Below are 115,343 nucleotides of genomic sequence, written 5' to 3'. Positions count from 1 at the left end.
ACGGCTTTCGGAGGTTATGGCCGTGGAGAATTAGCCCCAAAATCCGACTTGGACCTGCTGTTTGTCCAACCATATAAACAAACACCACGTGGGGAGCAGATTGTAGAATTAATTCTCTACACACTTTGGGACCTAAATTTCAAGGTTGGACATGCAACCCGTTCAATCGATGAAAACATTCGGCAGGCCAGAGATGACATAACCATTCGGACAGGTTTGTTAGAATCTCGTTACGTTTGCGGGGACAAATCATTATTTAAAGAATTACGCCAACGATTCTTCGGTGAAGTAGTCGAGGGAACGGGGCCCGATTTCGTTGAGGCAAAACTTGCAGAGCGCGATGAACGGCACGATAGGGTGGGTAACTCGCGATATGTTTTGGAGCCTAACATAAAAGAAGGTAAGGGCGGCTTGCGTGATTTGCAGACCTTATTTTGGATAGCCAAGTATCTTTATAAAGTTACTGATATTGGCCGGTTGGTTGATAAACGGGTGCTAACCTCTCAGGAGTTCAAAGTGTTTGCCAAGGCACAGGGGTTCCTTTGGACTCTCCGCTGCAATTTGCACTATTTATCGGGTCGTGCAGAAGAGCGTCTTACATTCGATGTTCAGCCTCAGCTTGCAAATAGAATGGGATACCGAGATCACGCTGGAACGTCTGGCGTAGAACGTTTCATGAAACACTATTTTTTAATCGCCAAAGACGTGGGTGACCTGACTCGAATTTTTTGCGCGGCACTTGAGGCCCGCCATCAGCCATCTCGCATTTTTAGAATGCCGACACTTTTCAATCGTGAGATCGAGGGCTTCGTCATTAACCGCGGTCGCCTAACAGTATCATCACGTAAGCATTTCAAAATGTGCCCCATAGATATGTTGAGATTATTCGAGGTGAGCCAGCGTCTTAGGCTGGACATTCATCCCGTAGCGTTGCAAATGATTACGCGCGACCTAGCCCGCATAGATAACGAACTCCGCAATGATTCCGCTGCTAACAAAATCTTCCTCGATATCTTGACGTCAAAAAATAATCCTGAGACTACATTACGTAGGCTCAATGAGGCAGGAGTGTTTGGCAGATTTGTGACCGATTTTGGCCGGGTGGTGGCACAGATGCAGTACGATATGTATCACGTTTATACTACCGACGAACATACTATCCGTGCGATTGGGGTTTTGAGCCGAATCGAGGCAGGCGAATTAGTTGCGGAGCACCCTTTGGAAAGTAGGGTCGTACATGAGATTGCATCACGGGAAGTCTTGTATGTGGCCGTTTTGTTGCATGATATTGCTAAGGGAAGAGGAGGGAACCACTCTGAGTTAGGAGCTGAGGTTGCAACAAAGCTTTGCCCCAGACTTGGACTGTCGCCAGAGCAGACTGAAACCGTTGCGTGGTTAGTGCGGCATCATCTTTTCATGAGTGAAACCTTTGCAAAACGCGACCTTAGCGACCCCAAAACCATTATCGACTTTGTTGACATTGTTCAATCACCGGAGAGGCTGAGATTACTCTTGTGCTTGACTGTTGCGGACATCCGTGCCGTTGGGCCAGGTCGATGGAATAATTGGAAGGCAAGTCTGTTGCGAGATCTCTACTATCGCGCGGAGGCTTTTATATCTGGTGGCCTTAAAGAAGATGGTAGAGACTCTGCCGCTGCAGTCATTGTATCCGGTTTGCGAAAAGTGCTCAAAGATTGGCCCGTGCGCGACATTGATGCCCATATTGCTCGCGGTCATGACGGGTATTGGACAGCCTACAGTCTGAAAACACTGTATCATCAAGCTTTATTGATTCAAGAAGCTGAAAGCCTTGGTACACCACTCGTCTTGGATACGGATATTGATCGTGGAAAAGGCGCTACCGAAGTGACGATTTATGCCGGTGATCATCCTGGCCTATTTAGTCGAATAAGTGGTGCTATGGCATTGTCGGGAGTAAATATTGTTGAGGCTAAAATCAATACTCTGAACAATGGGAAAGGTCTTGATAGTTTTCTTATCCAGGACTCGACGGGAGGCGCTTTTCCCCGGCCAGACGAAAAAATGGCCCGGTTATCTGAACTCATAAATAAAGCCTTAGCTGGAGAGCTAAACATTGCGAGCGAGTTGAGCAAGCGACAAGGTCAGCCGAAACGAACGTCTGTTTTTACTGTCGAGCCACGTGTGATTATTGATAACAAGGCTTCAAACCGTTACACAGTCATTGAAGTCAACGGACGTGATAGGCCGGGTTTATTGTTTGCGTTATCTGAAGCTCTATATAAACTCAGTTTGCAAGTTTACTCAGCAAAAATATCTACATTTGGTGAGCAGGTAGTCGATGTTTTTTATTTGCAGGATTTGTTCGGCACGAAAATAGATCAATCTGGAAAGATGGCGCAAGTTACAGAGGTTTTAATGGCCACCCTACAAGACCCTTTGGCGGATACAAGTTTGGGAAAATCAACCGCCAACTATTCTAATGTTTCCGCAGGTTGATCTAGGATTTGTTCGGGTCATATGGACGACCCTTTAATTTTGTCAGGAGGTTTTTCGAACTTGATGTGGTCGTGATGACACAGAGATAAAGCTGGTTTAGAGCTCTTTAGACTTATCACGAACAAATACAACCTCAACGGCAGGATAGGTGTTCATTTATGAGGCTGATGACGTAGGAAAATTCTTTTCTTGTTGATTACTAGGGTTTAAATGGCAATTTATCGTGCTTTCCTCACTCTCGGCTCCTGGACAATGGCAAGTCGAATATTGGGCTTCGTCCGAGATGTGCTTATTGCAAGCGTTGTTGGCGCGAGCTTGGTGGCAGACGTGTTCTTCGTCGCCTTTAAATTCCCGAATTTTTTTCGCCGTATTTTCGCCGAGGGAGCATTTAATTCTGCATTTGTTCCGTTGTTTTCGGAGCATTTAGCAAAAAATGGTCTTGCTGCCGCCAAACAATTTGCCGCGCAGGTAAACGCAATTATGGTTAGCGTGTTGACTGGATTTACACTTCTCGCTTTGCTTCTCATGCCGTGGCTGATGATTTTGGTAGCCCCGGGTTTTAAAGAACAGCCGGAAAAATTTCAGCTGGTGATTGAGTTAACCCAGATTACCTTTCCGTACTTATTATTCATGGCTTTGCTATCATTGTTGGGTGGAATGCTGAATGCATTGGATCGTTTTGCTGAAACGGCCGCCGCCCCCATCGGATTAAATCTTATTTTGATCGCGGTGCTACTATTAGTCCGCGAAGGGGTGGTATCTTCAACTGCTCATGCCCTAGCTTGGGGTGTTTGTCTGTCCGGAGTAGTTCAATTTCTCTGGCTGGTATTTGCATGTCGCCGGGCTGGATTATTGCTTCGGTTGCCATACCCCAAGCTCTCCCCAGAAGTAAAAAGGTTGCTTAGATTGATGCTGCCAGGAGTTATTGGGGCTGGGGTGGTTCATATAAACTTGGTTGTGGATGTAATATTAGCTTCTTTATTATCTGAAGGGTCCGTTTCGTGGCTTTACTATGCAGATAGAATTAATCAATTTCCCCTTGGCATTGTTGGCGTTGCCATCGGTGTAGCTCTTTTGCCAGCACTCAGCCGGAACATTGCTAAGGGAAATTTGAAGCTCGCAATAAGTATTCAGAACAGGGCGATAGAACTTTGTTTGGTACTTTGTATACCGGCTTCAGCCGCTTTTTTGGTGCTGGCTGAGCCAATAGCAGTGGTTTTGTTTCAACGTGGCGAATTTATGCCAATTGATGCAAAGGCTACGGCAAAAGCCCTCGCTGCTTTTGCCTATGGGTTACCAGCTTTTGTTCTTATAAAAGCATTCTCCCCTGGATTTTTTGCTCGTAAAGATACTATAACGCCGGTAAAGATCGCCGCTATTTCTATGATTCTCAACGTTATCTTGGCAGTTTTTTTGATGCAATATCTTGGACACGTAGGTATTGCGCTTGCTACGTCATTAACGGCTTGGATAAACGTTTTTGCGCTCGCTGCTTTGCTCATCCGGCGTGGTTACTTTCGGTTTGATACTAATCTACTAGCTAGGTTGCCCCGGATTGTGTTTTCGACTGTATTTATGGCGGCGGGTTTGCTAGCCGGGGTTGATGTGTTATCTAGCCCTCTTGCTGGTAGCGAGTTAAGTCGATCAAGCGCTCTCTTGGGTCTCATTATTTGTGGAGGGAGCATTTATTTGTTAGCTATTCAAGTTACGGGAGCATTTCGGTTCTCAGATCTTCGAGATAAAAAAGGGGATGTCTGACATGGCGTTCCTGACTTGATTACTTTTTATTAGGTCATTACTTTGTAGTAAATTTATGGTGCGATTGACTGATCTATCGAAAGGTGAAGCAGAGAATTTACTGCGGCTTCCATGTCCGCAGTTTGATGGATCCCCGCTTTCTGTTGCTCCAGATTTAGGGACTGCTCGGGTTGCGCTCATCACTTCGGCTGGCATCTCAATGAAAGATGATGAAACTTTTTCAGCTGGATCTAGTGACTACCGCGTTATTCCGAGCTCTGCAGATGCCGGTGACATTATAATGAGCCATGCATCGGTTAACTATGACCGCAGCGCCTTTGTACAAGACCTGAATACTGTTTTTCCAATTGATCGACTCCGAGAATTAGAAGAGGCGAAAACAATAGGATCGATTGCCTCATCACATTACTCTTTTATGGGCGCAACAGAGCCGGGAGCACTGAAGAAGAGCGCCGAGAATATGATAGGTATGCTAAAAGAAGATCGGGTTAATGCCGTCTTTCTAACGCCAGTATGACCGAATTGTACGCGCGCCGTTGGCGGATTAGCAAGGTATATTGAAGATAAAGGAATTTCAACAGTCCAAATTAGTCTTGTGCGTGAACATTCAGAAAAAATAAATCCCCCTCGTGCTCTTTGGGTTCCGTTTCCGTTGGGAAGGCCAATGGGGGCACCGGATTCACCAAGCTTGCAACGCCGTGTCCTCGAGGCCGGGCTAGGCCTCTTGGTGCGCTCGGATGTGCCGGTTTTAGAGAATTTTTCGGATCAGGGTTATAGGGCCGTAAACGAGAAAACTGATCGCTGGTCGTGTCCGGTGAACCTTCCGCCGCGCGCAAGGTGGATAAAATATCCTAGCAAAGCATTAGCGAAAGAAATATCTTTGCTTGCGCCATGCCGAATTTCGAATAACGCAAAGACAGGCCGAACAGTATTTGGGGTTAGCGGCCTAGATATAGGCGAGATCGCTACTTTCATAGACGGGTTTATTGCTGATCACGATATTACTGATACAGGAAAAGATAAGTTATTGGCGCAAAAGCTTAAATTTGCAGCCGACGATTTGAAGGTTTGGTACTACGAAGCTGCTAGCCTGCAACCGGGAACGATTAGCGAAGAAATATCTGAATGGTTTTGGTGTGAGACAGCAGCTGGCGCAACCTTGATTCAGCTTGCATCTTTGATGGCGTTGTCGAACCAAAAGCGCTTGACAATAATGGGGACAAAGGGAATTGTCCCAAGAGGATTTCAGCACCTTATTGATCGATCTAAAGGTTAACTTAATGGTTCGATTGAAAGACATTCCCGCACTTGACGCCAAGCATTTGCGTGAAAAGGAGTGTCCCGTTTTCGATAACGAGCCATTTGTTTCGGGCCCCGCTCTCGAGGACCGAAGAGTGGCGATTGTTACAACGGCCGGGCTTCACAGGCGAAAGGACAAAAACTTTCTCCTACAGGATACGGGGTACAGGGTAATCCCTGGAGACATAGATCTAAACGATATCGTAATGACCCACACTTCCGTGAATTACGACCGTACCGGATTTCAGCAAGATATTAACGTTGTTTTCCCACTTGATAGATTGCGCGAACTTGAGGACGAGGGAAAAATTGGATCTATTGGCAAGTTTCACTATTCTTTGATGGGGGCAGGGTGGCTTCCGCATGAGATTAAGCCCACTTGTCATGAGCTTGCGGGTTTGCTTCGTGAAGACAATGTGAACGCAGTTTTATTGGTGCCGGTTTGACCAAATTGCACCCGTGCGGTCGGCGCGGTTGGGCATTACATTGAGGAAAAAGGACTGGCGACGGCCGGTATTAGCTTGGTACGCGAAAATACAGAGCGCATTCGGCCACCAAGGGCACTTTGGGTGCCATTTGAGCTTGGTCGGCCGTTTGGAGCTCCAAATGAGCCTGAATTCCAGACAAAGGTACTCTCTTCACTGTTGTCTCTTCTAGAGCGCACGGATGGACCGGTTATTTTAGAAGATTTCGATGAAGATCCACCCGGGGGTCATTCTTTTGAAGAATCGGGAATTTTTTGCCCGGTCGGTTTCCCGAAGCCAGCAGTCGAAAGCAACAATGAAGTGTTAAAAGAGATTTTTACAGAAATTGATTTGATGAAACCATGGTACAATCTCGCGCTTGATGAGCGAGGAAGGACAACCTTCGGGCTTAGTGGATTGAACATCAAAGAGGCCGTAGAGTTTTTGGCTGGATTTCTTCAAGGAACTCCGAAAAATCCTAGGGAAGATATGGCTTTGGGCGAGGTTTTTCGCTTTACTTGTGAGGACGTAAAGATGTGGTATCTTGAAGCTGCTACGGCAAAATCTAATGTTCGAAATAGCCGGTCAGCAGCCGATTGGTTTTGGGGAGAAACAAATGCAGGCAAATTGTTTCTTGATCTGCACTCAAAATGCATCAAGCATGAGGATAAAGGTATTAGGCACGTTGGTAAGACACAGCTTGTACCAAGGGCACAAGAACACAGGCTTAATGACTAAAATTCAAGTTTTGTGATTTTTGCGTATTGTTTCCTGAGGTCAAAAGGGTCTTTAAAAATACATCGTATTAACACCTAAGAGCTGAAAGCTGTGAAAATGAAACTGGTATTTTCAGGTATCCAGCCAACTGGAAATTTACACATTGGTAATTATTTAGGAGCAGTCCGTAATTGGATTGCGTTACAGGAAAGATTTGAATGCATTTTCTGCATCGTTGATATGCACGCCATAACGGTCTGGCAGGATCCAAGCGTGCTTGCTGAAAATACACGAGAGGTTGCGGCAGCTCTTATTGCTGCCGGTATTGACCCAAAAACTCAAATTCTTTTCAATCAAAGCAGTAACCCAGACCACGCGAACCTCTCTTGGATACTCAATTGTGTTGCTAGGTTAGGCTGGCTTAATAGAATGACACAATTTAAGGAAAAGGCTGGGAAAAATCGAGAGAATGCTTCGGTAGGGTTGTACACATATCCTAACCTTATGGCTGCGGATATCTTAGTCTATCGAGCCACTCACGTACCGGTTGGGGAGGACCAGAAACAACATTTAGAATTAGCCCGTGACATCGCTCAAAAATTCAATAGTGACTATGGGTCTGATTTCTTTCCGCTACCAGAACCGCTAATCATGGGTGAGGCAACAAGGGTAATGTCCCTTCGAGACGGTGCTAGGAAGATGTCCAAATCTGATCCCTCAGATTTGAGTCGGATCAACCTGAGTGATAGCGCAGACGCAGTTGCTCAAAAAATTCGCAAGGCAAAGACTGACCCAAACCCCTTACCCGATTCTATTGCAGATCTATCGGGGCGGCCAGAAGCCGACAACTTGATCAGCATTTATGCTGCGTTTGCCGGCATAAGCAGAGAAGATTCTATATCAATTAATTCCGGCAAGCAATTTTCAGATTTTAAGAGGGATCTGACCGACCTTGCAGTGTCTGTCCTCGAGCCAATCAACAAAGAAATGAGTAAACTGCTCTCAGAACCAGAGCATATTGATGGGATCCTTGCTAATGGAAGCGAACGCGCGATAGATGTTTCGAGACCAGTGATGGAAAAGGTTTTTCGAGCGGTGGGATTTCGGTCCTATTGATGGATTGAGGTTTTTGCTTGACCCCGCCACGCGGAAAGCCCATCTCTGTTACAGAACAAACCTGTCAAAAATCGATAGCTAAAAATGCTAAAGGAGACTAGCTATGTTCATTCAGACCGAAGAAACTCCCAATCCGGCAACAATGAAATTTTTGCCTGGGCGAGAGGTAATCAATAGCGGCACTGCTGATTTTACGACGATTACCGACGCTGAAAAAAAATCACCCTTAGCCTTACGTATATTCAATATTGACGGGATTGAAGGCGTTTTTTTTGGGTCAGATTTTATAACGGTTACCAAAAGCGATTCAAAAGAATGGCATGTCCTCAAGCCCACAGTTTTAGGCGCTATCATGGAGCATTTCACGGCAGGTTTGCCAATTTTAAATGAAAGCGCGCTATCGCAAGATCATGATGCTGCTGCGGAAACAGAAGGGGATGATGTAGAAATTATAGGACAAATCAAGGAGTTGATTGACACAAGAGTGCGTCCAGCTGTGGCTATGGATGGTGGAGATATTGTATTTGACAGCTTCGATGGAGGAATAGTCTACCTTCAGATGCAGGGCGCATGTGCCGGTTGCCCAAGTTCAACAGCTACTTTGAAAATGGGGATTGAAAATATGCTAAAGCATTATATTCCAGAGGTGGTAGAGGTGAGGGCTGTTGGTTTCTAAATAAAGTTTTCTGTCAGCAGCGCGTCTACTTTGGAAGGTAATATTGCATTCCAAACCAACGCCAACGGCCGTCTTCAGTTCGAATAGTACAATTAATACGAGAACGTCCTTTTGAGAACGGTTCCCCAAATCGAATTTCTATTCGGCTTGATCCAAGTTTCTGTGTTTTAATCTTACCAAATTTTGAATGGTAGCATGCTAAGCTGTCGAGATTGTTGACTTTTGGTAGAATGGTAAAACCTATGTTCGGTGGGTTTATATCAGGTGATAATAATGGATTACTTGGCGTAAGGTCGACAACTGGCAATTCCAGTGCATTTACAACTGTTTTAAATCTGTCAATATCACCATATGCATCTGTAAAAGAAAAGCGCGGCAGGTAATACCGATAGGTTTTTCGGTGCAGGACGCCAGAGTGTTGACCAAAGCCTGCTTTGTAACCCTCCGCTCGCACTACTTTTTGCGCTGATTCGCTGGCCAGTCCGTAAGGAAATGCAAAAGCTATGGGTTTTACACCAAGATTTTTAGAAATGAGAGCGCGAGCAGTTCTAATTTCACGTACCACCTCCTGCGGTGTGAGCGTTGCTAAGCGCCTCTGACTATGTGCCTTCAATCCGATCGAAACGCCTTCTTTGGTCAATGTTTTAATTTGAGACCAGTTTAAGTAGCCCTTTTTCCCAGAGTTAATAGGCTGAGTTGTCAAAAAAAGAGTTGCTGGTAGGCCTGCTTCTTTCAGCAATGGCCAAGCAATACTTAGGAAAGACTCATATGCATCATCAATTGTGATAACAACAGAGCGTTTTGGCAGCGTTGTACCTACATCTAACTTTTTTATCAGTTGAGCGAGCGGCAAGACGGCATAATTACCCGACGATAGCTCTCTGATGTGGTCAGAAAAGTTGTCTTTACTGAGTGAAGTTCCAGATTGAACGGGACTTGAAAACCTGTGGTAAAGAAGAACAATCGCAGAATTCGAAGCAAGGACATCCGAAGGCGAGACAAATAAAATGGGCCCCATTAAAATCGAACACAACAGTCCGTGATAAAGTTTGTTTTTAATTTTTCTTAAAAGGTTCATTGCCGATACCGTTTAGCAAAAAAATCTGTTTAAACAAGTGTGTCAAGTTTAAAATATTAGAACGGATATATTAGTTATGGGATATTTTTGAGTTTGGATAAATCCAAAAAAATTCTTGTCTTTGATACGTCTGCAAATGCATGCTCAGTAGCGCTTTGGGCTAACGGAAAAGTAGTTTGTTCGTGTTTTCAGGTAATGTCACGTGGCCACTCTGAGGCTCTCGCTCCCATGATATCAGAGGTTTTTGAGAAATACGATGGCAGCGATATTGATGCGGGTGACTTAAGTGCGATTGCAGTAACAATTGGGCCTGGCACCTTCACGGGAATACGTATAGGGCTCGCAATGGCTAGAGCCCTAGCATTACCTCGTCGGCTACCCGTCATCGGTTTGACAAACTTTGACGTTGTTTTCTGGCAGGCACCTAAAAGCAAAGGACCAACATTAGTTGTACTTGAGACCAAGCGAGAGGACTTTTATGCCCAGATTTTTTCAGAAAACAAAGAGCCAGTTCAGGGCCCAATGGCACTGACAGCGGAAGAAATCCAGATACGATTGCCAGATGAACCGATAACACTCATTGGTGATGGAGCAGAACGTTTAGATCAAAAGTTAGTCGACTTTGGCCGGGAGCCCTCGCGTCTTTTTGGCGATGTGGAACCGGTAGCCATGGAATTTGCTGAATTAGCCAGCAAGCGCTTTGACAGTGGCGTTTACGCCGACCCCGAACCACTGTATTTGCGAGCGCCTAGCGTAACTGTTTTGGCCAGAAAGTAGCGGGTTTGTGTCTGGTATCGTAGTGGTTCCTTCTGAGCAAGCGTCTTGGCCGGCTTTGGCGGATCTCTATCGTGAATGTTTTGATGAACCTTGGCCTCTTGTTTCCATTGAAAATTTGCTTCGGCCCCCAGGATGCTGGGCTCTGTTGGCAGAAATTTCAGATAGCGATTTAATAATACCCGCTGGGTTCGCTTTGGCGCGTATTGTTTGTGATGAGGCTGAAGTTCTTAGCCTTGGAGTCTCGCCTAGGTTTCGTCGGCGCGGTGTAGCTAAAGCTTTAATGCAAGAGGTGTTGAGTTGTGCGCGGGATAAATGTGCAGCTTCTTTGTATCTAGAGGTTGGAATTGATAACAACGCTGCTTTAACCTTTTACAAGAAGATGAATTTCAAAACGATCGCTCGCCGCAAGGGGTACTATCGACGCGCTGACCGTTCCCAAGTTGACGCTTTAGTGATGAAAATAGTTCTATGAAATTAGATTGTTGTGTATGGTAATAAAAAAAGTAACAATCTTTTGATGTTTGAAGTCTTTGATTGTTACAACGATAGTTAGTAATATTTCTTGATGATTAGTGACATTTTTTAGTCTATAGTCTTTAACAAGGGTTTTAAGTCGAAAGATCAATAATTCGACAACACACGCCGTTTGGTATTTGGCCGATGGCAGCCACACACGTGGTAATAACAAGAACAGGGGCAAACAAAAATGACCGAGTCTTCGGCCACCGAAGTAAAGCGGGAGGATCTTCTGGGTTATACTTCGGAGATTGTAGCCGCACATGTGTCAAATAACACTGTGGCTATTTCAGACCTTCCGGGATTGATTGAGCAGATATATCGGACACTGGCGTCTATTGGTGGGGTTGATTTGAGCGCTGGCGACCGTCCAACGCCGGCGGTGCCGCTTAAAAAGTCAATCACACCTGATTATATCGTTTGTTTGGAAGATGGTAAAAAACTAAAGATGCTCAAACGGCACCTTAAAACGGCCTATGACATGACGCCAGAAGAGTATAGGGAGCGTTGGGGTTTGTCTCCAGATTATCCCATGGTGGCCCCCAATTATGCAAAACAGCGTAGTCGTTTGGCAAAAGAAATTGGTCTTGGCACTAGATCACGTAGGCGTATAGAGATGTAGGAGTAGGTTTTTCGCATCGTGCAACAAATACTTCGGTGCATATTCAGTTTGCCGGCCACCCTTGCATGGTTTTGGCCGATATTCGGAGAGTAGGAAGCCCATGGGCGCACCAATAGAGCGGCTCTGCGAGAAAAAGGGCCTTAAAATGACGGGGCAACGGCGGATAATTGCGCAAGTTTTGGCGGAATCAGACGATCATCCCAATGTTGACCAGGTTTTTTCTAGAGCTTCCGAAGTGGACCCACGGATAAGTTTGGCTACCGTTTACCGAACAGTTCGGTTGTTTGAAGAATCTGGAATAGTTACACGTCGTGATTTTGGTGACGGCAAAGCACGTTACGAGGAGTCTTCAGATGATCACCACGATCACCTAATTGATGTGGAAAGTGGTGAGGTGTTTTGTTTTCATGATGCTGCGATGGAAAAACTTCGCGAGAAACTTGCTAAATCTCTGGGCTATGAGCTCGTTGATCATCGCTTAGAATTGTATGCGAGGCCGCTCAAAATAAAAAAATAAAAATAGAGGGCATTAGGCAAAATCTTCCATTAAATGACACAATTAAATAGCCTAAGCTAGGGTAGTTTGAAATTACCGTTGTAAGATGACCCAATCCATTCCCCAGTCCACTTTTAATGCTTCTTCTGCAACCCACGAGAGTTGTTCTTCTGATTTTGAGATCGTAAAGGGAAGTCTTTCGGTTCGATTAGCACGCGATATGGGGGAAATAAATGCCGCACTCGCGCTTCGTTACCGGATTTTCTATGAAGAAATGCAAGCACGCCCCACAATGGAAATGGCTATGCGGAAACGGGACTTTGACGAATATGATAACTTTGCTGACCACTTATTAGTATTTGATAGTGAATTAGGGCGGGGTCCTGAAGCGGTCGTTGGGACTTACCGTCTAATTCGCCGGAGTGCTGCAAAATCATGCGGAGGCTTCTATTCGGCAAGTGAATACGACATCAACGTCTTAACTAGATTGCCCGACGAGATACTTGAGCTGGGCAGGTCTTGTGTCAATGCAGATTATCGCGACAGGCGGGTAATCAATCTTTTGTGGGAAGGGATAACGGCTTACTGTGTTGCCCATAATATCCGATTTTTGTTCGGGTGTGGAAGTATTCCTGGTTGTGACCCGACTACTCTTAAAATTCCACTGTCGTATCTTTATCACTATCATCTGGCACCCGAAGAAATACGACCGCGCGCCCTACCTCAGCGGCACATAGAGATGAACCAGAGTCTGATCGGAGAAATTGACCAAAAGACAGGCCTCAAATCGGTGCCACCGCTGATCAAAGGTTACCTCAGGATAGGGGGATTTGTGGGTGATGGGGCAGTTATTGACGAGCAATTTCAGACAACGGATGTTTGTATTGTCGTTCAGACCAAACTTATAAAAGAGAAATATGCTCGATATTTCGAACGTCGTGGCTCTAATTTTCAGGCGATATAGACGAGGAGGAAAAGGTATTTATGGCAACGTCCCATCTTCTTGCGCTACGGCGATCGGCCAGTTTATTGGTCATCTTTGCTATTATTGTATTAGTTCAAGGGCCATTGCGACTTATCGGTTTTCGCTCGGGTTATAAGTTGGGTCACATGTGGCACAAGTTATGTCGTTGGGCAATAGGGATGAGAGTGTGTCATCATGGAAGCATCTCATCGGAATCGCCAACTTTTTTTGTTGCCAATCACACATCGTACCTTGATATTCCAGCTCTAGGTTCTCTAATCGATGCTACTTTTATTGCTAAATCCGAGATTAAAAATTGGCCAATGTTTGGACTTTTATGCAGCCTTCAGCGAACAATCTTTATAGACCGGGACTGGCGGAAAGCACTAGTACAACGAAAACAGCTATACAAACGGTTGGACGATAGAGACAGCCTAATCCTCTTCCCCGAGGGGACCAGTAACAACGGAACATTCACCCGACAATTTAAGAGCGCTCTTTTCAGTGCTGCTGACTGGACCCTGAATGGTCAGGGTGTTGCAGTACAACCAATCACTATTGCTTACACTACACTTAATGGCATAACGCTGGGTCGTCGCCTGCGCCCTCTGTTCGCTTGGTATGGCGATATGGTCATGTTTAACCACTTTTGGTCACTGTTGGGTTCTGGGCGTCTTGGCGTGGATATTATTTTTCATCCGCCTGTCCGTTTGACGAATTTTGGCTCGCGTAAGGAACTGTCAGAACATTGTGAACAGAGAGTGGCGAACGGCCTTTCAGATGCGCTGTCGGGGAGACTCTAGTTGACGCGCTGTTTGCTGTATGCGCGGCCCTTCTTTGCAAGTAATTAATGATAAGGTTTGCTTGCAAGCCAATCTTACATGTGAAAGTCTAGGATTTTTATTGTATGAAGCCTTTTACGGTAACTTGTTTTAAATTTGGAAGTGGCTTGATCATGATGCGCCCCACCCTGAACGTCTTGTATATGATAAGAATTATTTGTGGTGCATGCCTGGTGGGGGGGTGAACTTGGGCAAATCGGTTTTCATCAAAACCTATGGCTGCCAAATGAATGTCTACGACTCTGATAGGATGGTAGATTTATTGAAGCTTGCAGGTTATTCAAAAACTGAGCATCTGAGTGGTGCCGATCTAATTATATTGAACACGTGTCACATTCGCGAAAAGGCGGAAGAAAAAGTTTATTCAGAGCTTGGGCGCCTTACAAAGTTAAAAACAAAAAGGAAAGAGCAGGGCTCAAAAATACTGATTGCTGTTGCAGGTTGTGTTGCTCAAGCCGAGGGCCAGCAGATACTTGAGCGTGCGCCAACTGTGGATCTAGTATTTGGGCCGCAAACCTATCACCGATTGCCGTTTATGATCCAGAACATCATTGCAAGCGGCAAACGTATTGTCGATACAGATTTCCCTGTCGAAGATAAATTCGACTATCTTGTCGAGGGGAGGCAACATGGTGGCCCATCAAAATTCCTCACAATACAAGAGGGGTGTGACCGGTTCTGTACTTTTTGCGTTGTTCCGTACACCCGGGGTGCCGAGCAGTCTCGCTCAGCAATTTCAATTGCGAAGGAGGCTCGTCGTTTAGTGGCCGATGGTGCGCGTGAAATTACTCTTTTGGGACAGAATGTAAATGCTTGGCACGGAGAGTCCCCTTCTGGGGGAGAATGGAAGCTTGGTAGATTGATTTGTTATTTGGCCGAGATCGAGGGTATTGATCGTATTCGCTATACGACAAGTCACCCTAAGGATGTTGATGATGAGTTAATAGACGCTCATCGGGCAGTACCCCAGCTTATGCCTTTTCTTCATTTACCAGCGCAGTCTGGCTCCGATAAAATACTCGCAGCAATGAATAGGCGCCATAATGCCAAAGACTATTACTACACAGTAGAAAAGCTGCGTAAAGCACGTCCGGAAATCGCTCTTTCCTCCGACTTTATCGTTGGCTTCCCCGGTGAAGAGGACAAAGACTTCGCTAGAACCATAAAAATGGTCAATGAAGTTGGATACGCGCAGGCTTATTCCTTTAAGTATAGTGCCAGGCCTGGCACGCCAGCCGCGGACATTGTTGGTCAGGTTGAGGATAGTGTGGCGGCGGAGCGCCTTGCCGGCTTGCAGCAATTGTTGCGTGCACAGCAGGATGCTTTCCTCTCGGCGCAGAAGGGAAAAAAGCTCAAAGTTCTTTTCGAAAGACAGGGTAGACAAGTTGGGCAAATTTGGGGGCGATCTCCTTATATGCACCCGGTACACGCCCATGCCCCGGACAGCTTTTTGGGTAAAATTGCAGAGGTTCACATCGCGGGAGTTATGACAAATAGCCTTTCAGGCAAGGTAGATTTGGAAAAGAGAATTATCAGTAGTACGGCAGCCGCAGCGGGGAAATCTCTTTGAGCGAAAGTCCTCGAATAGCTGCAGAGAGTGCTCGCCAACTCTTTTTTGACGATAATAAACTACTTGTCTCGCTTTTTGGTGAATATGATAAGCATTTGGCGAGGATTGAAGAAGAACTTTGTGTCACGTTAATTAGCAAAGGAAACCGGGTAGCCGTAACTGGAAAAACTGATGCAGTGCGGACTGCTTGTGAAACATTGAATCAGCTTTACAAATTTTTGCAGCGAGGTGAGCATGTCGGTATGGCTGAGGTAGACGCAGCCTTACGTATGGCCCGTCATCCTAAGTTTCAAAGGGGTGCGGAAGGCCCTTCCATAATTACTAGACGACGACGCATCACTCCGCGTTCGCCGCTTCAGGCTCATTACATCAAGGCGATGACGAAATATGAGTTGGTTTTTGGGATCGGCCCCGCTGGCACCGGTAAAACTTATTTAGCCGTTTGTTTCGCTGTGGAACGTCTTTTGAGAGGGGAGGTAAAACGGATAGTTCTGTCTCGGCCGGCAGTGGAGGCCGGAGAGCACCTTGGGTTTTTGCCCGGTGATATGCGTGACAAGGTCGATCCCTATTTGCGACCAATATATGATGCACTTCATGACACGATGCCCTCGGATCAGATTATAAAGCGTATTGAGAATGGTGACATTGAGATAGCACCCTTGGCCTTCATGCGGGGACGCACACTATCTGACGCTTTCGTTATTCTTGATGAAGCGCAAAACACTTCACCAATTCAAATGAAGATGTTCCTTACACGGCTCGGTGAAAATAGTCGTATGGTAATAACAGGTGATCTTAGCCAAGTAGACCTGCCTTCTCGTCTACCCTCGGGATTATCCGATGCGGTCGAGACGCTAAAGCATTTTGATAAAGCTAGTTTTGTTGAATTTTCTGATGCTGATGTGGTTCGTCATCCACTAGTTGCAGGCGTTGTAAGGGCTTATGCCAAGCGTGAGTCGAATTTGAATATGAATTTAAAAGATGACTAATAACCTTGTTGTCGATATTAGCGTAGATCAAATGTCGGGGGAAACACCGTCGGAACAAGTTATAGCAGAGCTTTCGGCAGTTGCCCGCCGAGCATGGGCTAGCGTAAACTACACTATTCCTAAAGCAGAAATAAGTCTATTGATCACGGATGATGTACAAATACGCAAGTTGAATAAGCGCTATCGCGACATCGACCGGGCAACAAATGTACTTTCGTTTGTCTGTGATAATGATGCGACGCTAAGTGCGGGCGGGGCACCGGTTCTGGTGGGTGATGTTGTACTTGGTTGCGGTGTTATTGCGCGAGAGGCAACTGTACACGGAAAATCTTTTTCTGATCATATGTGTCATCTTGTTGTTCATGGAGTTCTCCACTTGGCTGGATATGATCATAAAAGCAGGGATGAAGCAGATGAAATGAGAGCGCTTGAAATTTCCATATTAGCCGAGGGCGGGATTGGCGATCCATATATCAATTGGATCGATGGGCAGTTATGACTGGTAAAAACATATCAAATGTGGATGGAAATGCACACTCTGGGTCCTACTGTGAAATAGGTTTTTTTGGCAGGATGTGGCGCTGGGTTCGTTCCATAAGGAACGGCCGGAATGGCTCGAATATACGCGAAACGTTTGAAGAACTGATCGAACAGCATGAAGAACGTGAGTTGCCGATTGATGATCGTGAACGTGCATTGCTTGAAAAAGTACTCACCATAGGAGAGTTGACAGTTAACGATGTGATGGTTCCGCGTGCTGACATTATAGCGGTTGAGCGACATATGCCACTTGATGAAATTGTTGGCTTGATGTCGGCTGAAGTACATTCCCGGTTGCCGGTGTATCGTAATACCCTCGACGATGCGATTGGTATGGTACATATTAAGGACGTTCTGGCGGCCACTAACGGTGAAAAAAACACGAAGCTCAGCGATATTGTTCGCTCGGTGCTGTTCGTTGCTCCCAGCATTCGCGTGCTCGACTTGTTACTGCAGATGAGGGTAGCCCGCACGCACATGGCTTTGGTTGTAGATGAATACGGGGGAATTGACGGGTTGGCAACCATTGAGGACCTTGTTGAGCAAATTGTAGGAAAAATCGAGGATGAACACGATGTTGACCAAGGCCCTAAGCTTAGGGCGCTCGATGACAAATCGGTCTTGGCTGATGCTCGAGTTACCCTTGAAGAATTTGAGGGCAGGGTTGGAGAATTTCTTACACTTGAAGATAGGGAGGATGACGTTGATACTTTAGGTGGGCTTGTCTTCAGAATTGCTGGGCGGGTGCCAGTTCGCGGTGAGATTATTAGACACGATAGTTCGGGGATCGAGTTTGAGGTTCGCGAAGCAGACCCTAGGCGTATCCGTCGGATCAAAATAAGCAATCTTGGGGCACGTTTCCTGAGCGATGAATGATTGTAATGCTAAACAAAGGTTTTCTGCCAACATTAGTCGATTTGCGGCCTATCTAGGCGATTCAAGAGGTTTGGTGCGTTACGGCACCGCATTTCTCACTGGTATTTCTGTCACCCTTTCGCTCCCTCCTTTTGAGTTCCTTCCCGCTTTTTATGCGGCGCTGCCCGTTTTTATTTGGTCAGTGTCTGGCAAGGTTAGGCCATGGTGCCTTTTTGCTACAGGGTGGTGGTTTGGGTTTGGCTATTTCGTCTCTGGTCTTTATTGGATTGGTAGCGCGATGTTAGTCGACGCAAGTAAAAACGCCTGGTTGATTCCCCTTGCATCGGTTGGTCTGCCCGCATTCCTCTCGCTATTCTTCGGTCTATCCGTATTGCCTGTTAGGTTTGGAAACGATCATTTCTCACGTGCGTTAATTTTAACAACTTCACTTGGGTTTGCTGAATGGACGCGTGGTAACTTTCTAACTGGATTCCCTTGGAATTTGCTCGGTCAGGCATGGGCTAGTCATGATACTTTGCTGCAGGGTGTGTCGTTAGTTGGGATATACGGCATGACGTTTTTTGCACTCCTGTCAGGATTTTTGTTGGCGGTTTTAGCGCAGGAGCTGTCAAAGGCCACATTAGCGATTTTCGCGGTTGCTCTGATGCTGCCCATTAGTTTTGCGACCTATGGAGCGATACGTTTAGCGCATGCGCCTGTTGTTGGTGCTGATTGGGTAGAGGGTGTCGGTATACGCTTGGTGCAAGGAGGTATCCCACAAAAGGAAAAATGGGATCGAAGGTATCTTGTGCGAAATTTCAAAAAACACATATTTCTTAGTAATCGTGACCGGCCAGACTGGATAAATTACGTAATATGGCCTGAAACTGCTAGTCCTTTCCCACTTGATAATAATGATGGGGCGCGTGCTGCCGCCTCAGCAATTGTTCCCAGAGAAGGAGCGTTGATAACGGGAATGATACGTCGTCAGGTAGGTTCAGAAAAGAAGATATGGAATTCAATTATCGCACTCGACGATAGGGCTAAAATTATTGCAAAATATGATAAGAGCCATCTAGTACCTTTCGGAGAGTATGTTCCGGGAAAGAAATGGCTATCGCTCAAAAAGGTTACAGAAGGGCGCCTCGATTATAGTGCTGGGCCAGGACCAAGCATCTGGCGTTTGGGGGTGCTGCCGCCTGTTAGTCCCCTGATCTGTTATGAGATAATTTTTTCTGGGACAGTTACTCCTGTAGATCAAAGGGCGGATTGGATTTTAGTTCTAACCAATGATGCCTGGTATGGAAATTCTTCTGGCCCGTATCAACACCTTTCTATCGCCAGAATTAGAGCTGCTGAGGAGGGACTAACAGTTGTTCGTGCAGCCAGCACGGGAATTTCAGCAGTTTTCGATGGTTATGGGCGTGAGTGGTCTCGGATCGAGCTCGATAAGACTGGGGTCTTGGACACGCGGCTCCCGAGTTCATCTAGAATTTATTCTTTTTGGGCGCAAAATTCACAAATTTCAACAATCATATTCACATCCTTGAGCTTCTTAGCTTTTTTAATGAGAAAGGGCGTAAAAAGGACATCTCCTCATCCCGGGATGAAAGCAAAGAAGAAGTGACCGTAAGTCGAATTGCGCGAAATTTTGTTTATAAAGCATACTCAAAATTGCGGACACATCGGCTTAGCGGAGTTTGAAGGCGAAGATTTCAAAAATCTTTAAAGTGTATTATCCATTGAAAGATCGGCGTTATGCTGCAGTCTATCTTTCGTTGATAATAAGAGGGCACAAGATTCTTTCAGATCGTTTCCGAAAAGGTTTAGCGCATTTGAGGTGTAAGATAGGTAAAAAGCTCTAGGAAGTACTCCATAACCTTGACATTGTATTTTGCTACATATGCAACAGCGTCTTGACGGGTAGCCCAAACATTGTCACAACCCAAATACCGTGACGTGTGTTCAACTTTAGCAATGACAGGTTGAGCACTCCGGCGTCATGAATATTGAAAGGTTGAAAAGGGGTATGAGTGTGCCACAAGGTGATTATCTGTTTACCAGCGAGTCTGTTTCTGAAGGGCATCCAGACAAAATCTGTGATCGAATATCTGACGAAATAGTAGACCTGTTTTTGAGCCAAGGCGAAACAATCCGCACGGGCGTGGAAACTCTAGTAACTACTAACCAAGTAGTGCTAGCGGGAGAAGTCCGGTCCCCACGTGATATAGAGCCTGAACAGATGGTTGAGCTGGCGCGAAAGGCAGTACGGGAAATTGGGTATGAGCAGCATAATTTTCACTGGAAAGAAATGGGTGTTCAATGTTTGATCCATAGCCAGTCCAGAGACATTGCAATGGGCGTGGATGCCTCGGGTAATAAGGATGAGGGTGCAGGCGATCAAGGTTTAATGTTTGGCTATGCTTGTCGCGAGACCCCAGAATTCATGCCAGCACCAATTCAATATTGTCATCAGATTTTGCGCCATATGGCTGAAGCACGTCGTGCCGGAAAAATTTCTGGTCTGGGTCCCGACTCTAAAAGCCAACTGACAGTAAAGTATGAGAATGGAAGGCCGGCGGGGTGCAGTTCAGTGGTCGTTTCCACTCAGCATGATGAGGATTTGAGTCAAGATGATGTCAGAGAAATCGTTCGTCCTTTTGTGGAAGAATGTCTTCCCAGTGGCTGGATGTGTAGTGATGACGAGTTTTATGTAAATCCCACCGGCCGATTTGTAATTGGTGGTCCGGACAGTGATGCGGGATTGACCGGGCGTAAAATCATCGTTGATACCTACGGCGGGGCTGCTCCTCACGGAGGAGGTGCATTTTCTGGAAAAGATCCCTCTAAAGTAGATCGTTCAGCTGCATACGGCGCTAGATATGTTGCAAAAAATGTTGTTGCTGCAGAGTTGGCTGACAAATGCGTTATACAGCTTGCGTACGCAATAGGGGTTGCAAAGCCGTTGGGTATCTATGTTGATACACTAGGAACCTCAAAGGTTGATGAGGGAAAGCTGGCCGCGGCAATCTCTGAAGTGATCGATTTGAGTCCGCGTGGTATTCGTGAGCGCCTTGTATTGAGCCGTCCAATCTATGCAAGAACCTCGGCTTACGGGCATTTTGGTCGCGCGCCCGATTCAGATGGCGGGTTCTCTTGGGAGCGCACAGACTTGGCTGATGACTTGAAGGCTGCACTTAGTTAATCGCTAGCTAAGGATGTTCGCATGGGGCCGAGAAGCACGCACCGTTTTTTTGGTCGCCGCTTTGGTCGTCCATTAAGCAATGCACGTAGAGAGCTTATCTCGAATGTACTGCCGGAAATGGAAATTACTTGTAAAGCTGCGGCCACCATTAATAAAATCTTTGACCCGTCAATAAAAAAACTTTGTTTAGAGATTGGCTTTGGTGCTGGTGAGCACCTAGCAGACATGGTTGTTAAAAAGCCAGAGGTAGGTTTTATTGGTTGCGAACCATTCGTTAATGGCGTGGCAGCATTGCTTGCTAGGACTCAGTCCAGAAATATACAGGTCCGCCCAAAAAATTTAAGAATCTTTCCCAACGATGCGCGACTTCTACTGCCTTATTTGCCTTCAGCGATTGTTGATCAAATTTATTTGCTGTTCCCAGATCCGTGGCCTAAAAAACGCCATCATAGGAGACGACTAATATGTTCGGAAAACTTAGACCAGTTATCCCGGCTTTTACGCCCTGGGGGTTTTTTTTATTTTGCAAGTGACCATATGGGCTATGTTCGTTGGACGCTGCAGCAGCTGTGTAAACACTCCGATTTCGATTGGCTCGCCGACGGCCCTGATGATTGGCGTTTTCGTTTCGAAGAATCAATCAAAACACGCTATGAAAGCAAGGCCCTTTCCTCGGGGGCTTCCTGCGTATACCTGACATTTCGACGACGATATTAAATTGCCTAGGCGTCAACTCTCTTATATTAAACTTGTGGAAATAGAAAAAAGGGCATATATATTATAGGTATCCAAGTGCAATAACATGATTATATCTATGTGCGCACGATAAAAATACAGGCAAGTGTTGGGTGGGCTCGTTCCCGCCCTTTTTCATGCACCACGCGAGAAAAGCTAAAATGTGCTTTAGGGGAATAGGATAATAAAATACGGTGTCTATAGAAAATCAATTGAAAGCCCTGGCAAAACCCAGCTTAAGTAACTTAGGGTATGAAATTGTCCGCGTGAGGCTAAGGGGCGGTTTTGGAAAGAGAGTATTACAAATCATGATAGATCGTTTTGACGAAACGCCTGTTTCTTTAGAAGATTGTGCGATCGTGAGTCGTCAACTTTCAGCCGTTCTCGATGTGGAGGATCCGATCAGTGGTAACTACAACCTTGAGATAAGCTCGCCCGGTATCGCTCGTCCTCTTGTGAAAGAGCGTGATTTCGAGAGATTTTTAGGATTCACAGCCAAAGTAGAATTAGAGAAAACCATACGAGGTCGTAAACGCTTCCGTGGTCGGTTAGTTGGTTGTGACAGGGGAATAGTTAGTATACAGACTGAGCAAGGTGAGGAAGAGTTACCTATTTCTGATATAGCTGCGGCAAGTTTGCTGCTATCCGACGACTTAATTGAGGAGCACAGAAAGAAAAGTGCAGAAATTAGCTTACATTAGGGCTTGAACAAAAGGGATATAGAAATGGAGACTGTAGGCGCGACGCCAATGCCAAGAGCCGAGTTACTGAATGTAGCCGATACGGTGGCAAGAGAAAAAGGCATAGAGCGCGAAGAAGTGCTCGAAGCGATGGAGCAGGCTATTCAGAAAGCAGGACGATCAAAATACGGTCAAGAAAATGATATTCGTGCGGAGATCGACCGGAAAAGCGGAGAAATAAGGCTTGCACGTTACATGGAGGTTGCAGAAGAGATCGAAAATGAGTCCACCCAACTGACGTTAGCTGAAGCCCAACGTCGGCAGTCTGACCTAAAATTGGGCGATTTTTTGATTGACCCGCTTCCCCCGATTGATTTTGGGCGGATCGCGGCGCAGACTGCAAAACAAGTGATTGTTCAACGCGTGAGAGAGGCGGAACGTGAGCAACAATTTGAGGAGTATAAGAACAGGGTTGAGGAAATTGTTAACGGTCTCGTTAAACGTGAAGATTTTGGTAACGTTACCGTAGACCTAGGCCGGGGTGAGGCCGTAATACGTCGCGAAGAGTTGTTGCCGAGGGAAAAATACAGGCGCGGCGACAGGGTCCGGGGTTACATCTATGACGTTCGGAGAGAACAGCGGGGCCCACAAATCTTCATGTCACGTACGCACCCTCAATTCATGGCCAAGTTATTTGGTCAAGAGGTGCCGGAAATTTATGATGGAATCATTGAAATCCGATCTGTCGCTCGTGATCCGGGAAGTCGCGCTAAAATAGCAGTGATATCGCATGATAGTAGTATAGATCCGGTAGGCGCCTGCGTTGGCATGAGAGGTAGCCGAGTACAAGCAGTAGTGGCTGAGCTGCAGGGCGAGAAAATTGACATAATTCCGTGGTCCCAAGATCCGGCAACCTTTGTCGTGAATGCATTGGCACCCGCTGAAGTGGCCAAAGTAGTGCTTGATGAGGATGCGCAGAAAATTGAGGTGGTGGTTCCAGATGAACAACTTAGTCTTGCGATTGGTCGGCGCGGGCAAAATGTGCGACTTGCGTCTTCTCTGACTGGCTGGGAGATCGATATACTTACGGAGGAAGCAGAGTCTGAACGGCGACAGGCGGAAGTACAGCAACGAAGCCAAACATTCATTGATGCTTTGGATGTAGACGATGTCATTGCTCAATTTTTAGTTTCAGAGGGTTTTACCAGCGTTGAGGAAGTCGCATATGTTCCAGAGGAAGAGTTAACCTCGATTGAGGGTTTTGACGCGGAGGTAGCAGAAGAGCTCCGTCTCAGGGCGCGCAATTACTTGACTCTGGAGACTGAACGTTTAGCAACACGCGTGTCAGAGCTAGCCATTGATGATAATTTGAAAACACTTGATGGGCTTACGCTTGAGATGGTTGTTACTCTTGGCGAGAGCGAGATCAAAACTCTTGAAGATTTTGCAGACCTTGCCAGTGATGAACTTATAGGTGCCGACGATGGGATATTGCGCGAATATGGCGTTAAGCCAGCCGTTGCAAATGAATTAATCCTGCGCGCTCGGGTCGCGGCTGGTTGGATTTCTCAAGAGGACATGGCAAGTGCCTTAGTTCTAGAGGAGAACGGAAACGATGGGATGGAGGTGAATAGTGCTCCGGAAGCAGAGTTTTCGGCTGTAGTATCCCAAAAGAAGTCTGATACGCAGAGTGGGTAGGTTTTTGGAATAAATACAATGATTGCCTTTACCGAAACCCTAAACACGGCTAAGCCATTACGGCGTTGCATAGTCAGTGGCAAGTCACTAACCAAAGAGGCATTGGTTAGGTTCGTTGTAGGGCCTAATAGTAGTGTAGTGCCAGATATAAAATGCAAATTGGGTGGCCGTGGAATGTGGGTTGGCATAAAGCGAGGGCTTTTGGAAGAAGCCATCCAACAGAATCTCTTTAGGCGAGCGGCAAAGACGAATGTTAAGGTTAGGTGTGATCTAGTGGAATTAGTGGATCAACAGCTTTGTGAGCGTGTGCTAAATGGTTTATCCTTAGCAAAAAAGGCAGGACAGGCTGTATGTGGGTATACCAAAGTGTCATTGGCATTAAAAAAAAGGTGCGCTTTACTTTTGGTTGCGCGTGATGCTTCTGTAAATGCGCGTTCAAAAGTTTTTGCATTGGCGCAAAATGTTGACTGTTTGCGGGTACTAACTTCAAATGAGTTAGGAGCTGCGTTTTCAAAGCCTAAGGCAGTTCAGGCGGCGGTGTCTGTGGGTGGGCTTGCAGAATTAATAAAAATTGACGGTCGCCGGTTAGCGGAATTTCGTAACAAGGGTTCTCTTGACGAGGGTAGGCATGACGCAAAAATCTGAACAGGAAGGCAAGCTCAGCCTGAGCCGACCCGGGAGGCTAGAGCTGAAAAAAACTGTAGAAACCGGCCAAGTACGCCAAAGTTTCAGTCATGGCCGATCAAAATCGGTGATGGTTGAAGTTAAGAAGAAGCGCACATTTGGTCGCGACTCTGCGGGCCGCATGCGGGCGGTTGCTGAAGAACAACAATCAGCTAAAGTGGAGACACTAGAGGCGGATGCAGGTCTAGATAATTTGACCGCTGAAGAGCGTTCAGCGCGGCTTCGGGCTGTTCACGGTGCCGCCGAGGAATCTGATAAACGGCGCACAGCCGAACTCGAAGACGAGCGTCGAAAAATCGAAGAGGAAAACAAGCGGCGTGCGCAAGAGGAAGAGGAGGCTCGTCGCCGAGCTGAGGACAATGCCAAGAAAAAAGCGGAAGAAGAAGCGCGGAATAAAGCTGCGGAAAAAGACCTACAACAAACTGTTGCCGAGGCTGAGCTAAACGCAAAGAGGGCAGAGAATAGAGAGCCTGATGCTACTAAGGCTCAGCGAAGAACTAAACCTGAAACAAAAAGGCCACGACGGTCTAAGGATGAGCCGCGTCGCCGCATGCAAGGAAAACTGACGATTGGTGATGCATTGCGGCAGGCGGAAGATGGAGACGATGGCCGCGTGCGGAGCTTAGCGGCAATGCGGCGGGCAAAGGAGCGTGAGAAAAAACGGCAGAGAGCAGAATTACAAAAGGGTGAACTTCAGGTTAAGGTTCGTGAGGTAATAATCCCTGAGACTATAACTGTCTCTGACCTAGCCAACCGAATGGCAACAAGAGCGGCGGATGTAGTCAAGATTCTCATGAATATGGGAGTAATGGCGGCAGCAAATCAGACGGTCGACGCAGACACTGCAGAACTTGTTGTTAATGAACTCGGTCATAAAGTTAAGAGAGTTTCTGAGGCAGATGTTGAGATTGGACTTGAAGGCAACGAGGATCTAGAGACGGACTTGGAGGATCGCGCACCAGTTGTTACTGTGATGGGCCATGTGGACCACGGCAAGACATCTCTATTAGATGTGATGCGTGCAAGTGATGTGGCCGGTGGTGAGGCTGGGGGTATCACTCAACACATAGGAGCTTACCGAGTTAACACTCCTGCTGGTGCAACAATAACTTTTCTCGATACTCCGGGGCATGAAGCCTTCACAGAAATGCGTGCGCGTGGCGCCAGTGTAACCGACATTGTTATTTTAGTGGTTGCTGCTGATGATGGTGTGCAGCCCCAGACTGCTGAAGCTATTGCTCATGCAAAAGCGGCACAGGTACCCATAATAGTTGCGATCAATAAAATTGATGCAGCTGGGGCTGATGTGGCTAAAGTCCGAAATGAATTATTGAACCACGAGGTAGTTGTGGAATCTTTGGGTGGGGATGTTTTAGACGTTGAAGTGTCAGCCAAGGAAAAAACTAATATCGAGAAGCTTGAAGAAGCAATCCTCCTGCAATCAGAGATACTGGAATTGAAAGCAAATCCCAGCCGCCCCGCACAGGGGGTTGTGGTTGAGGCAAAAATGGAACAAGGGCGTGGTTCCGTTGCAACCGTGCTCGTAGAACGAGGCACCCTGCGGACTGGCGATATTTTTGTGGCTGGAACCGAATGGGGTCGCGTGCGTGCAATGATCGATGACCATGGTGATACAGTTGAGAACGCGGGTCCAGCTTACCCCGTAGAAGTTTTGGGGCTGCAAGGGACACCATCGGCAGGTGATATTATTCATGTGGTTGGGGACGAGGCGAGAGCCCGTGAGATTGCAGAATATAGAACTCGTCAGTTAAGGCAAACCGCAATGGCCGCTGGAACACGCGGTACATTGGAGCAGATGTTTGACAAGATCAAAACCGGTGAAAGTGGTGAATTGGCAATACTGATCAAGACTGACGTGCAAGGATCACTTGAGGCAATAAAAAGCTCATTGCAAAAATTCGAAACAGATGAAGTTAAGGTTCATCTGTTGCACAGTGGTGTTGGTGGTATAACAGAATCTGATGTCATACTCGCCCGTGCGTCGGAAGGGATCATCATCGGATTTAATGTGCGCGCCAACCCTCAGGCCCGTGAATTAGCAAAGCGCGATAACGTTGACATTCGCTATTATTCAATAATCTATGATGTCATTGATGATATGAAACAGTTGCTTAGTGGCTTGTTGGCTCCGGAAAAACGAGAAAAGCAGCTTGGATATGCTGAAATACGGCAGATCTTTGGCATTTCCAAGGTCGGTAAGATTGGCGGATGTATGATCACTGAAGGTGAGGTTAAGCGTGGGGCTAGGGTGCGACTACTTCGCGATAATGTGGTTATACACGAAGGAAGCCTAAAAACGCTTCGCCGTTTTAAGGAAGACGTGCGTGAAGTTCAGCAAGGCTATGAATGTGGTATGGCCTTTGAGAGCTATGATGACCTTAAGGAAGGCGATATAGTCGAGTGCTACGAGGTCGAGGAAATAAGCAGGTCCCTTTGACGTTAAAAAAGTGCAAAAAATACTCCGTCTTTCTTTTCATTTGGTAATTTAAAATGGCTAAGAAAAAAAAACGGTCGGTACGCCAATTAAGGGTTGGGGAGCAGCTGCGTCACGTGTTAGCCGAGCTGTTCACTAACGGAGACTTACGTGACCCTGATCTAGCAGGAAGGTCAATAACAGTCTGTGAAGTTCAGGTAAGTGCCGATATGCGCAACGCAACGGTTTATGTGGTGCCTCTCGGGGGTTCTGATAAAAAACTAGTCGTTGGCGCATTGGGCAGAGCGTCATCGTTTTTGCGCAGTGAGGTTGGGCGCAGAGTGCGACTTAAGTATCTTCCTAAGTTAACTTTTGTAAGTGACTATTCCTTTGATAACGCGAGTGAAATCAACAGGCTTTTGGCAGATCCCGGCGTTATTCGGGATTTGGCTCCCTAAAGACATTAGGACAAACAAAAAATGGGACGGCGCAACCGAAAAGGTGATCCGGTACATGGCTGGTTTGTAATAGATAAGCCTGAAGGGATTACCTCAACTAAAACAGTGGCAATTATTAAGAAATTGGCTAACGCGACGAAAGCGGGCCACAGTGGCACCTTAGACCCCCTTGCAACGGGGATCCTCCCGATTGCATTAGGTGAAGCTACAAAGACGGTGCCTTATATTGTAAACAGAAAAAAAGAATACGAGTTTACAGTGGAATGGGGCAAAGCAAGTTCTACTGATGATAGTGAGGGATTTATAACCGCGACATCGGATATCCGCCCAGACCGTAAGGCAATTGAAAGTCTAATACCTACATTTACAGGTCTAATTGAACAAATACCACCAGCGTTTTCTGCAATAAAAGTAGGAGGTGAGAGGGCCTATAATCTTGCTAGAAAGGGGAAGACTTTTGATATTCCATCTAGAAACATACGTATCTATGAGTTAGCCCTGCTAGATATGCTGGATGTTGACCACGCACTTTTTCGAGTAGTCTCTGGCGCCGGAGCTTACATGCGTGCTCTAGCACGTGATCTGGCCGTTGCACTGGGAACGGTCGGGCATTTGACCCAACTGCGTCGGACCAGAGTAGGACCTTTTTCACTCGATAATGGAATTTCACTGGACGAATTGAAAGAATTTGGGCACATTGCCGCGGTTTTGAAGTATCTTCTTCCTGTGGAGGCTGCGCTGGACGACATCCCGGCGTTGGCCTTGACAGAAACTGAAGCCTCAAAATTGCGTCACGGTCAAACTGTGACATTACTGCGGAAGGGAGACATAGAGCGGGTTACCGATTTAAGCGACGGAGCCACCGTTTTGGCCACCGATCAGGGGAAGCCGTTGGCGCTGGCTAAAGTCAGCGCCGGGAAAATGCGACCTTTCAAAGTGATCAATCTATAAAAAAGGAGAATATGATGTCGATTGGATTGGAACGGAAAAAAGAGCTCATAGCTGAGTTTGCAATCAAAGCAGGTGATACCGGTTCAGCTGATGTGCAAATAGCGGTATTAACCGAGCGTATTCGCAATCTCACCCAGCATATGCAGTCGCACAAAAAGGATTTTCACTCTCGCCGTGGATTATTAATGATGGTGGGTCAACGAAGGCGTCTTCTAGATTATGTGAAGCGTAAAGACGTGAGCCGCTACGAATCTCTTCTCAAACGGCTTGATTTACGTCGCTGAGGAGTTATTAACGACCCTCCTCACAGGCAAAATAGGGTTTGTCTTTGTCTGACCTAGCCGAGTGAGAAAATCTCAGAGTCGAGAATGATCAGTTGAGGCCAACTAGGCATGGTCTCTTTATTTAATGCCGTTGCACACCGGGGTTGAACAACGCAATTTTAGCGGTAAGTATGTGAAGGAAATAGAGATGTTTGATGTTACAAAGAAAGAAATAGAATGGGGCGGCCGCCCTTTGGTATTGGAGGCGGGGAAAATAGCACGTCAGGCTGATGGTGCTGTAATGACAACTTATGGTGGGACCCAAGTGTTATGCACCGCTGTTGCCGCAAAAAACCCACGTCAAGGAGTCGATTTCTTTCCTCTAACTGTTAATTATCAGGAAAAAGCCTTTGCGGCTGGTAAAATACCGGGAGGTTTTTTTAAGCGTGAGGGACGACCCAGTGAAAAGGAAACGCTCACCTCGCGTTTAATAGATCGCCCAATAAGACCATTATTTCCTAAAGGGTTCCGAAATGAAACCCAAATCATCTGCACCGTATTAGCACACGACATGGAAAATGATCCTGACATAGTTTCCCTAATAGGTGCGTCAGCTGCACTAACAATATCGGGTGTGCCGTTCTTCGGGCCTCTTGGTGCTTGCCGGGTTGGATACCAAGACGGAGAGTTTATCCTGAATCCTCGTCTAGGCGAGATGGAAGACACTGATTTAGATCTTGTGGTCGCAGGCACGCGTGAGGGTGTTTTAATGGTAGAGAGCCAGGCCAGAGAATTATCAGAAGAAGTGATGCTTGGGTCGGTAATGTTCGGTCACGAACAGTTCCAGCCGGTTATAGATGCAATCATATCCATGGCCGAATCTTCAGCGAAAGAGCCATGGGATTTGCCCAAGGCTCCGGAGGGACAAGATGAGGTTTTGAAAATACTTAAAGATCGCGCAGAAAAGCCGCTTCGTCGTGCTTACGAAATAAAATCTAAACAAGATCGCATGGAGTCAATAACTGAACTCAAGCATAGCGTCCTTGATCAGCTTGAGACCGAGGAGCAGGATATAGAGCTTGCGGCATCTATTTTTAAAGACCTAGAAAAGGATGTGGTTCGCGGCAATATTTTAGAAACAGGGCAGCGTATCGATGGACGCGATACTTCATCGGTCCGCCCTATTGAGTGTGAGGTGGGTGTCTTAGAGCGAAGCCATGGGTCATCCCTGTTTACCCGTGGTGAAACGCAGGCTTTCGTTATTACAACGCTTGGTACCGGCCAGGATGAACAAATCATTGATGCTATAGAGGGTGAATATCGCCGCCGCTTTATGCTCCACTATAACTTTCCTCCATACTCGGTAGGGGAAGCCGGGCGCGTTGGTTCTCCTGGGCGACGTGAGATCGGACACGGAAAACTCGCGTGGCGTGCAATTAGGCCACTGATGCCAGAGCATGAGGACTTCCCCTATACTGTTAGGGTCGTTTCTGAGATCACAGAAAGTAACGGCTCTTCGTCAATGGCGACAGTGTGCGGTACGTCCATGTCTCTCATGGATGCTGGTGTTCCGATGAAGCGGCCATGCGCTGGTATCGCTATGGGGCTCATAAAGGAAGGGGAAAAGTTTGCAGTCCTGTCGGATATTTTAGGTGATGAGGATCACTTGGGTGATATGGATTTCAAGGTTGCTGGCACCGAAGAGGGGGTAACGGCCCTGCAGATGGATATCAAGATTACATCCATCACAGAAGAGATAATGCAGGTTGCCTTGGACCAAGCGAGAGACGGAAGATTGCATATACTTGCTGAAATGAAGGACGCAATAACTTCAGCTCGTGAAGATGTATCACAGAATGCACCTCGAATTACCACCTTCCAGATTGCGCGTGAGAAGATTCGTGACGTCATAGGCACTGGAGGGAAAGTCATTCGTGAAATTTGTGAGACCACGGGAGCAAAAGTGGACATCGAAGACGATGGAACGATCAAGGTAGCTTCGGTTGACAATGAGGCTGGGGAGAGGGCTATTGCGTGGATCCAGTCGATAGTAGCTGAGCCAGAAGTTGGCAAGGTATATGAAGGGAAGGTTGTAAAGATTGTTGATTTTGGTGCATTTGTGAATTTCCTTGGCTCTAAGGATGGGTTAGTTCATATATCGGAATTAGCTAATGAACGTGTTCCGTCCGTTAGTGATGTGGTATCAGAGGGTCAGGAAGTGAAAGTCCTAGTTTTAGCGGTCGACGATCGTGGCAAGGTTAAATTATCAATGAGAGCAGTCGATCAAAGCACCGGTGAAGAAGTGCCAGTAGAGCGCAAAGATCGAGAACCTCGCCGGGAGCGCCGGCCCCGCAATAAAAATGACTAATATGTAAGCCCGAATTTCATTTGTAGAGAGCACATTGCTAGCTGCGAATGCAAACAACTCGAGGTGTTGGGTGTCAAGGGCAGTTGTCGGCTAAATTCACCATGCCTATTACATTATATCCAGCATCCACATAATGGGTCTCTCCTGTTACACCGGTTGACATGTTTGAGAAAAGATAGAGTGCGGCGCCTCCAACATCGCTCATATCAATGTTGCGTTTCAGTGGTGCATGTTCTCCCTGCCACCGATAAACTGTGCGCGCACTCGCTATTGCAGAACCTGCAAGAGTTCTCATAGGACCAGCGGAGATCGCATTAACTCTTATTCCATTACCCCCAAGGTCGACGGCTAAATACTTCACGCTCGCTTCTAAAGCCGCTTTTGCGACGCCCATGACATTGTAGTTTGGCATTACACGCTCTGAGCCTGAGTACGTGAGCGTTACCAAGCTTCCTCCATCTTTCATCAATGGAGAAGCGCGAAGTGCTACTGCAGAAAATGAGTAACATGAAATATCCATGGTTGATCTAAAATTCGTTCTAGTTGTGTTAACATATCGGCCCTTCAGTTCTTCTTTGTCGGAATAGGCAATTGCATGAAGTAAAAAATCGAGCTTTCCCCAACGTGACTCAACTTCAGTAAAGACAGAATCAAGGCTTTCATCATTTGTAACGTCACAAGGCAATACTATGTCAGAGCCAACTGATGCAGCGAGTGGCTTAACGCGTCGTGCAAACGCTTCTGACTGAAAGGTAAAGGCTAACTCGGCACCGGCCGCATGTAAGATTGAGGATATGCCCCACGCTATTGAGTGATCATTCGCGACTCCCATTATGAGGCCGCGTTTTCCGGATAGTAACTTGGCAGTTCCCATTACTGAGTAACTCCGGGAATGTATGAGGGTTAATTTTGTAGTCCTGCTCTAACCGTTGTAACGTTTGAACACTAAGCTTGCATTAGTGCCACCAAAACCAAAACTGTTAGAGACCACGCAGTCAAGGTCAATGTTGTCAATTCGTTCTCGGGTAATTGGCAAACCTTCAGCGCCGGGATCTAGGTTCTCAATATTTGCTGAAGCTGAAATAAAGCGATGTTCCATCATGAGGACAGAATAAATCGATTCGTGAACTCCCGTTGCCCCTAGTGAATGGCCGGTTAAAGATTTTGTTGAGCTAATAGTAGGCATATGATCCCCAAACACGGTTTTCAATGCTTCTAACTCTTTAATGTCACCAACTGGCGTCGAAGTGCCATGGGCATTAACATAATTTACCGGAATATTAAGCCCGCTGGTAGCATTTTTCATGCAGCGTGCTGCACCTTCACCCGATGGTTGAACCATATCGTAACCATCTGATGTGGCACCGTAACCCACTAATTCCGCATAAATATGAGCGCCGCGTGCTTTCGCATGCTCGAGTTCTTCCAGCACAATCACCCCACCACCCCCAGCAATCACGAATCCGTCACGATCGACATCATAGGGTCGGCTAGCTTTTTCTGGTGTCTCGTTGTAGCTGGAAGAGAGAGCGGGCATAGCGTCAAATAGTGAGGTCATTGTCCAATCTAACTCTTCTCCTCCACCGGCTAGCATTATATTTTGCTTTCCCCATTGGATAAGCTCACTGGCATTTCCAATGCAGTGGGCGCTAGTTGCACAGGCGGAACTTATTGAATAATTAACTCCCCTGATTTTGAAAGGTGTAGCAAGAGTTGCAGAATTTGTGCTGGACATAGTACGAGGGACCATGTACGGGCCAATGCGTTTTGGTCCACGTTCACGAGCTGTATCCCACGCAAGCAATAGATTCTTGGTTGATGGTCCACCCGACCCCATAATCATACCGGTTTTTTCACTAGAAACTTCATTTTCTTCCAAGCCGGCATCCGCAATTGCCTCTTCCATTGCGATGTAATTGTATGCAGCGCCATCGCCCATGAAACGGAGAATTTTCCTGTCTACGTGTTTTTCAATATCTATTTTGACCGAGCCATGTACATGGCTACGGAGACCCCGTTCCTCATATTCTTCACAATACTCTATGCCTGACCTGCCCTGTTTAAGAGAATCTAGCACTTCACCTTTGTTATTGCCGATGCTTGAGACTATGCCTAAGCCGGTTATTGCAACGCGTCGCATGTGCACTCCTAGAAGATCGCGTGTTTATGTTGTCTCTTGAGGTGTAAACAGTCCAACTCGCATATCTTTTACTTCATAGATTGGTTCCCCATCCGCTTTGAGAACGCCATCCGCTATACCCATCACTAACCTGCGCATAATTACACGCTTCATATTAATGTGATACGTAATTTTTTTAACAGTTTTTAAAACTTGGCCTGTAAATTTAACTTCGCCAACACCAAGCGCCCGGCCTTTCCCAGGGCCATCTTTCCAGCCGAGGAAGAAACCAACTAACTGCCACATTGCATCAAGTCCAAGACAACCTGGCATCACTGGGTCTCCCTCAAAATGGCAACTAAAAAACCAAAGGTCTGGCTCGATATCAAGTTCGGCTACGATTTCTCCTTTGCCGAAGTTTCCTCCATCATCAGAGATGTGCGTAATACGGTCAATCATTAACATAGGGGGTAACGGCAACTGCGCGTTGCCGGGACCGAAAAGTCGCCCGTGAGCGCATTCGATTAAATCTTCGAAGCTGTAGCTAGACTGTTTCTTTAAATTCAAAACCAAACACCGACCTTTTATCGTCTCAAGTTTCTACCAATATCTCACGTGTGAAAATAACTCAATGTAAACCTGCGTTTGCTTACTAAAGACGAGCAATTTTTCATATATCGAGGTTTTCAACGCTCAGAGCATTGGATTGGATAAATTCGCGCCGAGGTTCAACCAAATCGCCCATGAGCGTGGAGAATACTTCAGAAGCATCATCAGCGTGATCAACCTTCACTTGCAAAAGAATTCTTGCATTGACATCCATTGTAGTCTCCCACAGTTGTTCCGGATTCATTTCACCGAGTCCTTTGTAGCGCTGAAAACTGAGCCCCTTTCTCCCTATGTTTGTCAAGTATTCAATTAAAGTTGAGGGCCCCTCAATTCTTTGCTCACCAGTTTTTGTCTTCAACACTAAAAATTTGCTGTAGGTGCTTTGCATCGTGCCGGCCATTGCATCAAGTGTTCTTGCGTCACGACTGCGTATTAAATCACCATCTATCACATATTTTTGAAGAATACCGCGCAATGTTCGCTGAAACAATAGGCCCCCATTCTCACTAGGCTCGCCGCTCCAACCTTTTTCAAGAGGATCAGCTAATGCATCGAGACGTGTTGCTACATAATTTGCCGCTTCACTGGCACTCTTCTCATCGTTCAATATAGAGGGACTAAGTGCACCTGCTACGGCGGACTGCTCAACAACAGAATGGTTGCCAACTTTTCGTTGAATATTATTAATATGATTGCGTGCGATCCGGGCGTCCTCTATTAGAGACCAAAGGTCCTCACCAGCAACTTGGCTGCCGTCTTGAAACGCTAAAGTTACATCCCCGACACAGTCGCGTAGAAGATAGTCCTCCATTGCTCGATCATCTTTCAAATAAACCTCTGAACTCCCGCGTCTAATTCTATATAACGGGGGTTGAGCTATGTATAGATACCCACGTTCAATTAACTCCGGCATTTGACGATAAAATAGCGTCAACAGTAATGTCCTAATATGGCTACCATCAACATCGGCGTCTGTCATGATAATGATTTTTTGATACCGTACCTTGTCTGGGTCAAAGTCTTCAGCACCGATACCTGTTCCAAGTGCTGCAATTAGCGTCCCAATTTCAGCAGAACCAATCATCTTGTCAAAACGTGCCCGTTCGACATTGAGTATTTTCCCGCGAAGCGGCAGTATAGCTTGAAAGCGGCGTTCGCGCGCCTGCTTCGCAGACCCTCCGGCGGAGTCTCCTTCGACAATAAATAGTTCACATTCCTTTGGGTCGCGAGATTGGCAATCAGCAAGTTTGCCGGGAAGGTTAGCAATATCAAGAGCGCCCTTGCGGCGCGTTAATTCACGAGCCTTTCGAGCTGCTTCACGTGCCGCCGCTGCTTCGAAGACTTTTTGGACAACTTTTTTAGCCTCGGCTGGATGTTCCTCAAACCATTGATTAAGCCTGTCATTCATTATCGACTCAACAACCGGGCGTACTTCTGAGGAGACTAATTTATCTTTGGTTTGACTAGAGAATTTAGGGTCAGGTACTTTAACAGACAGAACACATGTCAAGCCTTCGCGAGAATCGTCACCTGTGACCGCTATTTTTTCACGTTTTGCGATTCCAGAAGTATTGGCGTACCCATTCACTTGGCGCGTGAGGGCTGCACGAAATCCTGCCAGATGGGTTCCACCATCTCGCTGAGGAATATTGTTGGTAAAGCATAATGTCTTTTCATGGTAGCTATCATTCCATTGCATTGACAACGTTACTATAATGCCATCTTTTTCACCTTTAATGTCGATAGGTGTTTCCAGCAAGGCACTCTTATTGCGGTCTAGGTACTCAACGAACGCCGCGATCCCGCCTTCATAGGCCATATCAACTATTTTTGGCTCTGGATTTCGAGCGTCCGTTAGTACAATTTGAACTCCTGTGTTTAGGAAGGCGAGCTCACGTAGTCTATGCTCAAGGGTTTGGAAATTAAATTCGGTTTGAGTGAATGTTTTTGTTGATGGCATAAATGTCACAATTGTGCCCGTTTCTTCGACCGTCTCCTCCGTTGTCTTTAAGGGTGCTGTGGAATCTCCATGCTCGAATGAGATCTTATGCACTTTACCATCTCTTTTTATGGTAAGTGTGAGGTTTGAAGACAGAGCATTTACTACAGAAACTCCGACTCCATGCAAACCACCTGAGACCTTGTAAGAATTTTGGTCGAACTTTCCGCCTGCATGGAGCTGGGTCATTATAACTTCGGCCGCCGAAATACCCTCCTCTTCGTGTATGTCGACAGGGATACCGCGACCGTTATCCGTAACGCTTACTGAGCCGTCTCCATTTAAAACCACTTCAATTCTATTGCAATGGCCTGCCATTGCCTCATCGATTGCATTGTCGACTACTTCGAATACCATGTGGTGAAGTCCTGTGCCATCATCGGTATCCCCAATATACATGCCAGGCCGTTTGCGTACGGCATCAAGCCCGCGCAGAACTTTTATTGAATCTGCACCATAATCATTACCCTCTCCGTCAGTGCTTTCATTGGGTACTTTATCATTCATTTTATCCTCATTCCCAGTCGAGATTAGACTGTTGATATGCTTGCAAATTCTTTGAATTTAGCGTCGGAGACTGAAACGTATTGTGCATTATTACCAAACGACTCAAAAAAAGCTAAGTCCGTACCAGTAAGCCATGCTTGAGCGCCTAAGTTATATATTTCATCAAAAAGCGCTTTCCGCCTCTTTGCGTCTAAATGTGCAGCAACCTCGTCTAGCAACAAAAGAGGTATACGATTTCGCTCCCTCGCGTGTAAGCGCGTATTAGCCAAGACAATAGCGATTAGCAAAGCCTTTTGTTCACCTGTAGAACACTGAACAGCTGGCAGACCTTTTGCAACGTGAACAACAATAAAATCGCTGCGATGGGGGCCGAGTTCGGTTTTCCCGCACTCTCCATCGCGTCTTCTGTTTTTTTTCAGTTCAACAGCAAATCGTTGTTCTGCCTCAAGAGCCGGCACATTGTTGAGCCAATCTTCAATCAAACCTACAGCAGTAACACCAGCAACCGGGAAACATCCTGAGGTATAAAGTGAAGCCTTATCAAGGCGGGCCGCAAGTTCACGACGTGCCGCCGCTATTGCCACTCCGCGTTCAGCCATACTTTGCTCAAGCTTATCAAGCCAAATACCATCTCCTGTATTGCTTCGAAGAAGACCCATCCTCTCCCGCATAGCATGATTGTAGGCGTTAACTCGTCCGGCATGTGCTGTATCAAAGCCAAATGCTAGTCGATCAAAAAATCGCCTTCTCCCCGCAGCGCCCTCAACAAATAATCTATCCATCTGAGGGGTAAGCCAGACTGCATCAACATACTCGGCAAGAGCATTTTGACTCCCGGTGTCGGTTCCATTTATTCGGACGATGCGCCGACTTCCAACCGTTTTATTGCGGCCTGTTCCTATTTGTATCGGCCCCATAGGTGTCTCTATTAAGGCAGCAATCCCCCATTCGGATGTACTTGAATTACCGAGCTCATGGCGTCGGTCCATGTCTTCAATTCGTGCCCGCCTCAGCCCGCGCCCCGGGGCCAACAATGATATTGCTTCGAGAAGATTTGTTTTGCCCGCTCCATTCGGACCTGTTAGCACCACGCTTCGCGCATCAACTTTTAAACTAACGTGATCGTAGCAACGAAAATTAGTGAGGGTTATTTTTTGCAATACGACTCTTGCAGTTGGGTCACCCGGCATGGCTACTTCAGCACAACTGCTATCGCGATTTTAGACAATATTCCTATTAGCCCCATTCTTCACCTACACACGCATCGGCATCAAGACATACAGTGAGGTAGGATCGTCAGTATCACGTACAATTGTAGGAGAAGCCGAGTCTGCCATTACAAATTGGGCCATATTACCTTCTATCTGCTGTGCAATATCTAATAAATACCTAGCATTAAATCCAATTTCTATAGGCCCCTGGGAATAATCGACTTCTATTTCTTCTGACGCCGTGCCGCTCTCGGGGCTTGATGCCGAAAGAACGATAGTGCCAGCGTCCACCGATAATTTAATAGCTCGTGACTTGTCAGTCGAGATTGTTGCCACTCTATCCACGGCAGCTGCGAAGTCTTCACAGTTTACTTCCAGCGTTTTGTCATTGCCGTCGGGGATCACGCGATCGTAATCGGGGAAGGTGCCATCAATAAGTTTGGAGCTTAACACCACATTATCGAAGCTGAAGCGAATTTTAGTGTCAGATAGCGCTATTTCAACGTCATCCTCAGTTTCGTCAATTAGTTTTCGGAGCTCATTTATTGCCTTGCGGGGTACAATTATTCCCGGCATGTCGCTTGCGCCATTTGGCAGCGGCATTTCCACTCTCGCGAGACGATGACCATCGGTCGCTACAACACGTAGAACGGGGATGCCATTGGCCTCAGCTTTATGAACGTATAAGCCATTTAGGTAATAACGTGTTTCCTCGGTAGATATTGCAAACCGAGTTCGATCTATAAGCATCCTTAACTCGTCTGCGGGTAACTTAAAAACGGCTGGTAGATCGCCGTCAGACATTTGTGGAAAGTCTGCTGTTGGTAGGGTTTGCAGGGTAAATCGTGATCTTCCAGATGTAAGAATTAAGCGATCTTCTTCACCATTTGCATCCAAGCCTATTTGTGCACCTTCGGGCAATTTCCGAACTATGTCGTAAAGCGTGTGTGCCGGTGCGGTAGTCGAGCCGCCACTGTCTGGTGCGGCATCGACAGTCTCGACAATAGCAAGATCCATATCCGTTGCGGTCATTGCTAGCCGATTCTCGTGAACATTGAAATGTACATTTGAGAGAATGGGGATTGTATTGCGTCGTTCTACGACACTTTGCACGTGATTCAGTGATCGCAGCAATGCTGCGCGTTCAATCGTCAGTTTCATCGTGTTTCCCATTTTTTATCGAAATAATTCATATTGTAAAAATGTGCTTTTCGAATCTAACTTCGAGGCGCGTCGCTATACCTCAAAACGCCTCTTTCATAGTAAAATGATTTATAGCATAGGAATAACGCGCCTGCAGCAATTTTCAAAGCTAAGGATTACAGCAAGAGAGACCTATCTATATGTTTTATATATATAAGTTACCATAGCGATTCGGACCTCTAGAATGCCTGCAAATTGCAACATTTTAGCCCTCTAGCATGCGCCGTAACAACTCGATATCCTCAGCAAAGCTATTATCGGTAACGCGCAACTCCTCTATCTTGCGTACCGCATGCATCACCGTTGTGTGATCGCGGCCACCAAATTTACGACCGATTTCTGGTAAGGAGCGAGATGTCAATTGCTTTGAAAGGTACATTGCTACCTGGCGAGGTCGGGCAACCGCCCGGGCGCGACGCGAGGAATACATTTCCGACTGCCGTATGTTGTAGTGTTCGGCAACTCTCTTTTGAATCTCTTCGATTGTTACTCGCCGATCATTTGCGCGAAGTATATCGTGTAAAACCTCTTGAGTTCCTTCAAGACTGACCGATCGGCCAACCAAATTCGCATACGCCACAATACGATTCAAGGCTCCCTCCAGCTCCCTTACATTGGAAGTTATTTTGTGTGCCAAGAACTCCATGACCTTTGGGGGTATTTCCGCCTCAAGCTGCTCAGCTTTTACCTGTAATATTCCAAGCCGCAATTCGTAAGTCGTAGGGTGAATGTCAGCGACAAGGCCCCAGCCCAAGCGTGATTTCATTCTGTCTTCCATGCCCTCTAGATCATTTGGCGATTTGTCTGCAGAAATGATCACTTGATGGTTTTGGTCGACTAGCGCATTGAAGGTGTGAAAGAACTCCTCCTGCGTATTGTCTTTTCCAGCAATAAACTGGACATCATCAATCATTAAAACATCAACACTTCTGAATTGTTCTTTAAACGCCACTGTGTCTTTATATCGAAGTGCGCGTATGAACTGATACATAAATTTCTCAGCTGATAGATAAACGACACGACGTTTAGGGCTTCGCTTCCGTATATGCCAAGCGATTGCATGTAAAAGATGCGTTTTTCCAAGCCCAACGCCCCCGTATAAAAATAACGGATTAAAGGGAACTGTTGCCGCTTCGGCAACGCGTCGCGCGGCAGCAAACGCTAACTCGTTTGGCTTTCCAACAATGAAATTGTCGAAAGTAAATCGAGGGTCCAAGGGAGCACTAATGTCTGCTTGTCGTGCTTCAGTAACGGCCGCTGTTTTCATTGTTGCTGCCTGACTTTCTACTAGCTGAGCTGCAGCGCTACCCTCAAGCAGAATATCAACATTCTTAATTGAGGAATTCTCACTAGTCCACAGACTTAATAACCTCTCGCCATATTGTGCCTCCACCCAATCTCTCATAAATCGAGTTGGCACAGTTAGCTGAACAACCTCATCCGAGGTTCCGCTCAAAGTAAGTGGTTTCAGCCAGCTTCTGTAAGCGGCTTCTCCATATTCAGCTCGCAGTCGGCTTCGAATTCGAGCCCATTGCGCAGGCAAAGATTCTGACATCTACTGTGTATCCCCAACAGACCCGTAGGCCCCGAAATGACGACCCGTTCGTCAGGGAATGGTCGGACTGACACCACATACATCCGCAAAGAAGATGTAATTACGCGGTTGTGAGAACATGGTAACCTCATAATTAGAGTGCTGTGTGGTGATATATGATACATTGTGACGCGACCATGCCCATCTGCACCCTAACAACCTTCTGAACTCTCTAAACGTGTTACTTCTCTGTTTATCTAAACCTCAACACAAACCAAAAATTATAACTTTCAAGGCTCTCACGCTCACTGACCTCCCTGAAGGACAGAACCGACACTGTAAACACCGCCCAAATGCACTGCAATGGGTTTCATCTGTAAATAGGCAAAGAATCTAAAATAAAGTTGTTGACAAACTCACGACTGCCAGAATGGGTTGCTTTTAGTCTTCCAGGAGCGAAAAAAAGGCGAGTTGGTTAGACAGTTTCGAAGAAAAATAGCTTATACACGCCATGGTCTTCCGATGTTGGGTCCGACTCGGTTATAAAACTGCTAGGAATTTTTTTAGATTTCGAGATTACGAATACGTTTGTTTAACCGCGATAACTTTCGCGCAACCGTATTTTTACGAAGTATACCCTTGCTTACACCACGATGCATTTCCGGCATAGCCAACTTTAGGGCTTTCGAAGCGTCACCTTTATTACCACTGAGAATTGCTTCCTCGACCTTCCGGACAAATGTACGTATCCGATTAACCCGCGCGCTGTTTCTCGCACTTTTTTTTGCGGCTTGGCGCACCCGTTTTTTTACAGAAGCTGTTGTTGCCATGATGTGTTTTTGCAATTGCTGTTATAAAAGTGTTTCAAACGATTGCGGCTTATAGACCGCTGACCGCGTGCCGTCAAGCGCTTCGAGTTATGGCAAATTCTCAAGCCATTTCTTCAAGGCTTATGGTTAAGTCAGCAATCTTTAAACTTAGGTTTGCGCTTCGCAACAAATGCGCTCATTCCCTCTTTTTGATCTTTGGTTGCAAATGTTGAGTGAAATGCCCTGCGCTCAAATAACAGCCCCTCTGCTAAAGTAGTTTCAAAGGCACGATTCACTGACTCTTTAGCCAAAATAGCTATTGGTAGGGACATTGATGCGATCTTTTCCGCGGTTTTAACGGCTTCAGAAAGCAAATCTTCCGAGGGTACAATACGACTCACCAAACCTGCACGCTCTGCCTCCTGCGCATCCATCATGCGTCCTGTCAAGCACATCTCCATTGTCTTTGACTTCCCGATAGCACGGGCTAGCCGTTGAGTTCCTCCGGCACCCGGTATTGCGCCTATCGTGATTTCAGGTTGGCCAAACTTTGCACTTTCGTCCGCGAGGATGAAGTCGCACATCATTGCTAATTCACATCCGCCACCTAACGCGTATCCAGAGACAGCGGCAATGATAGGTTTTCGGCAGCTTGCTACTCGTTCCCAACCTCTGGTTATGAAGTCAGCCAAATAGACATCTATAAAGCCTTTGTCTTGCATCTCTTTAATATCGGCGCCCGCAGCGAATATTTTATTACCGCCTGTGAGCACCATCGATCTTATGGATTGATCATCTTCAAATTCGTCAATTGAGATACATAATTGGTCAATCAAATCGGCACACAATGCATTCATTGCATCGGGCCTGTTGAGCGTAATAATGCCTACCGGTCCCCGCGTTGTTGTAACAATATGTTCGTAAGACATTTCTATTGATTTCCTCTGACGCTAACTTGGGCAGTGTTAAAGGTTACGTGTTGGGCTAACTTTTATTCTATCATCCAAAATCGTGGATAATTATTTGTCCGGTGTTAAAGTAAAACGAACAGAAAGGTTTCCGTCTTGGCCGTAACACTCAATATGAAGGCGTTCGCCATCTCTCTCAAATATGCTATTACCGATCTTTTTCCAGCCAAGCTCGGGTAGTGTTGAATTGTAGAATTGAGTAACTTGAGCTCTCGATGATTGGCCAAAAGCTGTTTCTTCGATTATGCGGCCACTTGGGGTGTCAAACATAAAGTCTTTATTCTTTTGAGGATTGAGACCCGCCATTAGGGGAATGTCTTCAAACCCGGGTAGGAAAGCACCAGGGTTCGCATGTGCATTTAATGCACTCAACATCGATATAAATCCAAGCATTACAAACACTTTTTGAGTCATATTTCTTACGTTTACCGTTGGCACTTTGGACAATAAAAAGTAGAGCGCCCTGATTGGACAATTCGCTTAATAACTCTCTCACAATACAAGGTTCTATCACGCCTGCAGCAAATGGAACGACATTTTTCCCCTGCTCGGCCATACACAGCCCATTGGGTCTGGAAGTAGCCAAGATTTCCGTCGGTCCCAGCAAAATCTTTAAGGCTAGATCCTCCGGCAGTAATTGCGGCATGTAGGACATCTTTGATTGCTGTTACGAGCCTCTTCGATCGCTTGCCGGGGATGTTATGCGCAACCCTTCTGGGCGATATGCGTGCCTTGAATAGTGCTTCACACGCATAAATATTTCCAAGTCCAGCAACAATTTTCTGGTCAAGTAGTGCAGTTTTTATGGGTATCTTGCGTCCGCTCAACTTGTTGTTGAAACTTATTACATCAAATTCATCGGTAAGTGGTTCGGGCCCTAAATGACTTATCATGGGGTGCTCGTCATAAATGCTGGCTGGAAATAGATCCATAAAGCCAAACCGCCGGGGGTCACAATATCGGATTGTGACCCCTTTCTCGGTTATAAATTCGATATGATCATGACGTCCTGCTGGGGGGACATCGTTGGGGTAAATTGTTATTCGTCCTGACATACCAAGGTGGATCATCAAGACAAAGCCGCCCTCAAGGTGTATCAATATAAATTTTGCGCGTCGGCGCACCATTTTTACAATTTTTCCTGATAAAGTAGATACAAAATTTGTGGGAAGGGGAAACCTCAAATCCTTGCGCCTTTGCTTGATACCAACTAACCTCTGTCCCTCAAGAGCTGGCTTGAGTCCGGCACACACAGTTTCAACCTCGGGTAATTCTGGCATAATTGCTTTTCTAGCAAAACTGAAGCCGGTAGGCTATCGTTCCATTTAATGGTATTTATTTTTTAAAAGATTTGCGGCGGATCATGCACAAAACTCGAGATATGACTTCATTTGGCTATCGTGATGTCCCTCTAGAGGACAAAACCAGACTGGTCAGGTCCGTCTTCAATTCTGTAGCGCCTCGTTACGATTTGATGAATGACCTGATGTCTGGGGGCTTACATCGGCTTTGGAAGAATGCGCTCATTGATTGGCTCCGTCCCTCTTCATCGATGACGCTTTTGGATGTTGCGGGCGGCACTGGGGATATTGCAAGGCGTTTTAAATCGGCCGGTGGGGGAAATGTGACAGTATGTGACATAAATGAAAGCATGCTCAACATAGGTCGTGATAGGTCGTTGAATCATGGATTCCTAACCGGATGTGATTGGTGTGTTGGCGACGCGGAACAACTGCCGGTCAAAGACAGAAGCACAGATTCCTATACGGTAGCATTTGGGCTCAGGAATGTTACCCGACTAGATATGGCACTTCGGGAGGCACGGAGGGTGCTGAAACCAGGCGGCCATTTACTTTGCCTAGAGTTTAGTCATGTTACGTTGCCTTGGCTAGCCAACCTTTATGACATGTACTCTTTTAACGTTTTGCCGACCCTTGGAAGATGGGTAGCAAAAGACGCCGAATCCTACAGATATTTAGTAGAGAGTATCCGCCGTTTTCCAACCCAATCAGAACTTGCACTTATGATGGAGGGTGCAGGGTTTTGTGGCGTCGAATGGCGCGATCTGTCTAGTGGAGTGGTCGCCTTGCATTCCGCTTGGCGAGTTTAAAAACTTGTTGAAATGATGTTAAGATCGTTTGTGAATTGTTTTCGTTTGATTCGTGTTCTAGGCGTACTCGGTCGGTACAATGTTTTGCCGTCTTCAGAGAGACAATCAATTTTCGTGCGGGCTGTTCTTTTTTTGTTTCGACGTAGGGACCACCCCGGCGGGCTCGGCCATCGTTTGGCCGAGGCCCTTCAGGAACTAGGGCCGAGTTTTGTGAAATTTGGGCAAACATTAGCCGTTCGCTCGGATCTTATTGGTGATAAGGCTGCGGACGATCTTGCCCTCTTACAAGACAGTATGCCGGCATTTGATGGCTCGCTAGCAATAGAAACTTTAGAGCGAGAGTTGGGTGATAAAGTTGAGAAAATTTTTAGTCACTTTAATCCTAAACCAGTAGCTGCAGCATCGATAGCGCAGGTTCATTCAGCGAAGACGGTAGACGGACAATTGGTCGCTGTTAAAATCTTGCGACCTGATGTCGAGGCGGCTTTTGCTAAAGATCTAGATCTATTCATTTGGTTAGCCAACGCCGTTGAAACGATGCTGCCGAATTTTGCTCGCTACAAGCCAAAGGCAGTTGTAAATCAGTTTAAGGACATAGTGCATACCGAATTGGACCTAAGGTTAGAGGCCGCTTCAGCCTCGGAATTAGCGTTAGCTACAGCAGGCGATGTTGGATTCAAGGTGCCTGAAGTGGATTGGAATCGCACTAGTGAACGAGTGCTTACCATCGAGTGGATTGACGGTATTCGCATTGATGATGTAGAGCAAATCAGCCAGTTAGGTCTTGATCGCCGCGAGATTTTAAAGACTTCTGCCGGTGTTTTTTTTCAACAGGTGTTTCGAGATGGTTTTTTTCATGGGGATATGCATCCCGGGAATATGTTTGTAACCCCTGAAGGCACGTTGGTGCCAGTCGACTTTGGAATTATGGGACGTCTTGACCGAGCGACCCGCTTCTATCTGGCGGATATGTTGATGGCTTTCTTGCAGAGGGATTACAAAAGGGTTGCAGATATCCATTTTGACGCAGGTCTGGTTCCACCTAGTCAATCACGCGATTCTTTTGCTTTATCTTTGCGCGCGGTCGCCGAGCCACTTTTTGATCGTCCATTGAACCAAGTATCAATCGCGGTTCTCTTAGCTCGATTATTTAGGACGGCAGAGGATTTTCAGATGGAAGTTCAGCCGCAACTACTCTTGTTGCAAAAAAACATGCTGGTTGCAGAAGGGGTAGGTCGGAAACTCGATGCGGACTCAAACATCTGGGCTTTGGCCCGACCACTGATTGAAGGTTGGATGCGACGGAATCGTGGTCCGCAAGCTAGGCTTTTGGGGGGAGTAGAGGAGTTTTCATCACTTTGCCTTCGATTGCCTCATTTGGTTACACGCGTGGATGCACTGTTACAGCGTGCAGAGGAAAATGCTGTTGGCGATGCAAATAAAGAGCAGTTTTGGTCTGTCCTCTCTAGTTCTCGCCACAGGTATCGAATTGCATTTTTCATCACCAGTATAATTATTCTTTCTGCAGCGTCTTTTTTTTCAGGCTACTTGTTGGGCATACTGTAAAAATAGCATTTACCCTACAATTTCTGATATTAGTAAAATTTGAAAATAGACTATTATTTGAATAACGCTAAATTTTGGGTTTGCTCCATAACACAAAATCGCTTTTGAAAAATACATTTCCTATTAACACGCATACACTGTAAATTACAGCGATGGTTCAATTTTCGAGGCATCTAGCTTTGTCCAGTGCAAAACGTATACTACTGATAATTCCCGGTGGAATTGCGGCCTATAAGACCCCAGATTTGATTCGCCGGCTTCAAGAAAGCGGTTGCACTGTTACATGTGTGCTTACTCAGGGCGGCTCAGAATTCGTGACACCGCTTTCATTATCAGCATTGTCAGGGCAAAAAGTATACGATGGCTTGTTTTCACTTACAGACGAGCTGGAGATGGGACATATACGACTTTCCCGTGAGGCAGACTTGTTGTTAGTGGCGCCTGCTACCGCTAATTTTATTGCAAAAATGGCAGTCGGTATAGCTGATGATTTGGCGACTACTGCAATTTTAGCGACAAACAAGCCGGTTATGATAGCTCCAGCCATGAATGTGCGCATGTGGGATCATGAAGCGACACGTGCTAATTTGAAAACACTCCTAAGGCGTGGGGTGTTTCAAGTTGGGCCAAATGTAGGCTCAATGGCTTGTGGTGAGTTTGGGGAAGGTCGCATGGCTAACATTGATGAAATAGTGGGAGAGGTCGGGTCTGTATTGGGTAAAGGTAATGTTAATTTGCCTCTAGAGGGCCGTCGGGCACTAGTGACCAGTGGGCCAACGCATGAGCCAATTGATCCAGTACGCTACATTGCCAATCATTCATCAGGAAAACAAGGGCATGCTATAGCGAGTGCATTAGCTCTTCTTGGGGCAAAAACTACTCTGATATGCGGTCCGGTGGCGCTAGCGGACCCGGTGGGTGTTGAAACTGTGCATGTAAAATCAGCTGTTGAGATGCTTAAGGCATGTGAGTCAGCACTTCCGGTTGACATTGCTATATGTGCGGCCGCTGTTGCGGACTGGGGGATTGCAAAGCAGGCCGATCATAAGATCAAAAAGTCTGACGAAGATAAGCAGGTTATTACTCTTAAAAAAAATCCTGATATTTTAGCTGCGCTTGCCAAGCGTGACGACAATAAGCGTCCAGCGCTAGTGGTTGGTTTCGCTGCCGAAACCGAGGATGTTGTGGAAAATGCCATTGATAAGCGTACCCGAAAAGGTTGTGATTGGATGCTGGCTAACGATGTCTCTGAATCTAAGGGAATATTTGGTGGTGAAGATAATGAGTTGCATTTTGTGCAGGCTGATTCCGTTGAGAACTGGGTGCGCATGAGCAAAGTAGCTGCGGCCCGAACCATTGCAGATCGCGTCGCCACATTCTTTAAAGCAGTATGAACGCGATAACAGTTCCCATAAAGCGGTTTCCAAATGGACTGGGATTACCGCTGCCCGAATATGCTACTTCCGGCAGTGCAGGGGTAGATCTGATGGCCGCAATTGATTCACCGCTAGAACTTTTTCCTGGTTCACGTATCTTAATACCTACTGGACTTGCTATAGCTCTGCCACATGGTTACGAGGCCCAGGTGCGCCCGCGTTCAGGACTAGCGCATAAAAACGGGGTAACCGTTCTTAATGCGCCAGGAACGATTGACGCTGATTACCGTGGTGAAATAAGTGTTATATTAATAAACCACGGCGATAAGGCCCTTTTAATCGAATATGGTATGCGCATTGCCCAGATGATAATTGCACCTGTAAACCAAGTTTCTTGGAATGAGACAACTGATTTGCCCAGTACGGCTCGTGGCGAACGTGGGTTTGGTTCGACCGGCATTCGGAGCTAAATCACTGAAAGTAAATCGTAAATTGATGTTTGCGATAGAAGCGGTCCTAAATAATGCATACAAGACGTCAGACCGGCCAGACAACGAAGTGAAATAGCAAATAGACAGGGTATACCGTGCCATTATCTCGAACTGGTTCTGCAGTATTTGGTCCGTGCTGTGATATTGCGGGGCGTACGAGGGCCGCGAGGAGGTTATCGTTTGGCTCGTGAGTGGAGAAGATTTTTGAGGGGAAATAGCAAGAATAATTGCTGACCTCGATGTTGGCCTTTTAGAGGCCCCAGTTCAATCAGATATTGGTCTTAGCGTTCTCGTCCCAATTTGGCAGGAAATTCAGGAGGACTATTTTAAAAAGCTTGATGCCCTAAGCATTGAAGATTTGTGTTCTCAAGCCCGTTCGGCCGGAATTCATCAATCTCAAACGGCAACTATTGATTTTGCCATCTAGGACTAAATTTTTCATGGGAAAAACGGCCTTTGCTGGATATGGTTTAGAGTGTGAGAACAAATGCGTGTAAACTTTTGAAGCATAATAAACGCAGATGTGTGTCGAACAAAAAATCATCGTCCGTCTTTGAGGCCGGCTGTTGTATCAACGACCTTAACTTTGATTCTGTTGGAGCAACACCCTTGGTAAGGCTTTCACGTATTACCTAGGAAAAAGGTCTTGGTTCGGGCCTGTTGGCGAAACTCGAGTTTTCAACCCAATGGGTTCCGTAAAAGGTCGTATAGGTATTGCAATGCTCTCGGCACCTAAATCTGATGGCCGATTCAACTCGGAAAGCATATTTGTGAGCCAACGTCAGGTGATGCTGGAATAGCGCTTGTTTTTGCAGCCGCAAGAAAAGGCTACCGTTTAATTTTAACGATGCCTGCGTCGCAATCAGTGGCACGTAGAAAAATGTTAAATTTTTTGGGGACAGAACTTGAATTGACTCCCGCCAAAGAAGGCATGACGGGAGCGATTCGTCGTGCTGAAGAAATCATAGAAAATAATTCAAATGCAATAATGCCTCAACAATTTCATAACGAAGCTAACACCACTATTCACGCTCGTACAACAGCCGAAGAGATATGGACAGATACTGATGGGTTAGTAGATGTGATTGTATCAAGCGTAGGCACTGGAGGCACATTGACTGGGTGCGGGCGTTTATTGAAAGCTTGTAACCCAGAAATAAAGATTATCGCTGTTGAACCGGAAAATAGTGCTGTGCTCTCGGGTGGAGCGCCAGGTAGTCACAGAATTGACGGTATAGGGACTGGATTTGTACCTCCGATTCTTGACCAATCCCTAATTGATGAGGTTATAACTATTGCGAGTGAGTCTGCTTTTATTTCTGCAAGACAAGTCGCTCGGCTTGGAGGACTTCCTGCTGGGATTTCTCCAGGAGCTGCTTTAGCGGCGGCTATTGAAATATGCGGGAGAGCTGAAATGATAAAAAAACGAGTTGTTGTGATAGTACCTTCATTTGCAAAACGTTATCTCTCAACACAACTATTTGATGAGCTATAACCTGTGGTAACGATTCTCAATAAATCCCAAGAAAAGCGTTACGCAAGACATACCGCTCTTGCCGAGGTTGGGGTACAAGGGCAAGAGAAGCTTTTGACTTCTCGGGTTCTTATTGTGGGAGCCGGTGGCCTGGGGTCTCCAGTGCTGCTTTACCTCGCTGCAGCCGGGGTTGGAACGATAGGCGTGATTGATTTTGATAAAGTTGAATTAAGTAATCTGCAACGACAGATAATCCATCGTGAAGAGGGTGTAGGCACGGCCAAGGTGATGAGTGCTCGAGAAGCAATTTTTGAGCTTAATCCAGAGGTTGCTGTTGAGACCTACCGAATGAGATTGACAAACAATAATGCAAGCGACCTGATAAATAACTTTGATTTAGTTGTTGACGGTTCGGATAATTTTACCACACGTTATTTATTGAATGACGCATGTTTCTTTTCCAAAAAAACCCTTGTTTCTGCTGCATTGCTTCGTTTTGAAGGACAGTTATCCACTTTTAAACCCTTTGTTCCAGGTGATAAAAACCCTTGTTATCGTTGTTTGTTTCCAAGTCCGCCTGCACCTGGAACTGTGCCGCGCTGCGAGCAAGCCGGGATTTTCGGGGCTGTTGCCGGAGTTATGGGATCCTTGCAGGCGACTGAAGTCATAAAAGAACTTCTTGGAATAGGTGAAGGGTTGTCTGGCAAATTAGTCCTTTACAACGGGCTGGATGGGCGGTTTACCAAACTTAAAGTTATGCGTGAGGATGGCTGCAAACTGTGTGGGTCTTCACCTACCATAGGTGCGTTGGGTGTGTGATAACACCAACTGTCAGGGTAAAATGCTCCTCAAGTGTGAAGTTATAGGTCCGATTCTACCGTTTCCGATGGTCTGCCCATCAACCTTTAGCAACGGTCGTACCCCTAAGCAATTAGTGAGGAAACCTTCACTTGCCTGACCAAGGATATCTACCGGTAGTTTCTTTTCTTCTGCTCCGAATTTGGCGAGGATCTCGCCACGCATTATTCCAGGTAGAGCGCCGTCAGTGACAGGAGGAGTGAAGATTCGATTGCCAACCACCAGGAAAAGATTGGCTATTGTCGCCTCCGCTAAACGTTTTTGAGTATTAAGCAATAAAGCTTCATTGGCTCCATAGCTCTCTGCCTCTTGGCGGGCAATGATATTACCGAGATAGCTAAGCGTTTTGCATCGCGAAAGAGTAGATAATTCATCCCTTCGAAATCTGGTAGAGATGATCGCGTTTGTCTCACTTTTGTAAGGGGGCACTGGGTTAACTGTTATTGCCAAAGATGGTGTATTTTGGGAGGGAGGTAAAAGACCACGTTGGCAAGTACCTCGACTAACAGTGAGGCGCAGAACTCCATCGTCTAGTTTATTTGCGTCTAATACTAGAGCGAAGGCAGAGGATAACTCTTCATTATTTATACCTATTTGCAAGTCAATTAATTCCGCTCCTTGTCGAAGTCTCTGTAGATGAGCAGAGAGGCGCAGTGGGACTTTATCTCGAGCTAAAACAGTCTCAAACAATCCATCGCCAAGCATGAACGCTCTGTCATCCACTGCAATAACTTTGTCCTCAGTGTCAAAAATTTCACCATTAAACCAAAATTTCACAACTCGCTATGATCCTCCGGATCTAAACATCTCAGTAGAGCGCGCACTTTATGAAGAGTTTCATCATATTCCAGTTTGGGGGAGGAGTCTGCTACTATGCCCCCTCCAGCCTGAGCTATGACAGAGTTCTTTTCAACAATTAATGTACGTATTACGATACTCGAATCCATGGCTCCATTATAGCCAAACCAACCGATGGCACCGCAATAAGGCCCCCGTCGTGTGGCCTCAAGCTCATTAATAATTTCCATAGCACGAATTTTAGGCGCGCCTGTGACCGACCCTCCAGGAAAACATGCTTTCATAAGGGAAATAGAATTTTCACACTTTTTCAATTTACCGGTAACCGTCGATACTAGGTGGTGCATCTCAGCAAAACTTTTAAGTTTGAATAATGACGGTGTCATCACCGACCCAATCTCGCAGACCTTAGAAAGATCGTTTCTAAGCAAATCCACAATCATGAGGTTTTCGGCCATGTCTTTTTCACTTAATTTTAGATCGGTTGCTAGCCGTTGATCCTCTTCGAGGTTTGCTCCTCTTGGGCGTGATCCTTTGATTGGTTCAGTTACAACTGAGCCGTCAGCTTTGAGCTGTAAAAATCTTTCTGGTGATGCCGATAAGACAGCTCTTCCTTGGCCGCAGTTAATGAATGCTGCAAAGGGAGCAGGGTTTCTGGCTCGGAGTATAAGATATAACTCAAAAGCTGAGATTCCGGGGGGTCGAGAAATACAAAACCGTTGCGTTAGATTTGTTTGAAAAATGTCACCCGCTTTTATGTATTCAATAGCCGCCTCAATTTTAGCGTTGTATTCAGTCTTGACAAAATCGGGTTCCCATTTTCCACATGGCGCCATTGGCACTGGTAAGCTTTTTGGTCCATTGGCAATCCCCTTTGCAAAGGTGGATGCTCGCCAAGCCGTATAACTGGCACTTTTCCCGGGAGTTGGGGTAGCAATCACCCAAGCTTTTTTAGCTTTGGTGTCAAAAGCTGCCACAAGATGATATGCTCCAACAATCATTTCTGGAAGGTTTGTTCCGTCTGCCGGAGGGGGGGGGATACGTTCGAGATGCCTACCCATTTCATATCCCAAATATCCCATAATTCCCGTTTGAAATGGTGGTAAATTCTCGATCGGGTCTAGAGTTATATTGTTTAATCGATCATTGATTCGGTCCCACGGGTTGTCTGAACCGTTTATTATGGCCACCTCTAGCGCTTCTGGAGCTGGCGCAAAATAGGCGTAGCGACCTAAGCCTTCCGGCGAATCAAGGAAGATAGAATGTGGACTGGCCGCAAAAGGAGAAAAGGCAACCACAGGCTCGCGATACGGAATTTCAATTGTTAATGGTTTTATACTCATTATTTGGGTCTTTGCTAGTTGAGCGGCGCGAACATTGCAGTATGCAAATATATTACATGCTATACAGACAATAGCTTTTCTATGGGTGTGTCGTATTTTGGGTTGTTGAAGATGATTTTAAAAAGCTTTTTTTATATTTTTCTTGTTAGTTCTATAGTTATTTCTAGTCCAATTGAGGTGTCCGCACAAAAAGCCAAGAAAGGCAAACTCGTTCAGCGCTTTGCTTCGATACGTGCAAATGACGTGAATGTTCGGGCAGGGCCAGGAGTTCGCTATCCCGTAAAATGGAAGTTTGTTCAGCGTCATGCACCGATAGAAGTCATTGCACAATATGATACATGGAGGAAGATACGTGATTGGGAAGGTGGTGAAGGATGGGTCCACCGTGCTATGCTCGAATACAAAAGAAGTTTAATACTCACCGGAGTTCAAAAAACCATGCGCCGCCGGCCAAGCGATAGTGCTCCCGCAATCGCTAGACTTTCAACCAAGATGATTGTTCTCGTTAAAAGATGCGATTTAGATTGGTGTTATGTTTCGGCTCATGACCATGAAGGCTGGATTCGCCGAAAAGGCCTCTGGGGTCTATATCCAAAAGAAACCATACGGTAGTTTGTATTGCTTTCTGTCCAGTGGAATATTGATGAGTCTAGGACATGTCTTCAAGGTCGTATTTGAGATCCGATATTTCATTTCGATCTAGAAACAATTGTATTCTTTGAAAGAATTATAATGGCACGCAAAAGCAAAAAAAGCCGATCTGTTAGTAAAAAAAAACGGTGGCGATATAAGCTCTATATAACGCAGTTTTTATTTTGGAGCACAGCAGCTGTATTAGGAGGTCTTCTTTTTGCGGCTTTGAGCCTGCCAAATATTACGAATTTGGAGAAAGCTTCCTATAGGAAGGCAGAAGTCAGAATTTTAGCTGTTGATGGAAGCCCTATTTTTCAGTTCGGCAACCGGCATGGAAAACCGGTCCTTTTGAGAAATCTGCCAATCACAGTGCCCAATGCTCTATTGGCGACTGAAGACAGGCGCTTTTACAAACATCTGGGTATTGACCTTATCGGCATTCTCAGGGCACTGGGCCGAAACATAAATGCAGGTCGTATCCTTCAGGGTGGTAGTACCATCACTCAACAATTGGCGAAGAACTTATTTTTGACACAGGAGCGTACGCTATCGCGAAAAATCCGCGAGATATTATTAGCTTTCTGGCTCGAATATCATTTTACTAAAGACGAGATACTCACACTTTACCTTAATCGAGCTTACTTCGGAGCTGGTCTTTATGGTGTGGATGCCGCGGCCAGACATTACTTTGGCAAATCATCGAGTAAGCTAGGGCTTTACGAATCGGCGGTATTAGTGGGGCTTTTGAAGGCGCCGAGTCGTTATAATCCTACTGTATACCCCAAACGTGCGGCCGAGCGTGCTAATCAGATTTTAAGAAACATGGCTGCCGTCGGTTGGTTGTCGGAGCAAGCAGCGCACAGTCAATTTCGTCAATCGGTGGCTACTATTAATAAGAGGGTACCACGTTCCGGGACCCGTTATTTTGCAGATTGGGTTTTGCGTCAGGCAGAGGGTTTTTTGGGCGGTTTCGACAATGATGTTATAATTCATACAACACTCGACCCGACGTTGCAGAGGGCAGCGGAAAAACATACTTCTGCTGTTATGAGTTTTGCGAAAGAGAAAAGAGCGGGTCAAGTAGCAGTCCTGACTCTATCACCTAATGGCGCTATTCGCCTTATGGTGGGCGGGAGCAATTACGACTTCAGTCAATTTAATCGCGCGACTCAAGCCCGGAGACAGCCGGGTTCTGCATTTAAACTATTTGTCTACCTTGCTGCCGTGGAAAGTGGGATGGATCCGGATCAGCGTGTTAAAGACATGCCAATTGCAGTGCAGGGTTGGAAACCGCGTAATTATAACCGTCGGCATTTGGGGCCTATGACCTTGCGTGAGGGTGTTGCGCGTTCTTCCAACGCTATTGCGGTAGCGTTAGCGGAGAAGATTGGTCGTGACAAAGTTGTTCAAGTGGCGCGGCGGCTTGGTGTTGCCAGTAAGCTTGGGTCTAAACCATCACTAGCCCTTGGGGTTTATGAAATAAGGCTATCCGAATTAGTTGCTTCTTATGCAACATTTGCAAATGCTGGGCGTGCAGTTGAGCCATTCGGCATTGAAAGGATAAGCACACCTGATGGTCGCAATATATATAGTCGCTCAAGCGGTATATCGACTCAAGTAGTGGCCGATCGAGATGTCATTGTCATGAATGATCTATTGCACGCTGCTTTGGATTGGGGCACGGGAAAAGCAGCACGTATCAAGCCGCCCGCTGCTGGGAAAACCGGAACTACTCAGGGCTATCGCGATGCTTGGTTCATTGGATATACAGGTCACTATGTTACAGGTGTTTGGATGGGCAATGACAATGGCCAACCAACTAAAGGTCTGACCGGTGGCTCACTGCCGGCACAACTCTGGAAAATGATAATGGAGGATGCGCACCGAGACCTACCATACCGCCGATTACCTGGTGTTATTGGAAAAGATTAATAAACTAAAGTTATTTTCCATAGCGGTGCAGCTGAAGGCCTTCGTGCTTGAGCCAAATACGCCCGCCGTCTGTATGGTTTGTAAGAGACCTAACAACATTCCAAAACGCGCGAGAATGATTGTGCTCGACCAAATGAGCCACTTCATGAGCGACAACATAGTCAAGAACAAAACTTGGCGCCATAATGAGGCGCCAACTAAAGGCTAAATTACCGTTGGAGGAGCAACTCCCCCATCGCCCTTTTTGGTCTCGTATGGAAATGCGTCCTGCCTTGCAACTAATTTTCAATGATTTGTTTGTCACCAATTGACCTATCTCGCAGCGAGCTTGGCTTTTTAGCCAGTCTGTTAGCCGTCGCCGAAAATGTTCTTGCCTACCAAATACTATCAATCGATCCCCGTCAAATTTGATTAAACCGCGTGTGTTTCCACCATGCCTGACAATCAGTGGTTTGCCTCGGAAAGGAATCGTCACACCATCATGAAAGGGCACAAAACGGGGAAGACGTGCGATTTGCTCATTCAGCCATTCTTTATTTTTATTGGCAAATTCTAGTCCCTCTTCTTCTGAAATATTCGGTGGTAGCACGAGAACTCCTCGTCGGATTGTGCCATCAATTCTAAGTGATATGCGCTTTGCGTTTACCGCATGACGGATGATTACAGAGCTTTCGTAATCTTTCTGTGCAATAATTTTATCTGTCATCTTGATTTATGGGATCTGCTGCTTTTACAAGCCATTTTTCTATGTGATCTTTAATGTCCTCGACGTCATTCTCACAAATACCTTTTCCGCGTACAGATATTCCTGCCGTATGAACCGTTTCGGGATCGCCTGATACTAAGGGATGCCACCAGAAAAGCTCCTTGCCCTCGTCCAGCAATCGGTAGGCGCAGGTGTTTGGCAACCATTCGAGTTTCTGAATATTATGGTGATTAAGATTTATGCAGTCTGGTACACTTTCTTGACGTCGACAGTAATCAGAACACTTACAAGTCTCAAGATCGAGTTGGTGGCAGGAAACGTTAGTAAATGCAATATCACCGGTATCTACGTCTTGTATTTTATGTAGGCAACAGGATCCACACCCGTCGCAAATGGCTTCCCATTCTGCCACCGACATATTGGATAATTTCTTACGTTTCCAGAAGGGAGCCATTTTTCTAGGCCTCATCTACGAGATGAATGAATGAGCCTGCGACGTTATTTGAGATCAGGCCTGAAGACTCCAGGGGTTTTTGGGCGGAGTCGGTGCAAGAAAATAATTTTCCTATGTCTGGATCAAGTGTTGTCGCGGTGGAGTAATGAAATTCGTGTCCCCGGAACCTTTTTCCCACAGAACCGAACGGGGTGTCTGAGCAGCTCTTTACCTCGCGGTAACCTAGATGTAACTTTGGGTTTGCAAAACTACTCTCGAGTGGCAAAAGACCAGTCATGTGGTGGCCTTTACCACATCTGTCAATTATGCTTTTTCCGAGCACCATAAAGCCGCCACATTCGCCATAAACAAAAGCTTTTGATGCTGCGGATCGAAGTCCTGCATGAAAATCTCCATTACTGGCAAGTTGTTCTGCATACAACTCGGGGTATCCACCAGGCAAGTAGATCGCATCTGCATGGCTCGACGGCTTTTCATTGGCAAGAGGTGAAAAGAACGAGAGCTCGGCATTTTGATTTCGCCAATCCTGTAAAAGCGCGTCGTATAAAAATGCAAATGCTGCGTCCCTTGCAACTGCGATATGTTGCCCGATTGGAGCTAGGGCAGACTTTTTCTCGCGCATTTCGATCCTTGTCTCTTGAGCGAGACTGGCAAGAGTTCCTAGATCAATGCTGTTTGCTATAAGTTCACTTGCTGCGGACAGAAACTCTAACATCTGACCCGTTTCGGACGCATGAATTAGACCCAAATGCCGTTCCGCTAGTTGCATGCTAACAGTCTTTGGCACAAAACCTAAAATTGGGATGCTTGGGAGGGTTTCTTTCATTGCATTAGATATAGATTGGCGATGTTTTGTGCTGCCGACACGATTGAATATCACTCCACATAAGTCGAAATCATCCCGATGGTTTGCGAAACCTCTTATCACTGCCGCTGCAGAAGCTGCCTGCCCTTTTACATCTACAACTAAAATCACAGGCCAACCCGTTGTTGCTGAAAGATCAGCGGTGGAATTCTTGCCATTGCACGTGCCATCAAATAATCCCATCACGCCCTCGCAAATTATGAGTGGCGCTGCTTTGGAGAGGCTGAAACAATGCCCTGCAATGGTCTCCAACCTCATTGCCCACAGGTCTAGGTTTAGGCATGGCATGTCAGCCGCAGCAGCTAGATAGCTTGGATCTATGTAATCAGGTCCAATTTTTGCCGGAGCTACAACATAGCCATTATTTTTCAATGCACGAATTAGTCCAAGCGTTATAATCGTTTTACCGTTGCCGCTTGCAGGTGCGGCGATTATTAGGCCAGAAGATTTTTTTTTCATGGCCTATTTTAACATCTAACTACGCTTTTGGGAGTGCAAAAGAATGTCGAGTAAAATGACGAAACTTGACAGCAACAGTTTTGCTTATGATTGGATACCTTTTTTTCTTATACACCGAGGTCGATCTTGCGCATCAAAATTAGGTTACTTTCGGCCAAATTTCTGGAACTTGAGTGTTGTCTCAGCTTTAAGTTTGGCGATGATCATATGTGGTACATTTACAATTTCTTTGTCTCAAGCCCAAGCGCAAATGGGAATAAAATTACAGAAAGTAGGCTTAAGTCCTCTGTTTGGAGCGGCGCAGCAAGGAGATTGGCAGTCTGTGGACTATCTCTTGAAATCGGGCGCCAACCCGAATGTAAAGTTTTCGGAAGACGGGCGCACCCCCTTAATGATGGCAACTATCGGACGACATTTTGATATTGTTGAAACCTTAATAAAGTTTGGTGCGCGGCCCGATATCATGGATGACTTTGGCCGAACAGCTTTAAGCTGGGCGGCCGAACTCGGAGAGTATGAAATTGCGCAACTTCTATTGGGTGTACAAGCCAGTCCTGACCGCCAGAATAAAGAGGGCGTGACACCATTGATGATGGCGGTCAAAGAAAGTCACATACAAATAGTCCAACTCCTACTTGAAAATAATGCAGATTTATCGATACGTGATTATACCGGACGTAGCCCCCTAGACTGGGCCCAAATGCAGCGTAATCAAGAAATAATAAGAGTGTTGAGCCAGATCGGATCAAGCAATTGACCCTAGGCAGAGGATTTATTGAGTTCTATTTTTAGTGCCTCCAAAAGGTCGGTTAAATGAGCTAAGTTTTCTTCGTCAACAATGCCGAGTTGACCCGCAACCAAGATGAAGTATTCCAGTCGGCAGGTAAGACCCATGGCTTTTGAAATCGATTTTTTCAATGCGCAATCGTTTTTTTGGCCGCATCCCTCAGCTAAAATAGCTGGTATTTCCAATGCTGTGGCGCAAATTGCGGCACCCAAAGTAAACTGATTGTCAGCGGGGAATGACTGGCTAATATCGTATATCTCAATTAGCAGGTCATGTGCGGTATGAAGGGCATCAAGGTCGCGAAAATCCATTTTTCCCAACGTTTTTTGAAATATCTAGAACAGAAGTCTAAATGTACAACCTATAACTGCATATGCCAGTCATTTTTTGAAGTGGTCTGAAACACCCAAAATCCATGCTTCTTCATTTTCTATTTTTGTTCTATCCCCTCTGTTTAAACCTGAAAGCCCACCAAAAAACGAATCAATCTGATTATTAACATCCGCGATAGCTAAGGCTTGTGCTGCAGAGGTCACTTGTGCGGCATCTTTTGGTTTTCCCTTGATTGGGTGAAGAGGAAAGATTGATGGATAGATCTCTGCCATAATAATTTGAGCAGAAGGCTCGATCTGTAGACCCGTTTCAAATGGCCAAATACGTGTTTTCCTTGCGAGGTGAGGATCAAAGCGTAACGACCACACTGCAGGTATTCCAGTAAGTGCTTGACTGCCTGCCGAACCCACCCCTGCCAATTTCCATACAGGCTGAGCACTCGGGACAAGTTGTTCAACTAAACGTCGTTCTGCGACGTCATTTTGTTCATGTGGGCGGCGGCCGCGGCGTAGGAGATATTTTCGCTTTTCATCCCGTACATTTCCCCAGAATGGAAAAGCTTCGCCGGTGATCTGTTGATTAAGATACTCTGCGAGGTCAAACCGATTATTTTGGTTGTTCTGGTTGTCCGAAAGGCCTTCGAATAGAAGTTGCCATATGTTCCTCCATTGCGGTCCCTGCATACCAAGAGCTGAGGCAGTTCCAGCGGGATAACCGAATGGAAAGTCAAATCCAACAAGAATTCGATTGCCAGCTTGGGAGGAGGAGTAAAGATGGCCTCTGAGCCATTCTGTAGCTGCTGATCGGGTTGGTATATTGTGAAGTTTACTTTTCTGCGGTGCTTCTGGGCGCCATATTAATGCACAGATCCAAATGCTGTTTGGCCCGGTCTGAGGTGAACTAGCAGAACTCCAATCAACTGTGATATATTCATCAAAATGCATTTGGGTGTAAGTTCTGTTCAAAACGCTTTTAAAAGCAAATTCTGAATGAAACGTATAATCATTAATGAAGCTCTGGGCTACTGATGTCTTTTCGGATCGTACTTTTCTCTTAGCGCTGGCGTTGCTATTAGATGCGTTTTTAGGCGACCCGCGTTTAATATTTCGGATTATACCGCATCCAATATCACTTCTGGGTAATGTGATAGAATTTGGTGAGCGCAAACTTAATCATAATAGTTTAGGCGACTTGGCACGTTTGGCACGGGGAGCTTTACTGACGGTAGTGATTGCAATCATTGTAATAATCATGGGCTGGGGCCTGCAAATATTTATAGCTCTGTATAACCTTTGGGCTTTGGAATTAATATTAATTGCCTTTCTATTGGCTCAGCGAAGCTTATACGACCACGTTCGTTCGGTAAGTATAGAACTTGAAAAAAATGGGATAGAGGCAGGCCGCAGAACAGTTGCTCATATCGTTGGGCGTAATACAGCGGGTCTTGATAAAGGTGGCGTATCAAGGGCTGCTATAGAGTCGTTGTCAGAAAATTTTGCCGACGGTGTAGTAGCTCCCGCTTTGTGGTACCTGATCTTCGGGCTTCCAGGTCTCTTTTTCTGCAAGGCGGTCAATACTATGGACAGTATGATTGGCTATCGCAATGAGCGATACAATATGTTTGGTCGAGTAGCAGCGAGACTGGACGATGTAGTAATGTGGATCCCTGCGCGTTTTGCAGCGCTTCTCATTATCGTTGCAGCGTGTGTGTTCCCGAGGAGTAAACCCCTGCGGGCTGTTCGTTTTATTCTGAACGATGCATCGAAACATCCCTCCGTCAACGCCGGCTGGCCTGAGGCCGCGATGGCAGGAGCACTTAACTACGCACTCGGGGGCCCACGTGTTTACAAAGGTGGTTTGCAGGAGGGTGTGTGGATCGGGAATGGTAGGTTTGAATTATTACCTGTTGATATAAAACAGTCTCTTAATTTGTTTGTTGCTGCGTGTTGCTTAAATGGCCTCTTCGTATTGGCGCTTTGGCTGGTTCTAGATTAGGGGTGGTCAGCGTAAATTGCGTAGTGACGAGCGCAAAGCATTAGCCTGGACATTCTGGTATCGACCCTTAAGAGCTATTTCTTCTGCTGTTGCCTTCTCGCTTCCATAATAGGATTTATTTTTTGATTGTCGTGGATGAATTATTGCTCCTTCAACGCTAGCGCCTACAAATGCACCCTGATTTATGGAAAACGAATATATGTCTGCGCTTAAGTTTGTGGTGGTGGCGGCCCCAGCACCAACGCCTACTGGCCCAGCTGCTACACTGAGATCACCGCCAAGTTTAACCTCATTCTGAAGTATCGAAGCCAAGCCATTATCTGACATTATTAGCAACAAAATTTCTTGAGACTGGCCACCAAACTGTAACCCAAAACTCGCTGAACCCATGGTAAAAAAAGCAGGGTACCCCCAATTTTGATTAGAGTCCTTAGCCATTAAAATACCATTTCCTCCCTCCGCTCCAACAAAGAATGCTCCTTTTAAAACATTAGGAAAAATCATTACCGCCCTAGCGCGCTGAATGATATTGCGGATGTCTTGTCCAATATTCTCATCCTTCGCCATTCGTTGAATTGTGAAATGTGCTCTTGAGACCAGCTGGTCTTCCTCCATGCCAGCTAATGAGGTTTGAGGCAGTGGGAAAATAAACGCTATTGTAATGGCTACTATTGGGACGATGGCTTTCATGTGAATAAACTCCTTCGGTAAGATTACCTGACTATTTGATTAGAGCCAGATTTTTAAATCGTTTCTAGCACCTCAATGAAATAAAACGGGAAGATTTTGCGAAGAAACGTGCAATACTGCTGGTTGCAATTTTTCTGTTTAAACTGCCACATCTTGTAGGTGTTATCTTTAAGTCTAAAGAAATCATTCAAAATTTAGATGGATGTTTTTGTTTTTTCAGTAGGCCTTAAGCTAGCGTGTACCACATTCATGATCGCTGCTTTTATATCACATGGGGATCAAAGACTTTATTTTTACACGTATATTAAATAGACGGATCGAAGTTTATCATTTCAATGCTCCAAACTCCTGTATTTGACTTTCTATCAGCAATATGGGCAAGCCGAGTAAGACTGCAGTTTGCGGCCGTTATTGATAAAGCTCTTTCTGGACCAAGCCCTAGGGCAATGGCTATGGCCGCTCGTATTGTCCCGCCATGTGACACACAGATAATATCACTTCCCGCATAATTAGTTGTTATGTTTGTAATCGCGGGCGCAACCCTGGCCACTACATCTGCAAAGCTCTCGCCCTTTGGCGCCCTTTCGAAGGCAGGCGCTATCCAAAAGTTATGCATCTTATTATTGAAAGTATCGCCAAGTTGGTCTCGTTGTTTTCCTTGCCAAAGGCCGAAATGTTGCTCACGAAGAGCCGGTTCTTCAATAGCCTTTGACAGATTGGCTCCCTCCCGCACTATCGCCTCAGCAGTTAAAACCGTGCGTTTAAGGTCTGATGTCACAAGAACGGCTTCAGATGGTAATATTTCTGCTAAACGCTTAAAGGATTTTGTATCTGACACATCGGCATCTAGGTCCATTTGGCCATACACTATGTTGCTTGGATTAAAGACTGGCGCATGTCTAATCCACCACCACCGTGTAACAATTGTCTCCATATAACCCCCAAAAAATTTAAAGGGTGGCTGCTAATAAAATAGCAGTCTCTAGGATTTGCTGTTGTGCACCCAATACGTCGCCGGTATGTCCGCCTAAACGTTTTACTGCGAGATATCCTAACCCACCCGCTAACAAACTGCCTACAATGAGTCCATTAATGCTTGTATTAAAGCCAATCATTGTGAATGCTATGCATATACTAATTATGCCTCCAACGATAACATCTTGAGTACTTGGGCTTCCCGCTTCAACAGCTCGACCCGTTTCTGAGGCAACAGGAAAGGCTCTCATTGCTATTGGTAAAAACCCTCGCGAGGCACTTGCAGCCGCAACGATTGCTAGTGCCGCCGCCAGCTCACCCCCGACACTCAATAGATTAGAAATCGCAGCTGCCTTAAGACTTATCACTGTAACAATTGCAATTACGCCAAAAGCACCAGTTTTACTGTCACGCATTATTGCGATTCTCTTTTGCGGACTCACACCGCCCCACATTCCATCAGCACAGTCGGCAAGCCCATCTTCATGTAAACCGCCACTAACGGCACACATTACTGCAACGGCGAGAAGTGCTGCCGCATATGATGGAAGGTTGGAAGCTAGAGAGGCAGTTACGCCCCCTGCTGCACCTATAATACAACCTACAAGTGAAAACGCCCACGCTGACTCGGCCAACGGTCTTTGCCCCGTATCGCTATCAATCGGTATGGGCAGGCGAGTGAAAAACTGTGTAGCTAGTAGTAGATCGCCAATACGTCGGTCGAGTTGAATTGCCTTTCTGAAGTTTTGGCGCGTTTTGTCTCTACTCTTCGAGGATGTGTCGTTTTCTTTAAGATCAAGGGGAACATTTGTTTTGGCATCATTTTCTTGTGAGTCTTGTTGTTTGGTCATGATAAACACATATGTAAGATCAAAGTTAATTAAGTATGTCAGCCTTTACCCCAAATGCACAGATTTTGTTAGATTTTACAATGAGTGAAGCCTCCGCCAACAGTTTTCAAGAAATGCGTGATATTATGAAGCGGTTTCCCGGCCCGGATGATGAAGCCATGGAACGTGGAAAGGATCACGAGGCAATTTTGACCAAACCGTTTGGGGCTTTGGGGCACTTGGAAACCCTAAACCAATGGTTCTGTGCGTGGCAGGGCCGCCACCCCCCCTGTCTTGAAAGACCACGAGTCGCTGTTTTTGCCGGGAACCATGGTGTAACACAGCACCACATTTCAGCTTTCCCTGCTGATGTAACCCAACAAATGGTGGCAAATTTTCGATCTGGTGGTGCAGCGGTTAACCAGCTTTGTAAGTGTTATGATGCCGAGCTTCGTGTTTATGAGATGGCGTTAGATCATTTCACAAATGATTTTACTGAGTCGCCAGCCCTTTCTGAATCTGCATGTGCGGGTGCGATGGCTTACGGTATGATGGCGGTCGAGGATGGAGTTGATGTTATATGTGTTGGTGAGATGGGAATCGGTAATACGACGAGTGCAGCCGCGCTATCGTGTGCCTTGTTTGGGGGAGCCCCTCAAGATTGGACCGGGACTGGTACAGGGATCGATAAAAGGGCTCTTGAGCGCAAGGTTGCGGTGATCAGGAAGGGACTGGCTCTTCATCGTTCACATCTCGACGACCCTTTGGAGTGCTTGCGTCGGCTAGGGGGGCACGAATTAGCGGCAATCGCAGGTGCAGTCATCGCAGCTCGCATTGCAAGGGTCCCAGTAATATTAGATGGTTATGTTGCGACGGCGGCGGCAGCCGTATTGCACAAGATCGACAGCACTGCATTGGATCATTGTATTATAGGGCACCTATCGGCTGAGCCGGCCCATTCCATGCTCCTTGATGTGCTTGGCAAAGCACCCCTATTAGACCTAAATATGCGTCTTGGCGAAGCTTCGGGTGCGGTTATGGCTCTTGCAATTCTGAAGGGCGCGGTAGCTTGCCACATTGGCATGGCAAGTTTTAAGGAGGCAAACATACATGAAAAACTTTAGTTTTTTTCATTCTCCAATCTGTAACAAACGCCCCTCTCGTCTCGCTGCGTTAAAGTTGTAGAGAAAAACTATGCTTGATATGAGGAGGTAGACTAGATTTAGGGCACAAGCATTAAAAAGAAGCGTGTTGTCGAAGTAATCCTGAGCTAATACTGCGCGCATCCCCTCAAAAACGTGTGCAGGAGGAAGTATCCATGCAATCCACTGAAGCCAATTTGGTAGTATTGAAACGGGATAGTAAATCGCACTGACAGGCGCTATCAAAAATATTAGTGCCCATGCCAGGCTCTCGGCTCCAACCCCAAAGCGCAGAAGTAAAGAGGTTACTAACAAACCGATCACCCAGCCAAAAATGAGCAGGTTCGTAAAAAATGCAATAAGTGGAAAACCTAGGCTAAAGATTGAAAAATGATAGAGCGGGATCGCTAGCATTATCGCCGGGCCTACCCCTATTAAAACCCTGATCAAGCTGATTCCCATCAATGCCAGAATAAACTCATACGGTCGAAGTGGTGTAACGAAAATATGGCCTAAATTACGAGACCATAGTTCTTCCAAAAACGAAATTGAGAAGCCTAACTGGCCACGAAATAGAACATCCCATAACAAAACGGCTCCTATTAGAATACCTGCTGCTTCTGCTAGTACAGATGACTGGGTGAGAAAGAATTGCGAGATAAAACCCCAGAGTACAAGCTGTATGCTTGGCCAGTATGCTAGTTCTAAAAGACGCGGCAACGAGCCCTTTATCAGATAAACGTACCTCAACACTAACCCGCGAATGCGTTTAAACGAGTGTTTTATATTTTTAGATATTTCTTGCATTATTTCATTCCCTTTGGGGGAGCTTTGCGAGCAACGGCTAGAAAAACCTCCTCCAAACTATCGCGACCATATGCCTCAATAAGTTCAGAGGGTGTACCAGCGTCAGTTATACGGCCTCCCTGCATCATGAGAACTTGGTCACATAATCTCTCAACTTCTTGCATGTTGTGAGTTGCGAGCATTATGGACGCACCGGTCCGCTCACGGTAATCGCAAAGATAGTGTCGTATCCAGTCTGCACTATCGGGGTCCAAGCTAGCGGTGGGCTCATCCAGCAAAAGCAGTTCGGGATTGTTTAATAATGATTTCGCTAGCATCACACGCGTTCGCTGACCAGCTGACAAAGTTCTATACTTTCTGTGGAGTAAATCATTAAGCTGCAAGTCGTCTGCCAAAACGCTTAAGCGTTCTTTTTCGTTTGCGATACCGTAAAGCTGGGCATAAACTTTTAGGTTTTGATAAACACTTAACCGTTGGGGGAGGTCGACGTAGGGTGAAGAAAAGTTCATACGTGAAAGTGCAGAATAGCGGCTTTTGAGTATATCAATGCCAAATATTGATATTTCACCTGACGAGGGCACCAACAAGCCCAACAGCATTGCTATAGTGGTTGTTTTTCCAGCGCCATTGGCTCCCAGTAGCGCGATTATCGAATTTTTCTTTACATCAAAAGAGATGTTATCGACAGCACGAACGTCACCAAACTTTTTCGAAAGCTTCAAGACTGATATGATGATTTTTTCTGTCATAATTTGCCTAATATGGTCGGCCTACATTGTTAAAAGCAAGAGCTCAAACTTTTTTTATTCGCTGCAGGGGTTAGAAGATGTTTAGGCGCGCAAAAGAGAGTGATGACAATACGCACACTGGTTTGAGTGTGATACAAGGCGGGCAAGTTCATTTGCGCACGCTTATATTGTTACGTTGGGTGGCGGTAGCAGGCCAAACTGTGACAGTTTTATTAGTTTTTTTTGGGCTAGGTTTCGAGTTACCTTTGATTGCATGTTTTGGAGCAATATTCGGCCTTGTTTCCTCCAACGTAGTGTTGGCAAGCCGAGGCCGTGAGCGGCGTCGGCTTACAGAACGAGAAGTATTTTTATTGCTTGGGTTCGACGTTTTACAACTCAGCGTTTTGCTTTTCTTGACCGGAGGGCTCGCTAATCCATTTGTTATTCTTATAATTGCTCCAGCAATGGTATCTGCGACGATTTTATCCCGGGGTGCTACCATTGGTTTGATTGTATTGGCTATGATCTGTATCTCGCTCCTGGGGCAATATCACTTGCCCCTACCTTGGAGTGGTTCACCGATAGAACTCCAACCAACCTATCGATTAGCAATTTGGACGGCCCTGGCCGTAGCGGTAGTTTTTATTGCGACTTATGTTTGGTCGGTCTCAGAGGAAGCTAGGCGCATGTGGGAGGCATTGGCTGCAACACAAACTTCTTTGGCGCGTGAGCAGAGGGTCTCGGCTTTGGGCGGTTTGGCGGCAGCGGCAGCTCATGAACTAGGCTCTCCTTTGGCTACAATAACTGTGGTTGCCAATGAACTCTCGAAAGAGATCCCGGCTAACAGTCCCATCGCTGAGGACGTCCAACTACTATTGAGCCAGTCCGAACGGTGTCGCCATATAATCACTGGTCTCGCGCAAGCGCCGGAGGCCTCTGCATCGGGCCCTTTCGAGCGATTACCTTTCTCAGCGCTAGTTGAAACTGCTCGTGCTTCTCATGAATCAGGCACTATTGATATTTCTGTCAATATTCAAGCGGATGCTGTTGGAGATGAACCATATCTACCGTATGGTCCAGAAATGATGCATGGTCTAGGAAACCTAATTCAAAATGCTATTCAATTTGCTCACAGTCAGGTATGGCTTGATTTAAACTGGGATAAAGAAACTGTTTGGTTAGTAGTGCGCGATGATGGGCCAGGGTTTAGAGCATCGGTTCTTGCAATGATTGGTGAGCCCTACATATCGACACGCAGTGCAACAGGGGAGAATCTGGGTCTGGGCATCTTTATCGCGCAAACGTTGTTAAAACGCACTGGTGCACATTTAAGTTTCAGCAACCAGAATGGCGGAAAGGTTGAGATTAGCTGGACACGCGCTATTCTGATTAAAGAGTCTTTGGATGGAGAAAGAAAGTGAAGGAATTCACAGCTGGATTACCTGCGGATAGGACACTTCTTATCGTGGACGATGATGCTCCACTGCGAAACCGATTAGCTCGAGCACTGGAGAAGCGTAATTTTTTCCCCGAAGTGGCTGCTAGTGTTGCTGAGGGTATTGAACTAGCCGCTCAGCGCCCACCTGCCTACGCGATCGTCGATCTGAGATTAGAGGATGGAAATGGTTTAGAAATAGTAAAGGCGCTGCGCGAGGGCCGCCCTGAGACAAGAATTGTTATTCTAACGGGCTATGGAAACATAGCCACCGCCGTTGAGGCAGTGAAGGCTGGAGCAGTTGACTACCTTCCGAAGCCGGCAGACGCCGATGCAATTGCTGCGGCCCTTTTGGAAACTGAACGGCCGCTGCCATTGCCGCCGGAAGATCCGATGTCAGCTGATCGAGTCAGGTGGGAACATATTCAGCGGGTTTATGAGCAATGTAACCGCAATGTGTCTGAGACAGCGCGACGGTTAAAAATGCATCGGCGCACACTCCAGCGCATTCTGAATAAGCATGCTCCGCGGAATTAGGAATCGAATGGATTATTCATAATGGTGTCTGACTTGTTTTCCTTAAATGGACTTCTTGAAAAGCTTAATGCGGGGAACATTATATGCGTTGGAGACGTAATGTTGGATCGGTTTTTTGAGGGTCAGGTAAATCGATTATCTCCAGAAGCGCCAATTCCTGTGCTTGAGGTTGAGACAGAGACAGCAATGCTGGGGGGGGCGGGTAACGTCGTTCGCAATATAGCGGCGTTGGGTTCAGCTGTTCGCCTCATCTCTGTTGTTGGTAATGATGAACCAGGCCGCTGTGTTGAAAATTTATTAAGGGTGCAGGATAATCTTTCGGCAAAATTAGTTTTTGAGAAAGATCGCCCCACGACTGTTAAGTCCAGATACCTTGCAGCGCGACAGCAATTGTTACGAGCTGATCGAGAAGTGACATCGCCGGTAACCGAAAACACTTCAAACGCCATTGTATCAGCTGTACGGAAGGAGCTCTCAAAAAGTAACGGTGTTCTTGTGCTTTCCGATTACGGGAAGGGTGTCCTGGGGGCTGACTTAATTCGCATCTTGATTGACGTGGCTATGCAAAATGGCACAAAGGTAATAATTGATCCGAAAGGTAATTTTTTTGATATTTACCGTGGCGCTGACTTAATAACTCCGAACCTCCAAGAGTTACGCAGAGCAAGTGGCATGACCGTAAACTGTGACAGTGAAGTTGTCGCAGCCGCACGTAAAATAATACAGAATGCAGGCGTAAAAGCTGTTCTCGCCACAAGAAGTGAGCAAGGCATGAGTCTTGTAACTATGGAAGAGGCCACCCACTTAAAGGCACGTGCGCGAGAGGTATTTGATGTCTCCGGCGCTGGTGATACGGTGGTGGCGTTAGTGGCAGTTGCACTTGATATAGGCGCAGACCTCAAAACGGCTGCTGCTCTTGCCAATATTGCAGCTGGAATTGTTGTTGGTAAAAATGGCACTGCAGTTGTCCATACATCAGAAATCCTTTCAGTCTTACATGAGACTGCCCTGATGGGATCTGAACTTAAGGTTTTAGCTCTGAGCGAGGCTTCAAATAAAATAGCCTTGTGGAGGGGGAAGGGGTTCCGGTGCGGCTTCACGAATGGCTGTTTTGACCTGCTTCACCCGGGCCACATCTCGCTTCTTTCCCAAGCTAAAGAAAACTGTGACCGATTGATCGTTGGCCTTAATAGTGATCGGTCTGTGCGTCAACTGAAAGGTGAAAAAAGACCGGTACAGAGTGAATCGAGCAGAGCACAAGTATTGGCTTCGCTCGCTGACGTTGATCTGGTGGTAATATTTGATGATGCGACACCACTTGCAGTAATTGAAGCATTGCGGCCAGACGTTCTTATCAAAGGTTCTGATTATGAGCTTAAAGACGTCGTTGGGGGCGATTTAGTAATGCAGTGGGGAGGAGAAGTGATGCTGGCGGACATATTGCCTGGTCACAGCACGACGGATACAATTGAAAAACTTGAGGGTAAAGATTTTGTTCAGACTAATTGAGCTCATTTAAGTTCCAGCCCCCCCGATCATGGTGCGCATCAGTGGTCAAATTTCCATATCGAGTGATAGTTGTATTTCTATGGGTGATTAGGCCGGTTTCACAGCCTTCATATTAAGGCTAACAGAAATTCCATTTAGTTTTTCTGTGCTTACATCATCAAAAAGGCCAAAATCGTCGATGCATTTGATATTTTCAAAGCCAGCGTCCGTTAGGAAGCTACCTAAAAAATCGGCAGTGAAGCCGGTAGCATTAAAGTCATCTTCATCAATTTCGCCGCCAAATAGTATCCGCATTAAATGCCATTGGTGGTCGGGCGTTATCTTCTCATGAACAAATAGTATGCAGAGTGCAGCCATATCGGGCACGCTGACCATAAGCTCACCGCCTGGTTTAAGAATGCGAAGACACTCCCTGAGTGCCTGCGGTATTTCCTCTTTGTAACCGCAACGCTGTAACAGATGACAGCTATAAATTATATCGAATGAATCATTTGAGAACTGGCCCAAATCTCCAAAGTCGCCCTTATAATCGGCATCAGCATTCTCGCTTGGGTGCATATTTTTCCAATCAGCTGTTGGAGTCGATCCACCAATATTTAATTTCATGATAGGCACTTCCGGTGATTATTAGACAATAAGATAAAAATTTTCAGTACCCTACTAGGTACAGGCCTCCACCACGTGTCGTCAATGTATCAGATTGTGCGGGCTTCTTATAAATCGAAAGCAAAGCGTAAATCTCTCGATTTTTAGCCCGTTAATAATGCCTTTTTAAACAGTGGCTGTGCGAATGTTTTTCTAAATGGCGCGCCCGAGAGGATTCGAACCCCTGACCTACGCCTCCGGAGGGCGTCGCTCTATCCAGCTGAGCTACGGGCGCCTAAGAGCAGGAACCTAAGGCAATCTTCAATACTATGCTAGCTAGTTTTACTAAAGTTAGTTTGAATATTTTGGAACCCTGTAAGGCATGCCATGTGATGGTGAGCGCATTGGTTTTTTCATCCAGTCCAAAATATCATTCCAAACATCTTTCGCATTTAAATCTCGCAAAAGCATGTGGTAACCGCTCTCATATTCTTTGATGACGATATTAGAAGAACGGTTCAACAAGCGCGTTTCTAGCAAGAGGCGCGCTTTGCTTGGAATAATATCATCCTGTTTTCCGTATAATATTAATGCTGGTCCCTTTAGTTGGTTTGCACTAGAGAGGGCCATATCCATAAGGTCTACTAAGCCGTTTACAGCATCAATGCGTGTGCGTTTTATTATTTTCTTATCTGTAGATAGTTGCCTTAGCATACTAAGGTTATCAGAAGGTTTGCGTCCGAAGCCTCCTCCGCTTACACCGAGGCCAGGTGCAAACTTGGTCAACATCCATAATGCAGATTCTTGCCAAGCTGGTAGAGCTGCACGTCCCCATGTTGCTGGTGCTATTAAAATTATTCCATCGTGCGGAGGCAGACTATGCTGTGCTGATGCCACTATCGCAACGGTTCCCCCCATGCTTTCTCCTAACAAAAAAAGCGGCACGCCAAGATGTTTCAAACGAATCATGCGAGCAATCGCTATGAGGTCAGCTGTTAATGACTGGGCTCCGTGCCAGCGCCCGGCAAATGGTGCTCCCCCAAACCCACGCTGATCGTAGGCATAGGTGGTTACACCGAACTTGGCCCAATAAGCTGCAGGTTTTTCAAAGGCCTTTGAATAATCATTGAAGCCATGGACTGCGAGAACGACGAATTGTGGAGAGATTTCTGGCCCCCATTTTTTGAAAGGAAGCTTTATGCCGTCATTCATAATAAAATTATTCTGGTCTAAAGCCGTCGCCTGAGATACAGGTCCAGGTTCAATATAGCGGGGCCCACATGAGCTTAAAAATAATAGTGCAGCAGCTAACACCATGGCATGTTTCATTCTGCTGGGTCTTTTTCTCTATTGGGCGAAGTTTGAGTTAACTGTAGGAAAATGTCCCCGAGATTGGTTTCCTTACTTTTAATATCAGCGATGGTTAGCCGAGCTTTCCTAAATTCCTCCAGAATTTGGCCAACCTGAATTATACCTTTTTTATAATTGATCATGACCGCCCCGTTTTGAGTGAGTGAAGGAGAAAACCGCAAAAGATTGGAGGGTACTTCAACGAGCGGACTGTCAGTGGTTATAATCAAAGTTTTTTCATCAATTCGAGACAAAAGGGTTTCTTTTCTCTCTGAAGCGATCAATTCTCCCCTGTGGATAATAGCAATACGATCACAAAGTTTTTCTGCCTCCTCAAGATAGTGGGTGGTGATTAGTACTGTTACCCCACCTCGATTGAGTATGCGGATGTTTTCCCAAAGCTGTTCGCGTAGTTCTATGTCAACACCGGCTGTTGGTTCATCCAAAACTAGAACCGGCGGATCGTGAACCATAGCTTTTGCAATTAGAAGTCGGCGACGCATTCCGCCAGAGAGGGTTCGGGCATATGAGTCGGCTACAGAAGAGAGCCCCACACGGTCAAGGATCTCATCCGTTTTGGTATCTGCGGGTGGTACTCCATAAAGTCCCGCTTGCATATTGAGGTATTCACGGGGAGTGAAAAAGGCATCCATATTAAGTTCTTGAGGAACAATTCCGATGGCTGAGCGTGCATTCCGTGGGTATTTATCTATATCAATGCCCCAAATTTTAACGCTGCCGGCGCTCTTAGTTATAAGTCCACCAAGAGTGTTTATTAAAGTGGATTTTCCAGCGCCGTTAGGGCCTAATAAAGCAAATAGAGACCCCGTGGGAACGCATAGATTTATTTCTTCTAGCGCGGTTATTGCGGGCCTCTTTTTTGAACTAGCGTAGCTTTTTGTTAATCCGTGAATCTCAACAGCTAGCTTGGGGGGCTTGCAATAAGAATCAGTCAATTTGTGCCTCCTAGGCGATTGATTGTCGCGAGGCATTCGCTATCATCCAAGCTCACCAGTGGTCAACCATGGATACAGATTAACTATGGAAGGATAGTACCGTAAATGAAACCAATTGAAGTGACTAACGTAGAGACAAGGGAGGTGAGCTGTGATGGTGGAAGTGGAGCCTCTGGACACCCGCGTATTTTCCTAAATATGGGTGATAATACGGAAATTGAGTGCCCTTATTGCGGCAGGCAATTTAAGTTGTTGAAGCTAGATACGTCGGTAGGTGGGTAAGAAGGAATTTATAAAAATGGTGGGGCAATAATGGAACATTTGTATTTAGTAGATGGCTCTGGATTTATTTTCCGCGCCTACCATGCGGTCAGGCCTTTGACGCGTCCTGATGGCATACCAGTCAACGCCGTATACGGGTTTACACAGATGTTACTGAAGTTAGTCGAAGAAAGTGATGCAGACCATATAGCGGTTATCTTTGATGCTGCGCGGAAAACTTTTCGTAATGATATCTTTCCCGATTACAAAGCACATCGGCCGCCACCACCGGATGACTTGATCCCCCAATTTGACTTGGTGAAAGAAGCTACCAAGGCTTTCGGGCTTCCAGCCGTCGAAATGCCGGGTTATGAGGCTGATGATATAATTGCCACTTATGCGAAAATGGGAGCTGAGGCAGGAGCAAGTGTGACAATCGTGTCTTCAGATAAGGATTTAATGCAGCTAGTTGGTGGTAGGGTATCGATGTTTGACTCTATGAAAAACCGCCTGATTAGATCAGAAGAGGTGATTGAGCGATTTGGTGTAGTACCTGAAAAAGTTGTTGAGGTGCAGGCCTTAGCGGGGGACTCAGTCGACAATGTACCCGGGGTCCCTGGCATAGGCATAAAAACAGCGGCTTTGTTAATTAACGAGTATGGTGACCTTGAGACTCTCTTAGAGCATGCCCACGAAGTAAAACAGAAAAAGCGACGGGAAAACCTTATTGAATTTTCGGAGCAAGCGCGCATCTCTCATAAACTGGTGCAGCTGAAGCAGGATGTTCCGGTGCCAAGTTCGTTATCAGAATTCGCTCGGAAACAAATTGATAGCGATAAAACCATACAATTCCTTAGCGAGCAGGGATTCAAATCAATTATTTCTCGATTGAATACAGGATCTCAAAACAATCAACAGGAGCAGAATGAGACTTATGAGCATGTGGATTATAAGGTTGTCCAGGACAAAAATACCCTCCAAGATTGGATAAAGAAAATTTATCGGGAAGGGTTGGTCTCAATTGATACTGAAACTACCTCTTTGAACCCAATGAAAGCTGAATTAGTGGGGATTTCATTGTCGGTAAACCCGGGCAAGGCTTGTTATATTCCAGTTGCACACAAGAGAATACAAAAGCCAAGTAGTCCCAGTGTGATTGAACATAACAATTCAAAACAAGATCAAGATTTAAAACAGCTCCCTCAGTCTCTTGTGCTTGATATGCTTAGGCCCGTGCTAGAAGATGAATCACTAATAAAAATTGGTCAAAACATAAAATATGACTCTCTCATTTTGCTCAGATATGGAGTAGTTGTTGGGCCTGTCGATGATACAATGGTGTGTTCTTTCGTTCTTGAAGGCGGTTCAGGGAAGCATGGTTTGGACGATCTCGCGGACCATCATTTAAATGTCAAAACCATAAAATATAAAAGCGTGGTTGGATCGGGGCAGAAACAAATCACTTTCGACTATGTGCCCCTTGAACAAGCTTGTAACTATGCAGCTGAGGATGCTGATTTGACCCTTCGGTTGCATCGTATTTTAAAGCCGCGATTGTTAGATGAAAAAATGGTTACCGTTTACGAAACTATTGAAAGGCCATTAATTCCCATACTTGTTCAAATGGAAAAAAACGGAATACGTGTTGATCAAGACCTATTGACGAAATTGAGTTGCGATCTGGCTAAGCGGCTCTCTGCCCTTGAAGATGAAATTAGAGCCCTTGCCGGTGAAGACTTCAATATTAATTCTCCCAAACAGCTTGGGCAGATTTTATTCGAAAAGCTGGGTTTGCCTGGCGCAAAAAAGACTAAGACCGGCGCCTATCAAACCAGTGCAAAAATTCTAGAGGACCTTGCCTTAGAGGGTCATGATTTGCCTACGCAGGTGCTTGAGTGGCGCCAGCTAGCAAAACTCAAGAGTACTTATACAGACTCATTAGTGAAAGAGATAAATCCGGAAACAGGGCGCGTCCACACATCATATGCGATGGCGGGAGCCCAAACTGGGCGTCTTTCTTCCACTAATCCAAACTTACAGAATATTCCAATAAGGACTGATGAAGGGAGAAAAATCCGACAAGCATTCGTTGCGAAACCTGGACATAAGCTCATGTCATTTGATTATTCACAAATTGAGCTTCGGGTTCTTGCTCATATGGCGGGTATCGACTCCTTAGCTCAGGCCTTTAAAGGAGGAGCCGACATTCATGCTACGACTGCATCGCAAGTTTTCGGTATACCATTGAATGATATGGATCCACAAATGCGGCGCCAAGCAAAAGCTATTAATTTTGGAATTATATATGGCATTAGCGCTTTTGGACTAGCGCGGCAGCTGGGCATTGATCAGACAGATGCTAGGTCTTACATCAATGCTTATTTTGAACAATACCCTGGCATCAAGGCTTATATGGAGCGCTTGAAGAGCGAATGTCGCAAGACTGGAATGGTTACAACGCTTTTCGGTCGGCGCATCCATCTGCCGGGCATCAATGATAAGGATCACATGCGTCGTAATTATGCAGAGCGCCAGGCTATAAATGCCCCAATTCAAGGAACAGCGGCTGACATTATTAAACGCGCTATGATTCGGGTGCCGCAGGCGCTTCAGAGGCATGGGTCAGAAGCAGCAATGCTACTTCAGGTTCACGACGAGCTCTTATTCGAAGTACCAAATAATGAAGTGGATGAAGTGGCTAAGATTATTACTGAAGTGATGGAGAGAGCTGCGGGGCCAACAGTAAAAATGTGCGTGCCTCTGGAAGTTGAGGCCGGCATTGGTAATAACTGGGATGAAGCTCACTGATAACAGCTTACAAAGTGAAAATATAAATTTACATTTGTCACTGCATGCTACTAACCTTCCCTAACGTTAGTAGCATGGGCATTGTGTCTTGCTTGTTGTTATGGATTTGTTTCTGCTGGTGGATGCTCTTCTGACAATCGAGATAAAAAAGGCTGTGATTGTGATAATCAAAGAAGGAATTACTTTATGTTAAGAATTCTTGGACGGAACACTTCCTCAAATGTAATGAAGGTTCTCTGGGTTTGTGATGAGCTTGGGATTGAATACAGTCGTGAGGACGTAGGTGGAAAATTTGGGAAAAATGACCAGCCAGATTACCTTGACATGAACCCGAATGGTTTAGTGCCAACAGTCATAGACGATGGATTCGTGCTTTGGGAGTCAAATGTTATAATCCGTTACCTAGCCTGCAAGTATGGACACGAGACAACCCTTTGGCCAGATGATCCGCGAGCGCGAGCAGAAGCTGATCGTTGGATGGAGTGGCTCAGCACGACCGTTAACCCACCAATGTTTTTGATTTTCCGGAACCTCGTAAGAGAAAGTGAGGAGACGCGCAACATGCAAGAGGTTGAGCTTGGGATCGAAAAGGCGACGCCTCTCTGGAAAATACTTGATACACACTTGGTTGACAGGGAATTTGTTAGTGGCTCACAATTCACTTTAGGAGATGTGCCGTTGGGCGTGCACGCCAGACGTTGGATCGAGTTGCGGCCAGAAGAGGCAAGTAGTATGCACAATCTTTTATCATGGTTTGAAAGGTTAAAAAAACGTCCAGCTTATCACCATTGCCTCATTCCCCTGCAATGATCTGTTTTTGCACCGGACGCGATGGCCGAGCGATACTGTGGTCATATTCAAGATGGATCAGTGAAATACAATGAAAGTTAAATACCGTATTGGCGAAAATGTAAAAGTGTTAGCGATCGATCCAGATGGACATGTTCGTACACCCGCTTATGTACGTGGCAAAACAGGAATTGTTGAGAGCTTCGAGGGTGTTTTTTCAAACCCGGAGGAGCTCGCCTACGGCACCGATAACGGGTCCAAATTACCGCTTTATAGAGTTCGATTCCAACAAACTAAGATTTGGTCAGATTATTCTGGCCCTGCTAAGGATACTATGGTGTTGGATCTCTATGAGCATTGGTTAGAAATCGCTTGACCTGCTTATTAAGACTTTCTGCAGCAGCGGTACTTTCGCTTCTTTGTGGCTGTTATTTTCCATCTGATTTTGACGCCCAACTGCAAATAGATAGAAGTGGGAATTATATTTTCCGGTATAATGGGAATCTCACTCACTTAGGCCTTTTAAAAGAAATTAATTTAGGCAAGCTTAATGATGTTGGAGTTGCGAAGAAAATTTCGACCATCCAACGCGACCTTGCGCGTGACAAGGGTTTCGGCCCAGGCTCTTCTTTAGAAAAAAGGGTCCGGCATATTCAGCACATAAAAGACTCAACCTTTCGCGTGGCCTACAAACGCGATGGAAATTTGAACAAAGAGCGTTCTTTCAACTTTGTTCGCTTTAATTCTCGCTTAATTTCCATAAGCCGAGTGCCAGATAAATCGGAAAACAGAAAAAGATGGTTAGTGAAGATCATTGGCGACAAGCCTAACAACGAACTTATCAAGGCCTTGGAAAGAGTAAGCTTAAAAGCTAATGGTCGCTTTCGTATTCAAACTAACGCGATGGTTTTAAAGCACAATGCAGATTCTTTTTACCAAATAAAAAAGTCTGTGGTTTATGTTTGGAACATAAAGAGTCTCACGAAGACACCACCCGTTCTGATTTTTAAGCTAAAAATAGAATAAACAAAAAATGAAAATTTGAACTCCGGAATCTCTCTGTTTTTACGAGGAAGCAAAAATACCTGCTTTTTTCACCTCTTCACTAACGTGATCCTCAAATTGTTTAAAGTTATCTTCGAATCTGGCACGCAGGTTTTTAGCGGTATTTTCGTAAGCCGATTTGTCTTGCCATGTGCTGCGCGGGTCTAAGACCTCTCCTGGCACACCAGGGCAGCTGTTGGGCACCGAAACCCCAAAATGAGGATCCGGATTAAAAGTGACATCGGTCAGTTTACCATCCAGAGCTGCCCTAACCATGGCCCGAGTGTAGGAAATCTTCATTCGTTCACCTGTGCCATATGCTCCGCCTGACCAACCAGTATTGACTAACCAACATTTTGCGCCAGACTTCTCTATCCTCTCACCTAGCATTTCTGCATAAACTGATGGATGACGTGGCATGAAGGGGGCCCCAAAGCAAGTGGAAAAAGTTGCCTCTGGCTCTGTTACTCCTTTTTCGGTGCCGGCTAGGCGCGCTGTATAACCTGATAAAAAATGGTACATAGCTTGATCAGCAGAAAGGCTGCTTATCGGTGGAAGAACACCAAATGCATCTGCTGTGAGCATCACAATATTTTTCGGTTGTCCCCCAATTCCTGTTGGTTCTGTGTTTGGGATAAAATCGATTGGATAGCAAGATCGGGTATTTTCAGTTTTGCTGTCGTCAAACAAATCAAGGTACCGGGTGTCCGGATCCATTACGACATTTTCGAGAACTGTTCCAAATCGATGTGAAGCTGCAAAGATTTCTGGCTCCGCTTCTTTGGAAAGATTGATAACTTTTGCGTAGCAGCCACCTTCAAAATTAAACACCCCGTTGTCAGACCAACCATGCTCATCATCACCAATTAAAGTGCGAGATCCATCGGCAGACAGAGTGGTTTTACCTGTACCTGAAAGGCCAAAGAAGATAGCTACATCACCTGCTGCTCCTATATTTGCTGAACAGTGCATGGGTAAAACACCATTTGCCGGAAGGGTGTAATTAAGATACGAAAAAACTGATTTTTTTATCTCACCTGCATATACGGATCCAGAGATAAGCACTATCTTCTCTGAAAAATTCATCATAATGGCAGTTTCAGAATTGGTATTATCCACATTGGGTGAAGCATGAAGGTATGGTGCATGTAAAATTATTAAGTCTGGCTCGAAGCCTTTTAACTCTTCAGAAGTTGGGCGGATGAACATATTTCGCGCAAATAGGCTGTGCCATGGAATGTCCGTGATAACACGAACACAAAGCTGATTGGTTTTCTCAGCCCCGGCATAAAGATCTTGTACATAAAGATCGCGCCCTTGGTAATAGGAGAGTATACGACGGTGTAGATTTTTGAAACTGGCCTCATCCGTACTCTGGTTTACGGGGCCCCACCAAATATTATCTTTGCTTGTCTGCTCCTCAACTAGGAATTTGTCTTTTGGGGATCTGCCAGTGTGTTTACCAGTATCAACAACTAGAGCTCCACCAATAGATAGCTTGCCATGATCGCAACGAATGGTGGCTTCATAGAGAGGCGCCGCAGCTAAGTTCCAAGAAACCGAGTTTGTGTTGATGATACCATGAGCATCTAAGCTCTGAAATTTTTCTGTAGCCACTTTGGCGCTCCTCTTATTGTCCACCATAGATTAAAACAACGAGTTTTCTGGTGAGCAACGTTTCCCCATGTTTAAGTGTCTAGATATCTGTGATATCCGCTCTCAAATCAATAGAGAATCACATATCAACGTGTCTCTTGGTATGTTGTTTGCTGTTATATGCGAGAATTGTTGCAAATTTGAGCCTAAATAATTGAAATGTTGTTAGTCAACGTCAACTTTTTTTGGCTAGCTCCGCAGAAATAGCCTTTGCAAGAGCGTCTGCGCTGGTTGCGTGGCGGAAAATGCGAGCAATTTTTCCGGTGGGAGCTACTAAGTAGAAAAACGTCGTATGATTGAGTAAATATTCACTAGAATCATCTTGATGCACAACATGGCTCAATACGCGGTATGTTTTTGTAACACTATCAATTTCAACTTTGCTGCCTGTGAGCCCGCGCATTTTTGGGTGAAAATGGGCTACGTAGGTTGCCAGTGACTCCGGGGTATCGCGGTTTGGATCTACTGAGATAAACAGCGGTTGAACTAGGTCTGCGGTTTTTCCGAGGCGGTCAAGTGCGGTTGTCATTCTTGCGAGACCCGTTGGACATATATCCGGGCAAAAAGTATAGCCGAAGGTGATCAATAAGAATTTTCCAGGAAAACTTTTCTCTGTGATTTTTGAGCCATTATGATCGGTGAGTGTAAATGGTCCACCAATATCGATAACGGGGAAGAACCCTATTTTTGGGGCCGGCTCTGAAGTCGTGTTTTCAATTTGATGCCAATACACGAGTGCTGCTAAAGCAATAGAAAAAAGTGCGGCTACCAAAACCCCAATTACTGCGAAGGATGTAGAATTTTTCATGCACAACCAAATGGATCGAAAATATGTTAATGACTGTTATTGTCACAGTGCTTACTTACCCATAACAGTAGGCAAATCGCCGCATGACAGTGCTTTTTTTAGGATTTTATGGTCGTTGAAAATGCCATTTTTTTGCCTTTTTACTGCCCCAACAGAGACATCAGTGTCATTTATGATATTCTATGGTGAGGAAAACCTTTGAGATGCAGCTGTATTCAATTCTAAGTCGACCGAAAAAATCGTGTCCTATGCTGTCCGAGATTTGGGCAAAAATAAAAAGGGGTAGCTGTGAATGAAGAAATTAATTGCCTTGGTTGATGATGACCAAAATATTCTAACTTCGGTCTCAATGGCTCTCGAGGTAGAGGGCTATGAGGTAGTGATTTTTCATGACGGAGAAGAAGCGCTAGAGGGGCTAACCAAAATTACCCCCGACCTTGCTGTTTTAGATATAAAAATGCCAAGAATGGATGGAATGGAATTACTTCAAAGATTAAGACAAAACACCAAAATTCCGGCTATTTTTTTAACCTCCAAAGATGACGAAATTGACGAGGTGTTAGGGTTACGTATGGGTGCAGACGACTACATCAAAAAGCCATTTTCCCAGCGATTACTTATTGAAAGAATTCGCACCATTCTCCGCCGGTCTGAATTGTTGGAAGAACCCTTGGATGGTGCGCCAAAAGATCTCATCGAGCGTGGGAAGCTTAAACTTGACCCTCAACGTCATCTGTGTTGCTGGAATGGTATTGAGATTAAACTCACCGTAACAGAATTTCTTTTGTTGCAATCTCTCTCACGACGACCCGGGCATGTAAAGACTCGTGATCAGCTGATGGATGCGGCTTATGGAGAAAGTATCTATGTCGACGATAGAACGATAGACAGTCATATAAAACGCCTGAGACGCAAATTTCGGGAGGTTGATACGGATTTCTCTCAGATAGAGACACTCTATGGTGTGGGATATAGATATGGCCAATCGTGACCACTAAGAAGGCTGAAAACAATTGTTCCGGTAAATTGAGTTGCTCGGCTAACGGACCAAATGGCTATTTTTGCTCCATCATCATGTTGGTGAAAAAGTGGCGAGGAAACTGTCACCGGCAGCGCATTATCTCGCCACTTACGTTGAGAGTACTCGCTGTAAATATTGTTGCGCTGTTAATTCCGATCGGGTTTTTATTTTATTCTGATTCGTACAGAGATGGGCTCATTGACGCAGAATTAGAGGTCATGGGTAATAAGGGTAGATTAGTGGCTGCTGCACTCGGCGAAACATCAGTTGGAGAAACGCATGCGGGAAGACAATTCATCAACCCACTAATGGCGAGGGATACTATCCGGCGTTTAAGTGATGATCCTCAATTGCGTACACGGCTCTTTGTGCTCAATGGGGATCAGATAGTCGACAGCAAGCAAACGGATATTCAGGTAGAACCACTATCTCCAAGAGGAGAGAGTCATCTGATATGGGATTGGGCATTTGGCCTTATTGACTGGGGTATTAATTGGCTGCCAACTGGCGAAAAAATATCTCGTTATCGTGAAGACGTGTTGCCTCGCGCCAACCATTACGCTGAAGTCGTGAGTGCATTTTCTGGTAATGTTGTGGGTATCACCCGTATGGGTGGGAAGAGTGGTTTGGTGTTGTCGGTGGCTGTACCCGTTCAAAATGTGCGGCGAGTCGTGGGAGCAATACTTTTATCGCAGGACGCAACAGAGATAGAAGCTGCTATTCGTGATTTTCGGCAGAAGGTCATTGTTGTATCAGGTGCGGCACTTGTTATTACCATACTTTTATCCATCTATTTGGCGGGGACTATAGCCCGCCCGGTCTTGCAGCTCGCTGGCGCCGCCGAAATGGTTCGCTTGGGGCATGGTCGAGAGTCACAACAAATACCTGACTTTTCATCACGAGGAGACGAGATTGGAGATCTTTCACGCGTGTTACGTGAAATGACTGATGCGTTGCATGAGCGTATGGATGCAACGGAGCGGTTTGCCGCTGACGTTAGCCATGAGATTAAAAACCCCCTGACTTCTCTTCGAAGTGCCGTTGAAACAGCTCTGAAGTTGAAAGATCATCAACGACAGACAAAGCTGATGGGCATAGTGCTGGAGGATGTGCAACGGCTTGATCGTCTTATAACAGACATTTCCAATGCATCCCGTCTTGACTCGGAGCTTAGTCGTGAGGAGATGCAATCAATAGATGTTGGCCGTATGATTTTGGCCTTGGTAGATGTAGAGAACTCCGTATCCAGTTCTGCGCGGTTTGAGGTCGAGGTAGACCCGAGTATACCCCTTTTTGTGAGAGGCTCGGAGGATCGTTTGGTGCAGGTATTCCGAAATGTATTGGGAAATGCTTCTAGCTTTAGTCCACCCAAGGGTAAGATTACAGTTACAGCAAGAAAGAATGGCGATTTCGTTGAGGTAATAATTGAAGACCAAGGGCCCGGTATACCAACATCAAGACTATCAGCAATTTTTGACCGGTTCTATACTGAGCGCCCTGAAGGTGAGAAATTTGGTGCTCATTCCGGACTTGGGCTCTCTATTTCAAAACAAATCATCGAGGCGCATCGAGGTAAGATTTTAGCCGAGAATCGAGGCCAATATGATGGGGAAAGTGGAGGCGCTAGATTCATAGTAGTTCTTCCGGCGGAGCAAAAACCTTAAATAAAACCCAACGCACTGTCATGTAAGTGCCCCGGTTAGCGATGGCCACGCAATTTCTCACAGCTTCTTGAGCTGCGAATGCTGCGATTAAGCTTTGGGCCTGATGGATCGTAGGGTCATATCGTTGACATCTGGGTGAGGTTATTCAATTATGAAACATGGCGAGCATAAATTTTTTCACACATGCAGTTATTCGGAAAAGTTGAGCCGCTGGCTCTAAGTGATATATATGTAATTTCGTCATTCGATTCTACGCATTTGTATGTAAACTAGTGTTTTGCTTTGAATATTAGGTGTGTGGCGGATGTTGCCACTTGCCTCGGTTTAACCGGTCTGTACTCGGTACCACACCCTAGGCATCTAAGGCATATCCGGTGGCTTAACTCAGTGGCAGTATGTGCAATAGAGAGCACTATGTTGGATAAACGTTTGGTGAGGCTATAACATTTGAAAGAGCGCGTCTTAATAGTCACTGGCATGTCTGGCGCTGGGCGCACAGCGTCACTCAAATTCCTCGAAGATTTAGGTTATGAAGCAGTTGATAACCTACCGCTCTCATTTCTGGGCAGACTGATCGATCAGCCTGAGCCAAAAAATCTTCTTGGCAATGGTAGGCCATTGGCAATAGGGGTGGATCTCCGGACTCGAGGGTTTGCGGTTGAGACGGTAATGGACGAACTTGAGCGTTGGAAAGCCAACCCCTTTGCAGAGGTCCTATCAATTTTTGTCGACTGTGAGGATGTGGTGCTCGGGCGGCGCTTCACTGAAACGCGTAGGCGGCATCCTTTAGCATTTGACCGTCCGCTATCAGATGCCATTGGACTCGAGCGTCGCCTTTTACTAAGACTTCGTGATCGTGCTGACCTGGTATTAGACACTACTGAGCGAACCTTGTCTGAATTAAAGGTAGTCCTTGCCAAGCATTTCGCATATGGCAAGGGCACGGGGACAGAAATTTTTATAAAGTCATTTTCGTTCCGGCACGGTTTGCCCCGTGAAGCAGACTTAGTCCTTGACGTTCGATTTTTGAGGAATCCACATTACGATCAAAAGCTCCGCCCGTTGTCGGGAGAGGATGAGGTAGTTCGTTCTTATATTATGCGAGATCCGGGGGTAGCTGAGTACTTAAACGCGGTTGAAGAAATGCTGGCCCTTTGTCTCCCCCGTTACAGAGAAGAGGGCAAGAGCTACTTAACTATTGCATTTGGCTGCACTGGAGGTCGCCACAGATCTGTATTCGTGGCAGTTGATATTGCAAAAAGATTGGAGCACAGAGATTGGCGGGTCCGTATCATACACCGCGACATACATCGAGATGCTGGTAGCGATATGCTTTAGGCAGGAATCGGGGCGGAAGGTGGCTGTAATAAAGGGTTGGGGTTTATTCGCGCACCGGCATGTTGGCGATGAATTCTGCGCTGCAACTAATAGGGATTTCGAATTGCAATATATTTGATGTTGCGTTGGTGGGCTTGATTAAGCTCATCAATACCCGGAATATCTTGTAGATGTAACATTGCCCCAAGCTGTATTCGATATTTCAAATTTATATACTTGTCCATTTTAATTTTTTGGCGACTTTTTTGGCGTTACATACGGACTTTTCCCTTACATTCACAGTTTGCGTAGTATTTGGCTTGAAACACAAGCCCGCTCAGTGAGCTTCAATTATCACCATATAGCTAGGCGCATTCAAACATAACGACATAAACATATCGTTATATTTTTGTTGATATCCAAGCGTTTTTGCTAGTATAAATGGCGAAGGGATGGAATTATACGTAAAGTTCATTTTAGATTTTCTAATAAAAGAGAGGTTTTTATGGCAGCGTCTAATGATTTTAAAGTCGCAAATATTGAGCTCGCCGACTGGGGTCGCAAAGAGATTGCTATTGCTGAGACTGAGATGCCCGGTTTAATTGCTATCCGCGAGGAATATGCTGGAAAAAAACCTCTTGCTGGTGCTCGAATTGCTGGTTCATTGCATATGACCATACAAACAGCTGTCTTAATTGAGACCCTTGTAGAACTTGGAGCAGAAGTGCGTTGGGCTTCTTGTAACATTTTCTCCACACAAGATCAGGCGGCCGCTGCCATGGCTGTAAAGGGGATCCCCGTTTTTGCTTGGAAAGGTGAGACAGAAGAAGAGTATTGGTGGTGTATGGATCAAACTATCAAGGGGCCTGGTGGATGGACGCCGAACATGATTTTGGACGACGGAGGCGACCTTACAATAGTTATGCATGAAAAGTTCCCCGAACTCTTAGAAGACGTTCGTGGATTGTCAGAGGAAACAACTACCGGAGTTCATCGTTTGAATGAGATGGAGAAAAATGGCAGCCTCGCGGTGCCAGCATTTAACGTCAACGATTCTGTAACAAAATCAAAATTCGACAATTTATACGGCTGCCGCGAGAGTCTTATCGACGGTATTAAGCGCGCAACTGATGTTATGCTTGCTGGTAAAACCGCTGTCGTAGCTGGTTATGGTGACGTTGGAAAAGGCTCTGCAATAAGTTTGAGAGGTCAAGGAGCGCGTGTATTGGTCACCGAAGTGGATCCTATTTGCGCACTGCAAGCGGCTATGGAAGGATACGAAGTTACAACAATGGAGGCTGCTGCCCCAGTTGGTGACATTTTTGTAACTACAACCGGAAATATAGACGTTATTACGTTGGACCATATGAGAGACATGAAAGATCGTGCGATTGTTTGTAACATTGGTCACTTCGACTCTGAAATCGCTATTAACGATTTGAAGAACCTAAAGTGGCACAATATCAAACCTCAAGTTGACGAAGTTGAGTTCGCCGATGGAAAACGCTTGATTGTCCTTGCGGAGGGTCGTCTAGTGAACTTGGGTTGCGCGACAGGGCATCCAAGCTTTGTCATGTCAGCGTCATTTTCAAATCAGGTCTTAGCCCAAATTGAGCTTTGGCAAAATCACAAAAAATATGAAAATAAAGTTTATGTGTTACCAAAATCGTTAGATGAGAAAGTTGCTCAGCTTCATTTGTCAAAACTGGGAGCCCAATTGAGTTCTCTTTCAGAAAAACAAGCTGAATATATTGGCGTTGGGCAGAGCGGTCCGTTTAAACCAGATTATTATAGATATTAGAAAATTAGCAAAAATCTTTGGCGCATTCGTGAAACTCCTTGCACCTTTTTTCCAAGAATCACTCTTGAATTTGTGCCCGTTCGTATAAGTTTTCAGGTGCGACACGCATTCGGTTTTCGTGCGCTAGGATCAGCGGAAAGGCAGTAATAGGTCAAAAGCGGCTGTAATCTGTCACTCTGTGGCCGCTTGAGTAAACGGCCCTATGTTCGCTACAATAATTTAAGAGCCCGGCAAAACTCTAAACTCGCCTGTAATCACAATAACTGATTATCACATGTACAAAGGATATAATGTCACCTGCTCAACATCAACCGCTTAAAACCAATGGAGTATGCGATGCAATTAGATTGGATGATGTATCTTCGAGCCTAAGACTCGCGGAATCCATTGCGAGGGTGGCGACAGTTGGCGATGTAATAGGCCTAACGGGGCCGATTGGTATCGGAAAGACTGTATTTGCGCGCGGCTTCATTCGGTTTTTGACCCATCACGATGAGATCGTGCCTAGCCCTACCTATACATTGATGCAGGTCTATGAAACGGGAGCTATTCCAATATTCCACTACGATTTGTACCGGATTCAATCGTATTCGGAAGTGGAGGAACTCGGCTTTGATGCTGCTGTGGCGGGGGGCATAACATTAATCGAATGGCCAGAGAGTATTGGTCCTTTAGGTGGAGCCTCTCGACTCAATATTTCCTTCGAGGCAGGTAAGGAAGGGCTTTCAAATCATCGACTTATTTGTTTTGACCCAGGTCTGGCATGGCAAGAAAGATTGAGTAATGCTATCAAAGTATTCATCGAGGAAACCGATGCATAATCGTAAAACTTTAGCAAACAAATTTCTGTGTCGAGTGAAATGGCAAAATGGGGAACGTACACACCTAGCAGGCGATGCTTCTAATCGTCGATACGAACGCATTCGAAAAAAAAATGAGTGTGCTGTATTTATGGATGCCCCGCCTCCTCTTGAAGATGTAAGTGCGTTCATAACTATTGCTAATTTACTTCGTGGCCTCGGTTTGAGCGCACCAAACATTTTTGAGGCAGATACAACTGCAGGCTTTTTATTGATAGAAGATTTTGGTGACGCAACCTACACTGAAAGGCTGTTGGCTGGGTCTGATGAGGTTGAACTTTACAAGCTAGCAACCAATGTTCTTATCCATTTGCATAGAACTTACCAAAATGATGGGACTGTGCCAGCCTATGACAATGATCTATTGGTGCAGGAAACCCAGCTGTGTGTGGATTGGTATATGCCTGCAGTCTTGGGAATAGATACCCCTGATCTTGAGAAAGCAGCCTTTTTTGATGCGTGGCGAACCTCTCTAAAAAGGGCACGAGAAGTGCCATCGAGCATAGTATTACGCGACTTCCATGTTGATAACCTCATGTATCTTAAAAATAAAACTGGTATCGCAGCTTGCGGTTTGCTGGATTTCCAGGATGCTGTTACAGGGCCTGTGAGCTATGATTTGGTATCGTTATTGGAGGATGCTCGCAGAGACGTGCCCGCCAATATCAGCAGGCAAATGTTGTCCCAATATTTGTCGGCCTTCCCCACATTAAATCCGGATAAGTTTGCGAGTTCGTATGCTATACTTGGTGCGCAGAGGTGTACAAAAATCCTCGGTATCTTTACTCGCTTAGATAGAAGAGACGGAAAACCCCAGTATCTGAAGCATATTGCTCGGGTATGGCGTTGGCTTGAAAGCGACCTTAGACATCCTGCATTGACGCCTGTTAGAACCTGGTTTGATGACTACTTTCCGAAAAAATATCGTATTACTCCGGCGTCGGTGACACGAGAGTGACCTTTATTAAAAAAGCAATGCTACTGGCCGCAGGCCTAGGAACTAGGATGGGTCCACTATCGGCGGAATGTCCCAAGCCTTTGATAAAAGTATTAGGGAAACCCCTAATAGATTATGGGTTAGATCACTGCGTTGAATACGGGATTAGGCAAATTATCGTTAATACTCACTATTTACCAAATCAAATCTGTAATCACGTATCGAAGTTCAAGCGCGTTACAACCATTTATGAAAAGGAACGCCTAGAAACAGGTGGTGGAGTTAAGAATGCGTTAAGTTGCTTTGGGCAGAGCCCTTTCTTCGTCATCAATAGCGATGCGCTCTGGGTCGACGGTCCTTATCCTGCGCTAAAGCGTTTGGCGTTGGCATGGGATGAGAATCGAATGGACGCACTGCTTTTGTTGTACCCAGTGGTTCGCCTAACCTCCTACATGGGGCACGGTGATTATCATGTAGACGGTACCGGTATTGCTCAGAGGCGCGCTGAATTAGAAGTATCGCCCTATATTTTTGCAGGTGTTCAGGTTTTGCACCCGCGTCTTTTTCAAAACACCCCTGAAGGAGCATTCTCACTTAACACACTTTACGATAAGGCCGAATCAGAGGGCCGCCTATATGCACAAGTGCATGATGGTGATTGGTATCATGTAGGGACACCCGAGGAACTGAGGTTAGCAGAGATTAATATATCACAGAGAAATATTACGGTGAATAAGCGGTGAATTTCTTTGATCCTAGGTTAATAAATGTTCATGTATAAAACTTCGATCTTTACAATCCCGGCTGAGCGCTCTTTTTTAGACAGTTTGGCTTCCCGGATGATAATCGAAAGGGAAGGAGACCCGAGTCGCTTTGCGGAGACAATTGTCTTATTGCCCACTCGTCGTGCGTGCAGAGCCTTGCAGGATTCATTCTTACAAATTTGTGAAGGGGCACCAACAGCCCTACCTGTTATGCAGCCAATCGGTGATACTGATGAAGAAGAACTGGCTTTTGATAGTATTGCAGGGATTGATATTGCGGAACTTGCCCCCGCTATGCCTGATAGCTATCGTATCTTGTCCCTGGCAAAGCGCATACAAAGTTATAGAAAATGCTTGCCCGAGGTGTCTACGCATGTGTCCCCGCCAGACCAAGCACTTTTGCTGGCCATAGAGTTAGCGCGTTTTCTTGATATGGTTCAAACGGAACGGCTTGACTTCGCTGGTTTAGATTCCCTTGTGCCAGATGATCTTGCTATGCATTGGCAGGAGACTTTGAGTTTCCTGCGCGATTTTACAGAAAATTGGCCATCAGAGGTTGAACGCTTGGGTTTCCTAGAACCGGCTGAACGGCGCAACAGGTTACTCGATGCAAGAGTTAAACAATGGACTGGCAACCCGCCGGCTGGGCCTGTTATAGCTGCCGGTTCTACCGGCAGCATACCTGCAACTGCTGATTTGTTAGCGTTGGTTGCAAGGATGCCTCAGGGCCGTGTTATTCTGCCTGGATTAGACCTTTTAAGCGATGAAGAAAATTGGGCGGCTATTTCAAAAGATCCCACACATCCGCAGTTTGGGATGGCGAGGTTACTAAAACGCCTCGACGTAAAGAGAGAGGATGTAGAAGTTTGGGGTCAACACAATACTTGCGAGCAGAGGTCTCGTTTGATTTTAGAAGCAATGCGTCCCGCACCAATGACCGCGGTTTGGCAGGGTTTAGAAAAATCTGGTCCCCTCCAAACAGAGGGATTGAATCTCATCGAATGCTCCAACGAGGCCGAGGAGGCGGGTGTTATTGCTCTTATATTGCGAAAACAACTCGAGGTAGAAGGTAGAACAGCTGCACTAGTGACTGGCGATCGCCGTCTGGCGCGTCGCGTAGCCATGGAACTCAAACGTTGGAAAATTAATATTGATGATTCTGCTGGTGTTCCCTTAGCCGATACTTTTCCAGCAATATACATGCGCCTGGTAGCTGAAATGGTAGCAGACAAATTTGGGCCAGTAGCACTACTTAGTCTTGGAAAACATCCACTGGCTGCTGGTGGTTTTACGGTGGTCGGCTTCCGGTCAGGAATGCGTCTGATGGACCGTATTATTTTGAGAGGAAGTCGGCCCGCACCGGGGATTAAAGGTATTCGATCATTGCTAGATGCTACTGAGAGCAAGTCCTTAGATGATTCAAATAAAAGCTTGTTGGCGCATATTTTGGATGAGTTGGATATTCGGTGTCGTCCTATGAGTGCTCTTGGAGATGGAAGAATACCATTTAGTACGCTGGTGGAGTCTCACATTAAAGTCGCAGAGGCGTTAGCCCAGACTACAGATGAGGCTGGCGCCGAACGACTTTGGGCTGGACAAAACGGCGAATCATTAGCGAGCTTCTTCTCCGACTTACGGGTGTCTGCAAGTGTATTTTCCGACCTCTCGCTCAATCACTATCCCGCAGTCTTAAATATTCTAATGAGTCGCACGATTGTGAGACCGCGTTATGGGATGCATCCGAGATTAAATGTTTGGGGACCATTGGAGGCTCGGTTGCAAAAAGCAGATTGCATTGTTATTGCTGGTCTGAATGAGGGAAATTGGCCGCTTGAAGTAAAGCCGGATCCGTGGCTCAGTCGTCCTATGCGCCGCTCATTTGGGTTGCCAGCCGCTGAACAACGCATAGGACTCTCAGCACACGATTTCACCCAACTGTTAGCGGCCCCTGAGGTATTTTTAACCCGATCTAGAAAAGTTGATGGTACTCCGACGGTGCCTACCCGTTGGCTAAGCAGGTTAAATTCCGTACTCTGTGCCGCGGGTAACGACAGGGGCCTGATGGCGCCGGACTATTGGACACAATGGCAAGCAATGCTCGATAGGCCACGATTTATAAAGCCTGAAGGTCCCCCAGCACCTAGACCACCTACTTCTGCCAGGCCCAAAAAATTGTCGGTTACACAGATAGACACTTTAATGCGTGATCCTTATGGAATCTATGCGCGTCATATTATCGATTTGAAGAAGTTGGAACCACTTGAAGCTGACCCGGGAGCCTCTCAAAACGGAATGATAATCCATGCCATTCTTGACCGTTATATAAGCCACTTCTCGGATGGAGCCCCTCCCGATGATTTACAGGTATTATTAAAAATCGGCGAGGAAGTTTTTAGTGAACATCCAATGAGACCTTCAGTGTACGCATTTTGGTGGCCGCGCTTTTGCCGCATCGCGGGGTGGTTTGTCGAACATGAGAGGGCGCGTGTAAATTCGGTAATAAAATCATTTACCGAAATACAAGGCTCAATAACATTGGAAACGAGAAATGGCCCTTTTGAATTAACAGCACGTGCGGATCGAATAGATCAGCTTGCTGATGGGAGGCTTGAGATCATTGATTATAAGACTGGCAGTACTCCGACAAAAAAACAGGTCCAAAATGGACTGTCTCCCCAACTGTCATTAGAGGCGCTTATCGCTAATAAAGATGGATTTGAAGGATTAAAGGGGCAGGATAGTTTGAGGGTTGCCGCTTTTCATTATTGGAAGCTTGGGGGAGGTGATCCGGCAGGAACGGTTACATCTTTCGATAATTTGGAAACATTGACTGAGGAAGCTCTCGGTGGGATTCAGATGTTGATTGAAAAATTTTCTGACCCTGCGACCGCCTACGAAGCAATTCCAATTTCAAGCCGCAAGCCACAATATAATGATTATGAGCACCTAGAGCGCATACTTGAGTGGTCGGGAGGTATTAAAAAATAAACGTAAATCCTAAACCAGGGGATTCCAGACCAGACGCTTTGCAGCGTCGAGCGGCAAATCCAAAAAAAAGCATTTGGTTAACGGCCAGCGCCGGTAGCGGGAAAACAAAAGTCCTGACCGACCGTGTGCTGACCCTGTTGCTTGGGGGCACTTCACCTGAGCGTATCTTGTGTTTGACCTTCACTAAGGCAGCTGCTGCAGAAATGGCCAATCGTGTGAATGAGCGTTTAGCTGAATGGGCAACTATGAGCGTTCCTACGCTATTAGAAACTTTGGAACAAATTCTCGAAAGGGTGCCAACGTCTCGGGAGGTGAAGCGTGCCCAATGTCTTTTTGCTCAGGTACTTGATTTAGCCGGGGGATTAAATATTCAAACCATCCATAGTTTCTGTCAATCACTGATAGCGCGCTTTCCGTTCGAGTCCGGAATACCACCCCATTTCGAGATTATGGAGGAACAGAGAAGTGCTGTAGAGCTACGTAGGCGTGCACGCGATAATATTTTAGTCGCTGCAGATAGTGATGTAGTTATGAATCAATGTCTTCTGCATCTAACCCAGCACGTGCACGAGAAGAAATTTGATGACCTTATGGCAGAGGTAATTAAAAATCGTGGAAGGCTAGCTCATGGTATCCTTCAGAAAGGCGGGGTCCAAAAATCTATCGACCACATTTACAAGTTTCTTGAGGTCAAAAAAGGAGAAACAGTAGCATCTGTCAGAGCCGAGGTCTTAGAACAGGTTGATGACGAAATACTCATTCGGGCCGTCGGTGCACTTTTAAAGGGAACGAAGACAGATAAGAAAAAGGGTCAAATATTATCTCGGTGGTGTTCAGGGAGTAATGAAAAGAGAATAGCCAATTTTAATGATTTTCTCGAAATCTTCATTCGGGTAAAGGCCGGGACAGTAAGGTCAAAAATATTGACTAAGACTGTGCAAAAAGCTGACCCGGGACTTGAAGAAATACTCAAATCGGAGGGAGAGAGGTTATTGATGGTGCATGAGCGCCTAGCGGCGGTCGAAACGGCTACGTGCACTGCTTCCCTGTTGCGCATAGGCGCTGCTCTTCTTGAAGAGTATGACCGATTAAAAAGGAGGTTGGTAAGGCTCGATTATAACGACTTAATATATGTTGCGCGCTCTCTCTTGACTCGAGCTGGTATCGCTCCATGGGTGCTCTTTAAGCTCGATGGCGGAATTGAGCATATCCTGATCGACGAAGCACAAGATACAAATTCTGTACAATGGCAAATAGTAGAAGCGCTGGTGGAGGAATTTTTTTCAGGAGAAGGGGTGAGCACAGAAATACGCACCTTATTTGCGGTTGGTGATGTAAAACAATCAATTTTTGGTTTCCAGGGCGCTGAGCCAGAGCAGTTCGGGAGATATCGCGACATTTTTGCAACACGGGCTCATGAAGCTCAGCGAGCATGGGAAGACATAGACCTGTCAGTTTCTTTTCGTTCGGTAGATGCAGTATTAGCTGCGGTAGATGCGGTGTTTTCGCGCGATATTGCTAGGAAGGGCGTAGTTGAGGGAGAAAAACCCCTTACACACGAGGCATTTAGGCGGGGTGACGCAGGACTTGTTGAGTTATGGCCACCGTTGGGTCCTGAACCTACTGATCCAATTCCTACATGGTCTCCCCCATTAGAAAGAGTTTCTGATGATAACCCATCCCGAAAACTAGCAATAGCGGTAGCGGCTAAGATCTCATCATTGATTGGGAGTGAAAATCTACTGTCTCGTGGTCGCCCTATTCGAGCTGGGGATTTCATGATTCTCCTGCGTACGCGAGGTGGGTTTATGGAGGAAATTGTGGCGGAGCTCAAGGCGAGAGATGTGCCTGTTGCTGGCGTTGACCGGGTGCAGCTTGGCGAACAATTGGCTGTGATGGACCTAATAGCGCTGGGCAGGTTTCTTCTATTGCCAGACGATGACTTAAACCTTGCTGTGATTTTAAAATCGCCTCTGATTGGTATTAAAGAATGTGACCTATATCGCCTTGCTCATAACCGTGGCTCGAGTAGCTTGTGGGAATCACTGTCGAAATGTGGTGGTAGGAGTAGTCCATTACGTATTGTTGCCGATTGGCTAACTTCATTATTGGCGAGAGCTGATCTAGAGCGTCCATATGAGCTTTTTGGCTCTTTGTTATCTGCAGAAGTGCCAGCAGGTGGAAGTGGAAGAGAGGCGATGCTTCGTCGGTTGGGCCCAGAATGTGAGGACCCAATAGATGAATTTCTCAATCACGCAATAAGTTACGAAAAAGATCACTCTCCTTCGTTGGAGGGGTTTTTGCATTGGATGGATGCAGGAGAGGTAGAGACCAAGCGAGATTTGGAGCAAGGCAATGTAGATGAGGTTCGCGTCATGACAGCACATGGTGCAAAAGGTCTTCAGGCACCGATTGTCATATTGCCAGATACTATTGCAAAACCTCAAAAGACTGATGATATTCTGTGGTGCGGATCATTACCTTTGTGGTCACCCGAAAGATCACTCGAGCCCTTGCAAAGTCGGAACCTTAGAAATGCATGGCGTGAGGCAAGAGATCGTGAGCAGAGACGGCTGCTCTATGTAGCAATGACCAGAGCTGAAGACAGGCTGTATATTTGTGGTTACAGTAGCACCGGAAATAAGTTGGCCGATGATTGTTGGTATTCGCTTATACGTGATGGTCTTTCAGGCCTTGCTGAAGCTGAAGAGTTTGATTTCAGGGCTGAAGCAATAGATGGATGGCATGGACAAGGGCTTCGTCTTCAGACAGAACAGCGCTGTGATGTGAAGATCACTGATACCGCCATCGGACACGATGAACTAATGGAATTACCATCTTGGATTGGTCGGGAAGCTCTTAAAGAAGCTATGCCCCAAAAACCCATAGTCCCATCAAGATTAGTAGAAGATCCACCTGCCACCTCACCGCTTGCTCCAAAATCAGGCGACCGGTTTCAGCGTGGTACGCTTGTTCACCGGATGTTACAGTTTTTACCAAACGTGCTCCCCAAATATCGGCCGATGGCCATTGAGCGTTTCCTGTCGCGAAAAAGCCTAGATTTGCGTGAGCACGAAAGGACAGAAATTGGTGGAACTGTAATAGGTATTCTTGAGGATCCTCAATTTTCTAAGTTGTTCACTTCACAATCAAAGGCAGAAGTTCCTTTGATAGGTACGGTGGATATGAAAGCCGGCACTCAAGTAATTTCGGGGCAGATTGATCGCCTTGTTGTGTTGGATAATGAAGTGCTGGCGGTTGACTATAAAACACTTAGGATGCCGCCCAAGGCTGAGGAGAACGTCCCTGTAGCTTACATGCGACAAATGGCAGCTTACCGAGCACTTTTGCAAGCTATCTGGGCAGGCCGGTCAGTTAAGTGTGCTCTTTTGTGGACCGAAAGCCCATGTCTTATGTGGCTGAATGACGAACAGCTTGATTCCTTTATGGCTGGTCCTTAAGTTATAGCCTCCAAGGCCGTTATTTTGAAAGGTAAGTTCTATGGCTGACATCGCAGCGGTAAACGACGAGGAATTTGAGTCTAATGTTTTGAAGGCAGCCGGGCCGGTTTTAGTAGATTTTTGGGCAGAATGGTGTGGTCCTTGCAAAATGATTACTCCGATTTTGGAGGAAGTTGCAACGGAAATGGGCGAAGAGATCACCATCTTTAAGTTGAATATAGACGATAATCCTGTAACACCCTCGGATCTGGGAGTGAGAGGAATTCCAACACTTATGATTTTTAAGAATGGTGAATGTGCCTCAACGAAAGTAGGAGCGTTGCCAAAAGGCCAAATTATACAGTGGATAAAGGAATCTGTGTGATTTTGTAATAATGGTCAGTGCAATCCCTCAAAAATGTATTCTTAATTATTAAGTTTGTAGACGTGACCTAATAGATATAGAGACCCACATACTAATATTCTGGATGCTATTTTCTCCTTAGCAATTATATCTGATATTGCAGCGTGGACGTTTTTTGATATTGCGGTGCGAACCCCAAGTGCATGCGCTACAGATGCTAGAGAAGATGCTTTTGCAGTTTTTGGTTCGTCAGGAATCTCTATCATATGCATACTTTTAGTCTGAGGAGCGAGAGGTGCAAGGAAATCATGGATCTGTTTTGTCTCCAACATGCCAACGACCAGGTGCGTTGGCTTTTCGTTCCAATCCGATAAGGTTTGCCCGAGTGCCTCGCCAGCGCCTGCGTTGTGTCCTCCATCAAGCCAAATTTCCCAATCCTTAGGTAAACTGGCCACTAAACGCCCCTCCCTCAATCGTTCTAACCGACCTGGCCATATAGTATTTTTGAGGCCATTCCGTATGGCTTTCTCGGTTATATGTGTCGTGCCTAATTTCTCTAAGCATGCTATCGCGCAGCCTGCGTTAATCACTTGGTGGGCACCGTATAACGACGGTTTGGGCAATTTTAGGTTCCTCTTTGATGATCGGTATACAAAGTCACCGGTATCCGTTGCGACTTGCCAATCACGCCCGTAAAGGAAGATATCTGTTCCAACTTCGCGAGCGTGGGCCACTAAAACTTCCTGAGCAACTTTTTGTTGCGATGCTACCACCGAAGGGACACCCTGTTTCTGTATAGCAGCTTTTTCGGCAGCGATCTTGCCCAAGCTATTGCCAAGAAAATGCATGTGATCCATGCTGATGGGCGTAATTGCGGTCAAAGCTGGCTTCTCTATAATGTTGGTCGCGTCAAGCCTTCCGCCAAGTCCAGTCTCAAGAATAACAATATCGGCGGGAACACTTGCAAAAGCAAGAAAAGCTGCGGCAGTGGTGATTTCGAAGAATGTAATAGCCTCCCCGTCATTCGCTCGTTCGCAATCAGCAAGAACCTGATTTAGGTTATCCCCGCTGATAACTTCACCAGCTAGGACGATTCGCTCCATAAAATCTACTAGGTGGGGTGATGTATATACGTGTACGCGCAGTCCAGCTGCCTCAAAAATAGCCCTCAGAAAAGCAATAGTTGAACCTTTCCCATTAGTACCAGCAATATGGATTACTGGGGGTAAGGTGTTCTGCGGAGACCCCAGGCGTGCCAAAAGGTTTTGTATTCGGCCAAGTGAAAGGTCTATTTGTTTGGGGTGAAGCTCTTGAAGCCGGCCAAGGACATTATTTAACTCGTGTTCCACGGTCATTTTTTTGTCCAGCTAAATAGAACGAAGTGTATTAGAGGCAGGCACTCCATGATCTAATCGATTAGGTTGCATTAGCAAAGATATTATCCGGATTAGTGTGTCGCGAAGATCACTGCGGTCGGCAACAATATCGACCATGCCGTGTTGAAGGAGGTATTCAGCACGCTGAAAACCATCGGGCAAAGTTTCACGAACGGTTTGTTCGATTACACGTGTACCGGCAAAACCGATCAAAGCACCCTTTTCAGCAATATGGATATCTCCAAGCATGGCGAAACTTGCCGTCACACCACCGGTTGTTGGATCAGCTAAAACAACAATATAGGGGAGCCCTGCTTCCTTCACTTCTCTAACTGCAATAACAGTGCGAGGCATTTGCATCAACGAAATCGCGCCCTCTTGCATGCGAGCGCCACCGGAAGCGGTTACTGCAATCAGCGGTGTTTTTTCAGCTACGGCTAATCGTGCCGCTGTTATGAGCCCGGTGCCGACAGCGGCCCCCATAGAACCTCCCATAAAATCAAAGTTAAGAACCGCTGTTACGACCGGAAGGCCATTCATCTCACCTCGAGCTACAACTAAAGCATCCTCTTCTTCCGTCTTGTTACGAGCCTCCTTCAATCGATCTGTGTAGCGTTTTTGGTCACGAAACTTTAAGGGATCGAGCGGAACATTTGGCAACTCGACCCGGCGGTATTTGCCATCATCGAAAAGCATCTTCAGACGCTGCTTAGAATTAAGGCGCAAATGGTGACCACATTTTTGACACACCGAAAGATTGGCCTCCAGGTCACGATGAAAAATCATGTACTCGCAACTAGGACACTTTCGCCAAAAATTATCTGGCACATCTCGCTTGACAAGTTGTTTGAGTTTTGGTCGTACGAAATTTGTGAGCCAATTCATTTTTGTCGTATACCGCGAGATAGTTTTTCCACAAATTCGAGCACGTATTCCACTAACTTTGGCATTGGTTTGCCCTCTATGCTGAGGTTTGCAGAAATAATATCAACAATAGCTGAACCCACCACAACAGCATCTGCAGTATCTCCGATGGCCCGAGCACTTTCCGGGTTTTTGATTCCAAAACCAACGCTTATAGGCAGATCGGTATGGTTGCGAAGTCGAGCGACACCTGCTCGAACCTCTTCTTGGTTGGCTGATTTTGTGCCAGTTATACCCATTATTGCGACGTAGTAAATAAACCCACTTGCATTTGAGAGCACCGCTGGCAATCTTTCATCATCAGTGGTAGGAGTAGCGAGTCTAATCCAGTCCAATCCAGCTTTTCGAGCAGGAATGCAGAGTTCACGGTCTTCCTCTGGTGGAAGGTCAACGATAATAATGCCATCAACACCCGCTATTTTTATTTCCTCGAGAAACCTCTCAACCCCGAAGGAGTATATAGGATTGTAATAGCCCATCAACACAACGGGCGTTTCGCTGTCTCCTGTCCGGAAGGTTTGGACAAGATCTATAGTAGCTTCCAAAGTCATCCCCGATGCAAGGGCGCGTTGTGAAGAAGCCTGTATTGCAGGACCATCCGCCATGGGGTCTGAGAATGGCATGCCAATTTCAATTATATCGGACCCCGCAGCAGGCAATTTTTGTATTATATTGAGTGAGGTTTCAACATTTGGATCACCAGCAGTGACGAAAGTTACAAGGCCCGGGCGCCCGTCTCTCTTTAAGGCCTGGAAGCGTTTTTCTATACGTCCTGTCATAAATCAACGCCTAACAGTTTGGCTACTGTAAATATATCCTTATCGCCCCGACCGCACATATTCATGCAGATTACGTGATCTTTAGAAAGTTTATGTGCGATTTTTCCAGTATGCGCTAGTGCATGAGCTGGTTCGAGTGCAGGGATAATACCTTCGAGTTCTGCACAAAGCCTAAAAGCCTCAAGTGCTTCTTTATCGGTAGCAGAAAAATAATCTATTCTTTCGATATCCTTTAGCCAAGCATGTTCTGGCCCGATTCCCGGATAATCTAGACCAGCTGATATGGAGTGAGCATCAGCAATTTGACCATCGCCATCCTGCAGAAGATAAGTGCGGTTCCCATGAAGGACCCCCGGGCGCCCGCCACTTAGTGAGGCGGCATGTGCTCCGGTCTCGATTCCTTTCCCTGCAGCCTCAACTCCGTGCATTGCTACTGAGGGTTCATCGAGGAATGGGTGGAAAAGCCCAATAGAATTCGAGCCACCACCTATGCATGCTACAAGTGTATCGGGCAATTTATCCTCGGCTGCAAGCATTTGCTCACGTGTTTCATTGCCGATAATTGACTGAAAATCGCGGACCATAGTGGGGTATGGGTGGGGTCCTGCCACAGTTCCAATGATATAAAAGGTGTCATCCACGTTGGAGACCCAATCACGAAGAGCATCATTCATGGCGTCTTTAAGTGTTTTGCTCCCGCTATTCACTGGCATGATCTCTGCCCCTAATAACTTCATTCGGAATACATTGGGTTGCTGACGCTCAACGTCAGTGGCTCCCATGTAAATAACGCAAGGAAGATCAAAGAGAGCAGCTACTGTGGCTACAGCAACACCATGTTGTCCGGCACCGGTCTCAGCGATTATACGCTTTTTCCCCATCTTTTTGGCTAATAGTATTTGCCCAAGGCAATTGTTAATCTTATGAGACCCGGTATGATTGAGCTCGTCACGTTTAAAATAAATCTTTGCTCCACCAAAGTGCTCGGTCAGCCTCTGTGCATAGTAAAGAGGACTAGGCCGTCCAGCATAATGGCATAGTAAATCGTTTAATTCGGACTGAAAAGTGGGGTCTTCTCTCGCTTGATTGTATGCTGATTCAACAGCTAATATTAAAGGCATTAACGTCTCAGCGACGTACCTTCCACCAAAAATACCAAAATGGCCCTTCTCATCAGGGCCGGCTCGTAGACTATTAAGTTCTGCCATTGTCATCCAATCTCACTAACTTCGGTTCAGAATCGGGTGCCCGCGAACCCGGCGTAATACAGCACCATAAGTGCGAAGTCCACTTTTACCAGTGGTGTTTAGAACTATTTGCAATTCTCTACTTCTTTTAAGAAGCTTCGAATTTTATGAGGATTTTTCACACCGGGATGGTCCTCGGCACCTGATGATGTATCTACAACCGGAGCGCGAGTTATCCTGATTGCATCAGCAACATTGTTTGCCGTTAATCCACCGGCAAGCATCCATGGGAGAGGCAATATGTTTCCGCTTAATAACTTCCAGTCAAATGTTATTGCATTTCCCCCAGGCAAGGCGTTTTCGAGCGTGTCAGGTGGCTTCGTATCAAAAAGTAGCCAATCGGCAACCTCGAAATAAGACTCTGCATTTTTGACATCCTTTCTTTCAGCGACAGGAATGACTTTCATCACAGACTTTTTGGTTTTAGATGCTATTTTTGCAACCCTATCCGGCGTTTCTGACCCGTGAAGTTGAATAAGATCAAGCTCTACATCATTTAGTATCATATCGAGATAATCATCAGTAGGATTAACAAATAACCCTACACGTGTGGCCCGATTACGCGCTAGCATGCAAAGTGACGCGGCGTTAGCCGCTTTGACTGCCCGGGGGCTCTTTTCATAAAAAACCAAGCCAACATGACTAGCTCCCCCATTGAGAGCTGCAGACATGGATACGGCATCATTAAGTCCACAGATTTTTGCGGTAGTCATATCGATAAAGTCGAATTTATGGCTCTTACAGCAGCAATAGGGTCTTCAGCAGAGGTAATTGGGCGTCCTATTACTATGTAATCAGCACCGTTTTCTATAGCCTGTTTAGCTGTTAATGTTCGTTTTTGGTCTCCCATTTCATTATCTTCGAGCCGGATCCCGGGCACTATGAGTTTAAACGAATTCCCACAAACTTGACGGACGGCATTTATTTCTAGAGCTGAGCATACCACACCATCAAGCCCGCAGTCCTGAGAGAGTTTTGCAAGACGGGTGACGTGTTTTTGTGGTGTATCAGATGAACCCAGAATGCGCAGGTCTGCACTATCGAGACTGGTAAGCATTGTGACCGCAATCAATAAGGGTTTCCTGCAACTCATCTTGACAGCATACTCCTCCACCGTCGCAACAGCTGTTTTCATCATTTCCTCTCCCCCCGTGGCATGCACATTTAAAATTGACGGATGCGCTGTCATCGCGCCGCGCAAAGCGCCTGCTACGGTGTTGGGAATGTCATGAAACTTCAAATCAAGGAATATTGGCATTCCTAGCTGGGTTAACTCCAACACGCCAGCTACACCGTTCGCACAGAAGAACTCTAGGCCAACCTTTATTCCTCCGATGTGTCCGCTTAGATTATTTGCTAGCTTGCGAGCGGCACCCAAGTCTGGCGTGTCAATAGCAACGAATATTGGGTTTAGCATATCACGGCTCAGTTGTTATGGATTTCGGAGGTAAATACTCTTATTTCAGGATCATATCAGTCAAGAGGATAAAATATTTCAATGAGAGAGTTCTGCCGCAGCCATGGCAAGATGGTAAAGGCTCGATCCCGGGTTATCGGATCGGATTGTTTCTCCGCTTTGTCCAAGGTGTTCTCGCCAACCACCAACCATTTCGCCTTTAAGATGCTGCAGCCAAATACTTTCCAAAATAGCGTCTAACCTTGAACTTGTGTTTTGGCTGCCCGCAACGTGGCAGGCATGGTAGGCTTTGATTGCTTCGGTTTGCGGCCACAGCCTGCGCTTTGTGATTAAAAGAGCGCCGTCGGCGGCAACTTCGTCAAATATTCCACCCGTTGAAGGGTCAACCCCAAAGCAATTTACGAAATCAAAAAGTTCGGCGGCTCTTGGAGATAAATTGCCATCAATTTTTGCAAATTGGTGCAGCAGCCAAATCCACTCAAAGTGGTGCCCTGGTTCGGTAATGTATCCAACGTGACCAGGGACAGGGCGCCAATCATCGGTGAAATATTCTCGTAAAGTTCCGTCAACAATGAAAGCGCGCTCAAATAAGTCAATCATTTCAGCCGCTTTATCACGCCAAATTCTCTCTTCAGAAAATTGCGACCAAGCTAGATATGCTTCAAGAAGATGCATATGTGGGTTTTGCCGTCTTGGTCCAGGGTTACTTTTGAGCGCTTCAACAAAACCACCTTCCGGGTGAGACATCTCGGCATCGAGAAAGTTCTGCGTCGACATTGCCACTTCTCGGGCCTCCTTTATCCCCGCTCGATGAAGCCAGGCGGCAGCAAAAATTATAAAGGCGTGATCGTATAATTCTTGATGATTGACAAATGGCGCCCCATCGGGCGCGAGTCTGTGTCGCCATCCACCCTCCGGGTTCTGTGCGTTTGATATTAAGAACTCCAGTCCTTTTTTTGCTAGAGGTAGATATTTTGCACCTCTCCCTAGACAGCTGGCATGAGCAAATGTGAAACATAGGCGTGCTTGCACCATGATGCGTTTACCATTCATGCTAGTTCCAGTGAGCCTACTATTTAAAGCTTCATGAAACCCACCGCCGGCTGTGTCGATTATCCGTTTGCTCCAAATAGGAAGTGTACGGTCGAAATACCAACTTACGAAGCGAGTAGCTGCTTTGTTGAATTGCTGAGGCATATTAGCGGGGTGGTAATGTAGCAAGTTTAGACTTGGGCGCCGTTCCATCTTCCGGAGCCCCAGGTACAATTTCTGCGCTGTCCTTGATCAAAAGTGCTTCCATTTCTTCCAGTGCGGCCTGAAGGCGTTCGACTCGTTTCTCTGCATCTCGAGCACGTCGCCAAAGGACAGCTTTACCAACGGACATCCAAACGCAGCCTAATAAAAAAGCTGCGAAGGTTGGCAATAAAATTATAATCCCAACTTGAGTAGACAATGATTGTTGAAAGGGCCAGAACTGTAAAGCGATTTCACCACGGTTAGAAATTGCGAAAACCACGCAAACGACCATGAAGCACGATCCAACAAACCACTTTAAAATCTGCATTGCCTGCCCTTACGGCAACCCCACGATTAAGAACCTATCTGTGTTATTGGTTTAACATCTCGCGCAGTTTCTTGCCGGTTTTGAAAAAAGGTACTGCTTTTTTTTCAACCTGCACCGCCTCACCTGTGCGAGGATTACGGCCTTGGCGTGCATCACGATGTTTTACGGAAAATGCTCCGAAACCACGCAACTCGACCCTATTACCTTGTGCCAGGGCTTCCGATATCTCATCAAAGATTGTTGACACTATTCGCTCTACATCACGCTGGTAGAGATGCGGGTTAAGTTCTGCCATCCTTTGAATTAATTGCGATTTCGTCATTTGCCAACCCCCCCCAACACAAGCACGCACTTGTGTAATTTCCTGAGCAAAAATTATGCCTCAAAAGAACTCTAGACTAAATTAACCGTGCCAGACCGTCTGCACCGCGTCAAGCCTTGCGCAGCAACAAACCCGTCGGAAATTAACCAGTGGTAAGCCTTTTTGCTTGGGGTACTCCTTTAATAAAAATCGATATTTCTGATAAGTTGTTAACTCTTCTCCTCTATTTCAGGCGATTGAGACGCTTCTTCTGGTTTGTCTTCGTCATCTGAATTTGGATCATCAGCACTGTTTTGTTCAACGGAAGTTTCTGGTTCTACGGACGCCTCTTCTTTCGACTTTAATGCCGCTCCAAGGATATCACCAAGTGAGGCGCCGGCATCAGAGCTGCCGTATTCAGCCATGGCCTCTTTTTCCTCTTCGACTTCTTTGGCCTTAATGGACAATGTTACTTTGCGACTGGCTTTCTCGATATTAGTGATCTTGGCATCAATTTTCTCACCTTCGGCAAAACGATCAGGTCGTTGTTCCCCGCGATCTCGAGATAAGTCGGCTCTGCGAATGAAACCCGTTATCCCGTCATTAACTCGGACTTCAACGCCATTATCTTGGACCTTGGTGATTGTGCAGGTCACGATAGTGCCGCGTTTGAGCTCTGAAAGTCCTGCAGCAAAAGGATCTTCGTTTAGTTGCTTTATTCCAAGACTTATGCGCTCCTTTTCGGTATCAATATCAAGTACCTTTGCTTTTATTTGGTCACCCTTCTGAAAGTCGGCTATTGCAGCCTCGCCAGCTTTTTCCCAATCAATATCGGAAAGGTGGACCATTCCATCAATCTCGCCTGGAAGGCCCACAAATAAACCAAATTCGGTAATATTTTTTATTTCGCCCTCAATTATGGTTCCTGTGGGATTTTTTGTTGCAAAACTTGCCCAAGGATTGTCAATGCATTGTTTTAGGCCCAAGCTTATTCGACGTTTATTGGGATCAACATCTAGGACCATAACTTCAACCTCTTGGCTGGTTGAGACAATTTTCCCGGGATGTATATTCTTTTTAGTCCAGCTCATCTCCGACACATGTACAAGTCCTTCAATTCCGGGTTCAAGTTCAACGAAGGCACCGTAGTCAGTGATATTCGTTACCCGACCAGTGAAAAGAGCCTCGAGTGGGTATTTTGCATCAACGCCATCCCAGGGGTCAGCTTCAAGTTGCTTCATTCCAAGGCTAATGCGCTGAGTTTCTGTGTTGAAACGAATTACCTGCACATCAATCGTTTCACCTACATTTAACGCCTCAGAGGGATGATTTATCCGTCGCCATGCAATGTCAGTGACATGCAGCAGTCCGTCAACACCACCGAGATCGATAAATGCACCGTAATCGGTAATATTTTTTACTACACCCTTTAGATTTTGCCCCTCTTCTAGATTTTCAATTAGTTCGCTGCGTTGCTCCGCTCGACTTTCTTCTAGAACCGCCCTGCGTGAGACCACGATGTTACCGCGACTACGGTCCATTTTAAGAATTTGAAACGGTTGTACTTTGCCCATCAAGGGCGCAACATCCCGAACGGGACGGATATCAACCTGACTGCCGGGTAAAAACGCAACCGCACCCTGCAGGTCCACTGTAAATCCCCCTTTAACTCGGCCGAATATAACACCATCAACGCGCTCGTTCCGTTCGAAGGCTTTCTCTAATTCACTCCATGCTTCCTCGCGGCGGGCCTTTTCACGGGAAAGAACCGCTTCGCCGTTTTTATTTTCCATGCGTTCGAGGTAAACCTCAACGGTATCACCAACCGTGATTTCCACCGGTTGGCCTGGCGCGCTAAATTCCTTGAGTGGGACGCGTCCCTCGGACTTAAGTCCAGCATCTACGACGACGAAGTCATTCTCTAGTGCTATTACTAGCCCTTTGATTACACTTCCCTCTAGGCCGTCTGATGCACCTAGGGATTCGTTTAAAAGGGCTTCAAAACTTTCTTTTTCGGCTGCGACTGCAGGCATGATATCCGATAATCCTCTCTGGCTTTTTTTGATAACTCAATGCCGGGTTATTTGACCGACGCTTAATAACATATTTTTAGCGTTGCCAGTTAACGGAAGATACCCCTTAACTGCCAACCAAGATCTCCATTCTGGGTGATAATTTATCCACCCGCTTTAATTGTTCTCAGTGCGGTCGCCAATACTGTATCGGCATCGAGCTCTGATGTATCAATCACTTTTGCGTCGCTGGCAGGTCTGAGTGGCGCAATCGATCGCGTTTTGTCACTTTTGTCTCGTGCCACCATATCATCCAGGACGCGCGCATATATACTGGGCTCGCCGCGCGCAAGCAACTCCTTATGACGACGTTCCGCCCGCACCTCAGCTGACGCCGTGATGAAAAACTTGAAATCTGCATCAGCGCAAACCACAGTTCCAATATCTCTGCCATCAATTACTGCACCTTGGCAGCCTCTCGGAGGACTGTTTGCGAAGTCTTTTTGGAGTTTAAGAAGCTCATCACGCACTTCTTGAAAACGAGCAACTTTGGAAGCTGCACCGGCCGCAACATCGCCCATAATGTCAATGTTATCAATATTTTGCAGGTCTATGTTTTTGGCTTCTTGTAGTGCAGCATCTACATCTTCGGGGTCCTTACCCCTGGATAAAACTGCTAACCCAACGCATCGATATAGCTTCCCGGTGTCGAGATGTGCGTAATTGAGAGCATTAGCTAAACCTCGCGCTAGCGTGCCCTTGCCGGAGCCCGCAGGGCCATCTATTGCTATAATCATTGGTTTTCCAAATCGGAAATATTTCCGCCTATTTGGTTTATTATTTCGATGAAATTTGGAAAACTTGTATTTATGGAGCGACCGTCATCGATCACGATTGGTTTTTGTGAACACATGCCTAATATCAAAAAGCTCATCGCGATACGGTGATCAAAATGCGTTTTTATGGCATTTCTATTTCCCCCTTGAGGACGTCCATTAACGCCCTGGATCGTAAGGGTATCTTTTGTTGATGTTGCTTGAATGCCTGACGCCACTAGGCCATCAATTATTGCCGTTAGACGGTCACTTTCCTTAACCCGCAGCTCCTTCAGCCCATGCATCGTGGTTGGTCCTTCGGCGCAAGCAGCAGCGATCGCAAGTATAGGAAATTCATCGATCATAGAAGGAGCCCTTTCAGCTGGCACATTAACTCCGTGTAGTTCACTATGTCGAATGGTTAAGTCAGCGATTGGCTCAGGCCCGTTTTCATGTTTATTTGAGGAATCTATCCTCGCACCCATTTCGTTTAGCGTGGTCAAAAGGCCTATGCGGCCTTGATTAACGCCGATCCTGGGCAGTTTTACTTTCGAGCCCGGCAATATCAGCGCCCCTACGATTGGAAAAGCTGCTGAGCTGAAATCTCCCGGGATAGATATTTTTGCTGGCACAAGCTCTGGTTGGCCTTTTATCGTAATTGAATTTCCCCCATTTTTATGGGGACTCACGGAGAATGTACCGCCAAAGTGGCGAAGCATTCGCTCCGTGTGGTCTCGCGTTGGTTCCGGTTCTATCACTGTTGTTTCACCAGGGGCGTGTAAGCCTGCGAGTAAGATAGCCGATTTAACCTGGGCTGATGCCATAGGAAGATTATATTCCAAGGGCATGAGTCTTTTAGCACCGACGATTGCTATCGGAAGGCGTCCCGCCGATGTTGTGAAAGTTGCTCCCATCTGGGATAGTGGGACGGTGACTCTATCCATTGGTCGTTTGCAAAGTGATTTATCGCCCGTCAGAAAAGTAGTGAAATCGTAACCTGCAAGGACACCTAATAATAGACGTGCAGCGGTTCCTGAGTTGCCCATATCGAGCACTTTATTCGAAGGGCTCAAACCGTCGATACCGCGGCCAGAAACAATCCATCGGCCACCACTTTGTGGCTCAACATGGCAGCCTAAATCTGCAATCGCAGATGCTGTGTGCTTTACGTCGTCTCCCTCAAGAAGGTCATGGATCTCGCTTTTGCCTGCAGCAAGCGCGCTAAACAGAACAGCACGATGCGATATTGATTTGTCTCCAGGCATTATGGAGATGCCGCTAAGGGTGTCGACTGGTTTAGAAATCAGAGAATTCATAGTTATTATGTTATAGTTAAGAAAATATAAAAAGCGTCTTGAATTCAGTCTCTAGCATGGAATAGGCTAATCTTGATAGTTTTTGGGGTATTTTATCTGTAAAATTTACCCTTGCCCCCAAGCTCTGATCGTGGCAAGTGGCCCCCACCTTTATTGTAAAAAGAATGGAGAGTGACGTGGCGAAACCTGAATGGGGAATTAAACGCTTTTGTCCAAGTTGCGGGGCAGCATTTTATGATCTGAATAATGTGCCGATCACTTGTCCAAAATGTGAGTCGAGTTTTGAGCCTGAACAATTGACGCGCCTCAAGCGGTCAAAGTCTGCACCTACAGATTCCAAGCCTAATTTGGACGACAAAACGAAAGACACCGACGACGCAGAACTAGAGGATGATGACACCAATGATGACACAGTGTTAGAAGATGCCAGTGATCTTGGCGGCGACGAAGAGCTGGTGGGCGTGGTAGATACCGTTGGGGACGACAAGAAAGATGACACGTAAAGCATAACTTTTCTTTGCTTTTGATGCTTATCTTCTTGTAAGACTTCATTGTCAAGGCAACTGAGGAAGTTGTGGTGAAAATGGGGCCGTAGCTCAGTTGGGAGAGCGCTACAATGGCATTGTAGAGGTCGTCGGTTCGATTCCGTCCGGCTCCACCACTATCAGGTGATACAGATAAAAAGCCGTGACAGTCGATGAGTAAAATGGATTAGATACTCACTGACTTTTTTGCCTGTAGAATAGTTTTTGTTGGTTTGATTTTTTTGGGAGGGAACCATGCCTGTTGAAGCAGCCGATCGTCTTTTGGAGATTGAAATAGCTTTGCTGAAAGGTGCTGGAGCAAGTGAAAAAGAAGCAAATATTGTTGCTCGGCATTCTATTGACTCCAACTTAGCTGGCCATGACTCTCACGGTATAATTAAGATTCCAACCTACATTCAACGTGTTAAAGACGGACATATTGTCCCGGGTGCGCCATTTGTGATTGAGCGTGAAACCGATGGTACCACCCACATAAATGGAAATTGGGGGTTTGGATACGTTGTATCAGAACGCGCAATGGAAATTACGATAGCTAAGGCCAAAAAATGCGGTGTAGCTGCGACAACTGTATACCAACAGAGCCACGTAGGTCGGCTGACAGATTATCCTTTGATGGCGATTAAAGAAGGCATGATCAGTATTATGACGGCGGACTCAGGTCGTTCGAATAAAGCTGTAGCGCCATTTGGCGGACGTGAGACAAGGCTTGGAACTAACCCGCTTTGCATAGCCATGCCGTCAAATTTGGATGGGCCGTTCTTTTTTGATTTTGCAACTAGCGCAGGGGCGTCGGGCAAATTAGAAGTGGCTTTGAGCCGCGGCGAACAGGTTCCTGAGGGTTGGCTTATCGATAGCGATGGAAACCCAACCACTGATCCTGCCAAGCAGCGAGCAGGCGGGGCTATTCTTCCGCTTGGGGGAGCTGAGGGTTATAAAGGTTATGCGCTTTCTGCCATGATTGAGTTGATGTCCGGAGTATTGCCAGGACTAGGTTTCGGGATTGATCCCTCTGGCCGTCACAATGACGGTGTCTTTATGGCCTGTTTTAACGTTGCTGCGTTTCGGGATCTTGAGACCTTCAAAAATGAAGTTACTGAATTTGCGCACTACTTAAACACTACACCTCCTCAGCCGGGGTACGATCGTGTCTATTATCCTGGAGAACCTGAGCACCTGAAGGCAGAGAAAAAGTTGAAAGATGGAATTTTCGTTGAGGATGCGACGTGGGAAAAATTGACTGCGCTTGCAATCGAATTCGGATGTGCCAAAGAATTGGGATTAGATTAATTTTCCCGTTTTCTTTAGGGGCATAAATCATGGCAAGCCAGAAAGCTTGTCTGGTCACTGGCGGAGCAGGGTTTATAGGCCGCCATTTGGTAGAACAGTTATTGGCGGATGGTTGTCGGGTGCGGGTGCTTGATATCGCACCGGGCAGTTATTTTGCAAACGAAGTTGAGATTCTACAAGGTTCTATAATAGATGAAGACTGTGTGAGAAGAGCACTTGTTGGCATCGATATCCTGTACCATGTTGCCGGCGACCCAAATCTCTGGGCACCAAACAGGTCTCATTTTGCAGAGATAAATTTCCATGGCACTGAAATTGTCTTGCAAGCTGCGGCCCGGTTTAATCTTGAAAAAATTATATTTACTTCAACAGAGTCAATTTTGATAGGGCGCAAACCGGATCCTGGCTTAGTTATCGACGAGACTATCGAACGTGTTCCGGGAGATATGCCGGGGCCATATTGCCGGTCCAAATTCTTTGCGGAGCAAGCAGCCCGTGAAGCTGCACACGATGGACAGCCCGTTGTGATTGTAAATCCCACACTGCCCATTGGTCCAGGAGATTATAAGATCACTCCACCAACTCGTATGCTTTTGGGTTTCTTGAACGGCCGCCACCCGGCATACCTAGAATGTCTGCTTAACATTAATGATGTTCGTGATATAGCGCGAGGACATATCCTTGCGGCTGAAAAAGGGCGGGTGGGAGAGCGCTATATTCTAGGAAACGAAAATATCCGTTTGAGTGCTGTCTTGAAGCTTTTAGAAGAAATCACTGGTCTGGAGATGCCGAAGCGTCGGATCCCTTATTGGCTGGCCTTAGGCGTAGCATTTTTGGATGAAAACATCTCTAATTGGATAACCCGACGAGCACCTTCTGCGCCAGTCACCGGTGTTAGACTTGCAAGCACCGAGGCTGCATTAGACAGCTCGAAGGCAATCAAAGAGCTCGGCATTCCACAAAGGCCAGTCATCGAATCCTTGCGTGATGAGGTCATCTGGCTTCTAGATGCAGGCTATGCGCGTCGCGTAATGCCTAAATTATCGATGTAATATTTTGCGATGTTGCATTCCATGCTTTAGTGTGTGCAACCCACAGGTTTAGTCGCAATTAGCTTTTTTGTTTACGAAGGCCGTTTATGTCCCAAGAGTACAAATCATTTGAAGAATTTTGGCCAATTTATTTGCGGGCGCATCAGAAACCAGCAACACGGTTTTGTCACTACGTTGCAACCGTTGTCGGAATAGGCTGTGCTTTGGGGTCATTGGTTTTTGGAGTTTGGTGGCTTGTACTGCTGGGAATCTTTTTGGGTTATGGTATTGCGGTTGCGAGCCATCCATTGATCGAAGGCAACAAAGCATTAGTTGGCTCACACGTTATTTGGGCAGCGTTATCCGATCTAAAAATGTTTGTTCTCGCCGCAAGGGGCAGGCTTCAAGCTGAACTTGCCAAGCACGGCATCAACGAAAGGTAGACTATGTCAGATATGCAATTTGGGTTAATGATTAGGGGTCAGTTTCCTCAAGAACAGGATATGAGGGAACGCTTTGATGAAATGGTGGAGCAAGTACGTCTGATCGATAAGCTGGGTTTCGCCTCACTGACAAAGGGTATGCACTACTCGTCAGCACCCATGCAGGTTTTCAATCAGATGGTGTTCCATTCACGTATGGCAGCGGAAACAAAAAACCTGCGGCATAACTTTGGCATCATTCTTCTTGCCTTACATAAGCCATTGGAAATTGCGGAACAACTAGCATCACTAGATGTCATGACAAATGGGCGTGTTATTTTTGGAGCAGCTTTAGGTTACCGAGAAGTCGAGCTCGCTGCTTTCGGGGTAAAGCGCAAGGAGATAGTGCGGAGATTAACAGAAAATGTGGATGCCATTAAGCGACTTTGGACGGAGGACGCAGTTTCTATGGCGGGAACATTTTTTGAATTACTTGATGCTTCTTGCTCAGTCAAACCTATCCAGCGACCGCATCCCCCAGTTTGGATCGGTGCCAATGCTGATCCTGCCATTGAGAGAGCGGCGCGGATAGGAGATTGTTGGTATGTCAACCCGCACAATCGTGTTGATACGATTCGTAATCAGATCGATGTTTATAAGAGGGCACTTGAAAAGTTTGATAAGCCGTTTCCTGCAGAGTTTCCCGGCCGGCGGGAATGTTTTGTGGCAGCTTCGCGAGAGGAAGCCATCAGGCTATGTAAGCCTTACCTTGCTAAAAAATACGAGGTCTATCATGCATGGGGTCAGGACAAAGTTATGCCGGAAGGGGATAATAATTTCGATGTTGATTTTGATGACTTGATTAAGGATCGTTTTTTTCTTGGGGGACCAGATGAAGTGGCGGAACAAATTATAGAATACAGTCGCGAGACTGGAATAAACCATCATGTTTTTAGTGTTCAATGGCCTGGCATGCCGCAATCCTTGGCAATGGAAACAATCCAGTTATTAGCGGAAGAGGTTTTCCCAAAAGTGCGTGAGGGTATGTAAAGTACTTTTCATGCGGCTTCACTTTTATACGGAAGAATGATGGCTGATATTCAATTAGGTTTGATGATGACACGGGGACAGTTTCCACATGGAGACGATATGCAACTGAGGTTCGAGGAAATGTTCGAACAAATACGCCTAGCTGATAAACTAGGCTTCTCGTGCATCACGAAAGGTATGCACTACTCTAGCTGGCCGCTCCAAGATATTCAGATGGTCCCGTATCTGTCTCGAGTTATGGCAGAAACAAAAAAATGCGCCTCAACATGGGGATAGTTTTGTTAGCCTTACATAAACCGCTAGACTATGCCGAGTTGGCAGCAACTATCGATGTGTTATCTGGTAGGAGAATTATTAGATGATCGTTTCGTACTCGGCTCGCCTGCAGAAGTTTGTGAACAGTTGCTGGACTTGCATAAGACTATGGGCGTCAATCACATTATTGCAAGTGTGCAGGGTGCTGGAATGCCCCAGAGCCAGTATTGGAGGTCCTTCATATGCTAGGCGAAGAAGTCTTGCCCAACCTTAAAAACGCATAAACTGGAGAAGTTAAATGGATATGCAATTTGGTGTAATGCTGCGCGGCCTTTTTGACTGGGATGACGACATGAAAGTGCGATTCAATGAGCTGATGGAGCAAGCTCGATTGATCGATAAATTGGGCTATGACTGTATTACCAAGGGTTCGCACTTTTCAACCTATCCTCACCAGGAAATGACACAAATACCCTTTCTTTGCCGCATTATGTCAGAGGCACCGAACGTACGCCTGAATGCTGGCATTGTCCTATTAGCCCTACATAATCCTATGGAAGTCGCAGATTATTTCGCAACTATGGATCTTATGAGTGGAGGTCGGATGATATTTGGTTGCGCATTGGGATATCGCGAGGTCGAATACAAAGCATTCGGCGTAGAAAAGGGTACCGGCGTAACTCGTTTTGAGGAAAATCTTGAGGCGGTACGCAGACTTTGGACAGATGAAAAGGTTTCTATGAAAGGGACTACCTTTGAACTTGATGAGGCACGAATTTCAGTGCCTTTGCAGCAAGATCCACATCCGCCCATCTGGATCGGGGCGAACGCCGATGTGGCAATTCGACGTGCGGCTCGGCTTGGTGATTGCTGGTATCTAAACCCGCATCAGAAAGTAGAAACATTACTCCGTCAAATGGACCTATATAGAGAAGAATTGGAAAAATATAACAAACCTTTTCCGAAAGAGCTTCCAATACGACGAGAGGTGTTTTGCGCTCCCACTCATGATGAGGCGGTAGAACTGGCTGCGCCTTATATCAAAGGAATGTACGATGCATATAAAACGTGGGGCCAGGACAAGGCGATGCCAGCAGAGGATCGCGATATAACTCAAGAATACGCGGAGCTCGCTAGAGACAGGTTTATAGTTGGTGACCCAGATGAAGTTGCGGAAGAGTATGTTAGATACAACAAAGAACTAGGGGTCAATCATATTATTATGAGTGTGCAAGGTGTAGGCATGCCGCAGGGTCAAGTGCTTGACACACTCTCACTCGTTGCCGAGGAAGTAATGCCTAAGGTTCGCGCGGCTTAGGGGTATTAAAGATGGGGAAGATCGAGTTTGGTTACATGACGCGAAGCCAGTATACTCGATCTGAAGATATGCCTGCACGTTTTGAGGAACTTCTCCAGCAGGTACGGTTTTTGAATGCGTTAGGCTATGATTCCTTTGCAAAGGGCAATCACTACTCTAGTGACCCGTTTTACGAATTTCAGCAGTTACCACTTCTCTGCAGGTTAATGGCCGAGGCTCCCGATATGCGTTTGATTGCGGGAATTGTTTTGTTAGCACTTCATAAGCCACTTGAAATCGCAGAGTATTTTGCAACTATGGATGTAATGTCAGGTGGGAATCTCGTCTTTGGCGCTGCGCTCGGTTATCGTGATGTAGAGTATAAGGCTTTCAACATAAAAAAAGGCACGGGTGTTAAGAGGTTCGAGCAAAATCTGAAAGCCATTCAACGTTTGTGGACTGAGGAAAGAGTAAGTATGAAGGGCGACTATTTTGAGCTCGATAATGCCTCTGTCTCTATGCCTTGCGTGCAAAAGCCCCATCCCCCTATCTGGATTGGTGCAAATGCTGACGTAGCAATAGATCGAGCAGCACGGATTGGTGATGCTTGGTATATCAGCGCGCATCATCGAAAAGACACGTTGTGTAGACAGGTCGAATTCTACAAGCGTTGTTTGGAAAAATATAAAAAACCATTGCCGGCTGAATGGCCATTAAGGCGTGAGGTGTATATCGCAGAATCTCGCGAGGCTGCTATCGAAGCGGTAAGGCCTTATTTGGGTCTTAAATATTCAACTTATCACGCATGGGGTCAGTCCAAGCCAATGCCTCAAGGTGATACACTCGGACTAGAATTTGATGACTTGTTACGAAATCGTTTCATCTTTGGAAATGCAGATCAAGTCTCAGAAGAAATAATAGATTATTGTAAGTTACTTGGGACCAATAATTTTATAACATCATGTCAATGGCCCGGCATGCCGCACAGTATGGTCATGGAAAATATCGAAATGTTTGCCAAGGATGTAATGCCAAAAGTGAGGCAAGGACTTTAGGAGAGGAATAATGAAGTACGGCCTATTTATACGCGGTCAGTACCGTGCGAATGAGACAAATATGAAGGCCCGGTTCGAGGAACTTATGGAACAGGTTCGGATAGCAGAACAGCTTGGATTTGATGATTTAATATCAGGCATGCATTATGCTGGGTATCCTTTGCAACAGTTTCAGTTAATACCCTTCTTGTCACGCGCCATGGCCGAGACAACACGTATGCGTTTAATTACGGGTATTATACTTCTATCTTTGCACAAACCATTGGATATAGCAGAGCAACTCTCATCAATGGATGTAATGTCAGGCGGCAGGATAGTTTTTGGCTGTGGTCTCGGCTACCGCGAGGTTGAATTTCGTGGTTTTGGAACAACAACTAAGGAACGTGTTCCGCGCCTAATTGAAAATTTAGAGGCGATTAAAAAATTGTGGACTGAAGATCATGTCAATATGAAGGGCTCTCACTTTGAACTTTCTGACACTACGTTGTCTCTGAAACCAATGCAAAAACCCCACCCTCCTTTGTGGATGGGGGCCAATGCAGACGCTGCGGTAAGACGTGCTGCGGAGATTGTTGATACTTGGTTCATTAACCCTCATCAACGAATGGATACAATTGAAAGGCAGCTCGAGATATACAAGAGAGCATTGGATGAATTCGGGAAACCCTTTCCTGACGAGCTTCCGATGATGCGTGAAATTTTTGTTGCTGAGACCCGCGACAAAGCAAAGGAAATTGCGCGCCCATACCTCGAAGAAAAGTACAAAGTATATCACCAATGGGGGCAAGATAAAGCAATGCCAAAGGGAGATGATAATTTAGATCTCGATTTTGATGAATTAACCAAAGACCGTTTTTTATTTGGTTCACCAGATGAAGTTGCAGAACAAATCATTAGTTATGAGAAGCGGCTTGGCGTAACTCATATGGTTCTGGGGATGCAAGGTGTGGGCATGCCTCAAAGTCAGATGTTAGACTCAATGCATCTTTTTGCAGAGCAGGTTATGCCAAAGGTGGCTAGTGCGTAAGTCATTCAGCCGCGGTTAATGCAGTTGAACTTCGACGGGAATAGTTTGCGGCTGGCGTGTTGATTGCCGTCGTTAACGGTTTAGCATATTTTGCTGCAGCAACTCTTTTAGCATCAGCTGTTTCATAAAGCGTTGTTCGTTGTCTAGCACTCCGCCCCAACCTTTTGATAATCTGTACCATTTGAGATACTGACATTTCCTGTCCATGCTGTGCGCCAGCAGCTCGTGTGATAGTTTCGTTCATAAGCGTGCCGCCGGCATCGTTAGCGCCAGCTTCTAAACAATGTTTCAACCCCTCAATTCCCATCTTTACCCAAGAGGCTTGAATGTTGGAAATGACCGGGTGCAAGACAATTCGTGACACGGCGTGCATTAGAATCGATTCACGATAGGTGGGGCCGAATCGGGCCCGGCCTTTTAAATAGATCGGCGCTTCCATAGGCACAAAAGGAAGAGGGACTAACTCCGTAAATCCGTGGGTTAATTCTTGAAGGTCGCGGATCTTTTTCAGGTGGCGTGCCCAATGAAGTGGCTTGTCAACATGTCCGAACATGATTGTGGCGGTGGTCTTTAACCCAAGCTCATGAGCTATTTTCATTACATCAAGCCACTCGGCGGAGGATAGCTTATCTGGACAAATAACTGCACGCACCTCATCATCGAGTATTTCTGCTGCGGTTCCCGGCAAGGTCCCAAGTCCCGCTGCCTGTAGTTTGATGAGAAAATTACGTATGGAAAGACCGAGTGTTCTGGCGCCCTGCCTTATCTCAAGTGGAGTGAAAGCATGAATGTGAAGGCCTGGCGCTGCTGTACGAACAGTCTTGACAAGCTCTATATATGTGTCGCCGGTATATTGTGGATGAATACCACCCTGCATACAAATCTCTGTCGCGCCTCGTTCCCACGCTTCGCTTGCCCTCCGAGCTACTTCGTCAAGATCAAGAACATACGGCCGACCGCGGAGATTATCGCTGAGTTTACCTTTGGAGAACGCGCAGAATTGGCAACGATAGGAGCATACATTTGTATAGTTTATGTTGCGATTAACTACATAAGTAATATCGTTACCGACTACCTCACGTCGAATACCATCTGCAATCTCGCAAACTTTCCTAAAATTGCCGCCACGCGCCGAGAATAGATGCACTATCTCTGGCTCGCAAAGGCGATACCCAGCTTGAGCTT

The 115,343-nt window shown here is 46.1% G+C and carries 111 protein-coding genes and 2 tRNA genes (2 of these 113 running past the window's edge); 70 read left to right on the top strand and 43 right to left on the bottom strand.

Annotated elements, in window-relative coordinates; translation table 11 throughout:
• From VX941_04565 to VX941_04530, 8 genes are all read left to right on the top strand, one after another.
• Nucleotides 1-2,478, top strand: the 3' portion of a protein-coding gene (locus VX941_04565) for a [protein-PII] uridylyltransferase (GenBank protein MEE2932679.1). The gene continues 306 nt to the left of window position 1, outside the view; 2,478 of the gene's 2,784 nt are visible here — the last part of the coding sequence; the start codon falls outside the window, past its left edge; its stop codon occupies nucleotides 2,476-2,478.
• Nucleotides 2,479-2,688: 210 nt separating this feature from the next.
• Entirely contained in the window at nucleotides 2,689-4,236 is a 1,548-nt protein-coding gene (gene murJ, locus VX941_04560; protein ID MEE2932678.1) for a murein biosynthesis integral membrane protein MurJ, read from the top strand.
• 55 nt (nucleotides 4,237-4,291) lie between these two features.
• Entirely contained in the window at nucleotides 4,292-4,753 is a 462-nt protein-coding gene (locus tag VX941_04555; protein MEE2932677.1) for a glycine/sarcosine/betaine reductase selenoprotein B family protein, read from the top strand.
• Between the two features lie 147 nt (nucleotides 4,754-4,900).
• A complete protein-coding gene (locus tag VX941_04550; protein MEE2932676.1) occupies nucleotides 4,901-5,512 on the top strand; it encodes a hypothetical protein in 612 nt (203 codons plus the stop codon).
• Between the two features lie 4 nt (nucleotides 5,513-5,516).
• Nucleotides 5,517-5,981, top strand: a complete 465-nt coding sequence (locus VX941_04545) for a glycine/sarcosine/betaine reductase selenoprotein B family protein (protein MEE2932675.1) — start codon at nucleotides 5,517-5,519, stop codon at nucleotides 5,979-5,981.
• Between the two features lie 75 nt (nucleotides 5,982-6,056).
• Entirely contained in the window at nucleotides 6,057-6,737 is a 681-nt protein-coding gene (locus tag VX941_04540) for a hypothetical protein (GenBank protein MEE2932674.1), read from the top strand.
• 96 nt (nucleotides 6,738-6,833) lie between these two features.
• On the top strand, nucleotides 6,834-7,832 hold the full coding sequence (gene trpS / locus VX941_04535; protein MEE2932673.1) for a tryptophan--tRNA ligase: 999 nt from the start codon (nucleotides 6,834-6,836) through the stop codon (nucleotides 7,830-7,832).
• A 103-nt stretch (nucleotides 7,833-7,935) separates the two neighbouring features.
• On the top strand, nucleotides 7,936-8,508 hold the full coding sequence (locus VX941_04530; GenBank protein MEE2932672.1) for a NifU family protein: 573 nt from the start codon (nucleotides 7,936-7,938) through the stop codon (nucleotides 8,506-8,508).
• A 25-nt stretch (nucleotides 8,509-8,533) separates the two neighbouring features.
• Here VX941_04530 and VX941_04525 read toward each other — a convergent pair whose 3' ends face one another.
• Nucleotides 8,534-9,586, bottom strand: a complete 1,053-nt coding sequence (locus VX941_04525) for a polysaccharide deacetylase family protein (protein ID MEE2932671.1) — start codon at nucleotides 9,584-9,586, stop codon at nucleotides 8,534-8,536.
• 93 nt (nucleotides 9,587-9,679) lie between these two features.
• Between VX941_04525 and tsaB the strand changes: the two genes are divergently transcribed.
• The 21 genes from tsaB (at nucleotide 9,680) to pnp (ending at nucleotide 31,233) form a co-directional block, all read left to right on the top strand.
• Nucleotides 9,680-10,363 carry a tRNA (adenosine(37)-N6)-threonylcarbamoyltransferase complex dimerization subunit type 1 TsaB gene (gene tsaB, locus VX941_04520; GenBank protein ID MEE2932670.1) on the top strand — a complete coding sequence of 228 codons (684 nt, stop codon included), beginning with the start codon at nucleotides 9,680-9,682 and terminating at the stop codon, nucleotides 10,361-10,363.
• 7 nt (nucleotides 10,364-10,370) lie between these two features.
• Nucleotides 10,371-10,835, top strand: coding sequence for a GNAT family N-acetyltransferase (locus tag VX941_04515; GenBank protein ID MEE2932669.1), 465 nt, complete (start codon nucleotides 10,371-10,373; stop codon nucleotides 10,833-10,835).
• Nucleotides 10,836-11,069: 234 nt separating this feature from the next.
• Nucleotides 11,070-11,501 carry a MucR family transcriptional regulator gene (locus tag VX941_04510; protein ID MEE2932668.1) on the top strand — a complete coding sequence of 144 codons (432 nt, stop codon included), beginning with the start codon at nucleotides 11,070-11,072 and terminating at the stop codon, nucleotides 11,499-11,501.
• A 100-nt stretch (nucleotides 11,502-11,601) separates the two neighbouring features.
• Nucleotides 11,602-12,018 (top strand): Fur family transcriptional regulator, encoded by a 417-nt coding sequence (locus VX941_04505; GenBank protein ID MEE2932667.1) that lies wholly within the window; start codon nucleotides 11,602-11,604, stop codon nucleotides 12,016-12,018.
• Between the two features lie 85 nt (nucleotides 12,019-12,103).
• Nucleotides 12,104-12,961: a GNAT family N-acyltransferase gene (locus VX941_04500; GenBank protein ID MEE2932666.1), complete on the top strand. Its 858-nt coding sequence runs from the start codon at nucleotides 12,104-12,106 to the stop codon at nucleotides 12,959-12,961.
• A gap of 20 nt (nucleotides 12,962-12,981) precedes the next feature.
• Nucleotides 12,982-13,764: a lysophospholipid acyltransferase family protein gene (locus VX941_04495; protein ID MEE2932665.1), complete on the top strand. Its 783-nt coding sequence runs from the start codon at nucleotides 12,982-12,984 to the stop codon at nucleotides 13,762-13,764.
• Between the two features lie 226 nt (nucleotides 13,765-13,990).
• Nucleotides 13,991-15,373, top strand: coding sequence for a tRNA (N6-isopentenyl adenosine(37)-C2)-methylthiotransferase MiaB (miaB, locus tag VX941_04490; protein ID MEE2932664.1), 1,383 nt, complete (start codon nucleotides 13,991-13,993; stop codon nucleotides 15,371-15,373).
• Nucleotides 15,370-16,362: a PhoH family protein gene (locus tag VX941_04485; GenBank protein ID MEE2932663.1), complete on the top strand. Its 993-nt coding sequence runs from the start codon at nucleotides 15,370-15,372 to the stop codon at nucleotides 16,360-16,362. The genes miaB and VX941_04485 overlap by 4 nt, the downstream gene beginning before the upstream one ends.
• Nucleotides 16,355-16,861, top strand: coding sequence for an rRNA maturation RNase YbeY (gene ybeY / locus VX941_04480; GenBank protein ID MEE2932662.1), 507 nt, complete (start codon nucleotides 16,355-16,357; stop codon nucleotides 16,859-16,861). The genes VX941_04485 and ybeY overlap by 8 nt, the downstream gene beginning before the upstream one ends.
• Nucleotides 16,858-17,778: a hemolysin family protein gene (locus VX941_04475; GenBank protein ID MEE2932661.1), complete on the top strand. Its 921-nt coding sequence runs from the start codon at nucleotides 16,858-16,860 to the stop codon at nucleotides 17,776-17,778. Before ybeY ends, VX941_04475 begins: the two co-directional genes overlap by 4 nt.
• Entirely contained in the window at nucleotides 17,771-19,384 is a 1,614-nt protein-coding gene (lnt, locus tag VX941_04470; protein ID MEE2932660.1) for an apolipoprotein N-acyltransferase, read from the top strand. Before VX941_04475 ends, lnt begins: the two co-directional genes overlap by 8 nt.
• 408 nt (nucleotides 19,385-19,792) lie before the next feature.
• Nucleotides 19,793-20,962: a methionine adenosyltransferase gene (gene metK, locus VX941_04465; protein MEE2932659.1), complete on the top strand. Its 1,170-nt coding sequence runs from the start codon at nucleotides 19,793-19,795 to the stop codon at nucleotides 20,960-20,962.
• Nucleotides 20,963-20,983: 21 nt separating this feature from the next.
• Nucleotides 20,984-21,679, top strand: a complete 696-nt coding sequence (gene trmB / locus VX941_04460) for a tRNA (guanosine(46)-N7)-methyltransferase TrmB (GenBank protein MEE2932658.1) — start codon at nucleotides 20,984-20,986, stop codon at nucleotides 21,677-21,679.
• Between the two features lie 212 nt (nucleotides 21,680-21,891).
• On the top strand, nucleotides 21,892-22,398 hold the full coding sequence (gene rimP, locus VX941_04455; protein ID MEE2932657.1) for a ribosome maturation factor RimP: 507 nt from the start codon (nucleotides 21,892-21,894) through the stop codon (nucleotides 22,396-22,398).
• 24 nt (nucleotides 22,399-22,422) lie between these two features.
• Nucleotides 22,423-24,075: a transcription termination factor NusA gene (gene nusA / locus VX941_04450; protein MEE2932656.1), complete on the top strand. Its 1,653-nt coding sequence runs from the start codon at nucleotides 22,423-22,425 to the stop codon at nucleotides 24,073-24,075.
• Between the two features lie 18 nt (nucleotides 24,076-24,093).
• Nucleotides 24,094-24,720 carry an RNA-binding protein gene (locus VX941_04445; GenBank protein ID MEE2932655.1) on the top strand — a complete coding sequence of 209 codons (627 nt, stop codon included), beginning with the start codon at nucleotides 24,094-24,096 and terminating at the stop codon, nucleotides 24,718-24,720.
• Complete coding sequence (infB, locus tag VX941_04440) at nucleotides 24,704-27,217, top strand: translation initiation factor IF-2 (protein MEE2932654.1); 2,514 nt, start codon at nucleotides 24,704-24,706, stop codon at nucleotides 27,215-27,217. Before VX941_04445 ends, infB begins: the two co-directional genes overlap by 17 nt.
• Nucleotides 27,218-27,270: 53 nt before the next feature.
• Complete coding sequence (gene rbfA, locus VX941_04435; GenBank protein MEE2932653.1) at nucleotides 27,271-27,651, top strand: 30S ribosome-binding factor RbfA; 381 nt, start codon at nucleotides 27,271-27,273, stop codon at nucleotides 27,649-27,651.
• A gap of 21 nt (nucleotides 27,652-27,672) precedes the next feature.
• The gene (gene truB, locus VX941_04430) at nucleotides 27,673-28,602 is read left to right on the top strand and encodes a tRNA pseudouridine(55) synthase TruB (protein ID MEE2932652.1); all 930 of its coding nucleotides are present in this window, start codon (nucleotides 27,673-27,675) and stop codon (nucleotides 28,600-28,602) included.
• A 14-nt stretch (nucleotides 28,603-28,616) separates the two neighbouring features.
• Nucleotides 28,617-28,886: a 30S ribosomal protein S15 gene (gene rpsO / locus VX941_04425; protein ID MEE2932651.1), complete on the top strand. Its 270-nt coding sequence runs from the start codon at nucleotides 28,617-28,619 to the stop codon at nucleotides 28,884-28,886.
• 181 nt (nucleotides 28,887-29,067) lie between these two features.
• Nucleotides 29,068-31,233, top strand: a complete 2,166-nt coding sequence (gene pnp / locus VX941_04420; protein MEE2932650.1) for a polyribonucleotide nucleotidyltransferase — start codon at nucleotides 29,068-29,070, stop codon at nucleotides 31,231-31,233.
• A 73-nt stretch (nucleotides 31,234-31,306) separates the two neighbouring features.
• On the opposite strand, the gene VX941_04415 is transcribed toward pnp, so the two are convergent.
• From VX941_04415 to mutM, 11 genes are all read right to left on the bottom strand, one after another.
• Complete coding sequence (locus VX941_04415) at nucleotides 31,307-32,107, bottom strand: SDR family oxidoreductase (GenBank protein MEE2932649.1); 801 nt, start codon at nucleotides 32,105-32,107, stop codon at nucleotides 31,307-31,309.
• 48 nt (nucleotides 32,108-32,155) lie between these two features.
• The gene (gene fabB, locus VX941_04410) at nucleotides 32,156-33,373 is read right to left on the bottom strand and encodes a beta-ketoacyl-ACP synthase I (GenBank protein MEE2932648.1); all 1,218 of its coding nucleotides are present in this window, start codon (nucleotides 33,371-33,373) and stop codon (nucleotides 32,156-32,158) included.
• 24 nt (nucleotides 33,374-33,397) lie between these two features.
• Nucleotides 33,398-33,919: a 3-hydroxyacyl-[acyl-carrier-protein] dehydratase FabA gene (gene fabA / locus VX941_04405; GenBank protein ID MEE2932647.1), complete on the bottom strand. Its 522-nt coding sequence runs from the start codon at nucleotides 33,917-33,919 to the stop codon at nucleotides 33,398-33,400.
• A gap of 103 nt (nucleotides 33,920-34,022) precedes the next feature.
• A complete protein-coding gene (gyrB, locus tag VX941_04400) occupies nucleotides 34,023-36,467 on the bottom strand; it encodes a DNA topoisomerase (ATP-hydrolyzing) subunit B (GenBank protein ID MEE2932646.1) in 2,445 nt (814 codons plus the stop codon).
• A gap of 23 nt (nucleotides 36,468-36,490) precedes the next feature.
• Nucleotides 36,491-37,657: a DNA replication/repair protein RecF gene (gene recF / locus VX941_04395; GenBank protein ID MEE2932645.1), complete on the bottom strand. Its 1,167-nt coding sequence runs from the start codon at nucleotides 37,655-37,657 to the stop codon at nucleotides 36,491-36,493.
• A 63-nt stretch (nucleotides 37,658-37,720) separates the two neighbouring features.
• Nucleotides 37,721-38,839, bottom strand: a complete 1,119-nt coding sequence (dnaN, locus tag VX941_04390; protein MEE2932644.1) for a DNA polymerase III subunit beta — start codon at nucleotides 38,837-38,839, stop codon at nucleotides 37,721-37,723.
• 247 nt (nucleotides 38,840-39,086) lie between these two features.
• The gene (dnaA, locus tag VX941_04385) at nucleotides 39,087-40,436 is read right to left on the bottom strand and encodes a chromosomal replication initiator protein DnaA (GenBank protein ID MEE2932643.1); all 1,350 of its coding nucleotides are present in this window, start codon (nucleotides 40,434-40,436) and stop codon (nucleotides 39,087-39,089) included.
• A gap of 542 nt (nucleotides 40,437-40,978) precedes the next feature.
• The gene (rpsT, locus tag VX941_04380; protein MEE2932642.1) at nucleotides 40,979-41,245 is read right to left on the bottom strand and encodes a 30S ribosomal protein S20; all 267 of its coding nucleotides are present in this window, start codon (nucleotides 41,243-41,245) and stop codon (nucleotides 40,979-40,981) included.
• 131 nt (nucleotides 41,246-41,376) lie between these two features.
• The gene (locus VX941_04375; GenBank protein ID MEE2932641.1) at nucleotides 41,377-42,153 is read right to left on the bottom strand and encodes an enoyl-CoA hydratase; all 777 of its coding nucleotides are present in this window, start codon (nucleotides 42,151-42,153) and stop codon (nucleotides 41,377-41,379) included.
• 90 nt (nucleotides 42,154-42,243) lie between these two features.
• Nucleotides 42,244-42,606 (bottom strand): hypothetical protein, encoded by a 363-nt coding sequence (locus VX941_04370; protein MEE2932640.1) that lies wholly within the window; start codon nucleotides 42,604-42,606, stop codon nucleotides 42,244-42,246.
• Nucleotides 42,607-42,617: 11 nt separating this feature from the next.
• Nucleotides 42,618-43,472, bottom strand: coding sequence for a bifunctional DNA-formamidopyrimidine glycosylase/DNA-(apurinic or apyrimidinic site) lyase (gene mutM, locus VX941_04365; protein MEE2932639.1), 855 nt, complete (start codon nucleotides 43,470-43,472; stop codon nucleotides 42,618-42,620).
• 83 nt (nucleotides 43,473-43,555) lie between these two features.
• Here mutM and VX941_04360 point away from each other — a divergent pair, with 83 nt between their 5' ends.
• From VX941_04360 to moeB, 7 genes are all read left to right on the top strand, one after another.
• The gene (locus VX941_04360; GenBank protein ID MEE2932638.1) at nucleotides 43,556-44,302 is read left to right on the top strand and encodes a class I SAM-dependent methyltransferase; all 747 of its coding nucleotides are present in this window, start codon (nucleotides 43,556-43,558) and stop codon (nucleotides 44,300-44,302) included.
• A gap of 30 nt (nucleotides 44,303-44,332) precedes the next feature.
• A complete protein-coding gene (gene ubiB, locus VX941_04355) occupies nucleotides 44,333-45,868 on the top strand; it encodes a 2-polyprenylphenol 6-hydroxylase (GenBank protein MEE2932637.1) in 1,536 nt (511 codons plus the stop codon).
• A 179-nt stretch (nucleotides 45,869-46,047) separates the two neighbouring features.
• Nucleotides 46,048-47,262 carry a bifunctional phosphopantothenoylcysteine decarboxylase/phosphopantothenate--cysteine ligase CoaBC gene (gene coaBC, locus VX941_04350; protein ID MEE2932636.1) on the top strand — a complete coding sequence of 405 codons (1,215 nt, stop codon included), beginning with the start codon at nucleotides 46,048-46,050 and terminating at the stop codon, nucleotides 47,260-47,262.
• Complete coding sequence (gene dut / locus VX941_04345) at nucleotides 47,259-47,714, top strand: dUTP diphosphatase (GenBank protein MEE2932635.1); 456 nt, start codon at nucleotides 47,259-47,261, stop codon at nucleotides 47,712-47,714. Before coaBC ends, dut begins: the two co-directional genes overlap by 4 nt.
• 147 nt (nucleotides 47,715-47,861) lie before the next feature.
• On the top strand, nucleotides 47,862-47,969 hold the full coding sequence (locus tag VX941_04340; GenBank protein MEE2932634.1) for a hypothetical protein: 108 nt from the start codon (nucleotides 47,862-47,864) through the stop codon (nucleotides 47,967-47,969).
• A 514-nt stretch (nucleotides 47,970-48,483) separates the two neighbouring features.
• Nucleotides 48,484-49,230 (top strand): pyridoxal-phosphate dependent enzyme, encoded by a 747-nt coding sequence (locus VX941_04335; GenBank protein MEE2932633.1) that lies wholly within the window; start codon nucleotides 48,484-48,486, stop codon nucleotides 49,228-49,230.
• 12 nt (nucleotides 49,231-49,242) lie between these two features.
• Nucleotides 49,243-50,028 carry a molybdopterin-synthase adenylyltransferase MoeB gene (gene moeB / locus VX941_04330; GenBank protein ID MEE2932632.1) on the top strand — a complete coding sequence of 262 codons (786 nt, stop codon included), beginning with the start codon at nucleotides 49,243-49,245 and terminating at the stop codon, nucleotides 50,026-50,028.
• A gap of 12 nt (nucleotides 50,029-50,040) precedes the next feature.
• On the opposite strand, the gene VX941_04325 is transcribed toward moeB, so the two are convergent.
• Nucleotides 50,041-50,844 (bottom strand): aminotransferase class IV, encoded by an 804-nt coding sequence (locus VX941_04325; protein ID MEE2932631.1) that lies wholly within the window; start codon nucleotides 50,842-50,844, stop codon nucleotides 50,041-50,043.
• Nucleotides 50,841-52,208, bottom strand: coding sequence for an aminodeoxychorismate synthase component I (gene pabB / locus VX941_04320; protein ID MEE2932630.1), 1,368 nt, complete (start codon nucleotides 52,206-52,208; stop codon nucleotides 50,841-50,843). Before pabB ends, VX941_04325 begins: the two co-directional genes overlap by 4 nt.
• Before the next feature lie 111 nt (nucleotides 52,209-52,319).
• Between pabB and VX941_04315 the strand changes: the two genes are divergently transcribed.
• Together VX941_04315 and VX941_04310 are read left to right on the top strand one after the other, a co-directional pair.
• Nucleotides 52,320-52,820 carry an SH3 domain-containing protein gene (locus VX941_04315; GenBank protein MEE2932629.1) on the top strand — a complete coding sequence of 167 codons (501 nt, stop codon included), beginning with the start codon at nucleotides 52,320-52,322 and terminating at the stop codon, nucleotides 52,818-52,820.
• Nucleotides 52,821-52,940: 120 nt separating this feature from the next.
• Nucleotides 52,941-54,773, top strand: coding sequence for a PBP1A family penicillin-binding protein (locus VX941_04310; protein MEE2932628.1), 1,833 nt, complete (start codon nucleotides 52,941-52,943; stop codon nucleotides 54,771-54,773).
• A 10-nt stretch (nucleotides 54,774-54,783) separates the two neighbouring features.
• Here the strand turns inward: VX941_04310 and VX941_04305 are convergent, their stop codons facing one another.
• Genes VX941_04305 through VX941_04295 form a run of 3 tightly spaced genes read right to left on the bottom strand, consistent with a single transcriptional unit; the run spans nucleotide 54,784 to nucleotide 57,257 of the window.
• Nucleotides 54,784-55,479, bottom strand: coding sequence for a SprT family zinc-dependent metalloprotease (locus VX941_04305; GenBank protein MEE2932627.1), 696 nt, complete (start codon nucleotides 55,477-55,479; stop codon nucleotides 54,784-54,786).
• A complete protein-coding gene (locus VX941_04300) occupies nucleotides 55,469-55,933 on the bottom strand; it encodes a YcgN family cysteine cluster protein (GenBank protein MEE2932626.1) in 465 nt (154 codons plus the stop codon). Before VX941_04300 ends, VX941_04305 begins: the two co-directional genes overlap by 11 nt.
• Nucleotides 55,934-55,937: 4 nt before the next feature.
• The gene (locus tag VX941_04295; protein MEE2932625.1) at nucleotides 55,938-57,257 is read right to left on the bottom strand and encodes a cobyrinate a,c-diamide synthase; all 1,320 of its coding nucleotides are present in this window, start codon (nucleotides 57,255-57,257) and stop codon (nucleotides 55,938-55,940) included.
• Nucleotides 57,258-57,300: 43 nt separating this feature from the next.
• Here VX941_04295 and VX941_04290 point away from each other — a divergent pair, with 43 nt between their 5' ends.
• Nucleotides 57,301-58,014, top strand: a complete 714-nt coding sequence (locus tag VX941_04290; GenBank protein MEE2932624.1) for an ankyrin repeat domain-containing protein — start codon at nucleotides 57,301-57,303, stop codon at nucleotides 58,012-58,014.
• A gap of 2 nt (nucleotides 58,015-58,016) precedes the next feature.
• On the opposite strand, the gene VX941_04285 is transcribed toward VX941_04290, so the two are convergent.
• Together VX941_04285 and VX941_04280 are read right to left on the bottom strand one after the other, a co-directional pair.
• On the bottom strand, nucleotides 58,017-58,355 hold the full coding sequence (locus VX941_04285) for a four helix bundle protein (protein ID MEE2932623.1): 339 nt from the start codon (nucleotides 58,353-58,355) through the stop codon (nucleotides 58,017-58,019).
• A gap of 69 nt (nucleotides 58,356-58,424) precedes the next feature.
• A complete protein-coding gene (locus tag VX941_04280) occupies nucleotides 58,425-59,321 on the bottom strand; it encodes a hypothetical protein (protein ID MEE2932622.1) in 897 nt (298 codons plus the stop codon).
• A 64-nt stretch (nucleotides 59,322-59,385) separates the two neighbouring features.
• On the opposite strand from VX941_04280, the gene cbiB reads away from it, so the two are divergent.
• Nucleotides 59,386-60,372 carry an adenosylcobinamide-phosphate synthase CbiB gene (cbiB, locus tag VX941_04275; protein ID MEE2932621.1) on the top strand — a complete coding sequence of 329 codons (987 nt, stop codon included), beginning with the start codon at nucleotides 59,386-59,388 and terminating at the stop codon, nucleotides 60,370-60,372.
• Nucleotides 60,373-60,378: 6 nt separating this feature from the next.
• Here cbiB and VX941_04270 read toward each other — a convergent pair whose 3' ends face one another.
• The 3 genes from VX941_04270 to cobS all read right to left on the bottom strand — a co-directional run bounded on the left by VX941_04270 (nucleotide 60,379) and on the right by cobS (nucleotide 62,888).
• On the bottom strand, nucleotides 60,379-61,062 hold the full coding sequence (locus VX941_04270) for a lipid-binding SYLF domain-containing protein (protein MEE2932620.1): 684 nt from the start codon (nucleotides 61,060-61,062) through the stop codon (nucleotides 60,379-60,381).
• Between the two features lie 304 nt (nucleotides 61,063-61,366).
• Entirely contained in the window at nucleotides 61,367-61,996 is a 630-nt protein-coding gene (locus tag VX941_04265) for a histidine phosphatase family protein (protein ID MEE2932619.1), read from the bottom strand.
• A gap of 16 nt (nucleotides 61,997-62,012) precedes the next feature.
• A complete protein-coding gene (gene cobS / locus VX941_04260) occupies nucleotides 62,013-62,888 on the bottom strand; it encodes an adenosylcobinamide-GDP ribazoletransferase (GenBank protein ID MEE2932618.1) in 876 nt (291 codons plus the stop codon).
• A gap of 80 nt (nucleotides 62,889-62,968) precedes the next feature.
• Between cobS and cobT the strand changes: the two genes are divergently transcribed.
• On the top strand, nucleotides 62,969-63,991 hold the full coding sequence (cobT, locus tag VX941_04255; GenBank protein ID MEE2932617.1) for a nicotinate-nucleotide--dimethylbenzimidazole phosphoribosyltransferase: 1,023 nt from the start codon (nucleotides 62,969-62,971) through the stop codon (nucleotides 63,989-63,991).
• Between the two features lie 6 nt (nucleotides 63,992-63,997).
• On the opposite strand, the gene VX941_04250 is transcribed toward cobT, so the two are convergent.
• Together VX941_04250 and VX941_04245 are read right to left on the bottom strand one after the other, a co-directional pair.
• Complete coding sequence (locus tag VX941_04250; protein ID MEE2932616.1) at nucleotides 63,998-64,816, bottom strand: ABC transporter permease; 819 nt, start codon at nucleotides 64,814-64,816, stop codon at nucleotides 63,998-64,000.
• Entirely contained in the window at nucleotides 64,816-65,565 is a 750-nt protein-coding gene (locus tag VX941_04245; GenBank protein ID MEE2932615.1) for an ABC transporter ATP-binding protein, read from the bottom strand. The genes VX941_04250 and VX941_04245 overlap by 1 nt, the downstream gene beginning before the upstream one ends.
• A 77-nt stretch (nucleotides 65,566-65,642) precedes the next feature.
• On the opposite strand from VX941_04245, the gene VX941_04240 reads away from it, so the two are divergent.
• The 3 genes from VX941_04240 to rfaE1 are packed head-to-tail and all read left to right on the top strand — an operon-like array spanning nucleotide 65,643 to nucleotide 69,025.
• Nucleotides 65,643-66,965: an ActS/PrrB/RegB family redox-sensitive histidine kinase gene (locus VX941_04240; GenBank protein MEE2932614.1), complete on the top strand. Its 1,323-nt coding sequence runs from the start codon at nucleotides 65,643-65,645 to the stop codon at nucleotides 66,963-66,965.
• Nucleotides 66,962-67,516 carry an ActR/PrrA/RegA family redox response regulator transcription factor gene (locus VX941_04235; GenBank protein MEE2932613.1) on the top strand — a complete coding sequence of 185 codons (555 nt, stop codon included), beginning with the start codon at nucleotides 66,962-66,964 and terminating at the stop codon, nucleotides 67,514-67,516. The genes VX941_04240 and VX941_04235 overlap by 4 nt, the downstream gene beginning before the upstream one ends.
• 24 nt (nucleotides 67,517-67,540) lie before the next feature.
• Complete coding sequence (gene rfaE1, locus VX941_04230; GenBank protein MEE2932612.1) at nucleotides 67,541-69,025, top strand: D-glycero-beta-D-manno-heptose-7-phosphate kinase; 1,485 nt, start codon at nucleotides 67,541-67,543, stop codon at nucleotides 69,023-69,025.
• 87 nt (nucleotides 69,026-69,112) lie between these two features.
• Here the strand turns inward: rfaE1 and VX941_04225 are convergent, their stop codons facing one another.
• The 4 genes from VX941_04225 to VX941_04210 all read right to left on the bottom strand — a co-directional run bounded on the left by VX941_04225 (nucleotide 69,113) and on the right by VX941_04210 (nucleotide 71,916).
• Nucleotides 69,113-69,631 carry a methyltransferase domain-containing protein gene (locus VX941_04225; protein MEE2932611.1) on the bottom strand — a complete coding sequence of 173 codons (519 nt, stop codon included), beginning with the start codon at nucleotides 69,629-69,631 and terminating at the stop codon, nucleotides 69,113-69,115.
• A gap of 197 nt (nucleotides 69,632-69,828) precedes the next feature.
• Nucleotides 69,829-69,905, bottom strand: a tRNA-Arg gene (locus VX941_04220).
• A gap of 56 nt (nucleotides 69,906-69,961) precedes the next feature.
• Nucleotides 69,962-70,939 (bottom strand): alpha/beta fold hydrolase, encoded by a 978-nt coding sequence (locus VX941_04215; GenBank protein MEE2932610.1) that lies wholly within the window; start codon nucleotides 70,937-70,939, stop codon nucleotides 69,962-69,964.
• A complete protein-coding gene (locus VX941_04210) occupies nucleotides 70,936-71,916 on the bottom strand; it encodes an ABC transporter ATP-binding protein (protein MEE2932609.1) in 981 nt (326 codons plus the stop codon). The genes VX941_04215 and VX941_04210 overlap by 4 nt, the downstream gene beginning before the upstream one ends.
• 105 nt (nucleotides 71,917-72,021) lie before the next feature.
• Between VX941_04210 and VX941_04205 the strand changes: the two genes are divergently transcribed.
• The 5 genes from VX941_04205 to VX941_04185 all read left to right on the top strand — a co-directional run bounded on the left by VX941_04205 (nucleotide 72,022) and on the right by VX941_04185 (nucleotide 76,800).
• Nucleotides 72,022-72,198 (top strand): zinc-finger domain-containing protein, encoded by a 177-nt coding sequence (locus VX941_04205; protein ID MEE2932608.1) that lies wholly within the window; start codon nucleotides 72,022-72,024, stop codon nucleotides 72,196-72,198.
• A 30-nt stretch (nucleotides 72,199-72,228) separates the two neighbouring features.
• A complete protein-coding gene (gene polA, locus VX941_04200) occupies nucleotides 72,229-74,985 on the top strand; it encodes a DNA polymerase I (GenBank protein ID MEE2932607.1) in 2,757 nt (918 codons plus the stop codon).
• 186 nt (nucleotides 74,986-75,171) lie between these two features.
• Entirely contained in the window at nucleotides 75,172-75,795 is a 624-nt protein-coding gene (locus tag VX941_04195; GenBank protein ID MEE2932606.1) for a glutathione S-transferase family protein, read from the top strand.
• A gap of 70 nt (nucleotides 75,796-75,865) precedes the next feature.
• Nucleotides 75,866-76,150 carry an SH3-like domain-containing protein gene (locus VX941_04190; protein MEE2932605.1) on the top strand — a complete coding sequence of 95 codons (285 nt, stop codon included), beginning with the start codon at nucleotides 75,866-75,868 and terminating at the stop codon, nucleotides 76,148-76,150.
• Nucleotides 76,147-76,800, top strand: a complete 654-nt coding sequence (locus VX941_04185; GenBank protein MEE2932604.1) for a hypothetical protein — start codon at nucleotides 76,147-76,149, stop codon at nucleotides 76,798-76,800. Before VX941_04190 ends, VX941_04185 begins: the two co-directional genes overlap by 4 nt.
• A 39-nt stretch (nucleotides 76,801-76,839) precedes the next feature.
• Here VX941_04185 and VX941_04180 read toward each other — a convergent pair whose 3' ends face one another.
• Together VX941_04180 and VX941_04175 are read right to left on the bottom strand one after the other, a co-directional pair.
• Nucleotides 76,840-78,435: a phosphoenolpyruvate carboxykinase gene (locus VX941_04180; protein ID MEE2932603.1), complete on the bottom strand. Its 1,596-nt coding sequence runs from the start codon at nucleotides 78,433-78,435 to the stop codon at nucleotides 76,840-76,842.
• A gap of 214 nt (nucleotides 78,436-78,649) precedes the next feature.
• Nucleotides 78,650-79,282, bottom strand: coding sequence for an SCO family protein (locus VX941_04175; protein MEE2932602.1), 633 nt, complete (start codon nucleotides 79,280-79,282; stop codon nucleotides 78,650-78,652).
• A 292-nt stretch (nucleotides 79,283-79,574) separates the two neighbouring features.
• On the opposite strand from VX941_04175, the gene VX941_04170 reads away from it, so the two are divergent.
• The 10 genes from VX941_04170 to trxA all read left to right on the top strand — a co-directional run bounded on the left by VX941_04170 (nucleotide 79,575) and on the right by trxA (nucleotide 94,459).
• A complete protein-coding gene (locus VX941_04170; protein MEE2932601.1) occupies nucleotides 79,575-80,273 on the top strand; it encodes a response regulator transcription factor in 699 nt (232 codons plus the stop codon).
• Nucleotides 80,270-81,967 (top strand): stimulus-sensing domain-containing protein, encoded by a 1,698-nt coding sequence (locus VX941_04165; protein MEE2932600.1) that lies wholly within the window; start codon nucleotides 80,270-80,272, stop codon nucleotides 81,965-81,967. The genes VX941_04170 and VX941_04165 overlap by 4 nt, the downstream gene beginning before the upstream one ends.
• 447 nt (nucleotides 81,968-82,414) lie before the next feature.
• Complete coding sequence (gene rapZ / locus VX941_04160) at nucleotides 82,415-83,305, top strand: RNase adapter RapZ (GenBank protein MEE2932599.1); 891 nt, start codon at nucleotides 82,415-82,417, stop codon at nucleotides 83,303-83,305.
• 484 nt (nucleotides 83,306-83,789) lie between these two features.
• The gene (ahcY, locus tag VX941_04155) at nucleotides 83,790-85,085 is read left to right on the top strand and encodes an adenosylhomocysteinase (protein MEE2932598.1); all 1,296 of its coding nucleotides are present in this window, start codon (nucleotides 83,790-83,792) and stop codon (nucleotides 85,083-85,085) included.
• Between the two features lie 290 nt (nucleotides 85,086-85,375).
• The gene (gene tsaE / locus VX941_04150; GenBank protein ID MEE2932597.1) at nucleotides 85,376-85,906 is read left to right on the top strand and encodes a tRNA (adenosine(37)-N6)-threonylcarbamoyltransferase complex ATPase subunit type 1 TsaE; all 531 of its coding nucleotides are present in this window, start codon (nucleotides 85,376-85,378) and stop codon (nucleotides 85,904-85,906) included.
• Nucleotides 85,899-86,903, top strand: a complete 1,005-nt coding sequence (locus VX941_04145) for a phosphotransferase (protein MEE2932596.1) — start codon at nucleotides 85,899-85,901, stop codon at nucleotides 86,901-86,903. Before tsaE ends, VX941_04145 begins: the two co-directional genes overlap by 8 nt.
• The gene (locus VX941_04140; GenBank protein MEE2932595.1) at nucleotides 86,900-87,625 is read left to right on the top strand and encodes a nucleotidyltransferase family protein; all 726 of its coding nucleotides are present in this window, start codon (nucleotides 86,900-86,902) and stop codon (nucleotides 87,623-87,625) included. Before VX941_04145 ends, VX941_04140 begins: the two co-directional genes overlap by 4 nt.
• A gap of 24 nt (nucleotides 87,626-87,649) precedes the next feature.
• Nucleotides 87,650-90,634, top strand: a complete 2,985-nt coding sequence (addB, locus tag VX941_04135; GenBank protein ID MEE2932594.1) for a double-strand break repair protein AddB — start codon at nucleotides 87,650-87,652, stop codon at nucleotides 90,632-90,634.
• Nucleotides 90,635-90,672: 38 nt separating this feature from the next.
• Nucleotides 90,673-94,095, top strand: a complete 3,423-nt coding sequence (gene addA, locus VX941_04130; protein ID MEE2932593.1) for a double-strand break repair helicase AddA — start codon at nucleotides 90,673-90,675, stop codon at nucleotides 94,093-94,095.
• A 40-nt stretch (nucleotides 94,096-94,135) separates the two neighbouring features.
• Nucleotides 94,136-94,459: a thioredoxin TrxA gene (gene trxA, locus VX941_04125; protein MEE2932592.1), complete on the top strand. Its 324-nt coding sequence runs from the start codon at nucleotides 94,136-94,138 to the stop codon at nucleotides 94,457-94,459.
• Nucleotides 94,460-94,500: 41 nt separating this feature from the next.
• On the opposite strand, the gene VX941_04120 is transcribed toward trxA, so the two are convergent.
• From VX941_04120 to aroA, 12 genes are all read right to left on the bottom strand, one after another.
• Complete coding sequence (locus VX941_04120) at nucleotides 94,501-95,793, bottom strand: folylpolyglutamate synthase/dihydrofolate synthase family protein (protein ID MEE2932591.1); 1,293 nt, start codon at nucleotides 95,791-95,793, stop codon at nucleotides 94,501-94,503.
• Between the two features lie 12 nt (nucleotides 95,794-95,805).
• The gene (gene accD, locus VX941_04115) at nucleotides 95,806-96,699 is read right to left on the bottom strand and encodes an acetyl-CoA carboxylase, carboxyltransferase subunit beta (protein MEE2932590.1); all 894 of its coding nucleotides are present in this window, start codon (nucleotides 96,697-96,699) and stop codon (nucleotides 95,806-95,808) included.
• On the bottom strand, nucleotides 96,696-97,517 hold the full coding sequence (trpA, locus tag VX941_04110) for a tryptophan synthase subunit alpha (protein ID MEE2932589.1): 822 nt from the start codon (nucleotides 97,515-97,517) through the stop codon (nucleotides 96,696-96,698). The genes accD and trpA overlap by 4 nt, the downstream gene beginning before the upstream one ends.
• A complete protein-coding gene (trpB, locus tag VX941_04105; GenBank protein MEE2932588.1) occupies nucleotides 97,514-98,731 on the bottom strand; it encodes a tryptophan synthase subunit beta in 1,218 nt (405 codons plus the stop codon). The genes trpA and trpB overlap by 4 nt, the downstream gene beginning before the upstream one ends.
• 98 nt (nucleotides 98,732-98,829) lie before the next feature.
• Nucleotides 98,830-99,477, bottom strand: a complete 648-nt coding sequence (locus VX941_04100; protein ID MEE2932587.1) for a phosphoribosylanthranilate isomerase — start codon at nucleotides 99,475-99,477, stop codon at nucleotides 98,830-98,832.
• The gene (gene pyrF / locus VX941_04095) at nucleotides 99,474-100,181 is read right to left on the bottom strand and encodes an orotidine-5'-phosphate decarboxylase (protein MEE2932586.1); all 708 of its coding nucleotides are present in this window, start codon (nucleotides 100,179-100,181) and stop codon (nucleotides 99,474-99,476) included. The genes VX941_04100 and pyrF overlap by 4 nt, the downstream gene beginning before the upstream one ends.
• Nucleotides 100,182-100,259: 78 nt before the next feature.
• The gene (locus tag VX941_04090; GenBank protein MEE2932585.1) at nucleotides 100,260-101,426 is read right to left on the bottom strand and encodes an AGE family epimerase/isomerase; all 1,167 of its coding nucleotides are present in this window, start codon (nucleotides 101,424-101,426) and stop codon (nucleotides 100,260-100,262) included.
• Nucleotides 101,380-101,709, bottom strand: coding sequence for a hypothetical protein (locus VX941_04085; protein MEE2932584.1), 330 nt, complete (start codon nucleotides 101,707-101,709; stop codon nucleotides 101,380-101,382). Before VX941_04085 ends, VX941_04090 begins: the two co-directional genes overlap by 47 nt.
• Before the next feature lie 79 nt (nucleotides 101,710-101,788).
• Nucleotides 101,789-102,067, bottom strand: coding sequence for an integration host factor subunit beta (gene ihfB / locus VX941_04080; protein MEE2932583.1), 279 nt, complete (start codon nucleotides 102,065-102,067; stop codon nucleotides 101,789-101,791).
• A gap of 209 nt (nucleotides 102,068-102,276) precedes the next feature.
• A complete protein-coding gene (rpsA, locus tag VX941_04075; GenBank protein MEE2932582.1) occupies nucleotides 102,277-104,079 on the bottom strand; it encodes a 30S ribosomal protein S1 in 1,803 nt (600 codons plus the stop codon).
• Between the two features lie 143 nt (nucleotides 104,080-104,222).
• Entirely contained in the window at nucleotides 104,223-104,855 is a 633-nt protein-coding gene (cmk, locus tag VX941_04070; protein MEE2932581.1) for a (d)CMP kinase, read from the bottom strand.
• Nucleotides 104,852-106,189 carry a 3-phosphoshikimate 1-carboxyvinyltransferase gene (gene aroA, locus VX941_04065; GenBank protein ID MEE2932580.1) on the bottom strand — a complete coding sequence of 446 codons (1,338 nt, stop codon included), beginning with the start codon at nucleotides 106,187-106,189 and terminating at the stop codon, nucleotides 104,852-104,854. The genes cmk and aroA overlap by 4 nt, the downstream gene beginning before the upstream one ends.
• A 176-nt stretch (nucleotides 106,190-106,365) precedes the next feature.
• On the opposite strand from aroA, the gene VX941_04060 reads away from it, so the two are divergent.
• The 11 genes from VX941_04060 to VX941_04010 all read left to right on the top strand — a co-directional run bounded on the left by VX941_04060 (nucleotide 106,366) and on the right by VX941_04010 (nucleotide 114,158).
• Nucleotides 106,366-106,692: a TIGR02300 family protein gene (locus VX941_04060; protein MEE2932579.1), complete on the top strand. Its 327-nt coding sequence runs from the start codon at nucleotides 106,366-106,368 to the stop codon at nucleotides 106,690-106,692.
• Nucleotides 106,693-106,774: 82 nt separating this feature from the next.
• Nucleotides 106,775-106,850, top strand: a tRNA-Ala gene (locus VX941_04055).
• Between the two features lie 118 nt (nucleotides 106,851-106,968).
• Nucleotides 106,969-108,021, top strand: coding sequence for an Ldh family oxidoreductase (locus tag VX941_04050; GenBank protein MEE2932578.1), 1,053 nt, complete (start codon nucleotides 106,969-106,971; stop codon nucleotides 108,019-108,021).
• A gap of 29 nt (nucleotides 108,022-108,050) precedes the next feature.
• A complete protein-coding gene (locus tag VX941_04045) occupies nucleotides 108,051-109,073 on the top strand; it encodes an NAD-dependent epimerase/dehydratase family protein (GenBank protein ID MEE2932577.1) in 1,023 nt (340 codons plus the stop codon).
• Between the two features lie 86 nt (nucleotides 109,074-109,159).
• On the top strand, nucleotides 109,160-109,495 hold the full coding sequence (locus VX941_04040; GenBank protein ID MEE2932576.1) for a DUF962 domain-containing protein: 336 nt from the start codon (nucleotides 109,160-109,162) through the stop codon (nucleotides 109,493-109,495).
• A gap of 3 nt (nucleotides 109,496-109,498) precedes the next feature.
• Complete coding sequence (locus tag VX941_04035) at nucleotides 109,499-110,524, top strand: LLM class flavin-dependent oxidoreductase (GenBank protein ID MEE2932575.1); 1,026 nt, start codon at nucleotides 109,499-109,501, stop codon at nucleotides 110,522-110,524.
• Nucleotides 110,525-110,563: 39 nt separating this feature from the next.
• Nucleotides 110,564-110,800, top strand: a complete 237-nt coding sequence (locus VX941_04030; GenBank protein MEE2932574.1) for a hypothetical protein — start codon at nucleotides 110,564-110,566, stop codon at nucleotides 110,798-110,800.
• Between the two features lie 54 nt (nucleotides 110,801-110,854).
• A complete protein-coding gene (locus tag VX941_04025; GenBank protein MEE2932573.1) occupies nucleotides 110,855-111,028 on the top strand; it encodes a hypothetical protein in 174 nt (57 codons plus the stop codon).
• Nucleotides 111,029-111,077: 49 nt separating this feature from the next.
• Nucleotides 111,078-112,097 carry an LLM class flavin-dependent oxidoreductase gene (locus VX941_04020; protein ID MEE2932572.1) on the top strand — a complete coding sequence of 340 codons (1,020 nt, stop codon included), beginning with the start codon at nucleotides 111,078-111,080 and terminating at the stop codon, nucleotides 112,095-112,097.
• An 11-nt stretch (nucleotides 112,098-112,108) separates the two neighbouring features.
• Nucleotides 112,109-113,131, top strand: coding sequence for an LLM class flavin-dependent oxidoreductase (locus VX941_04015; protein MEE2932571.1), 1,023 nt, complete (start codon nucleotides 112,109-112,111; stop codon nucleotides 113,129-113,131).
• Nucleotides 113,132-113,141: 10 nt separating this feature from the next.
• The gene (locus VX941_04010; GenBank protein ID MEE2932570.1) at nucleotides 113,142-114,158 is read left to right on the top strand and encodes an LLM class flavin-dependent oxidoreductase; all 1,017 of its coding nucleotides are present in this window, start codon (nucleotides 113,142-113,144) and stop codon (nucleotides 114,156-114,158) included.
• 1 nt (nucleotide 114,159) lies between these two features.
• Here the strand turns inward: VX941_04010 and cofH are convergent, their stop codons facing one another.
• On the bottom strand, nucleotides 114,160-115,343 hold the 3' end of the coding sequence (cofH, locus tag VX941_04005) for a 5-amino-6-(D-ribitylamino)uracil--L-tyrosine 4-hydroxyphenyl transferase CofH (protein ID MEE2932569.1). It continues 1,189 nt past the right edge of the window; only the last 1,184 of its 2,373 coding nucleotides appear in the window; its start codon lies beyond the right edge, outside the window; it ends in the stop codon at nucleotides 114,160-114,162.

Source organism: Pseudomonadota bacterium (assembly GCA_036339585.1).
Classification (GTDB): domain Bacteria; phylum Pseudomonadota; class Alphaproteobacteria; order UBA8366; family UBA8366; genus UBA8366.
The sequence above is the reverse complement of the archived record's forward strand: the minus strand, read 5'-3'. Positions and strand labels throughout refer to the sequence as shown.

Bases quoted from the DNA above. Each gene is read 5' to 3' on its own strand.
- murJ (MEE2932678.1), top strand. From the start codon at position 2,689: ATGGCAATTTATCGTGCTTTCCTCACTCTCGGCTCCTGGACAATGGCA.
- VX941_04555 (MEE2932677.1), top strand. From the start codon at position 4,292: ATGGTGCGATTGACTGATCTATCGAAAGGTGAAGCAGAGAATTTACTG.
- VX941_04550 (MEE2932676.1), top strand. From the start codon at position 4,901: ATGGGGGCACCGGATTCACCAAGCTTGCAACGCCGTGTCCTCGAGGCC.
- VX941_04545 (MEE2932675.1), top strand. From the start codon at position 5,517: ATGGTTCGATTGAAAGACATTCCCGCACTTGACGCCAAGCATTTGCGT.
- trpS (MEE2932673.1), top strand. From the start codon at position 6,834: ATGAAACTGGTATTTTCAGGTATCCAGCCAACTGGAAATTTACACATT.
- VX941_04530 (MEE2932672.1), top strand. From the start codon at position 7,936: ATGTTCATTCAGACCGAAGAAACTCCCAATCCGGCAACAATGAAATTT.
- VX941_04525 (MEE2932671.1), bottom strand. From the start codon at position 9,586: ATGAACCTTTTAAGAAAAATTAAAAACAAACTTTATCACGGACTGTTG.
- VX941_04510 (MEE2932668.1), top strand. From the start codon at position 11,070: ATGACCGAGTCTTCGGCCACCGAAGTAAAGCGGGAGGATCTTCTGGGT.
- VX941_04505 (MEE2932667.1), top strand. From the start codon at position 11,602: ATGGGCGCACCAATAGAGCGGCTCTGCGAGAAAAAGGGCCTTAAAATG.
- VX941_04500 (MEE2932666.1), top strand. From the start codon at position 12,104: ATGACCCAATCCATTCCCCAGTCCACTTTTAATGCTTCTTCTGCAACC.
- VX941_04495 (MEE2932665.1), top strand. From the start codon at position 12,982: ATGGCAACGTCCCATCTTCTTGCGCTACGGCGATCGGCCAGTTTATTG.
- ybeY (MEE2932662.1), top strand. From the start codon at position 16,355: ATGACTAATAACCTTGTTGTCGATATTAGCGTAGATCAAATGTCGGGG.
- VX941_04475 (MEE2932661.1), top strand. From the start codon at position 16,858: ATGACTGGTAAAAACATATCAAATGTGGATGGAAATGCACACTCTGGG.
- lnt (MEE2932660.1), top strand. From the start codon at position 17,771: ATGAATGATTGTAATGCTAAACAAAGGTTTTCTGCCAACATTAGTCGA.
- trmB (MEE2932658.1), top strand. From the start codon at position 20,984: ATGGGGCCGAGAAGCACGCACCGTTTTTTTGGTCGCCGCTTTGGTCGT.
- nusA (MEE2932656.1), top strand. From the start codon at position 22,423: ATGGAGACTGTAGGCGCGACGCCAATGCCAAGAGCCGAGTTACTGAAT.
- VX941_04445 (MEE2932655.1), top strand. From the start codon at position 24,094: ATGATTGCCTTTACCGAAACCCTAAACACGGCTAAGCCATTACGGCGT.
- infB (MEE2932654.1), top strand. From the start codon at position 24,704: ATGACGCAAAAATCTGAACAGGAAGGCAAGCTCAGCCTGAGCCGACCC.
- rbfA (MEE2932653.1), top strand. From the start codon at position 27,271: ATGGCTAAGAAAAAAAAACGGTCGGTACGCCAATTAAGGGTTGGGGAG.
- truB (MEE2932652.1), top strand. From the start codon at position 27,673: ATGGGACGGCGCAACCGAAAAGGTGATCCGGTACATGGCTGGTTTGTA.
- rpsO (MEE2932651.1), top strand. From the start codon at position 28,617: ATGTCGATTGGATTGGAACGGAAAAAAGAGCTCATAGCTGAGTTTGCA.
- VX941_04415 (MEE2932649.1), bottom strand. From the start codon at position 32,107: ATGGGAACTGCCAAGTTACTATCCGGAAAACGCGGCCTCATAATGGGA.
- fabB (MEE2932648.1), bottom strand. From the start codon at position 33,373: ATGCGACGCGTTGCAATAACCGGCTTAGGCATAGTCTCAAGCATCGGC.
- gyrB (MEE2932646.1), bottom strand. From the start codon at position 36,467: ATGAATGATAAAGTACCCAATGAAAGCACTGACGGAGAGGGTAATGAT.
- recF (MEE2932645.1), bottom strand. From the start codon at position 37,657: ATGCCGGGTGACCCAACTGCAAGAGTCGTATTGCAAAAAATAACCCTC.
- dnaN (MEE2932644.1), bottom strand. From the start codon at position 38,839: ATGAAACTGACGATTGAACGCGCAGCATTGCTGCGATCACTGAATCAC.
- dnaA (MEE2932643.1), bottom strand. From the start codon at position 40,436: ATGTCAGAATCTTTGCCTGCGCAATGGGCTCGAATTCGAAGCCGACTG.
- rpsT (MEE2932642.1), bottom strand. From the start codon at position 41,245: ATGGCAACAACAGCTTCTGTAAAAAAACGGGTGCGCCAAGCCGCAAAA.
- VX941_04375 (MEE2932641.1), bottom strand. From the start codon at position 42,153: ATGTCTTACGAACATATTGTTACAACAACGCGGGGACCGGTAGGCATT.
- VX941_04370 (MEE2932640.1), bottom strand. From the start codon at position 42,606: ATGACTCAAAAAGTGTTTGTAATGCTTGGATTTATATCGATGTTGAGT.
- mutM (MEE2932639.1), bottom strand. From the start codon at position 43,472: ATGCCAGAATTACCCGAGGTTGAAACTGTGTGTGCCGGACTCAAGCCA.
- VX941_04360 (MEE2932638.1), top strand. From the start codon at position 43,556: ATGCACAAAACTCGAGATATGACTTCATTTGGCTATCGTGATGTCCCT.
- dut (MEE2932635.1), top strand. From the start codon at position 47,259: ATGAACGCGATAACAGTTCCCATAAAGCGGTTTCCAAATGGACTGGGA.
- pabB (MEE2932630.1), bottom strand. From the start codon at position 52,208: ATGAGTATAAAACCATTAACAATTGAAATTCCGTATCGCGAGCCTGTG.
- VX941_04315 (MEE2932629.1), top strand. From the start codon at position 52,320: ATGATTTTAAAAAGCTTTTTTTATATTTTTCTTGTTAGTTCTATAGTT.
- VX941_04310 (MEE2932628.1), top strand. From the start codon at position 52,941: ATGGCACGCAAAAGCAAAAAAAGCCGATCTGTTAGTAAAAAAAAACGG.
- VX941_04305 (MEE2932627.1), bottom strand. From the start codon at position 55,479: ATGACAGATAAAATTATTGCACAGAAAGATTACGAAAGCTCTGTAATC.
- VX941_04300 (MEE2932626.1), bottom strand. From the start codon at position 55,933: ATGGCTCCCTTCTGGAAACGTAAGAAATTATCCAATATGTCGGTGGCA.
- VX941_04295 (MEE2932625.1), bottom strand. From the start codon at position 57,257: ATGAAAAAAAAATCTTCTGGCCTAATAATCGCCGCACCTGCAAGCGGC.
- VX941_04290 (MEE2932624.1), top strand. From the start codon at position 57,301: ATGTCGAGTAAAATGACGAAACTTGACAGCAACAGTTTTGCTTATGAT.
- VX941_04285 (MEE2932623.1), bottom strand. From the start codon at position 58,355: ATGGATTTTCGCGACCTTGATGCCCTTCATACCGCACATGACCTGCTA.
- VX941_04280 (MEE2932622.1), bottom strand. From the start codon at position 59,321: ATGCATTTTGATGAATATATCACAGTTGATTGGAGTTCTGCTAGTTCA.
- cbiB (MEE2932621.1), top strand. From the start codon at position 59,386: ATGAAGCTCTGGGCTACTGATGTCTTTTCGGATCGTACTTTTCTCTTA.
- VX941_04270 (MEE2932620.1), bottom strand. From the start codon at position 61,062: ATGAAAGCCATCGTCCCAATAGTAGCCATTACAATAGCGTTTATTTTC.
- VX941_04265 (MEE2932619.1), bottom strand. From the start codon at position 61,996: ATGGAGACAATTGTTACACGGTGGTGGTGGATTAGACATGCGCCAGTC.
- cobS (MEE2932618.1), bottom strand. From the start codon at position 62,888: ATGACCAAACAACAAGACTCACAAGAAAATGATGCCAAAACAAATGTT.
- cobT (MEE2932617.1), top strand. From the start codon at position 62,969: ATGAGTGAAGCCTCCGCCAACAGTTTTCAAGAAATGCGTGATATTATG.
- VX941_04250 (MEE2932616.1), bottom strand. From the start codon at position 64,816: ATGCAAGAAATATCTAAAAATATAAAACACTCGTTTAAACGCATTCGC.
- VX941_04245 (MEE2932615.1), bottom strand. From the start codon at position 65,565: ATGACAGAAAAAATCATCATATCAGTCTTGAAGCTTTCGAAAAAGTTT.
- VX941_04240 (MEE2932614.1), top strand. From the start codon at position 65,643: ATGTTTAGGCGCGCAAAAGAGAGTGATGACAATACGCACACTGGTTTG.
- VX941_04225 (MEE2932611.1), bottom strand. From the start codon at position 69,631: ATGAAATTAAATATTGGTGGATCGACTCCAACAGCTGATTGGAAAAAT.
- VX941_04215 (MEE2932610.1), bottom strand. From the start codon at position 70,939: ATGAAACATGCCATGGTGTTAGCTGCTGCACTATTATTTTTAAGCTCA.
- VX941_04205 (MEE2932608.1), top strand. From the start codon at position 72,022: ATGAAACCAATTGAAGTGACTAACGTAGAGACAAGGGAGGTGAGCTGT.
- polA (MEE2932607.1), top strand. From the start codon at position 72,229: ATGGAACATTTGTATTTAGTAGATGGCTCTGGATTTATTTTCCGCGCC.
- VX941_04195 (MEE2932606.1), top strand. From the start codon at position 75,172: ATGTTAAGAATTCTTGGACGGAACACTTCCTCAAATGTAATGAAGGTT.
- VX941_04190 (MEE2932605.1), top strand. From the start codon at position 75,866: ATGAAAGTTAAATACCGTATTGGCGAAAATGTAAAAGTGTTAGCGATC.
- VX941_04175 (MEE2932602.1), bottom strand. From the start codon at position 79,282: ATGAAAAATTCTACATCCTTCGCAGTAATTGGGGTTTTGGTAGCCGCA.
- VX941_04170 (MEE2932601.1), top strand. From the start codon at position 79,575: ATGAAGAAATTAATTGCCTTGGTTGATGATGACCAAAATATTCTAACT.
- ahcY (MEE2932598.1), top strand. From the start codon at position 83,790: ATGGCAGCGTCTAATGATTTTAAAGTCGCAAATATTGAGCTCGCCGAC.
- tsaE (MEE2932597.1), top strand. From the start codon at position 85,376: ATGTCACCTGCTCAACATCAACCGCTTAAAACCAATGGAGTATGCGAT.
- VX941_04145 (MEE2932596.1), top strand. From the start codon at position 85,899: ATGCATAATCGTAAAACTTTAGCAAACAAATTTCTGTGTCGAGTGAAA.
- addB (MEE2932594.1), top strand. From the start codon at position 87,650: ATGTTCATGTATAAAACTTCGATCTTTACAATCCCGGCTGAGCGCTCT.
- trxA (MEE2932592.1), top strand. From the start codon at position 94,136: ATGGCTGACATCGCAGCGGTAAACGACGAGGAATTTGAGTCTAATGTT.
- VX941_04120 (MEE2932591.1), bottom strand. From the start codon at position 95,793: ATGACCGTGGAACACGAGTTAAATAATGTCCTTGGCCGGCTTCAAGAG.
- accD (MEE2932590.1), bottom strand. From the start codon at position 96,699: ATGAATTGGCTCACAAATTTCGTACGACCAAAACTCAAACAACTTGTC.
- trpA (MEE2932589.1), bottom strand. From the start codon at position 97,517: ATGACAGGACGTATAGAAAAACGCTTCCAGGCCTTAAAGAGAGACGGG.
- trpB (MEE2932588.1), bottom strand. From the start codon at position 98,731: ATGACAATGGCAGAACTTAATAGTCTACGAGCCGGCCCTGATGAGAAG.
- VX941_04100 (MEE2932587.1), bottom strand. From the start codon at position 99,477: ATGACTACCGCAAAAATCTGTGGACTTAATGATGCCGTATCCATGTCT.
- pyrF (MEE2932586.1), bottom strand. From the start codon at position 100,181: ATGCTAAACCCAATATTCGTTGCTATTGACACGCCAGACTTGGGTGCC.
- VX941_04090 (MEE2932585.1), bottom strand. From the start codon at position 101,426: ATGGAACGGCGCCCAAGTCTAAACTTGCTACATTACCACCCCGCTAAT.
- VX941_04085 (MEE2932584.1), bottom strand. From the start codon at position 101,709: ATGGTCGTTTGCGTGGTTTTCGCAATTTCTAACCGTGGTGAAATCGCT.
- ihfB (MEE2932583.1), bottom strand. From the start codon at position 102,067: ATGACGAAATCGCAATTAATTCAAAGGATGGCAGAACTTAACCCGCAT.
- rpsA (MEE2932582.1), bottom strand. From the start codon at position 104,079: ATGCCTGCAGTCGCAGCCGAAAAAGAAAGTTTTGAAGCCCTTTTAAAC.
- cmk (MEE2932581.1), bottom strand. From the start codon at position 104,855: ATGATTATAGCAATAGATGGCCCTGCGGGCTCCGGCAAGGGCACGCTA.
- aroA (MEE2932580.1), bottom strand. From the start codon at position 106,189: ATGAATTCTCTGATTTCTAAACCAGTCGACACCCTTAGCGGCATCTCC.
- VX941_04050 (MEE2932578.1), top strand. From the start codon at position 106,969: ATGCCTGTTGAAGCAGCCGATCGTCTTTTGGAGATTGAAATAGCTTTG.
- VX941_04045 (MEE2932577.1), top strand. From the start codon at position 108,051: ATGGCAAGCCAGAAAGCTTGTCTGGTCACTGGCGGAGCAGGGTTTATA.
- VX941_04040 (MEE2932576.1), top strand. From the start codon at position 109,160: ATGTCCCAAGAGTACAAATCATTTGAAGAATTTTGGCCAATTTATTTG.
- VX941_04035 (MEE2932575.1), top strand. From the start codon at position 109,499: ATGTCAGATATGCAATTTGGGTTAATGATTAGGGGTCAGTTTCCTCAA.
- VX941_04030 (MEE2932574.1), top strand. From the start codon at position 110,564: ATGGCTGATATTCAATTAGGTTTGATGATGACACGGGGACAGTTTCCA.
- VX941_04025 (MEE2932573.1), top strand. From the start codon at position 110,855: ATGTGTTATCTGGTAGGAGAATTATTAGATGATCGTTTCGTACTCGGC.
- VX941_04020 (MEE2932572.1), top strand. From the start codon at position 111,078: ATGGATATGCAATTTGGTGTAATGCTGCGCGGCCTTTTTGACTGGGAT.
- VX941_04015 (MEE2932571.1), top strand. From the start codon at position 112,109: ATGGGGAAGATCGAGTTTGGTTACATGACGCGAAGCCAGTATACTCGA.
- VX941_04010 (MEE2932570.1), top strand. From the start codon at position 113,142: ATGAAGTACGGCCTATTTATACGCGGTCAGTACCGTGCGAATGAGACA.